Annotated in this window: 66 protein-coding genes and 2 pseudogenes; 41 read left to right on the forward strand and 27 right to left on the reverse strand. The window is 73.4% G+C overall.

The features are described 5' to 3' along the window. Positions 1-222 precede the first annotated feature (222 nt). Genes D7318_RS26290 through D7318_RS26310 form a run of 5 tightly spaced genes read left to right on the forward strand, consistent with a single transcriptional unit; the run spans position 223 to position 6,317 of the window. Positions 223-1,548 (forward strand): ABC transporter substrate-binding protein, encoded by a 1,326-nt coding sequence (locus D7318_RS26290; protein WP_120699707.1) that lies wholly within the window; start codon positions 223-225, stop codon positions 1,546-1,548. After that, positions 1,545-2,480 carry a carbohydrate ABC transporter permease gene (locus D7318_RS26295; protein WP_120699708.1) on the forward strand — a complete coding sequence of 312 codons (936 nt, stop codon included), beginning with the start codon at positions 1,545-1,547 and terminating at the stop codon, positions 2,478-2,480. Before D7318_RS26290 ends, D7318_RS26295 begins: the two co-directional genes overlap by 4 nt. After that, complete coding sequence (locus D7318_RS26300) at positions 2,477-3,331, forward strand: carbohydrate ABC transporter permease (protein ID WP_183091616.1); 855 nt, start codon at positions 2,477-2,479, stop codon at positions 3,329-3,331. Before D7318_RS26295 ends, D7318_RS26300 begins: the two co-directional genes overlap by 4 nt. Positions 3,332-3,366: 35 nt before the next feature. After that, entirely contained in the window at positions 3,367-4,350 is a 984-nt protein-coding gene (locus D7318_RS26305) for a hydroxyacid dehydrogenase (RefSeq protein WP_120699758.1), read from the forward strand. Continuing rightward, complete coding sequence (locus tag D7318_RS26310) at positions 4,347-6,317, forward strand: DUF2264 domain-containing protein (RefSeq protein ID WP_230424098.1); 1,971 nt, start codon at positions 4,347-4,349, stop codon at positions 6,315-6,317. Before D7318_RS26305 ends, D7318_RS26310 begins: the two co-directional genes overlap by 4 nt. A 13-nt stretch (positions 6,318-6,330) precedes the next feature. Here D7318_RS26310 and D7318_RS26315 read toward each other — a convergent pair whose 3' ends face one another. Beyond that, positions 6,331-8,193, reverse strand: a complete 1,863-nt coding sequence (locus tag D7318_RS26315; RefSeq protein WP_120699709.1) for an alpha-L-fucosidase — start codon at positions 8,191-8,193, stop codon at positions 6,331-6,333. A 119-nt stretch (positions 8,194-8,312) separates the two neighbouring features. On the opposite strand from D7318_RS26315, the gene D7318_RS26320 reads away from it, so the two are divergent. Next, complete coding sequence (locus D7318_RS26320) at positions 8,313-10,277, forward strand: family 20 glycosylhydrolase (RefSeq protein ID WP_230424100.1); 1,965 nt, start codon at positions 8,313-8,315, stop codon at positions 10,275-10,277. 770 nt (positions 10,278-11,047) lie between these two features. Here the strand turns inward: D7318_RS26320 and D7318_RS26330 are convergent. Continuing rightward, positions 11,048-11,848: an SAM-dependent methyltransferase gene (locus D7318_RS26330; protein WP_120699710.1), complete on the reverse strand. Its 801-nt coding sequence runs from the start codon at positions 11,846-11,848 to the stop codon at positions 11,048-11,050. Between the two features lie 362 nt (positions 11,849-12,210). On the opposite strand from D7318_RS26330, the gene D7318_RS26335 reads away from it, so the two are divergent. Together D7318_RS26335 and D7318_RS26340 are read left to right on the forward strand one after the other, a co-directional pair. Beyond that, complete coding sequence (locus tag D7318_RS26335; RefSeq protein WP_120699711.1) at positions 12,211-14,364, forward strand: hypothetical protein; 2,154 nt, start codon at positions 12,211-12,213, stop codon at positions 14,362-14,364. Then, positions 14,361-15,377, forward strand: coding sequence for an RICIN domain-containing protein (locus D7318_RS26340; RefSeq protein WP_120699712.1), 1,017 nt, complete (start codon positions 14,361-14,363; stop codon positions 15,375-15,377). The genes D7318_RS26335 and D7318_RS26340 overlap by 4 nt, the downstream gene beginning before the upstream one ends. A 26-nt stretch (positions 15,378-15,403) precedes the next feature. Here the strand turns inward: D7318_RS26340 and D7318_RS26345 are convergent, their stop codons facing one another. Continuing rightward, on the reverse strand, positions 15,404-16,696 hold the full coding sequence (locus D7318_RS26345) for a wax ester/triacylglycerol synthase domain-containing protein (protein ID WP_120699713.1): 1,293 nt from the start codon (positions 16,694-16,696) through the stop codon (positions 15,404-15,406). Positions 16,697-16,851: 155 nt separating this feature from the next. On the opposite strand from D7318_RS26345, the pseudogene D7318_RS34230 reads away from it, so the two are divergent. Next, positions 16,852-17,457, forward strand: a pseudogene (locus D7318_RS34230) (SDR family NAD(P)-dependent oxidoreductase); the annotation flags it as partial. Positions 17,458-17,689: 232 nt separating this feature from the next. Here the strand turns inward: D7318_RS34230 and D7318_RS26355 are convergent. The 7 genes from D7318_RS26355 to D7318_RS26385 form a co-directional block, all read right to left on the reverse strand. Beyond that, positions 17,690-18,958: an aminotransferase class I/II-fold pyridoxal phosphate-dependent enzyme gene (locus tag D7318_RS26355; RefSeq protein ID WP_230424101.1), complete on the reverse strand. Its 1,269-nt coding sequence runs from the start codon at positions 18,956-18,958 to the stop codon at positions 17,690-17,692. Between the two features lie 215 nt (positions 18,959-19,173). Further along, a complete protein-coding gene (locus tag D7318_RS33490; protein ID WP_220729813.1) occupies positions 19,174-22,578 on the reverse strand; it encodes a PQQ-dependent sugar dehydrogenase in 3,405 nt (1,134 codons plus the stop codon). A 114-nt stretch (positions 22,579-22,692) separates the two neighbouring features. Next, positions 22,693-23,472, reverse strand: coding sequence for an ABC transporter ATP-binding protein (locus D7318_RS26365; RefSeq protein WP_220729816.1), 780 nt, complete (start codon positions 23,470-23,472; stop codon positions 22,693-22,695). Next, the gene (locus D7318_RS26370) at positions 23,462-24,202 is read right to left on the reverse strand and encodes an ABC transporter ATP-binding protein (protein WP_120699716.1); all 741 of its coding nucleotides are present in this window, start codon (positions 24,200-24,202) and stop codon (positions 23,462-23,464) included. The genes D7318_RS26365 and D7318_RS26370 overlap by 11 nt, the downstream gene beginning before the upstream one ends. After that, positions 24,195-25,325: a branched-chain amino acid ABC transporter permease gene (locus D7318_RS26375; protein ID WP_220729818.1), complete on the reverse strand. Its 1,131-nt coding sequence runs from the start codon at positions 25,323-25,325 to the stop codon at positions 24,195-24,197. Before D7318_RS26375 ends, D7318_RS26370 begins: the two co-directional genes overlap by 8 nt. After that, the gene (locus D7318_RS26380) at positions 25,309-26,193 is read right to left on the reverse strand and encodes a branched-chain amino acid ABC transporter permease (protein ID WP_120699717.1); all 885 of its coding nucleotides are present in this window, start codon (positions 26,191-26,193) and stop codon (positions 25,309-25,311) included. Before D7318_RS26380 ends, D7318_RS26375 begins: the two co-directional genes overlap by 17 nt. Positions 26,194-26,200: 7 nt before the next feature. Continuing rightward, on the reverse strand, positions 26,201-27,421 hold the full coding sequence (locus D7318_RS26385) for an amino acid ABC transporter substrate-binding protein (RefSeq protein WP_120699718.1): 1,221 nt from the start codon (positions 27,419-27,421) through the stop codon (positions 26,201-26,203). A 152-nt stretch (positions 27,422-27,573) separates the two neighbouring features. On the opposite strand from D7318_RS26385, the gene D7318_RS26390 reads away from it, so the two are divergent. The 8 genes from D7318_RS26390 to D7318_RS26430 all read left to right on the forward strand — a co-directional run bounded on the left by D7318_RS26390 (position 27,574) and on the right by D7318_RS26430 (position 35,055). Continuing rightward, complete coding sequence (locus tag D7318_RS26390; protein WP_120699719.1) at positions 27,574-28,638, forward strand: LacI family DNA-binding transcriptional regulator; 1,065 nt, start codon at positions 27,574-27,576, stop codon at positions 28,636-28,638. 141 nt (positions 28,639-28,779) lie between these two features. Further along, positions 28,780-29,190: an ArsR/SmtB family transcription factor gene (locus D7318_RS26395; protein ID WP_120699720.1), complete on the forward strand. Its 411-nt coding sequence runs from the start codon at positions 28,780-28,782 to the stop codon at positions 29,188-29,190. 1 nt (position 29,191) lies between these two features. Continuing rightward, positions 29,192-30,097 (forward strand): cation diffusion facilitator family transporter, encoded by a 906-nt coding sequence (locus tag D7318_RS26400; protein ID WP_120699721.1) that lies wholly within the window; start codon positions 29,192-29,194, stop codon positions 30,095-30,097. Between the two features lie 144 nt (positions 30,098-30,241). Next, positions 30,242-31,018 carry a hypothetical protein gene (locus D7318_RS26405; protein ID WP_147437829.1) on the forward strand — a complete coding sequence of 259 codons (777 nt, stop codon included), beginning with the start codon at positions 30,242-30,244 and terminating at the stop codon, positions 31,016-31,018. Positions 31,019-31,125: 107 nt separating this feature from the next. Further along, positions 31,126-31,731 (forward strand): sigma-70 family RNA polymerase sigma factor, encoded by a 606-nt coding sequence (locus tag D7318_RS26415; protein ID WP_230424102.1) that lies wholly within the window; start codon positions 31,126-31,128, stop codon positions 31,729-31,731. 247 nt (positions 31,732-31,978) lie between these two features. Then, positions 31,979-32,725, forward strand: coding sequence for a class I SAM-dependent methyltransferase (locus tag D7318_RS26420; RefSeq protein WP_120699724.1), 747 nt, complete (start codon positions 31,979-31,981; stop codon positions 32,723-32,725). Positions 32,726-32,785: 60 nt separating this feature from the next. After that, the gene (locus tag D7318_RS26425; RefSeq protein ID WP_120699725.1) at positions 32,786-33,835 is read left to right on the forward strand and encodes a pyridoxal-phosphate dependent enzyme; all 1,050 of its coding nucleotides are present in this window, start codon (positions 32,786-32,788) and stop codon (positions 33,833-33,835) included. After that, complete coding sequence (locus tag D7318_RS26430; protein ID WP_120699726.1) at positions 33,832-35,055, forward strand: ATP-grasp domain-containing protein; 1,224 nt, start codon at positions 33,832-33,834, stop codon at positions 35,053-35,055. The genes D7318_RS26425 and D7318_RS26430 overlap by 4 nt, the downstream gene beginning before the upstream one ends. Before the next feature lie 177 nt (positions 35,056-35,232). On the opposite strand, the gene D7318_RS34235 is transcribed toward D7318_RS26430, so the two are convergent. Genes D7318_RS34235 through D7318_RS26455 form a run of 6 tightly spaced genes read right to left on the reverse strand, consistent with a single transcriptional unit; the run spans position 35,233 to position 43,354 of the window. Further along, positions 35,233-35,454, reverse strand: coding sequence for a hypothetical protein (locus D7318_RS34235; RefSeq protein ID WP_230424104.1), 222 nt, complete (start codon positions 35,452-35,454; stop codon positions 35,233-35,235). 27 nt (positions 35,455-35,481) lie between these two features. Continuing rightward, positions 35,482-36,804 carry an ABC transporter substrate-binding protein gene (locus D7318_RS33045; protein WP_183091617.1) on the reverse strand — a complete coding sequence of 441 codons (1,323 nt, stop codon included), beginning with the start codon at positions 36,802-36,804 and terminating at the stop codon, positions 35,482-35,484. Then, entirely contained in the window at positions 36,801-37,787 is a 987-nt protein-coding gene (locus tag D7318_RS33050; protein ID WP_183091618.1) for a hypothetical protein, read from the reverse strand. The genes D7318_RS33045 and D7318_RS33050 overlap by 4 nt, the downstream gene beginning before the upstream one ends. After that, the gene (locus D7318_RS26445; protein ID WP_183091619.1) at positions 37,784-39,250 is read right to left on the reverse strand and encodes a VWA domain-containing protein; all 1,467 of its coding nucleotides are present in this window, start codon (positions 39,248-39,250) and stop codon (positions 37,784-37,786) included. Before D7318_RS26445 ends, D7318_RS33050 begins: the two co-directional genes overlap by 4 nt. A gap of 52 nt (positions 39,251-39,302) precedes the next feature. After that, positions 39,303-41,642, reverse strand: coding sequence for a tetratricopeptide repeat protein (locus D7318_RS26450; protein ID WP_120699728.1), 2,340 nt, complete (start codon positions 41,640-41,642; stop codon positions 39,303-39,305). After that, complete coding sequence (locus D7318_RS26455; protein ID WP_120699729.1) at positions 41,639-43,354, reverse strand: S1 family peptidase; 1,716 nt, start codon at positions 43,352-43,354, stop codon at positions 41,639-41,641. The genes D7318_RS26450 and D7318_RS26455 overlap by 4 nt, the downstream gene beginning before the upstream one ends. Positions 43,355-43,479: 125 nt before the next feature. Between D7318_RS26455 and D7318_RS26460 the strand changes: the two genes are divergently transcribed. Next, the gene (locus D7318_RS26460) at positions 43,480-43,794 is read left to right on the forward strand and encodes a trypco2 family protein (RefSeq protein WP_120699765.1); all 315 of its coding nucleotides are present in this window, start codon (positions 43,480-43,482) and stop codon (positions 43,792-43,794) included. 344 nt (positions 43,795-44,138) lie between these two features. Here D7318_RS26460 and D7318_RS26465 read toward each other — a convergent pair whose 3' ends face one another. Next, entirely contained in the window at positions 44,139-44,660 is a 522-nt protein-coding gene (locus D7318_RS26465) for a flavoprotein (protein ID WP_120699730.1), read from the reverse strand. Further along, positions 44,657-45,859: a helix-turn-helix domain-containing protein gene (locus D7318_RS26470; protein WP_120699731.1), complete on the reverse strand. Its 1,203-nt coding sequence runs from the start codon at positions 45,857-45,859 to the stop codon at positions 44,657-44,659. Before D7318_RS26470 ends, D7318_RS26465 begins: the two co-directional genes overlap by 4 nt. A 97-nt stretch (positions 45,860-45,956) precedes the next feature. Between D7318_RS26470 and D7318_RS32470 the strand changes: the two genes are divergently transcribed. The 4 genes from D7318_RS32470 to D7318_RS26485 all read left to right on the forward strand — a co-directional run bounded on the left by D7318_RS32470 (position 45,957) and on the right by D7318_RS26485 (position 47,298). Next, entirely contained in the window at positions 45,957-46,139 is a 183-nt protein-coding gene (locus tag D7318_RS32470; RefSeq protein ID WP_147437831.1) for a hypothetical protein, read from the forward strand. Next, positions 46,136-46,540, forward strand: coding sequence for a hypothetical protein (locus D7318_RS26475; protein ID WP_147437832.1), 405 nt, complete (start codon positions 46,136-46,138; stop codon positions 46,538-46,540). The genes D7318_RS32470 and D7318_RS26475 overlap by 4 nt, the downstream gene beginning before the upstream one ends. 147 nt (positions 46,541-46,687) lie before the next feature. Then, positions 46,688-47,020 (forward strand): hypothetical protein, encoded by a 333-nt coding sequence (locus tag D7318_RS26480; RefSeq protein ID WP_120699733.1) that lies wholly within the window; start codon positions 46,688-46,690, stop codon positions 47,018-47,020. After that, entirely contained in the window at positions 47,017-47,298 is a 282-nt protein-coding gene (locus tag D7318_RS26485; RefSeq protein ID WP_147437833.1) for a hypothetical protein, read from the forward strand. Before D7318_RS26480 ends, D7318_RS26485 begins: the two co-directional genes overlap by 4 nt. A 130-nt stretch (positions 47,299-47,428) precedes the next feature. Here D7318_RS26485 and D7318_RS26490 read toward each other — a convergent pair whose 3' ends face one another. Together D7318_RS26490 and D7318_RS26495 are read right to left on the reverse strand one after the other, a co-directional pair. After that, complete coding sequence (locus D7318_RS26490) at positions 47,429-48,679, reverse strand: vanadium-dependent haloperoxidase (protein WP_230424107.1); 1,251 nt, start codon at positions 48,677-48,679, stop codon at positions 47,429-47,431. Positions 48,680-48,896: 217 nt separating this feature from the next. Further along, positions 48,897-50,117, reverse strand: coding sequence for an ROK family protein (locus D7318_RS26495; protein ID WP_120699736.1), 1,221 nt, complete (start codon positions 50,115-50,117; stop codon positions 48,897-48,899). A gap of 136 nt (positions 50,118-50,253) precedes the next feature. On the opposite strand from D7318_RS26495, the gene D7318_RS26500 reads away from it, so the two are divergent. The 6 genes from D7318_RS26500 (at position 50,254) to D7318_RS26525 (ending at position 59,121) form a co-directional block, all read left to right on the forward strand. Next, complete coding sequence (locus D7318_RS26500) at positions 50,254-51,759, forward strand: sugar ABC transporter ATP-binding protein (protein WP_120699737.1); 1,506 nt, start codon at positions 50,254-50,256, stop codon at positions 51,757-51,759. Beyond that, the gene (locus D7318_RS26505; RefSeq protein WP_120699738.1) at positions 51,756-52,775 is read left to right on the forward strand and encodes an ABC transporter permease; all 1,020 of its coding nucleotides are present in this window, start codon (positions 51,756-51,758) and stop codon (positions 52,773-52,775) included. Before D7318_RS26500 ends, D7318_RS26505 begins: the two co-directional genes overlap by 4 nt. Then, positions 52,772-53,791: an ABC transporter permease gene (locus D7318_RS26510; protein ID WP_408055536.1), complete on the forward strand. Its 1,020-nt coding sequence runs from the start codon at positions 52,772-52,774 to the stop codon at positions 53,789-53,791. The genes D7318_RS26505 and D7318_RS26510 overlap by 4 nt, the downstream gene beginning before the upstream one ends. Continuing rightward, positions 53,791-55,068, forward strand: coding sequence for a substrate-binding domain-containing protein (locus tag D7318_RS26515; RefSeq protein ID WP_120699739.1), 1,278 nt, complete (start codon positions 53,791-53,793; stop codon positions 55,066-55,068). The genes D7318_RS26510 and D7318_RS26515 overlap by 1 nt, the downstream gene beginning before the upstream one ends. A 2-nt stretch (positions 55,069-55,070) precedes the next feature. Continuing rightward, a complete protein-coding gene (locus tag D7318_RS26520; RefSeq protein WP_120699767.1) occupies positions 55,071-55,937 on the forward strand; it encodes a sugar phosphate isomerase/epimerase family protein in 867 nt (288 codons plus the stop codon). 88 nt (positions 55,938-56,025) lie between these two features. Further along, positions 56,026-59,121, forward strand: a complete 3,096-nt coding sequence (locus D7318_RS26525) for a ThuA domain-containing protein (protein WP_230424111.1) — start codon at positions 56,026-56,028, stop codon at positions 59,119-59,121. Between the two features lie 28 nt (positions 59,122-59,149). On the opposite strand, the gene D7318_RS26530 is transcribed toward D7318_RS26525, so the two are convergent. Further along, positions 59,150-59,905, reverse strand: coding sequence for an SDR family NAD(P)-dependent oxidoreductase (locus D7318_RS26530; protein WP_120699740.1), 756 nt, complete (start codon positions 59,903-59,905; stop codon positions 59,150-59,152). A gap of 271 nt (positions 59,906-60,176) precedes the next feature. Here D7318_RS26530 and D7318_RS26535 point away from each other — a divergent pair, with 271 nt between their 5' ends. Continuing rightward, entirely contained in the window at positions 60,177-61,340 is a 1,164-nt protein-coding gene (locus tag D7318_RS26535; protein WP_120699741.1) for a lactonase family protein, read from the forward strand. A gap of 23 nt (positions 61,341-61,363) precedes the next feature. On the opposite strand, the gene D7318_RS26540 is transcribed toward D7318_RS26535, so the two are convergent. The 6 genes from D7318_RS26540 to D7318_RS26565 form a co-directional block, all read right to left on the reverse strand. After that, a complete protein-coding gene (locus D7318_RS26540) occupies positions 61,364-62,149 on the reverse strand; it encodes an SDR family oxidoreductase (protein ID WP_120699742.1) in 786 nt (261 codons plus the stop codon). Positions 62,150-62,303: 154 nt separating this feature from the next. After that, a complete protein-coding gene (locus D7318_RS26545) occupies positions 62,304-63,782 on the reverse strand; it encodes an MFS transporter (RefSeq protein WP_120699743.1) in 1,479 nt (492 codons plus the stop codon). Between the two features lie 117 nt (positions 63,783-63,899). Further along, entirely contained in the window at positions 63,900-64,571 is a 672-nt protein-coding gene (locus D7318_RS26550; RefSeq protein ID WP_230424113.1) for a hypothetical protein, read from the reverse strand. Next, positions 64,558-66,153, reverse strand: coding sequence for a vWA domain-containing protein (locus D7318_RS26555; RefSeq protein ID WP_120699744.1), 1,596 nt, complete (start codon positions 66,151-66,153; stop codon positions 64,558-64,560). The genes D7318_RS26550 and D7318_RS26555 overlap by 14 nt, the downstream gene beginning before the upstream one ends. Continuing rightward, positions 66,150-67,337 carry a toxic anion resistance protein gene (locus D7318_RS26560; RefSeq protein WP_120699745.1) on the reverse strand — a complete coding sequence of 396 codons (1,188 nt, stop codon included), beginning with the start codon at positions 67,335-67,337 and terminating at the stop codon, positions 66,150-66,152. The genes D7318_RS26555 and D7318_RS26560 overlap by 4 nt, the downstream gene beginning before the upstream one ends. 55 nt (positions 67,338-67,392) lie before the next feature. Then, a complete protein-coding gene (locus D7318_RS26565; protein WP_120699746.1) occupies positions 67,393-68,442 on the reverse strand; it encodes a hypothetical protein in 1,050 nt (349 codons plus the stop codon). A 264-nt stretch (positions 68,443-68,706) separates the two neighbouring features. Here D7318_RS26565 and D7318_RS26570 point away from each other — a divergent pair, with 264 nt between their 5' ends. From D7318_RS26570 to D7318_RS26625, 12 genes and pseudogenes are all read left to right on the forward strand, one after another. Continuing rightward, positions 68,707-70,311, forward strand: coding sequence for an ABC transporter substrate-binding protein (locus D7318_RS26570; protein WP_230424115.1), 1,605 nt, complete (start codon positions 68,707-68,709; stop codon positions 70,309-70,311). Continuing rightward, positions 70,311-71,264, forward strand: coding sequence for an ABC transporter permease (locus D7318_RS26575; protein ID WP_120699748.1), 954 nt, complete (start codon positions 70,311-70,313; stop codon positions 71,262-71,264). The genes D7318_RS26570 and D7318_RS26575 overlap by 1 nt, the downstream gene beginning before the upstream one ends. After that, positions 71,261-72,157, forward strand: coding sequence for an ABC transporter permease (locus tag D7318_RS26580; protein ID WP_120699749.1), 897 nt, complete (start codon positions 71,261-71,263; stop codon positions 72,155-72,157). The genes D7318_RS26575 and D7318_RS26580 overlap by 4 nt, the downstream gene beginning before the upstream one ends. Continuing rightward, entirely contained in the window at positions 72,154-73,899 is a 1,746-nt protein-coding gene (locus tag D7318_RS26585; protein ID WP_120699750.1) for a dipeptide ABC transporter ATP-binding protein, read from the forward strand. Before D7318_RS26580 ends, D7318_RS26585 begins: the two co-directional genes overlap by 4 nt. Beyond that, complete coding sequence (locus D7318_RS26590; protein ID WP_120699751.1) at positions 73,896-74,978, forward strand: LLM class flavin-dependent oxidoreductase; 1,083 nt, start codon at positions 73,896-73,898, stop codon at positions 74,976-74,978. Before D7318_RS26585 ends, D7318_RS26590 begins: the two co-directional genes overlap by 4 nt. Next, on the forward strand, positions 74,975-76,306 hold the full coding sequence (locus tag D7318_RS26595) for an LLM class flavin-dependent oxidoreductase (RefSeq protein ID WP_120699752.1): 1,332 nt from the start codon (positions 74,975-74,977) through the stop codon (positions 76,304-76,306). Before D7318_RS26590 ends, D7318_RS26595 begins: the two co-directional genes overlap by 4 nt. Next, entirely contained in the window at positions 76,303-77,394 is a 1,092-nt protein-coding gene (locus tag D7318_RS26600) for an LLM class flavin-dependent oxidoreductase (protein WP_120699753.1), read from the forward strand. Before D7318_RS26595 ends, D7318_RS26600 begins: the two co-directional genes overlap by 4 nt. After that, the gene (locus D7318_RS26605) at positions 77,391-78,539 is read left to right on the forward strand and encodes an MsnO8 family LLM class oxidoreductase (protein WP_120699754.1); all 1,149 of its coding nucleotides are present in this window, start codon (positions 77,391-77,393) and stop codon (positions 78,537-78,539) included. Before D7318_RS26600 ends, D7318_RS26605 begins: the two co-directional genes overlap by 4 nt. A gap of 248 nt (positions 78,540-78,787) precedes the next feature. Continuing rightward, positions 78,788-79,812 (forward strand): annotated as a pseudogene (locus D7318_RS26610) (tyrosine-type recombinase/integrase). Further along, entirely contained in the window at positions 79,809-80,135 is a 327-nt protein-coding gene (locus D7318_RS26615; protein WP_120699755.1) for a helix-turn-helix domain-containing protein, read from the forward strand. Before D7318_RS26610 ends, D7318_RS26615 begins: the two are co-directional and overlap by 4 nt. A 758-nt stretch (positions 80,136-80,893) precedes the next feature. Continuing rightward, complete coding sequence (locus tag D7318_RS26620) at positions 80,894-82,447, forward strand: hypothetical protein (protein WP_220729820.1); 1,554 nt, start codon at positions 80,894-80,896, stop codon at positions 82,445-82,447. A 505-nt stretch (positions 82,448-82,952) separates the two neighbouring features. After that, positions 82,953-83,831, forward strand: coding sequence for a hypothetical protein (locus D7318_RS26625; RefSeq protein ID WP_120699756.1), 879 nt, complete (start codon positions 82,953-82,955; stop codon positions 83,829-83,831). The last annotated feature ends 127 nt before the right edge of the window (positions 83,832-83,958 follow it).

Raw genomic sequence — 83,958 nt, forward strand, 5'->3', positions numbered from 1 at the left:
CCGGAGCCGTGGAACCCGGCGCCCACCCGACGCGACAACCGGGCCATCACCCTGCCCGCCACCAACCCGAACAACCGAAACGGCCCGGCGGGCAAACCGACGGACCGTCACGAAAGATCGAGGCTAGTGATCGATTCTGATCGTTCTGGTTCGGGGTGATTGACCGTGCACTATCCCACACGTTGAAGTGACCCGGCAGACATACGGAAGGGAAGTGAGGCAATGGCGCTCACCACCGGCTGGTCGCGCCGCGCGCTGCTGCGCGCGTCGGCCGGAGCCGCCGCGCTCGCCGCCGGTGGCGTCGGGCTCACGGGCTGCTCGTCGTCGACCACCGCGTCCGGGGCGACCCGGGTCACCCTGTGGTCGTGGCTGACCGGCATGGACCAGTATGTCGCGGCCTTCAACGCCGCCCAGGACGACGTCCATGTCGAGCTGAGCGTGATCGCCGCCGGGCTCTCCGGCGGCTACGCCCAGCAGACCAACGCCATCAAGGCCCACAACGCGCCCGACATCCTGCATGTCGAGTACCAGGGCCTCATCCAGGTGCTCGCCACGGGCGGCCTCCGCGAGATCACCGACGACATGGCCGACCTCGCGGACGGCTACTCCCCCGCCGCCTGGCGGTCCGTGCGTCCCGACGGGCGGACCTGGGCCGTTCCCATGGACATGGCGCCGATGGCGTTCTACTACCGCAAGGACCTCTTCGACCGGCACGGGGTGCGGGTGCCGCGCGACTGGGACGAGTTCGCGGCCGTGGCCGAGGCCGTGCGGGAGGCCGACCCGGGGGCACGGCTGACGACGTTCCCGCTCAACGACGGCTCGTTCTTCGCGGGCATGTCCTGGGGCGCGGGCGACCCGTGGTGGCGCATCGAGGGCGACACCTGGGTCGTCGACGTCGCGGGCGACGGCACCCTGCGCACCGCCGCGTACTGGCAGGACCTCATCGCCGACGGCCTGGTCCGCAGCGGCGGCACCGGCACCCAGGACTGGATCGCCGGGATGCACGAGGGGCGCCTGTGGGGGTACCTCGGCGCCGCGTGGGGCGTGGGCACGTTGAAGAAGTCCATCCCCGACGACGCCGGGCGCTGGGCCGTCGCCACCATGCCGACATGGGGGCGCGACCGGCCCGCCAACGGGATGCAGGGCGGCACCGCGTTCGGCATATCCGAGGAGAGCGACGTGCCCGAGGCCGCGCTGACCTTTCTGCGCTGGCTGAGCACCGACCCCGAAGTGCCGCGCATCGGCGCCACGTTCGCCTCGCCGTTCCCCGCCTACCTGCCCAACAGGGACGTCGCCCGCGAGGTCGTCTCCAACGACTGGTTCCTCGGCGACCCCGTCTACGACGTGCTGGACGAGGCGGACGCCCGGGTCCCCGAGTGGACGTGGGGGCCCAACGCCCTCGGCCTGTTCTCGTCGGTCGCCGACGCGCTCGGCGGCGTCTCCACCGGCTCGGGCACCATCCCCGACGCGGTCCGCTCCGTCCACTCGACCGCCGTGGCCACCATGCGCGACCGCGGCCTTTCCGTCCGAGAGGCAGGTGCGGCATGACCGTTGTCGCCCCCGAGGCCGAGACCGGACGGCCGACCGGCGCGAGCCCAGGGCCCGCGCGCCCGCCGCGCCGCCGCTCCCGGCTCGCGCCGCTCGTCCTGGCCGCCCCGTTCGCGCTGCTGCTCATCGGCACCGTGCTGGTGCCCATCGCCTACGCCCTCTATCTGAGCCTGTTCACCGAACGCCTCTCCGGGCTCGGCTTCGACGGGCCGCACGACGTCTTCGTATGGCTCGGGAACTACGCCGACGTGCTCGGCGACCCCGCGTTCCGCGAGAGCGTCGGCAACGTCGCCGTCTACGCGCTCGTCCATGTCCCCCTGATGCTGGGCGCCGCCCTCGCGCTCGCCCTGCTGCTCGACGGCGCGACCGTGCGGCTGCGGCAGGTGTGGACGCTCGCCGTCTTCCTCCCCTACGCCGTGCCCGGCGTGATCGCTGGCCTGATCTGGGCCTACCTCTACAGCCCGAGCATCGGCCCGCTCAACGACGCGCTGCCCTGGGACCCGCTGGGCAGCGACGGCGCGCTGCCGTCCATCGTCAACATGGCCACCTGGCAGTGGACCGGCTACAACATGATCATCTTCTACACCGCGCTGCGCACCGTGCCCCGCGAGGTGCTCGAGGCGTCCACCGTCGACGGGGCGGGGCCGATCCGCACCGCGCTCGCCGTCAAGGTGCCCATGATCAGGCCGACCCTCTTCGTCGCCCTCGTCTTCACCGTCATCGGCTCGCTCCAGCTGTTCACCGAGCCCCTGGTGCTGCGGTCGTTCAGCTCCTCGGTGACCAGCACATGGACCCCGAGCCTCTACGTCTACGAGGCGGCGTTCATCAGCAACGACTACGGCCGGGCCGCGGCCGCCTCCCTGCTGCTCGCGCTGGCCTCCGCCCTGCTCTCGGCGCTCGTGATGCGCCTGTCCACCCGGAGGTCCCGATGAACCCCTCGCGGCGCACGTCCCGTTGGACGTCGAGGGGCGCCGTGCACGCCCTGCTGCTGATCGCCGCGCTCTACAGCGTGCTGCCGCTGGTGTGGCTGTTCTCGTCGTCCACCAAGAACGTCGGGGACTTCTCCACCACGAGCGCCTTCGAGCTCGGCGACGTGAACCTCATCGGCAACCTGCGCGACCTCTTCGCCGAGGAGGACGGCGTCTTCCTCCTCTGGGTCCGCAACTCCCTGCTGTACGCGGGACTCGGCGCCGTCCTGGGCGCGTTGATCTGCGCCGCGTGCGGCTACGCCATCGCCAAGCTCGACTTCCCCGGGCGGCGCGCGCTGTTCGCCGTGACCCTCACCGGCGTCCTGGTGCCCACCACCGCGCTCGCCCTGCCGCTGTACCTGATGGCCTCGGAGCTGCGTGTCGTCGACACCTTCTGGGCGGTGTTCATCCCGCTGCTCACCAACCCGTTCGGCGTCTACCTCGCCCGCGCCTACGCCGAGGCGGCCGTGCCCGACGAGGTGTTGGAGGCGTCGCGGATGGACGGCGCGGGCGAGCTGCGGACGTTCTTCACCATCGCCCTGCCCATGATGCGGCCCGGCGTGGTGACCGTGCTCCTCTTCCAGTTCGTCGGCATCTGGAACAACTTCTTCCTGCCCCTGGTCATGCTCACCGACCCCGACCTCTTCCCGATGACCCTCGGCCTCTTCCAGTGGAGCTCGCGCGTGGGACAGTTTCCCCAGTACAACCCCCTCGTCATCACCGGCTCGCTGCTCGCCGTGGTGCCGCTGGTCATCGCCTTCGTCGTGCTCCAGCGGCAGTGGCGCTCGGGTCTTGCCACGGGGAGCGTCAAGTGACCGAGGCGGGACCCGGACCCCTGACCCTGCTGGTGATGGGGCGCGACACCTTCGCCACCCAGTTCGCCGAGCCCGAGCTGGCCCGGCTGCGTGAAGTCGCCGCCCTGGGCGACCCGTTGATCATCGACGAGCTGGGCTCGCCGGGGGCGCGCGCCCGGCTGGCCGAGGCCGAGGTGCTGCTCACCTCGTGGGGCTGCCCGCGCCTGACCGCCGACGTGCTCGACGCGGCGCCCCGGCTGCGGGCCGTGCTGCACGCGGCCGGGTCGGTCCGCCCTCATGTGGGCGAGGAGGTCTTCGACCGCGGCCTGCTCGTCACCACCGCGGCCGAGGCCAACGCCGAGCCCGTCGCCCACTACACCCTCGCGGCCGTGCTGTGGGCGTTCAAGAAGGTGCCGTTCCTGGCCGCGGACGCGCGGGAGTTCCGCGCCGACTGGGGGTACAGGGAACGGCGCGGCGAGCTGTCGGGGCACGACCGCACCGTCGTGCTGGTGGGGTACTCGCGCATCGGCGCCCGCGTCTGCGCGCTGCTCACCGGCCTCGGCCTCGCGCGCGTCCTGGTCGTCGACCCCGTCGCCGACCCCGCCGCCATCGTCGCGGCGGGGGCCCGACCCGCCACCCTGGCCGAGGCGTTGCCCCAGGCCGAGGTCCTCAGCCTGCACGCCCCCGCGCTCCCCGAGACCCGGGGCCTCATCGGCGCCGCCGAGCTGGCCGCGCTCCCCCGCCACGCCGTGCTGATCAACACCGCGCGCGGCAGCCTCGTCGACACCGCCGCCCTGGAACGCGCCTGCCTGGGCGGCGAGTTGCACGCCGTCCTCGATGTCACCGAGCCCGAGCCGCTGCCCGCCGACTCGCCGCTCTACGACCTGCCCAACGTGCTGCTCACGCCGCATGTCGCGGGCTCGCTCGGCTCGGAGACCCGCAGGATGGCCCAGGCCGCGCTCACCGAGCTCGAACGCTACGCCGCGGGCCGCCCACCCCTCGACCCCGTCACCAGGGGAGACCTGGCGGTGCGCGCGTGAACGCGCCGGGGAACGTGCCGGAGGACGCCCAGGTGAACGTGCCGGAGGACCGGGCCCGTTCGCCCCACACCGGGTGGACCCGCGCCCACTGGGCCGACCACGCCGACCGGATGCTCGCCGCCGTCGACCCGTACCGCTCCCCGCTGGGCGCGCGCGTCGACCTGCCGGGGCCGCCCAGCCGTTACGGGCCCGCGTCCGACGGCCTCGAGGGCTTCGCGCGCACGCTGCTGCTCGCGGGGTTCCGCGTGGCCGGGGAGCGGGGCGCCGACCCCGCGGGGCTGCTCGAGCGCTACGCCGCCGGGCTGGCCGCGGGCACCGACCCCGGCTCGCCCGAGGCATGGCCGCGCCCCGACGAGCTCGGGCAGGCCAAGGTGGAGGCCGCCTCGCTCGCGCTGATCCTCGCGATCACCAGGCCGTGGCTGTGGGACCTGCTGGACGACCGGGTGCGCGAGCGCACCGTCGACTGGCTGTCCACCGTGGTGGGCCAGCCGTATCCGCCCATCAACTGGGTGTGGTTCCGCATCGTCGTGGAGTCCTTCCTGCGCGAGGTCGGCGGGCCCTGGTCGGCCGCCGACATCGAGGAGGACCTCGCCGTCCACGCCTCCCTGCGACGCCGGGGCGGCTGGCTCTCCGACGGCGCCGACCAGCGCGCGTTCGACCACTACACCGGCTGGGCGCTGCACCTCTATCCGCTGCTGTGGACGCGGGCGTTCGACGTCATCGGCTCCCTCTGCCCGCCCGGGCTGGCCGCGACATGGGCCGACGACCTGGCCCGTTACCTCGACGACGCGGTCCACCTGATCGGCGCGGACGGCTCGCCGCTGCTCCAGGGCCGCAGCCTGATCTACCGGTTCGCGGCCGCCGCGCCGCTGTGGACCGCCGCGTTCACCGGCACGGGAGACCTGCCGCCCGGGCTCATCAGGCGCGCGGCCAGCGGCATCGTGCGCCACTTCGCCGACCGCGGCGCCCCCGATGCCGAAGGGCTGCTCACCCTGGGGTGGCACCACGCCTGGCCCGGCATGCGCCAGGCGTACTCGGGCCCCGGCTCGCCCTACTGGGCCGCCAAGGGCATGCTGGGCCTCGCCCTGCCCGCCGACCACCCCGTGTGGACCGCGACGGAGGAGCCACTTCCCGTGGAACGCGGCGACTTCGCGCGGGTGATCGAGGCGCCGGGCTGGCTCGTCTCGGGGCGGCGCGGCGACGGCCTTGTCACCGTTGTCAACCACGGCACCGACCACGCGCGCCCCGGCGTCACCTCCACCGACGCCCCGCTCTACGCCAGGCTGGGCTACTCGACCGCCACCGTCCCACCGCTCACCGGGTCTGCGGTGGACACACCACTGGACAACGCCGCGGTGCTGGTCGACGCCCGTGGACGGGCCACGCACCGCACCGGTTTCACCACGCGCCACGCGGGCCTCGCGCCCGGGGGCGTGCTGCTCGCCGCCTCGGGCGGGCGCGCGCACTGGGTGGATCCCGCGCGGGACGCCGGGCCCGACCATGGCTCGGGGCGGCCCGGCGCGATCACGCCGGGGCCCGAGCTCACCGTCGCGTCGGCGGTCCGCGGCGCTGTGGAGGTCAGGCTCGTGCGCGTCGGGGCCCTCGAAGAACCGGCGGGTCCGCTCGGGCTGCGCCTCGGCGGCTGGCCGATCGCCTCGGCCGAACGCCCCGCCACAGGGCCGGGCGCCCTCGCGTACACGGGTCAACTCCGTTCCGCCGTCCACCCGTTGCTCGGCTTCACGGGCAACGGCGTGACGCTCGAACGGGACACGGGGCCGCTGGGCGCCTGGACGGCCGTGCCCTGGGTCGCCGCCGACGCCATCCCGGCGGCGGGCGGCCTGTTCGCCGCCCTGGTCACCCTCGACCGGGGCCGGGAACCGCCGGGCGCCACGCCCACGGTGGGCGCGGGCCCCGAAGCGGCCATCGTCACCTGGGCCGACGGTCACCGCACGCGCGTGGCGATCTGAGCGGCGGGGCCGGTCAGGCAGGTGACACCGTGCGGTAGAGACCGGCGAACGCCAGCCGCGGCCTGGCGCGGGTCCGCGTGAGCCGGATCCTCAGCCGCCGGGCCGTCAACGGCTCCGGCATGACGAGGATCCGGCTGTAGCCGATCGTGGAACCGGCCGCCGCCACCGCCCAGTTCGCGCCGTCCCACGCCTCCACGACGAACTCCTCGACGCGCTGCCCCCGCGTGATGTCCTCGCCGAGGCGTACCTGGTCAAATGTCACCTCACGAGGCAGCGTCAACTCCACGTCACCCGTGGCCGCCCCGCCCCGCGGTGACCACCCCGTCGACAGATCGGGGTCGGTGAGCGCGGCGATCACCGGGTCGCGGCGGCCGATTGACAGGAGGTTGACACCATAGGTGGCCCGCACGGCGGCGTGGAACGCGGCGAGGGAGTCCACGTCCTGCGGGGCGATGCGCCCGTCGGGCGCGGGCGGCACGTTGAGCAGCATCACGGCGTTGCGGCCCACCGAGCTGAGGTAGCGCTCGACCAGCTGGGCCGGGGTCTTGGGCGACTCGTCGGGGTGGAAGAACCACCCGGGCCGCAGCGAGAAGTCCGCCTCGGCCGGGAACCACTGGAGGTACCGCACGCCTGGCCCCGTGAGCACGTCGCGCGACCCGATGTCCTCGGCCTGCGCGCCCCCGGGGATCAGGCCCTCGTTGTGCGCGGTGTCCGGGTCGGCGGTCGCGGGCACGACGCTCCACTCGGTGGCGCGGGCCACGCCGTCCTCGTTGCCGACCCAACGCGTGCCCTGCGGACCCGCGAAGACCACGGTGTCGGGCGAGAGCGCCTCGATGACCCGGAACCACGTGGTGAAGTCGTACGGCTGGCTGATGCCGGACGCCGCCCACGGGTTGGCGCCGTCGAGCCACAGCTCGTCGATCGGCCCGTACTCCGTGAACAGTTCGTAGACCTGGTTGAGGTAGTACGCGTCGTAGTCGTCCACGGCGACCTCGAACGACGGCAGCCGCCCCGCGCGCACCGCGTCGGCGCGGTCGTCGCCCGCCACCAGCGTCGGGATCGTACGGGCGCGCGCGACGCTGCCGTTGCCGAACCTGCCGTGCCCGGCCGGTGGGGCCGGGGCGTCCTCCAGGGTGGCCCGCTCGGCGGACGAGCGCTCGGACTCGGGCCTGGCCCGCACCCACGGCACATAGGTCTCGGCGTGCCAGGCGTGCGGAAGCTCGGCGCCGTCCGACGGCGACAGATACACCCCGACCCGCAGCCCGGCCTCCCTGGCCGCCCGCACGACCGAGCCGAGGACGTCGCCCTCTGGGTTGCGGCCCCCGGCGTCGCGCACCCGCCAGTACGCCGACGGGTCATCGCCGCGCCGCGCCTCGGCCTCCGCCCTGGCCCGCTCGGCCCCTTCACCCGCCCCGGCGATCCACCACGGGCTCGCGATGACGGAGTGGCACGTGTAGCGCGTGGGGTAGAGCGTGAACCCGTCGTGGTGCTTGGCCGTGAAGATGATCAGCTCGGCGCCCATCGCCCGGTAGGCGCGCATCCACTGCGCCACATCGACGCGGGAGGGGTTGAACCGTGACTCCTCCTCCATGCCGGAGCCCCACTCGCGGTCGGTGAAGGTGTTCATCCCGAAGTGCCCGAACGCGATGATCTCCCGCCGCTGCCAGGCGACCTGGGCCGGGCGCGGCACGATGTGCGCGGCCTTCTCGACGATCCTGGCGGGGCTGTCCCCCGGCTCGACGGGCATCACGGGCGCGGGCCTGATGGGGTGATCCACCACGTTCACCCCCTCGTCCGCCGCCGTGGCCGTCTCCTGGGCCAGCCCGGTGGCCGCGACCGCGCCGGTCAGGGCGGCCAACGCCGTTCTGCGGGACATGCCGTGACCCGATGTCATCCGCCGCTCCCAAGGTCGGTCCGATCTTGACAGGAACCAGTCAGACAACGGCAGAGTAGTAAGCGGTTGCTTGCCGAGGGAAGAGGCAGAGGTGGTTCTCGATGCGGCCGTTCCGTTCCATGGGGACCCTGGTGGCGGCGCTCGCGCTGCTGGTGGCGCCCACGGTGTCCGCGGGCGCCGACACCTCGGGCGCCCCCGGCGCCTCCGACACCTCCGGCACCGCCACGGCGGCTCCCGAGGTCCTGCCCGCCCTTGCGGAGTGGACCGCGCGCCCCGGTGACACCCGGTTGACGCCCGACTCCCGCCTCGTCGTGCGGAACGACGCGTTGCGCGCCGACGCCGAGACGCTCGCCGACGACCTGGCCGACGCCACGGGCCTGCGGCTGCCCGTGGTGGAGGGTCGCCGCGCCGCGCGCGGTGACATCGTTCTCGCGCTCGACCGCTCCCGCGCGGCGGAACTCGGCGCCGAGGGCTACGAGTTGGTCGTGGACGACGCGGTGCGCGTGACGGGCGGCACCGCCGACGGCGCTTTCTACGGCACGCGCACCGTGCTCCAGCTGCTCTCCGGCGGAACGTCCCTGCCCAGGGGCCGCACCGTGGACCTGCCCGCGTATCCGGAGCGCGGCGTGGGCGTGTGCGCGTGCTACATCCATGTCTCGATGGAGTGGTTCGAGCGCCTGATGCGGGACATGGCGCACCTGAAGCTGAACCAGCTCTGGATCGAGGCCAAGGTGGCGAGCGACGCGTACCCCGGCACCCGGTTCTGGGGGTACTACACCAAGGACGAGGTGCGCCAACTCTCCGCGCTCGCCCGCAAATACCACATCACGCTGGTGCCCGAGATCAACTCGCCAGGGCATATGGACCCCTATCTGGAGAACCACCCCGAGCTGCAACTCACCGATGTCGAAGGCGAACGCTCGCCCTCCCGCCTCGACATCACCGAGCCCGCCGCGTTCGACTTCTACACGGGCCTGGTTGACGAGGCGTTGACGGTATGGGACACGCCCTACTGGCACATGGGCGCGGACGAGTACATGCTCGGCTCGGAGTACGCGGCGTTCCCGCAGATCGAGGCGTACGCGCGGGAGCGGTTCGGGCCACGGGCCGTGCCGCAGGACGCCTTTGTCGACTTCGTCAACCAGGTGAACGAGCACGTCCGCGACGACGGCAGGACCCTGCGGATCTGGAACGACGGGCTGACGGGCGACCACACGATCCCGCTCGACGCGGACATCGACGTGGAGTTCTGGCTCGCCGAGCCCGACCAGCCGCCGTCCTCGCTGCTCGCCGAAGGTCACCGCGTGATGAACGCCGCCTACGCGCTCTACCTGGTGCGCGGCGGCTTCCACATGGACACCAGGGAGCTCTACGAGAGCGGCTGGACGCCGCTGCGCTTCGAGGGCGAGACGCTGCCGGAGCGGCACCCGGGCGTGACCGGCGCGAAGATCACGCTGTGGCCCGACTCGGCGGCGGCGGAGACGGAGAACGAGGTGGAGGCCGCCGCGTTCCTGCCCCTGCGGTTCATCTCCCAGGCCACATGGGGTAGTTCGCGGCCGACGGACGACTATGACGCGTTCGTCGCGCTCGCCGAACGGATCGGCCACGCGCCCGGCTGGCCGAACGTGGACCGCCACCCGCTGCCGGACGGCTCCTACGCCCTGACGGTCCCCGGCACCGGCGAGCGGCTGACCACCACGGGGCCGGGGGCGGGCGCCGAGGCGGCCTTCGGCGCGGCGACGACCACGTGGGCCCTGACCGGAACGCCCGACGGCTACTACCGGCTCCGCCCCGTCGGCGCCGACGGCGCGTCCACCGATCTGTGCCTCGACGTGACGCGGGGGCGGCGCTACCTCGGCGCGCCGCTCGAGGTGGGGGCCGTGGTGAGTGTGGAGAGCTGCGCGGCGGGGGTCAGGACGCAGCGGTGGCAGGTCGTTCCCGATGAGGGTGGGGTGCGGCTGGTCAACGCGATCTCCCAGCTGGCGCTGGCCTTGGGGGACGGAGGGGTCGCCGTTCAGCAGGCGCCTGATGTCGTGCCGGGGGTGGTGTTGCGGGCGGAGTCGTGAGGCGGGGGCGGCGGGGTCGGGGCGGGGGTGGTCGGGGCGGGGGCGGCTACGGGCTGGACGTCCTCCCGTTCGCCGTCCGCCGACCTCTGCTTTCGTGGTGGGTGCGGGTCAGTGATGGCACCTACGGGAGGGGGGGCGTCGGGTGACCGGCCGTCCCTGTCACCGGTCGGTCTCGTTGTGAGCCGGGACCGTTCGCCGAACGGGCGCGGCCGCGAAGGGTTTGCGGGCGGCCGTTGTCCCGGTGGTCGGTTGCGGTGGCGCGCACCCTTCGGGCCTGCCCTGGCCGCCCGAAGCGTTTTCATTCCTGATGTCCGTTGAGCTTATGTAGCAGGCCGGTGCTTATCTGCGGCTTATGCCGGGGCGGGTGGTCTTTTGAAACGGCGCACACTTTGTGTTGAACAGAACGTGCCGCGTTTCAGCAGAGACCCCGACCTCGGATAAGCGGCGGATAAAGAACCGGCCCGCTACCTGAGCTCAACGTGCGCGCGGTGAACGACGAGAGCGGCGGCCAGGGCAGGCCCGAAGGGTGCGCGCCACCTCAGCAGACCACCGGGAAAACGGCCGCCAAGTACCGTAAGCGGCCGCGCCCGTTCGGCGTACGGTCCAGGCCAGCGACGAGACCGACCGTTTACCGGGACGGCCGGTCACCCGACGCCCCCTCCCCCGTAGGTGCCAGCCCTGACCCGCACCCAAAACGAAAGCAGCACCCGGCCGACGGCGAACGGGAGGACGTCCAGCCCGTAGCCGCCCCGGCCGAGCCAGCGCAGCGGCTACGGCTTGCGCGCCACCGCCCCATACATCGCGATGTCCGAGTCCGCGATGTGCGCGATCTCGGCCGGGTCGCGGCGCCACTTGTGCATCTGGACCACGCCGGGCTCCTCCAACTCCAGGCCGTCGAAGAAGCGTTCGGCCTCGGCCTTGGTGCGCCACTTCAGCGGCTCGCCGTGGTCGGCGTAGTTCTGGGCGACCTTGGCCAGCGCCTCGGGCGCGAATTCGTCGGTGGCGATCGTGAGGGCCACCCAGCTGCCCGAAGGCAGCACGTCGACCAGGCGCTTGACCACGCGGAGCGCCTCGTCCTCGTCGAGGATGAAGTGGACCACCGAGATCACCGTGAGCGCGGTGGGCTGGGTGAGGTCGAGGGTCTCGAGCAGCTCGCGGGAGTTGAGGATCTTCTCCGGGTCCCGCATGTCCGCCTCGAGGTAGCTCGTCCTCCCCTCGCGGCTGCCCTTCATCAACGCGCGGGCGTGCGAGAGCACGATGGGGTCGTTGTCGCAGTAGACGACCCGCGTCTCGGGGGCTATCTCCTGCACGACCTCGTGGAGGTTGGGTGAGGTGGGGATGCCGGTGCCGATGTCGAGGAACTGGCGCATGCCCTTCTCGGCGGCGAGGTACCGCGCCGACCTGTGCATGAACGTCCGTGCCTCGCGCATGTGCGTCGAGAGCGCGGGCCATGCCCTCAGCGACGCGTCGCCCACCTCACGGTCGACGTCGTAGTTGTCCTTGCCGCCGAGGATGTAGTCGTAGACCCGCGCGCCATGGGCCTGGTGGGTGCGCAGGCGGGCCGGCGCCATGTCACTGCGCAGGTCCTGAGATTCGGCTTCGCCGTTCGCCTCGGCCACGGTCTCTCCCGCTGTGCTCGGTGGTACTGGTGCGTCAACATGCTAGATCCACTTGACCGTTGAGTATGCACCGTCGACGCCGGATTGTTGCATTGGGCACCCACATGAGGAGGGGCGAATCATGTCTCGCCGCGACGCCCCGGTCACCGGCCGTTTCCCGCCCCGGAGTTGAGGGGCCGTGGTGGCCATCCGCTACGCTTCGGGCTTCCCGGACTGCCGGATCCCCCACGCGCCCTGTCACCGGCTCGCGTCCGCGCGCGGGGGGTCGATCCGGCGCCGGCGGCCGGTTCCCGCCCCAGCATCGGAGTACATCTGTGAGTCGTCGGACCACCGCCCGCCCGAGCCAGGTCGGCAAGGCGCGCGGGCGCGACGCGTCCCCACCCGAGCACCCCGTTCCCCGGCCGCCCGCGCTGCTCACCGAGGAGCGGGACGGCCTCGTGCTGCTGCACACCCGGGGTGACGACACGTTCGGCGCGGCCGACGTCGCCGACCTGGCCAGGATCCCCGGCGAAGCGGCGGTCACCGTGCTCGTCTCGCCGCGCGCCACCGCGGCCGAAGGGCTGTGGGGCCACCTCGGCGCGGTGCTCGACTCGCTGGGCCAACGGGGCGTGCGGGCCGTGCGGTTGGCCATGTCCGACACGGGCGCCGACCTGCCCGACCGGCCGCCGGTGGCGCGCTGGATCGCCGACGCGTGGCGGGTCGAGGTCACCGCGCCCGTCGGCAGCCTGCTCGCCGTGCCCGGTGGCGCGCTGTTCTCGTGCGGCGAACGGGCGGGCTGGCGGCGTTTCGCCCCCGGCGCCGAGCCGGTCGAGCTCGGCCCTCGCCTGCCGGTGCCGCCGTGGGGCGAGGCGCTCGGCGCGGTGCCCGCGGCCACGCCTGGCGGCAGCCTGGTCGAGCACCTGCCCGCCGGGCTGCTGGTCAGGGCCGCGGACTCGGAGGCCGTGCGCCCGGAGAGCCTGAGCCTGTCCCTGCCGGTCGACCCCGCGGGCCCCGCCCTGGTGGTGGGCGTGCCTGGCGGCGACGAGGTGCCGGTGGATGACGTGCTCGCGGTGTTCGGGGCGCTCCCCGACGAGGTCGCCCCGACCGTGCGGCTGGTCCCCGGCGGGCCGTGGGACGTGCTCGCCATCGGCCAGGCGGTCGCCGACGCGCGCGGCCATGACGTCGTGGTGCTCAGCGGCGTTCCGGTGCTGCGGCCAGGGCGCGACGGGGTGGTGGCCGCCCCGCTCGGCGCGGACGGGCTGCCGCGGTGGCAGCCGTTCGTGGGCGCGGTCGCGTGCCACCCGGCGCCCAAGAGGTCCCAGGCGGTCCCGCCGCGTCCGCTCGACCTGGCCACGCCGCTCCCGGGCCGTGAGGTGGGCGAGCACGGCGACATCCCGCTGTCCGAACGCTGGGTCGCCAGCGTCACCAGGGCGGGCCTGTGGGTCCGCACCGCCAAGGGCGCGCGGCCGCTGACGACGCTCGAGCCGATCGCCCCCGAGGGGCCCGCGATCGAGGTGGGCAGGCCGGGGCAGAAGCTGGACGCGTCGGTGTGGCCGCTGCTCGGCCAGCTCCTGGGCGAGCTGCCGCAGGACGTCCGCCGCCGCGCGGCCCTGCTGGTGCACGGGACCCCGCGGAACGGCGAGACGGAGCCGCGCCGCCTGGCCGCCGAACACGGTTTGCGTTCGCTGCACTTCGGCGCGAAGGGCCGCAGGGCCGCGGTCGGCGTGGCCCGCACCACGCCCGCCGCTCCCGAGGGCGGGGCCGCCGCAGCGCCGGGGGGCGAGGCGGAGCGGGTGGCGTTCCGCGCGTTCGCCGATGGCGCCTGGCGGCGGCACCGGGCCGCGGTCGAGCCGGTGCTCGCCGGGATGCAGGCGCTCACCGGCGAGGAGCGCGAGGCGGCGCGCGCCGAGCTGATCGCGCTGCGGCTCTATCTGCACGCGGCGGACGAGCCGTTCGACCATGCGACGCTCGCGGGCGCCCTGCGCTCAGGGGCGGGCGACGAGGCGCTGCGGGCGTATGCCGCGTGCGTGTCCAGGGGGCTCGAACGCCTGCCCGCGCACCAGGGGCTCGTCCTGCGCGCCGGGGCGGCCGGGGGCGCGCTCGCGCCGGGGGCCACGGTGGCCGACGCGGCGCCGGTGAGCGGCCTCGCGGCGGGCGATCCGCCCGCGCCAGGCGGGGACCGCCTCGCCCTGTGGTCCGTCTCGGGCCGTAGCGTGGCGCCGCTGCTCGACGGCGGGGGCGCCGAGGTGGTGTTCGCGCCGCGAACGGCGTTCCGCGTGCTCGAGGTTCGCGACGTGGACGGCATGACCCTGACCCTCGCGCGCGAGGAGAGCGAGGAGAGCGAGGGGGCCGACGCGACCGACGACGCCGTGCTGGCCCGCCTTGACAAGGCGATCGGCCGCCTGCCCGGGGCCGCGCAGGACGCGTCATGGCCCGCGCGCTGCACGGGCCCGCTGGCCCCCGCCGCCGACGAAACGGAGACCCGATGACCCAGCAGGACAACGGCATACCCGGGCCGCTCGAGGTCCGCCGGGCCGTCACGCTCCCGGCCGCCGACCCCACCGCGGCGTGGGCGGCGCTCGTTCCCGGCGGCGCGGCGGCCACCGCGGCGACGGCGGCGGTGCCCGTCGTCGCCGAGCCCGAGTCCGGGCCTGAGTCCAAGCCCAAGTCCAAGTCCGAGTCCGCGGCGGGCGGCGGACGGCGCGGGAAGGGGCTGTTGATCGCCGCGGCGATCGCGGGGGTGGCGCTGCTGAGCAGCCCGTTGCTGTTCATCGGCGGCGACGACGGGGAGGCACGGGCGTCGGGCGCGAGCCCGCGCCCGACGGCGGAGGCGGCCCCGACCGAGGAGGCGGCGGACGAGAGCGAGGCGCCGGCCGAGCCGACCCCCGCCGAGAGCGCGGAGCCGACCGATGAGCCGGTCGAGCCGTCCACGCCGCCCGAGACCGAGGCGCCGCCCGAGACTCCGGCGGAGGCGGAGGCGGAGGCCCCGGCCGAGGACGCGGACGAGGGTCGGCCCGACGGGCCCGGCAGGGGCGACTGGGGGCGCCCCGGCGGCCAGTCGCCCGACGGCGAGGACCTCACCGACTCCTCGGGGGTCGTGCTCTACCACGTGGGAACGGGGCGCTGCGCCGGGTCAGGGGGGAACGGCGGGCCCGCCCTCGTCGAGTGCGGTGGCTCGTCGTTCGGCGCGATGCTGTGGGACCTGACGGTGCGCCAGCGGGACGCGGGGCCCGGCGGGGCCGAGTTGTTCACGCTCGCGGGCACGGGCGGCGGGTCCTGCCTCGAGCCCGCGGGTGGCCAGGTCGGGGCGGGGCCGTGCCACGCGTCGGGTGGCCAGCTGTGGTGGCTGGACGAGCAGGGCGGTGGCGGCAGCCGGATCCGGAACAGCGGCGGCGACCAGTGCCTCGGCGGCGAGGGCGACCGGCTGACGGTCGTGCCGTGCGGATCGGGGAACGACCTCTGGGCCCTCGCTGGCCTCGGCGGTGGCGACGGCCGCCGCTGAGGCGCCCCGATGTGGCGCGGACGGTGTCAAGAGCCCTGCGGGGCCCGCTCGTTCGCGGAGAGTGGCCCGTCAGTGCCTCTACGGTCGGCGCCTCTGCGGCTCGTGGCGCCGCGGGCCAGCGCGGCGAGTTGACGGCCGAACGCGTCGGCGAGGAGGCGCGCGTGGTGCGCCTCCGTGTGGGTGGCCACGGTGAGGGTGGCGGTCCTGGCGTACTGCACGAGGGCGAACCCGGTGGTGGCGGGCGGGGGCAGGGGCGGCATCGCCACGAGGCGCCGCAGCGTCGCGGTGCCGAGCGTCCTGGGAACGGGCTCGACGGCCAGGACCATGCAGTCGACGGGCGTGTAGGCCGGGGCCGTGCCCCGGTGGGCCACCCGGCGCAGGGCCCATGAGCCGAGCAGCGCCGAGGCGTTGAGCAGGTGCGCCGCCACGTCCCAGCGGGGGACGGTCAGGGAGTGGTCGACCAGGCCGTGGCACGCGGCCAGGCGCGTGGCGGGCGCGCCGGGGGCCGTGGGCAGCGGGACGCGGGTGGCGGTGACCAGGTTGCCCAGGCGGTGGGCCGTCGCGCGGGTGCGCAGATCCATCGAGACCAGGGCGTGCACGGGCGCGCCCGCGCCTGGGAAGACGTCGGCCACCGCTCCCCCGACGGCGGCCAGGACCATGTCGTAGAACGGGACGCGCCCGTGGGCCGTGCGGCGGGCGGCCAGGACGTGGCGGAACGGGATCTCGGCGCACGCGACGGCCGGGCGCGGCGGCGTTCCCGAGGGCTCCCACAGCGCGTGTCCCGAGCGTGTGAGGCCGATGGCGCGGTCGGCCGCGGCCCGTGGGCCGGTGCGCCCCGCCGGGACGTCGGGGGCGGGGGCGTTCGGGGGGCCGTCGAGGAAGTGGTTGAGCAGGATGTCGAGCGAGCGGCCGTCGATGAGGGCGTGCTGGGCCACGAGGATCAGGGCGAAGCCGTCGTCTCCGCAGGGCGCGGACAGGACGCGCCACGGTGGCCTGCCCGGCGGCAGGGGACGGGTCATCAGGGGCAGGAACGCGTCCGCCGGGTCGTCGATCGGGCCCGTCTCGACGACGTGCTCCGCGGCGTCGAAGCCGGGGCGCGGCTCCCACGTGTGGCGGCGCAGCGCGCGGGGCGGGCCCGGCTCGGTGAGCACGAGGCCGAGCCTGGGCAGGGCGCCCCACCGTTCGGAGATCCTGCGGCGCAGGGCCGCGAGGTCGGGGCGTGGTCCCGAGAAGAGCGCCGCGGCGCCGATGGTCTCGGGAGTGCCCCGGTGGCCGAGCAGGAGTTCGTCGACGGCCGAAAGACGCGTGCGCGCGGTCATGGTGCCTCGCTCGAATTCATGGCGGGGATGGTAACGGGCGGGTGGCCTTTTCCCCGGCTCCTCGCCCGGTCATTCCCCGGCGGTGCGCCAGGGGCGGGCAAGCCGTGGGCGTGCGATAAAGGGTTTCCGTGTTTCCCCGAGGAAAGGCCGATGGTGTGGCTCCGCGTCAGCGATCGTGGCTCCGTCCCGGTGAACACGCCATTGTCACGGGGGGTTCGAGCGGCATCGGCCTGGCCACCGCGGCCGCTCTGGCGGACCGGGGCGCGGTCGTCTCGTTGCTCGCCAGGGGCTCCGAACGCCTCGAATCGGCCGCGGCCTGGCTGCGGCGCCGCGGGGCCGTCGCGGTCCACACGGCCGTGGCCGATGTGACCGACCGGGCGCAGGTGACCCGCGCCGTCGAGGGGCTGGTGCGCGCGGCGGGCCCGTGTGCCGTGCTGGTCACCTCGGCGGGGCAGTCGAGGCCGGGGCGTTTTCTCGGGCTGCCGGACGAGGCGTTCACGGGGCTGGTCGAGGTGGACTACCTGGGCACGCTGTGGCCGATCCGCGCGGTCGTGCCGCAGATGGTGGCGCGAGGCCGTGGCACGGTGGTCACGATCTCGTCGGTGGCCGGGCTGATCGGGGTCCCCGGGTACAGCGCGTACGGGGCGGCGAAGTTCGCGGTGCGTGGCCTGTCGGAGGTGCTGCGCGGGGAGCTGGCGCCGCATCGGGTGCGGGTGGCCTGTGTGTTCCCGCCGGATGTGGACACCCCGCAGCTCGCGGCGGAGCGGCGGTGGCGCCCGGTCGAGACGGACGCGGTCAGCGGCACGATCGCGCCGCTGCGGCCCGAGGTGGTGGCCGCGCGGATCCTGGCGGGGGTGGACCGGGGGCGGCCTGTCATCTGTGTGGACCGGATCGGCGGGCTGCTCGCGCGGTTCGGGGGCGTCCTCGCGCCCCTGCTGCGGCGCTATGTCGACCACCGGGTCGGCGGGGCGCTCCTGGGGGCGGCGTCCGGGGTCAGGGGCTCTCGGCGGGGAGCGGGGCGGTGGCGTGGTGGCGCGGGCGGATCAGGTCGACCGGCTCGTAGTCATCGGGCGCGCCGCGGGGAACGAGGCGCAGCAGGCGGCCCACGGCGGCGAACGCGTCGAGAATCCGTGTGATCTGCTCCTCGGTGTGGGTGGCCTGGGCCGTGACGCGGATGAGGGAGCGGTGGGAGGGCACGCCGGGCGGGATCACCGCGTTGGTGTAGACGCCGTGGTCGAGCAGCTCCTGCCAGGCGCGCAGGCACAGCAGCTCGTCGCCGATGTGGACGGGCACCACGGGGGTGACCGAGGGGCTCGTGGTGTAGCCGAGGGCGCGCAGCCCGTTGTGGAGCCGCTCGGCGTGGTTGAACACCCGCTGTCTGCGGTCGGGTTCGGTCTCGATGACGGTGAGGGCGGCGAGCGCGGCGGCGGCCGAGGCCGGGGACATGGCGGCCGTGAAGACGAAGGGCCGCGCGGTGTAGCGCAGGAACCTGACGATGTGCTCGGGGCCCGCGACGAAGCCGCCGAGGGAGCCGAAGCACTTGGAGAGGGTGCCGGTCTGGAGGTCGACGGCGTCCATGAGGCCGAAGTGCTCGGCCACGCCGCGCCCGCGCTCGCCCAGCAGCCCGATGTCGTGGGCGCCGTCCACGACCAGGCGGGCGCCGTGCCGCCGGGCCAACGTGCCGAGCCCGGGCAGCGGGCACACGTCGCCCTCCATGGAGAACAGGCCGTCGGTGACGATGAGCTTGGCGGTGTCGGGCCCGGCGGCGCTCAGCAGCCGCTCCAGGTGGTCGAGGTCGCGGTGGCGGTAGCGGCGCCGCGCGGCGGGGCTGAGGCGGACGGCGTCGACGAGCGAGGCGTGGTTGGACATGTCGCTGAAGACGGTGTCGCCGCGTTCGAGCAGGGCCGTGAGCATGAGGTTGGCCTGGAAGCCCGTCGTGGTGACGAGGGCGGCGGGGCGCTCGAGGAAGGCGGCGATGCGGTGTTCGAGCTCCTCGTGCAGGACCATCGTGCCGTTGAGGCTGCGGGAGCCCGAGCAGCTCGCGCCGTAGCGGCGCACGGCCTCGGCGGCGGCCTCGGTCACGCGGGGGTCGCAGGCGAGGCCGAGGTAGTCGTTGCAGCCCGCCATGACGCTCGGCCGCCCTTCGACGGTGACCTCGCCAGGACCTTTCGGGGTCAGGGCGCGGAAATAGGGCCAGTCCGAGATCTCGCCCATGGCCTTTTCGAGGATGGGCGCGATTCTCTTGTCGAAAACATCTTCCATGTCTTCCGCGGCACCTCTCATTCTCGGACGGCGGCACTTACACACCGGGCGGCCGGGGAGGGGACGGCCGCGCGACGTAAGGCTACACAAGGAATGTCGTCGCGCACGTGGATGAGAATGCCGAGAAATGTCCGCGGGCTCGCGGTCTCCTTTTCTCCCGAATGGCGGGCACGCGTTCGTCCTGTCGCGTGCCCGCCGTTCGGGGTCGGGCCGGGTCAGGAGAGGGGAGTCCCGGTGACGGTGGGCGCGGTGAGGCGGCCGTGGTTGTCGAACGAGCCGAAGCCCAGGCGGCCACCGGAGAAGGTGGTGTCGGTCGCGGTCATCAGGGGGGTCGTGGCGTTGTCGACATAGACCTCGGTGCGGCCCGTCGGGGCGCAGAAGTCGATCCTGACGTCGTGCCACTCGGTGTCGTCGATCGCCGGTGGCGCGCCCTCGTCGACGCCGTTCCACTGGTCGTCGACGCGGAGGCGGTCGGCGTCGTTCACGACGAAGACGCCGTTGTGCGGGTAGATGGTGTTGTCCTGCGACAGATGGACGTAGGAGAACCGGGTGGGTGAGCGGTAGTTGTAGATCAGGACCACGTCGCGGTCGTTCCTGGTGACCGGCTCGTCGATGCGGACGGTCGCCTCGTAGCGGAACGAGCCGTACTCGGGGCCCGCGGTGAGGACGGCGTACTCGAAGGGGCGGCGGGGGCCTTCCGGTTGCTCGCCGCGCTCGGTCTGGATGACCTCGCCGTTCTCGAACGCCCAGCGGGACGGGGTCAGCGGCGCCCAGTCGGCGGCGTCGGTGACATCGGTGGTGACGGTGTCGCCCAGGTCGCACGGGGCGCCCGTGCCGCCGCCTTCGCTCGCCGAGGTGACGCGCCACACCTTGCCGTTGGCCTTGGACAGCAGGTAGACGCGGCCCTCGGCGTCCTGGCCGAAGCGCAGGTCCACGCGGTTACTTCCGGCGAGTTGACGCATGGTGACAGGCTCGCCCGCCGCGTCGACAAGGCCGACCTGGTGGAACGGGGCGCGGTCCTCGCCGCGCCGCATCTCGGCGGCGTGGGCGAAGCGGACCTCGCCGCTGACGATGTCGCCGAAGAGGTACTTGCCGTCGAGCGCCGGGTAGGCGTCGGAGCGGGAGACAAAGCCGCCGACGAGGGAGACACCGGAGTTACGGCCGAGCGAGAGCACGGGGTAGGTGTAGCCGAACCGCTCGTCGTCCGGCGGCAGCGGGTAGACGTGCGAGGGGTCGTCCTTCTTGAAGAGGAAGCCGCCCTCGCGCTCGTTCCAGCCGAAGTCGTCGCCCGGCAGCACCTCGTAGACGGAGTCGATGGACTGCTCGCCGATCATGCCGACGAACATCCGGCCGTCCTCGGGGTCCCAGCTGAAGCGGTGGGGATTGCGCAGGCCGAGGGCGTAGACCTCGCCGATGGCGTCGGGGTCGCCGACGAACGGGTTGTCCCGGGGGATGCCGTACGCGCCGCCAGGACCGTCGGTGCCCGAGGGGTCGATGCGCAGGATCTTGCCCTGGGGCTCACCCGGATCGCCTGGCCTGGTCGAGAAGTTGGGGACCTCGTCGCCGTCGCCCGAGGCGATGTGGAGCAGCCCGTACTCGGGGTCGCCCGGCTCGGCCAGTGGATGGAACCCGATCTGCTGGAGGCCGTGGAGGAAGCGGCTGTAGCCGACCCGCAGCACTTCGCGGTGGGTGCCTGAGAACGTGTCGGCGCGCGGGTCGTCCGCGATCCACTCGGTGACGACGCCGTGCACGCGGGTGTCGGGCGGCGGGGTGTGGGTCGGGGTCGCGGTGGTGAGGGCGTCGCCCGCCTCGGTGTGGACGGTGTAGAACGTGCCGTTGGTGGCGAACTCGGGGTGGAACGCGACAAAGCCGAGGCCGGTGCCCAGGCTCGGCTGACGCACGAAGTCGGGGAACCGCGCCGCCGCGTCGAGATAGGTGGTGTGCGCGCCTGTCTCCTCGTCCACCAGGTAGAGCGGGCCGTTGAGGTCGGGGACGGCGAGGCGGCCCGAGCCCTGGCCGCTGTCACCCGGCACCTCGGAGACATAGTTGACGCGGGCCTGGGTGCCGGTGCCCGTGGTCGGCAGGTCGGCGACCTCTTCGAGTTGGAGCGTCACGTCGGAGGGCAGGGGCGTCTCGGGGATGGGGGTCTCGATCGGCTGGTCGCCCGTGTCGACCACGTCGCAGTCGGCCGCGTCGCCGCTGGGGACGCGGAGGTTGGCGCTGTGCTGGTCGACGGCGATGTCGTCGACCAGCAGGCGGCCCGCGCTGTTCGCGCCGTTGAGCGCGAAGAAGCGGTCGAGCGCGGCGGTCGTGGAATGGCGGAAGGCGAAGTCGATCCGGTCGTCGACCGGGAGGCGCGTGGTGGTGCGGTAGGGGCCGCCGCGGCTGTACATCGTCAGGCGGTCGGTCGCGTTGTCGGCGACCATCCACACGCACTGCCAGGCGTCGGCGGGCCAGCCGCCGACGGTGCGGAACCGCGCGCCGTCGCGGACGCCGAGGTCGCCGGTGTTCTGGTTGTTCGCCTGGACGCGCATGTCGGCGAACGCGGCGGGCGCGTCGACGTCGGTCAGGCCGATGGAGGTGTCCAGGAGGCCGCCGCGGTGGAAGCGGAAGAAGAAGGTCCCGGTGGCGCCATCGGCGATCGGCGGCACCGCGCGGTCGGCCGACTGGCCGTCGCCGGTCATCTCCAACGCCCGGTTGGGCGCGGGGGGTTCGGTCGGGTCATCCACGACGCGGGCGGCTGATCCGGCGCGCCAGCCGTCCTGTCCGTGGAGCGGGCCCGTGGCGTAGTCCTCGAAGTCGAGGATCTCGGCGTAGGCGGGGGCGGGGTTCTCGGTGCTGGCCGTCGCGGGCGCCACATGGATGCTGTCCAGGTGGGTGTCGCCGGACGGCGGGTCGTCGGGGTCGTTGAGCAGCAGGAACGTCTCGAGCGGCGCGTCGCCGCCCGTGCGGAACGCGAACTCGCTCTGTCCGTCCGGGCCTTGGGCGGGCCGGGGCGCGCCGTCCGGCCCCGCGACATGGACGCGGTAGGTGTCGGCTGCGTTGTCGACGGTGAGCCACAGGCCGTAGCGCTCGCCGTCGGCCACGTCCACGTCGAGGAGGCGCTCCTCGGCGCCGTCGCGGGCGAGGAGGCCGCGGGCGTCCAGGGTGAGCTGGGGGCCGAAGTCGGCCAGGTCGAGCGGGTCGCCCGTGGTGTCGGCGCCGAGCCCGGGCGATGTGTCGGCGCTCAGCCCGATGTTGAGCGCGGTGGCCGCCCGGTCCTCGGTGACCAGCTCCCAGAAGACCGTGCCGGTGGCGTCCGCGGGGACGGCGAGGTCGTCGAGCACGGCGTACGCGTTCCCCCGGTACTGGACCGGGACGTCGCGCTCGGACAGGAAGATGGTCAGCGCCTTGCCCGAGAGCGACGCGGGGGCCTCGTCGGAGACCACCGCGCCGTCGGGGGCGCCCGGGGTGTTGACGAACCAGGGGCCCTGCGTGCGCAGGCTCCCGTTGGCGTAGTCGTCGAAGAGCGCGAGGGGCGTGAACCCCGCCGCGGCCCGGGCCTCGTCGTGATCGTGGGACCCGGCCGCCGCGGGGAGCGCGCCGAGCAGGGTGGCCACCAGGGCGGCGGCCGTCGCCATGGGGGTGAGGCGTCTCCTTCTTCCGCTGAGCATCCGCATTCCTCTCGACAGCGTTGTCGTGGGTGTGGTGCGTGGCTGTGGTGCGTGGATGTGGTTCGTGCGCCGCGCCGGGCGTCAGCCCTCCACCGGGAGGGACGGCTCGGCCGGTCGGCCGCCGAGGTAGAGCTCGGACAGCTGGGGGTCGGCGAGGAGCTCCGGCGCGGGCCCGCTGATGTGCACGCGCCCGAGGTCGAGAACGCAGCCGAGGTCGGCCGTCTCCAGGGCGCGGCGGGCGTTCTGCTCGACGAGCAGCACCGCGGTGCCCGCGTCGCGCATGCGTGTCACCTGCTCGAAGACGGTCGCGGTGGTCTTCGGGTCGAGGCCCATGGACGGCTCGTCGAGGAGCACCACCTTGGGGTCCACCATGAGCGAGCGGGCGAACTCCACCTGCTTCTGCTGCCCGCCCGACAGCAGCCCGGCAAGCTGCTTCCAGCGCTCGCCCACGATCGGGAAGAGGTCGCGCACGAACGCCACCCGCTCGGCGACGCGCGCCTTGTCCCGCAGGGTGTAGGCGCCGAGCAGGACGTTCTCCTCGACGGTCATCTCGCGGAAGACGCTGTGGCCTTGCAGCACATGGGCGAGCCCGGAGGCCAGCATCGCCTGCGGGCCACGGCCCGTGACGTCGTCGCCGTCGACGAGGACACGGCCCGAACGCGGCTTCAGCAGGCCGCTCGCGACCTTGAGGACGGTGGACTTGCCCGCGCCGTTGGGCCCGACCAGGCACACCACCGTGCCGGGCGGCACCTCGATGGTCAGGCCGCGCAGCACCATCGCGGCGCGGCCGTAACCGGCCTGCACGTCGTCGAGGACGAGGAGCGGCGCGGGGCCGCCTGCGGGGGTCGGCTCAGACGCCAAGGTAGGCCTCCAGGACTCGGGGGTCCTCGCGCACGACCGCGGGTGGCCCCTCGGCGATGGGGCGGCCGCGGTCGAAGACGACGACGTGGTGGGACAGGCTCATGACCAGGTCCATGTTGTGCTCGACGACGAGGAACGTCCTTCCCTCGGCGTTGAGTTCGCGGATCAACGTGCCGATGCGGCCGATGAGCGCGGGGTTCACGCCGCCCGCGGGCTCGTCCAGCATGATGGTCTCGGGGTCGCCCATGAGGACGCCCGCGAGCTCGAGGAGCTTCTGCTGGCCGTAGGAGAGGTTGCCCGCCTCGACGTTCTCCAGGTGGTCGATGCCGACGCGGACCAGCAGCCCGCGCGCCTTGGCGATGTCTTCGGCCTGGCGGGCGCCGACGAGCAGCTCGCGCAGCCGGGTGCGGCGCACCGCGACCAGCATGTTCTCCAGGACGGTCATGCGCGGGAAGACGCGGCACAGCTGGAAGCTGCGGCCGATCCCGGCGCGGGCGATCCGGTGCGGTGGCCTGCCGGTGAGGTCGCGCCCGCGGTAGGTGACCGTTCCCGAGTCGGGTCTGATCATTCCGGTGACGCAGTTGAAGAACGTGGTCTTGCCCGAGCCGTTGGGGCCGATCAGCGCGTTGATGCGGCCCTGGTGGAACGTCACCGTGGCGCCGTCGACCGCGCGCACGCCGCCGAACGACTTGGTGAGGCCCTCGGTCGCCAGGCCATCGGGGTCACTCATCGGCCGCCCTCCGTGCCTCGTTCTCGTTGCGTTCGAGCAGCTCGGCGGCGGTCATCTCGCGGATGGACGAGTCCTGCGGGCCGAAGCGCTTCACGAGGTCGGTGGCCGCGGGGATGATCCCGTTGGGCGTGAACAGCACGACCACGCCGAGCAGCACGGCCGTGGCGACCAGGTGGAGCTGGGTGTCGCCGTACTCCAGCTTGAAGTACTCGAGCGCGCCGCCGACGATCAGCGCGCCGAGCAGCGGCCCGTAGAGGTGCCGCACGCCGCCAAGCAGCGCCATCAGCACCATGTACGCGCCCAGCAGGATGGAGAACTGGAAGATCGGGTCGAGATCCCCGAACCACAGCGCGTACATGCCGCCCGAGAGCCCGGTGAAGAGCGCGGAGACCAGATACGCGACCAGCTTGTAGTCGCGCGTCGGCACGCCCAGCGCCTGCGCCTTGTCCTCGTCCTCGCGCACGGCCTTGAGCCCGGCGCCGAAGCGCGAGCGGTCGATGACCCACCACACGAGCAGCATGACCGCGAGCAGCGCGACGAACAGGTAGAAGAACACCCGGTGGTGCTCGGGCCGCAGCAGGTCGGGGAAGGGGCGTGGCACGACAAGGCCGTTGGAGCCGCCCGTGAAGTCCTTCCACGCCTGCGAGACCAGCAGCAGGATCAGCACGAACGCGATCGAGACGATGACGAACGACGCCCCGCGCACGCGCAGCGCCGCGATGCCGACCGGGATGGTGATCAGGACGACGACGGCGCCCGCGCCCAGCCAGGCGACGAACGGCGGCCACGACAGGTCGCGGATGAGCAGCCCCGTGGCGTAGGCGCCGAGGCCGAAGAACGCCGCGTGCCCGAGGGAGATGTAGCCGGTGAAGCCGCCCATGAAGTTCCAGGCGGTGGCGGTGCAGGCGTAGGAGGCGACGACGACGCCCGCGGAGAGGATGTAGGGGTTGGGCGCCATGTTCGGGAAGGACAGGATCAGCACGGCGCCCGCCACGAACGCGACGAGCTTGACCGCCCGCGCCACGGTGAGCGCCTGGCGCGTTCCCTTCACGTCGCGCGGCCCCGGCGCCGCGGTCCTCGTCGGGGAGGGCGGGGGCCGTTCGGTGTCAGAAGCGTTGGGCAAGGCGACCTCCGAAGAATCCCTGCGGGCGCAGCATCAGCGTCGCGAAGAGGGCGACGTAGAACAGGGTCTGCGCCCATGTGGTGCCAAGCTCGACCTGGAGGAGGCTCTGCCCGATGCCCAGGACCATCGCGGCGATGGCCGTGCCGGGGATGGAGCCGAGGCCGCCGACGACGATGATCGCCATCAGCGGGCCGACCCAGTGCCAGTGCAGCGACGGGTAGATGGTGGCGTCGAGCGCGAGGGCCGTGCCGCCGACCGCGGCGGTGGCGAGGCCCAGGCCGAAGCCGAGCGCGGCGACCCGGTCGGTGCGGATGCCGACGAGCTGGGCGGCCTCGCGGTGCTGGATGGTGGCGCGCAGCGCCTGCCCGAACCTGCTCTTCTTCAGCAGCACGTACAGGGCGCCGAGCGAGGCGGCGGCGAGGACGAACGCCACCAGCTTGACGACGGCGATGTTCGCGCCGAAGAACTCGATGTTCGAGCCGGAGTAGGGCAGTTGGACGCGCCGCTGGGTGCCGCTCCAGACGAAGCCGATCATGCCCTCGATGAACAGGGCGATGGCGAACGTCAGCAGCACCGACATCATCGTGAGGGTGGCCGGGCGCAGCCGGGTGATCAGCAGCCGTTGCATGCCGACGCCGACGAGGAAGAACAGCGGCACGGTGACGACGAGCGAGAGCAGCGGGTCGAGGCCCGTGCGCTCGTTGAACCACCAGGCCAGATAGGCGGCCAGGATGAGGAACGCCGAGTGCGCGATCATCACGACGCGCATCACGCCGAAGTAGAGGGTCAGCCCCGCGGCGAGGAGGGCGTAGAGCCCGCCGAGGAGCACGCCGAGCACGAGGCTCTGGAAGAGGAGCGATCCGGACACGGGCCACTCACCACGTCGGCTTGGGGAAGAGGAAGTCGGCCTCGGCGGCGTCGGCGGGGAGCACGATCCTGATGTCGCCCTCGACGTACTGCTGGATCATGTGCGCGCTCTGCGGGCGGCCCGCGTCGTCCCAGGACAGCGGCCCGACGACGGTCTCCACCTCGTTCTCCCGCAGCCAGTCGATCAACTGCTGCTGGCAGTCGCCCTGTTCGGCGCAGCCCACGGCCTCGACCGCGGCGGCCACCACCTGGCCCGTAGTGAAGGCGTTGGCCTCGTCCTCGGCGGGTGGGTTGCCATGGGTCTCGGTGTAGTGCTCGACGAACTCGACGTTGGAGGGCCAGGGCGCCTCGGGCGTGTAGCCGGTGGGGGCGAGGATGCCCTCGGTCTGCTCGCCGATGGCCGAGGAGAACTCGGGGTTGGTGGGCGCGGTGGAGAACGCCGCCAACCGCGGCTGGTAGTCGAGCTGTTGGAGCGCCACGATGAGATTGACGGCGTCCTGGTACTGGGTGCCGCCGATGACGACGTCGGCGCCCGAGTCGCTGATCTTGGCGGCGATGGAGGAGAAGTCGGTGGTGTTGGGCGGGTAGACCTCGTCGACCAGGACGTCGAGGCCCGCGTCGGCGAGCTTGTCGCGCAGGCCGTAGGCGGTGCCCTGGGCGAACGGGTCGTCCATCGCGGCGACGGCGACCGTCTGCGGGCGCTCGGCCTCGGGCAGCGCGAGGATCTGCTCGGCCAGGTGGTTATAGTGGTCGTTGGCGATGGCAGGAGCCGCGTAGAACAGATTCTCGAAGCCCTGGTCGAAGACCTCGGCGGCGGCGCCCGCGGGCTCGACGAAGAGCATCCCGTACTCCTCGGCGACGCGGGCGCTCGGCACGACGAGGCGGGTGGAGAACGGGCCGAAGACGAGGTCGACCTGGTCCTGGGCGATGAGCGCCTCGTAGTCCTGGACCACGCGGTCGGCGCTCGACTGGTCGTCGAGGATGGTGAGTTCGACCTGGCGGCCGAGGAGGCCGCCGTCGGCGTTGACCATCTCGGCCCACGCCTCGTAGCCGCGCTGGACGCCCTTGCCCGGCTCGGAGAAGTCGCCGGTCAGGGGCAGGGATATGCCGATGGTGATCGTGTCGTCGGAGCCGCCGCCGCCCGCGTCGGCCGAGCAGGCCGAGAGGGCGAGGGCCGACGCGGTGAGCGTGGCGGCGAGGCCGAGCGCGGGCCTGTTCCACTGGGTCATGAGGTGACTCTCCATGCTTCGTCGCACGAGTGGACCTCAACTGACGGGCTGGCTGGCGCCCCCGTTGAGTAAGCGCTTTCGCAAGCGCTTGCGGTACCGTAACGGCGGCTCGATGGTGTGGCAATGGTCCTGACACGAGACGGTGGTTCCCGATGGTCCGAGGCGCGCGTGGGGAGGGGGCCGCGGGGTCGGGAAGGGCGCTGCGGCTGATCGATGTGGCCGAAAGGGCCGGGGTCTCCCTCGCGACGGCGTCGCGCTCGCTGCGCGGCCGGGAGGGCGTCTCCGACCGGGTGGCCCTCCATGTCCGCGCCGTCGCGGCCGAGATGGGCTATGTGGCGAACCCCCACGCGAGCACCCTGGCGGGCGGCGTGACGCGGGTGGCGGGGCTCATCGTCTACGAGATCGGCGACCCGTACTTCTCCGAGATCGCCAGCGGCGCGCTGCGCGTCGCGGGGGAGCACGGCTGGTCGGTGCAGATCAGCCACACCGCGCGCGAGCCGCACGCGGAGCTGGCGCAGATCAGGCTGCTGCGCGCGCACCGCGTGGGCGCGATCGTGATGGCGGGCTCGGGCTATGTGGACCGCGGTGAGTCCGAACGCGCCAACCGCGAGCTGCTCGACTACCAGGGCTCGGGCGGGCGCGTCGCCGTGATCGGCCGCCACCATCTGCGCTGCGACGCGGTCCTGCCGGACAACCGGGCGGCAGGGGAGACCATCGCGGGCCACCTGCTCGCGCTGGGGCACCGGGCGATCGCCGTGGCGGCGGGTCCCGCGCACCTCACCACGGTCGAGGACCGGCTGCTGGGGATCCGGCGGGCGCTCGCGGCGCACGGCGTGGACCCCGCCGACGTGCCGGTCGTGCCGGGCGCGTTCACCCGCGAGGGCGGGCGGGCCGGCACGGAGCGCATCCTGAGCGAGCACCCCGGCACCACCGCGATCGTGGCGCTCAACGACGCGATGGCGACCGGCGTGCTCTCCGTCCTGCGGGAGCGGGGCATCCCCGTGCCGGGGCGGGTCTCGGTGGTGGGCTTCGACGACATCCAGGTGGCGCAGGACCTCTCCCCCGCGCTCACCACGGTGGCCCTGCCGATGGCCGACATGGGGGCGGCGGCGCTCGAGATGGTCCTGCGCCCCCACTCGGCCCGCCCGCGCCGCAAGGCGACGGGCCACCGCCTCAGGGTCCGCGACTCGACGGCCCCCGCCCCGACGGCCACCTGATGACGGGCGGCGCCCCTCGCCCGCCGCCACGCCCCTGACCGACACGCCTCTGACCTGCGGCGTTACGGTGCTGATCGGCATTGACAACGGTCACCAGTGCAGCCTTTGACGGGAGCGCCGCACGGGCCTCACCATGCATATATGAAGAGGCATTCAGATGAGCCGATATCCGCCGACGCGTGCTCCGTCCGCGTGGTCGACGGCGACCGTGTGGACCTCGTGCGGTCCCGGATGCCGTTGGAGGACGAACTCGTCGACACCGCCGAGGTGTTCGGGCTGATGGCCGACCCAGGGCGGCTGCGGCTCCTGATCGCGCTGCGCGAGGGCGAGCTGTGCGTGTGCGACCTGGCGGCCGTGAGCGGGCTCAGCGAGTCCGCCACGTCCCACGCGCTGCGCCTGCTGCGCGCCCACCGCGTGGTGGCGGCGCGCCGCTCGGGCCGCATGGCCTACTACCGGCTCGACGACGCCCACGTCCGGATGCTCCTCGACCTGGCCGTCGCCCACACCGAGCACACCGAAGCCATCCACCCCGAGCGCACGGGAGACCGCTGACATGGGTCATGGACACGATCACGGCCTGAGCTCCGCGACCGGCAGGCACCGCTGGCGCCTCACGGTGTCGTTCTTCCTCGTCGGCTCCTACTTCCTGGTGGAGCTGGCCTTCGCGCTGATCTCCGGCTCGCTGGCCCTGCTCTCGGACGCGGGCCACATGGCCGCCGACGTCGTCACCCTGGGCGCCGCGCTGGTCGCCACCCGCATCGCCACGCGCCCCGACGCCACGGGCCGCCGCACCTACGGCTCGTACCGCGCCGAGGTGTTCGCCTCGGCGCTCGCGGTGCTGATGATGTTCGTCGTCTCCGCCTACATCGTCATCGCGGCCATCGGGCGCGTGGGCACGGAGGCGGAGGTGGAGACCGGGCCCATGCTGGTGGTGGGCGCGATCGGCCTCGCGGTGAACGTCGTGGCGCTGCTGCTGCTGCGCGCGGGCGCCGCCGAGAGCCTCAACGTCAGGGGCGCCTACCTCGAGGTCGTCGCCGACACCGCGGGATCCGTCGGGGTCATCGTCGCCGGAGCGCTCGTCGCGGCCACCGGGTCGCCGCTGTGGGACACCGTGATCGCGCTGGCCATCGGCGCGTTCGTGGTGGTGCGCGCGGTGATGCTGGGCCGCCAGGTGCTCGCCGTGCTCGGGCAGCACGCCCCCGAGGGGATGAGCGCGGAGGCCGTGGCCGACGACCTGGCCGCGATCGATGGCGTGGCCGACGTGCACGACCTGCACCTGTGGACGTTGACCTCGGGCATGCCCGTCGCCACGGCGCACCTCGTCGCGACCGAACGCGCCGACCCGCACGCCGTCCTCGACGACGCGCGCGACATCCTGCGGCAGCGGCACGGGGTCGCCCACGCCACGCTCCAGGTCGAGCCCGCGAACCACAGGGGCTGCGACGAGCTGGACTGGTGACCTCGGGGGCGCACGCCCCATTCACTTGAGAAGTCGTCGGGAAGGGCGGGTGAGTTCCCGCCCTTCCCCCTTTCGTTTTCGCCCGAAGAAAGTCTCGTTCCGGATATCGTCAGCCTCTCCGCGCGATGCCACCATGGAGCCGTCATGGAAGCGGGCCGAGTGTTGCGAGGCGCGCGAGCGGCCGTCTTTTCGGCGCTCTGCGTGCTGCTCGCCGCTTCGGGTCACATGGCGATGTCGGGCGACGATCTGCCGGGGTGGGCGCTGGCGGCGGCGTTTGTCGCGGTCTGGGCCGGGGCGGTGGCCCTCGCCGGGCGGGAGCGGGGCGCGGTCGCGGTGACGGCGGCGACGTTGATCACCCAGGCGTTCCTGCACGGCCTGTTCTCGGTGCACGGCGGCGCCCCCGCCGCCCCCGCGCCCGACCCGATGGCGGGCTCGGCGGTGCACCGGATGGCGGGGCACGTGCTGTGCGAGCCCTCGACGGCCGACCCCCTGTCGTTCGGCGAGGCGCTGCGCGTGGTGACGGACGCGGGCCTGGCCTCGCACGTCGGGCACGTGCCCGGCGGCCCGCCCACGTGGGGCGGGACGGCCGCCGCGGCGCCGCACGCCATGCCGGGCGGATCGGTCGGCATGGCGGCCCTCCATGTGCTGGCCGGGCTGCTGAGCGCCGTCTGGCTCAGACACGGCGAACGCGCCGTCTTCCGGCTGCTGCGCTGGGCCGCGCTGCGGGTGCTCGTGCCGCTGCTGCGCGTGGCGTTCCCCCGCTGCCCCGCCCCTGCCCCGCGGGCGGCCGTGGGACGGGAGCGGCGCGGCGGGACGCCGAGGCAGCCGCTGCTCGCCCGGCGCGTCGGCTCGCGGGCGCCCCCGTCGCCTTTCGCTGTCCTCGTGACAGCGCGGTGCCACGGCCGGGTCGCGCCCGCCTGAACGAACTCGCTCTCCCCGCCCCCCGGCGGATCCCGGCGGTCCCGGCCTCCCCGTCATCGCGCCGCTCCCCCGTGCGCGGCGCGGTTTTCGCGAAAGGCGACAGGACCGTGACCTCATCACTCGCTGCCGTGTCATGCGGCGAGCAACCACCCCCGGACGACGCGACGTTGACCGCGTGGGCGCTGGCCGCGAGCGGCGGCGACCGACGGGCCGAGGAGTCGTTCGTCCGCGCGGTGCGCGGCGACCTCCAGCGCTATCTGACCCGGCTGAGCGGCGACGCGCAGGCCGCCGAGGACCTGGCGCAGGAGACGCTGCTGCGCGCGCTGCGCAGCCTCCCGGCCTTCGAGGGCCGCTCTTCGGCGCGCACCTGGCTGCTGGTCATCGCCCGCAGGGCGCTGATCGACAGCATCCGCTACGAGCGTTCACGCCCCCGGCTGGCCGAGACGGCCGACTGGATGTCCGCGGTGGAGAGCACGCGCCACGGGCACGTACCGGGGTTCGAGGAGTGGATCGCGCTCAACGAGTTGCTCGCGCGGCTGCCTCCCGACCGGGCGCTGGCGTTCTGGCGGACCCAGGTCCTCGGCATGCCGTACGCGGAGGCGGCCGAGGCGAGCGGCTGCCCCATCGGGACCGTGCGCTCCCGGGTGGCCAGGGCGAGACAGACGCTGATCTCCCTGCTGGCGACGGCCGAGAGCGAGGCGGGCGGCCCCTGAACGCCCGCCGCGGCGAAAGGGGGCGGCGGGCGGCCCTCCCCTTTCCCGGTCGCCGGAAAACGCAATGTGGTTCCCGCCGGGAGCCACATATGTGCCATGCAATTCCGGTGTTTTGCGGAATGGCGCCCGGGGCACGATGGAGATCGCCTCCGGCTCCTTCGCGCCCGGCGGAAACGCCCCCTTCATTCGCCCAGGAAAACGCAACGGATCCGAGTAAGGGACGACTCGATTCGAGGTGGTCACCGCAATGCGATGGTATGAGGACGAGAGCCTCTGGTCCGACTTCTCGTCGACGATGTTCCCGGCCCGTCGCCGGGATGAGGTGGCGCGGCTGGTCGACGCGTCGCCGCTGCTGGCGTTCGGCGCCGGTGCCCGCGTTCTCGACCTGGGCTGCGGCCCCGGCGTCCTCGCCGTCCCGCTGGCCCGCCGCGGCGACGCCGTGACGGGTGTGGACCTCAGCGCCGCGATGCTCGAGGGCGCGCGGAAGGCGCTCGCCGACGCGGGGGCCGAGGCGGAGCTGGTCAGGGCGGACATGCTGGAGTTCGTCAGGCCCGAGGCGTTCGACGTGGTGCTCAACGTCTTCACGTCGTTCGGGTACTTCGACGACCACGGGGACAACGTGCGCGTGCTGCGCAACGCCCATGACTCGCTCGTCCCCGGCGGGCGGCTGCTCATCGACGTCATGGGCAAGGAGGTGCTCGCGGGCTGGATCGGCCGCCCGCAGGTCGTCGATCTCGACGACGGCTATGTCATCCAGCGCGACACCGTCCTCGACAGCTGGCGGCGGCTGCGCACCGACTGGACCCTGGTGCGCGGCGGGACCGCGCGCGAGGCGTCGATCCACTGCTGGCTGTACAGCGCGGCCGAGCTGTGCGCCCTGTTCGAGGAGGCGGGGTTCACCGCCGTCGAGTGCTTCGGCGGCTTCGACGCCTCCCCCTACGGCCAGACCTCCCGGCGGCTCATCGTCAGGGGCACCCGCCCGCACCCCGGCTGACGCCGCCCACCCCGTTCCGCTCGTTCCGCTCGCTTCGCGCCCCCACCGAAGGAACCCGCCGTGACGCCACCCCCGCCCGCCGCCCCGGGCCCGCCGCCCGTGCACGAGCACATCACGGACGCCATCAAGGCGCCCGACCTGGTGCGCCTCGGGCCAAGCAGCGTGCTGGCCCGCTTCGAGACGCTCAAGGTCTACGCCGCGCTCGGCGCCGTGCGCGCCCTGCTCGACCGGGGCACGATCCGCCCGGGGCAGACGTTGGTCGACAGCTCGAGCGGCATCTACGCGCTGGCCCTCGCCATGGCCTGCCACCGCTACGGCCTGCGCTGCCACATCGTCGCCTCGACCACCGTGGACGCCACGATGCGCGTGCAGTTGGAGGTGCTCGGCGCCACCGTGGACCAGATGCCGCCGTCCCAGGACCTCCGCCTCGACCAGGAGCGGCGCGTGCGGCGCGTGCGCGAACTCGTCGGCGAGCGGCCCGACATGCACTGGATGCGGCAGTACCACGACGCCGTCCACTACGCGGGCTACGAGGAGTTCGCCGACCTGGTAGCGGCCGCGCTGCCCGTGCGCGAGCTGACCGTGATCGGCGCGGTCGGCACCGGGTCGTCAACGGGCGGCCTGGTGCTGCCACTTCGGCGACGTGGCGTCGAGGTGCGGCTCGTGGGGATCCAGCCGTTCGGCAGCGTGACGTTCGGCAGCGAACGCTTCAGCGACCCCGAGGCGATCATCGCGGGCATCGGCAGCTCGATACCGTTCGGCAACGTCCGCCACCGGCTCTACGACGCCCTGCACTGGATCGACTTCAGGCACGCGATGGCCGGGGCCGTGGGCCTGCTGCGCGACCACGCCGTCTTCGCCGGGCTCTCCACGGGCGCGGCGTATCTCGCCAGCCGGTGGGAGACCGCCCGCAACGCCGACCGCACATGCCTCGTCATCGGCCCCGACACGGGCCACCGTTACACCGAACGCGCCTTCGCCCGCCATCGCGAGGCGCCGGACCCGCGCTCCCTGAAGCCCCACCAGATCACGTGTCTCGCCGACCTCACGCCCCCCTGGTCGGTGACCGAGTGGGGCCGCAGGGCGTACCCCGAGGAGCCCACCCCATGACCGTCGCCGCGCTCGAACTGCTCTCCTTCGGCCTCGCCCGCATCGTCAGGGCCGCCGATGACGCCGGGCACCGGCTGTGCCTGCTGACCCAGGACCGGGCCGTGTACCGGCACGAGCTCGACCAACTGCCCGAAGGCGCCCTCGACATCGTGGACATCGACACCCTGGACCCGGCCGCGTGCGCCGCCGCCCTGGGCACGATGCCCGATCTTGGCGGGCTCATCAACTCCACCGACACCTTCGGCGTGGCCGGGGCCGACATCGCCGCCGAGCTCGGCCTGCCGGGGCCCGACCCGGCGGCGGTCCGGCTGGTGCGCGACAAGCTGCGGGTCAGACAAGCGCTGCACGCCAAGGGCCTCAGCCGCCTGGTGGCCCACGCCGTGGCGCCCTCGCCCGCGAGCGCCGCCGAGGTGCTCGCCACGGTCGGGCTGCCCGCGGTGCTCAAGGACACCTCGGGAACGTCGTCGCGCGGGGTGTGGCTCGTACGGGACGAACGCGCCCTGCGCGCCGCCCTCGACGCCGCGTCGCGCACCCCGCTCAAGGGGCGGCTGCTGGCCGAGCCGCTGGTGGCTGGCCCGGTCTACAGCGCGGAGACGCTGAGCTGGGAGGGCGGGACGCGGCTGCTCGGGGTGACGAGCCGCCAGATGTCGCCCGAGCCCGCGGGGCGCGAGGAGGTCGCGTCGTTCCCGGTCGCGCTGCCGGACGCGGAGGCGGCCCGCGTCGCCGCCTGGGTGGGCGATCTGCTCGCGGCGGTGGGCCACGAGGGCTTCGGACACGTGGAGTTCGTCCTGACCGCCGAAGGGCCCGAGCTTGTCGAGATCAACCGCAGGATCGGCGGCGCCATGGTCGGCGAGGCGCTGTGCCGACGGCTCGGCACCAACGTCTACGACGCCCTGATCGACACGGCGCTCGGCCGCCGCCCCGCGCTGCTCGACGGGGACGCGGCGCCGGGCTCAGGGCCCGGGCCCGCGACCGCGTTCGCCCTCGTCTACCCGGAGCGGCCCGGGCGGTTGACCGGCTGGAGCGGGCTCGACGCGCTGGCGACCTTCCCCGGCTCGCCCGAGTGGTACCCGACGGCGGCGCCGGGGGACCTGGTGGAGCACCTGACCGACCAGCGGGGCTGCACCGGGATCGTGCTCGCCGAGGGCGCCACGGCCGAACTCGCCCTGCACCGGGCGCTGAGCGCGGCGGGGAGCGTTCGCCCGCTGCTGGCGGGGTGAAACGGCCCGCGGCGCTCCGCGGGTGTGCGCGTCAGGGCCCGCGCTCCGGCCCGGTCACCGGTGGACATGGGCGTGGACTGCCTCGGCCCGAAGTCGCGGAGGCCGCGAACCAGGTCCCGGCCACGGACCAGCTGGCGAACGCCGGAATAACGTCCGCCGGACGCCCCACGTCCCTGCTCACCGGGGACTCCTCGCGGCGGCCCTCATGTCCTCGCATGCCTCGCGGAGGTGTCGGGCCTCGGGGAGCGTGCGGTGCTCGGCCCCTTCGACGACCTCGAGGGCGCGCCAGTGGTTCGAGGGGACGAGGCGGCGCGCATAGGCCGCGCCCACCTGCCCGCCAGGGCAGGGCCCCTCGGCGGTCAGGCGGACACCGGTCCTGGCGTGGAGGGCGTCCACCATCCGCGCGGCGCGTGGGCGCCGCCCCCCTCAGTCCGTCTCGCCGCACACCGACGGGATCGCTCGGTCCGGGGTGGCCGTGGTGGCGCGGATCGTCTCCAGCTCGTCGAGGATCGCCGGGAGCGTGCTCTGGTCCGCGAGGAACGTCAGCACCGCCTGGTGGAACGCGTCGCGCAGCGCCGGGGGCATGACGTCGGACGCGTCGAGGCACAGCGGCTCGGGCGGGTCGGCGAGCGTGGCGGCGAGCGCGTCGTGCACCTCGTCCGCGTCCGGCACGGACGCGTCCGTGTCCGACGCGGCGAACAGCGGCGGGGGCAGCTTGCCCGACGCCACGGCGTTGCGGTCGGACACGGCCTCGGACCAGACCCGTTGGGTCTCGGGCGCGGCCAGCCACGCCATCAGCTCCTCGGCCTCGTCGGTCTCGCGGAACATCGCGGCGTAGTCGGCGCCCGCCTGCCAGCCCCGCTGACGCCCCTCCGTGCCGGGGAAGAGCTGCGCGGAGGGCGCGAACGCCGCTTCGAGGTCGCCGTAGTTGCCGCGCGCGTGCGAGCCCTGGTGGTCGAGCTGGCACACGGGCCCCTTGTGCAGCCCGGCTGAGGCGTTGCCGTAGTCCCTGGTCAGGGACTGGACGCCGCGGGTGGCGCCGCCCGCGCCGACCAGCTCGCCGAACGTCCGCCACGCCGTCTCCACCGCGTCGCCGTTCCACGCGGTGCTCGGGTCGTCCTCGCCGCGGGCCCAGCCCTCGTAGACCTCGGGGCCCGCCTGCTGGAGCAGCACGTCCTCGACCCAGTCGGTGCCGGGCCAGCCCGATGTGGCGTCGGAGCCCATGCCGAGGCACCACGAGCCGCCGTCCTCGAGCAGCCGCGGGAAGTCGGCGGGGCCGTGGGCCTCGGCGTCGTACCAGACCAGGCTCTTGAGGTCGACCTTGACGGGGAACCAGTAGGCGGCGGTCCTGGTGTCGCGCCCCCTGCGGACCTCGTTGACCCAGGGCGCGCCGTAGACCTCGCCGAGGGACCCGCCGTCGAGCGCGAAGTCCAGGGCCGTCAGCTCTCCACGTTGGGCGAACTCCGTCAACTCCCCGACGCTCGGCACGATCGCGACATCCGGGGGAACGCCCGCGTCGACCTCGGAGAGCAGCACCTCGCGCAGCGCGGTGGTGCCCTGGTAGTCCACCTCGATGCCCGTCTCCTCGGTGAACTCGGCCAGCACGCGCTCGAAGAGCTCGCCCTCGCCCCTGGTCCACGAGGCGAGCACGGTGACGCCGCGCTCGGCGGGGAAGACCAGGCGGACGGCGAAGCCCGCGAGCACGGCCAGGGCCACGAGCACGGCGCCCACCAGCAGTCCGCGCCTCATCGCGCCCTGAACCTGTACTCGTCGAAGCGCGGCCAGAGACCCCGCGCCATCTGGCCCGCGAGCAGCAGGCCGAGGACGGGGACCAGGCCGGCCAGGCCCTCCCATGCGTCCGTTCCGCTCATCGCGTCGTCCACCTCTCTCGCGGTGTTCTGCACGGAGTCCGAGACGTCCTCGGCGGGCCCGCGCCGCTGCGTGTCCGCGTCGCCCGTGACGGGGACCCAGGGGCTGACCAGGTTCTCGCGCAGCGAGTGCCCCGCGGCGTCGAGGGCGCTCTGGGTCTCGGCGGTGACGTGGACCGCGCCGCCGAGCGCGATCAGCAGGGTCGCGGTGGCGCCCAGCAGGCCGAGGTTGTAGCGGCGCCTGAAGCGGCGGCGCAGCAAGACCTGTGTCTCGATCAGCACGAGCAGCAGGGCCGCGGCGCTCAGCAGCGTGGCGCCCCAGGCGAGTTGGGCGCCGCGGTCGAACGAGACCTGGCCGTCCAGGACGTCGTACTGCTGGTCCTGGAGGCTGTCGAGGCGGTCGAGGATGCCGTCGAGGTCGCGGCTGAGCGTGCCCTCGGCGTACCACAGGTAGCCGTCGCGCAGGGCCGCGTCGGTGCGATGGCGGTCCGCCTGTTCGAGGAAGCCGGAGTAGGAGACGATCAGGCCCGTGACGGTCTCCAGGGCGCGCAGCCCCGGCTCGCCGCCCACGGCGGCCCCTGCGGCGCGGGCGAGGCTCTGGTTGGCGACCGCGATCTGCACGCGGTAGCCGCCGCCCGTGCTGACCAGCTCGCCCGTGCCCGAGTCCCGGACGGCGTCGAACGACTGGAGGAGGGCGTTCTGCGCCGCCGTCACGTCGAGGATCGCGGGCGCCGTCCGCTCGCGCACGGGCGCGGCCTGGCTGTGGACGCCGGTGTAGGCGGTGAACAGCGAGGCCATGGTGGCCACCGTGAGGATCAGCAGGGCCAGGGCGCGCAGCACCAGCGCGCGGCGCGTCGTGCTCATCCGCGCTCCGTGTCGGGTGGCCCGGCCTGGCGGGTCTGGCACAGGCCGCAGAACGGGGTGCCAGGGGGGAACTCGGCCGAGCAGCCTTCCTTGCGGCAGGACACGTGGTCGAGCGCCGGGTCCACCGGGACGGCCCGCTCGGGCGCGGGTCGCGGGCCGACCTCGGCGGACACGGAGACATGGCCGAACATCAGCAGCCGCCCGAGCCTGCGCCCGTCGAAGTGCTGCTTGATGACGACCTCGCCCGCCGCCGGGTCGTGGATGTCGACGATCTCGGCCACCTCGGCGAGGACTTCGGCGTGCCCGAGCTGGTGGGCGAGGCGGACCGTGGTGCCAAGGGCCGAGAGCAGGGCCGATTCGTCGCTCGCCTGATACGCGTCGTGCGCCGCGTTGGCGGCCAGGGTGAGGTCTTCGTGGAGCGAGAAGTGCTTGCTGACGTGGGACATCTCGGTGGGCGGCCCGCTGCCGGGGCGCCAGCGGACCAGCACGGGCTCGGGCGCGGGGTCGGGAACGCGGTCGCTCCCCGAGGCGACGTCGACCCACGCCAGCTGCATCTCCTCGTCGAGCGGGACGTCCTCGGGGTCGGCGGTCAGGCACAGGTGGTACTGGCGCACCTCGTCGCCCGCCCAGGGGTGGGTGGCGAACTCCACGGCGCGCTCGTCGACAGGGACGCCCTCGGCGGTGAGGTCCCGACGGGTGGGGTGCACCTGCCGCAGGAACCGCAGCCCGATGCCGCGGGTCAGCGAGACACGCAGCGTCAGCGCGGGGAGGGTGCGGGCCATGGAGGTGCGGATGGAGCGCTCGAACTCGGCCTCGAGGTCGGACTCGCGCAGCACGGCGCTCGCCGTGCCGTTGAGGCGCCCGGCGACGCGGATCAGCTCCTCGCTGTTCCAGCCGGTCCCTATGCCCCGCGCGTCGCAGACGAACTCCCCTTCACACAGGGCGAGTTCGTCGTCGAGCAGCTCGGGGTCCACCACGTTGTGGCCATCGGTGAGCAGGACGGCGTGCTTGACCTCGGCGGCGCTGGCGGCCAGCAGCTCGCGGGTCAGCCTGAGCCAGGAGCCGATCGCGGTGCCCCCCTCGGCGAACAGGTGGCCGATCCTGGCCTTCGCCCTGGCGCGCGAGTCGTGGTCGGCGACCTCGAGGCGCTCGGCGTGGCGCGGAAACGCCATGCGCGCCTGGTGCGTTCCCCGCACCACGGCGAACTCGGTGCCGTCCCGCAGGGCGTCGACGGCGGCGCCCGCGGCCCGTTGGGCGGCCTCGAGCTTGGTGGGAGGCGAGCCCATCGACCCCGAGCAGTCGACGATGATCACCTCGGCGGCCCTGGGTGCGCCGCCGAGCGCGGCCGGGTCGACGCCGCTCGTGCGGACCTCGATGAAGGCGTGCATGCCCGCGCCGGCGTTGCCGACGGCCAGGTCGATCTCCTGGCTGATCGTCAGGGCGACGGTGGGGTCAGGTGTCATGGGCGTGCTCCTTCGCATCGCCTCTCGGCCGTGCGACCGCGTCCCGGCGGCCTCACAGCAGCGTCAACGGGCGGACATGGTTGGCGTGGTCGATCAGGGCGGCGTGCTCGTCGGCGGTGGCCGCGCGGCGGGCGAGCCCGGTGAACGACTCCTCGAGCAGCTCGCGCAGCCGCCGCTCCGTGGTGGGGCTGCCGTAGAGCGGCCCCGTGGCCAGCCCTGGCGAGGGCCAGCCCCGGCTCGCCGCCCAGTGGAGGGCCGCCTCGCGTATCTCGGCGGTCAGCCGCAGGCGTTCGTCCCCCTCGGTCCAGCCGCCGTCGAGCGCGAGTCTGGGCAGGCGGTGCTGTGCCTCGGTGAAGTCGCCCGCGGTGGGCGGCTGTCCTGGGAGCCTGCCCACCAGGAGCCGAACGGCGGCGGTCCGCGCCGCCGCGTGGTGCGGGGCGTGCGAGGGCACCTGGTCGAGCACGGCGCGCGCCGCGGCGCGTTCGCCGCGCGCCAGCCGGATCCTGGCCAGCCCGAACGCCGCGGAGCCGTCGGCGTGGTCGCGGCGCCACACGGCGCGGTAGAACGCCTCGGCGCGGTCGAGGTCGCCGCCGCTCTCGGCGCAGTAGCCAAGGGCGAGCAGGGGCGCGGTCTCGCCCGGCAGGGCCTGGCGCACGGCGTCGAAGCACTCCACGGCGGAGCGTGGGCGGGACTGGGCGAGGCCGAGGGCGGGGGCCAGGACGCGGTGCACCTCGGCGTTCCCCGCGGGGGCGTTGCCCAGGGCGAGCAGCAGCCGCCCGTGGTACCAGGCGATGCGCCAGTCGCCGTGTGCCACGCCCTGGGACAGCTCGCGGCAGGCGCGCACCAGGGCGGCGCGGGCCGGGGCCGTCTCGCCGATGGCAAGCGACGTGTCGCAGTCCAGGAGCTCGCGCGCGGCCTTGGGGTGGTCGGGGTGCGGCACGGGCGCGGGCAGCGCCGCGGCGACCCGACCTGGCGGCGGGCGGCCCGGGTCGAGGGCGGGCGGCTCGTGTCCTGGCGGGCGCAGCCAGTGCCGCGGCGGGGGCGGCGAGGCCAGGCCGCTGTCGAGGAGGTCGGCGCCCGGGGCGAACAGGGTGGAGCGCGCGGCCTGCTGCTCCCCGTACTCCGCGCGCAACTGGCGCCAGACGCCGCGTAGTTGCTCGAACATCTCCGCCGCGGTGGCGAAGCGCGCGGCGTGGTGGGGCGCGGTGGCGCGCCGGATGACCAGGTCGAACGACTCCTTGGCGACGCCATCGGGGACCACCGAGGCCCTGGCCAGCTCCTCCAGGGTGGTCGCGACGGTGTAGAGGTCGGTCAGCCGGGAGAACCTGGGGATGCCGCGCCGCCGCTCCTGGCGGGGCGAGGGCGCGCCGTTGGCGCCGCGCCGCGGCCTGGTGGGCGCGGTGTCGGGCCCCGGCTCGTCGGGGTAGAGCTCGACGCGCGGCAGGTAGTGGTCGGTGTGCACGGCGGGCGAGACGTCGTCGTCCATGCGGCGGACCGCGCCCAGGTCGATGATGGTGATCTGGTCGCCGTGGTGGATGACGTTGGACGGCTTCATGTCGCAGTAGAGCAGGCCGTGTTGGTGCAGATACTCCAGGGCGTTGAGGATGCGGCAGCCGTAGACCGCGACGTGTTCGAGGCGGAGCGGGCCGCCCAGGATGTCCTCCTGCCGGTCCCTGGTCCCAAGGGCGCTCAGGGGGCGGCCGTTGATGAACTCCATGACGATGTAGCCGGTGCTGCCCGCCGTCACGAAGTTCCTGATGCGGACGATGTGGTCGTGCTGGAGCGCGGTGAGGAAGCGGCGCTCGGCGGTGGCGACGCTCAGGGCGGTGGCGTCGTTGTTGTTGATGAGGCCCTTGAGCGCGACATAGGAGCCGTCGAGGTTGTGGTCGCGGGCCAGATAGATCCAGCCGAGGCCGCCCTGGGCGACGCAACCGACCACCTCGTACTGGTCGTTGAGCCGGTCGCCCGGGTGCAGCTGCGGCGAGAAGTCGAACGGGTGGCCACAGCGCGGGCAGAACCCCCTGGAGGTGGCGGGCTGGTTGCCGAACGCGACGCCCACCAGCTGCGAGCAGCCCTCCCAGCCGCAGCGGCGGCCCTGCCTCGACGCCCTGGGGTCCTTGATGACAAAGGCCGAGGGGTCGGGCACGGACACGGGCGGCAGCGACATCTCGCCGTCGCCCGTCGTGGAGGACGGCGGCGTGGGCGGCGGTGGCTCGGCCTCGCTGCCGCCGCCCGTCGGCACGGTGACCGGGTCGGAGCCGAACGAGCCCCCCGAGCCGCCGGGGTCCTCGGGGGCGGGGCCCGCGGCTCCCGCGGGGCGGCGGCCGCACGTGTCGCAGTACCCGGTGGGCGCGAGCGTTCCGCCGCAGCCGGGGCGGGCGCAGGCCTTCATCGCGTCCCCTTCCGCTGAAGGGCCTCCAGGTAGCGCCCGACCGCGACCCGCGCCTCGGGAACGTCGCAGGGCCCGCGCCACAGCAGGTCGCGGGCCTCGATGTAGCGGTCGGACAGGTCGAGGGCCCACCGGCTGGGGGCGGGGCTGTCGGGCCCTCCTGGCGCCCCGCGCACCCCGGCGTGCGCGGCCAGGAGCAGCCCGCGCAGGTCGTCGCGCTCGGCGCTGAGGTCATCGAGGTCGTCGACCGCCCGGTCGAGCAGGGCCCTGGCCCTGGCGAGGTCGGCGAGGAGCGCCGCCGAGCTCTCGGGCGTCCAGGCCGAACGCGCCCCCTGGTCGCCCGTGCGCAGCGCGGCCACGGTCCGCTCGGCACGCACGACGACGGCGAAGGTGCCCGCCGCCTCGCGCACGGACCTGGCGGCGGGCTCCTCGTTGTCCTTCACCCGGCGCAGCCGCTCGGGAAGACCCCGGCGCGCGAGGTCGGCACACGCGGTCAACTCCCGTGCCACCGCGCCGAATCGGAAGTGGAAGTCGAGGCACGCCACGATCGTGTCGCGCGCGGCGGGGTCGTCGCCGTGGAAGACGAGGAGCATGCGGCTGCCCCGCTCGGCGAGCACCCCGAGCAGCGCGACGAGATCGGCCGGGTCGGCCGCGCGGTCGACGCCGTGCACGGCGATGGTGAGCGGCAGCGGCCGCCTACGCAGCCCGTCCTCCGGCGTCTCCCCGGGCCCTGACCTGACGCCGACGCGGTCGGCTATGCGCTCGGCGACGGCGGCTCTGGTCTTGCGGGTGGCGTCGACGGCCAGGTCGAGGGAGCCGACGGGCGGGATGGTGCCGGGCGGGAGGTCGGTCAGCCGCTCTGCCCTGTGCCTGGCGGGCATGCTGCGGGTGGCGACGGAGATGGCGCGCCGCAGTGGCTGTGTGCGGGTGTGGTCGTACGGGGCGACCCTGACCGCCTGGACGGGGGCGGAGCCGACGTCGCCCAGCCACCGGGCGAGGACCTGGGCGAGGCCGACGTCCTCGTCCTCGGAGCGGTGGACGCCCTCGGAGAGCAGGCCGCGGTCGGCGGCGGAGTCGCCGCGGACATAGGGGTCGAGCTGGGGGAGGTACTGGATCATCGTGTCGACCGGGATCATGAACGAGGCGCCCAACTCCTCGTCCTTGACGCGGCTGGCGACCATCCCGATGACGCGGCCGGTCTCGCGGTCGACGACCGCTCCCCCGCTGAACCCCGCCACGACGACGGCGCCGTGCTGGTCGGGGTGGACCTGGACACGACCGTCGCCGCCCGGCGGGCCGCCGAGGTGGCCCTCGAGCTCGAAGCCGCGCTCCACATGGTCGGGGAAGCCGTGCAGCCTGACCCTGCGGTGCCTCGTGGGGGCCAGCCGGTGCAGCACGGTGGCCCACTCGGCGGGCAGCGGGCGCTCGAGACGTAACAGCGCGAGGTCGCCGATGCGGCCCCAGTACGCGTCGCCGTCCAGGCGCGGGATCCAGCCGTCGTCCGTGACCGTCGCGGGGACCGACTCGATCCGGCCGTATCCGCGCGCGGCCTCGACCCGCACCCGCACCTCGGGGTCGCCCAGCAGATGGGCGCACGTCAACACATGATGTGAATCGAGCAGCAGACCCGCCCCGAGCACCGGTCTCAGCGGCTCACCGGACTCCCCGGACTCACGGATGCGGACCAGCCAACGCTCCGTCGACTCGCCCCCCATGCCGTCACAGCATACTCGTGGGATGTCACACCGCGTAGACTCCCGTAGCCACGGGCGGGGTCGGAACGGTCGAATGGCCGGATGACAACGGCCCCGCGAGAGGGTCCCGGGGGTCTGAAGTGAACGTGGCGGGCGAGGGTTTCGTCGGGTTGTCCGAGGTGATCGGGCAGGTGCGGCGGGAGTTGGCGCAGGCGTGGCAGGAAGGCGAGGGCCAGGCCGTGCGGTTCGGGGTGGAGCGGGTGAGTCTGGAATTCGCCGTGCAGGTGCACCGCGCGGGCGATGGAAGGGCCGGACTGCGCATCGGGGTGCTGACGGCGGACGTGGGCGGCGGGGTCTCGCGGGACGCCACCCACCGGATCCAGGTGGAGCTGCTGCCGCATCGCGAGGGGAGCCGCGAGATGCTCGACGTCAGCAACCCCCGTGGCCACGGCCTGGATTGAGGCTCCCGCCGGGTGGCCGCGGGCCTGCCGCACGGCTTCGCCGTGCGGCGGGGCGTCGGGCATCGTCAGCGGGTATGGCCGTTGCGCTCGGCCGCGCGGTCGTCCATGGCTCAGGGGGTGGCCCGCCCAGCGACGTCGCCCGGCAGGACGCGTGCTCCCCGCGCGGGCGGGGGAGTGATCCGCTGGTACAGCGGTGGACGATGGCCACATGGTGTCCGTACTCGTCGGAGACGCAGCCGAGCCCCCGGCGCTGGATGCGGCGGGGGCTCGGCACTGCCCAGCTCAGGCACGCCGCCGCGCTTCGGCGATGGTGGCGGCGATAACCAGGAAGGCGTGGGCGTTCGTCATGCGCGCAGTGCGGCGAGCCCGGCCGACCAGGCGAACGCATGGGCGTCGCCCCGCTTCGGCGCGTGCGGCTCGCCGGGCGCGAACACCACGCGCACGCCCTGTTCCCGCAGCGTTTCCACGGCGCGGTCGACCGCGGGCTGGGCGCCGAGGGCGGTGGACCAGAACGGCATCGCGACCACGGGCACGCCGAGGTGCACGCCCTCGGCGGGGAGCCCGATGGCCAGCGTGTCGGTGATCCCCGCGGCCCACTTGCAGGCGCTGGTCGTGGTGAGCGGCGCCACGAGCATCGCCGAGGCCCTCGGCAACGCGTCGCGCTCGCCCGGCAGCTTGTACTCGGAACGCACCGGGCGCCCCGTCAGCTCCTCCAGCTCCGCGCGCCGCTCGGCCCACCAGCGCGCGGCCGACGGCGAGAGAACGACGCACACGTCCCACCCGGCGGCCCGCGCCTGCCGGACGCCCTGGTCGATGTGGCGCGCGGGTCCGGCCGCGCAGGCGATGAGGTACAGCACCGTGGTCATGCGCGGAGTCCACAGCGCTCGGCCAGCGAGCGCAACTCCAGGGAGGGGGACGGTACGAGCAGCAGGAGATCCTGCACCACGGCCACCACGGCCGGGCGGCGTACTTCCTCGGGGGCCAGGTGTTCGGCCTCGACGAGGGCAGCGGTAGCTTCGTCGCGCTGACGTGTCAAGGCCAAAGCGCGTGCGGTGGTGACGAGGTGACGGGCGCGGCGTTCCCGGCCGAGACACGCGAGGGCGGTGGGTGTGACGCGGCGACCGGCCTCGACCGCTGCCCAGGCATCGTCCAGGCGCAGCAGAACGTCGACTTCGTGCAGCCGCACGTTGGTGGTGCCGAAGCTGGTGAAGTCCGCGCCGTCCCCGCCTTGCTGCTCGGCAACTTCGGCCGCTGCGCCGAGGCGGTCGTTCGCGGTGGAGACGGCGGCGGGGCTGCGTCCGCTGCCTGTGGCGCCGATGGCCGCCACGAGGTACAGCATGCCGAGGGTGGACAGGCCGGGAGTGCCGCCCTGTTCGAGGTCGGAACGCAATGAGTCGGCCTGGGCGGTGGCGTACTCGGTGGCAGCGCTGTGCCGCTTCTGGTGGATCAGGCCGCGCGCTACGCGCCGGGCCGAGGCGCCGATGGCCACCGGATCGCCGGAGGCTTCAGCAGCGGCCAGCGCACGGTCGGCGGCCAGCACTCCGGGTGTGCACGAGGTGGAGCTGTACTTGAAGAGGAGGCTGGCCGCGAGTTGGTAGGCGCGCGACAGCAGCACGGCGCCCTCGCTGCTGTCGGCGGCTGCACGGTGGGCGTCGGCGAGCAGTCCGGGCAGGTCGCGCGCCGTGGCGATGTAGTGGCAGGACACCCAGGCGTGGCAGCAGAAGTCGAGCCGTTTCCGCAGTGCAGGCAGGGGCGTGGGCTCACCGGTCGGCGCGGGGGCGGGGAGGCGGTGCAGCGCGTCGGCGAGGGCGACGACCTCGGCGGGCAGAGATGCCTGCGCCGGGGCGGGGGTTGGATCGGTCACGAGTTGTTCCAGGGGGATGCGTAGTACGTCGGCCGCCCGCTGGAGCAGGGACAGCCGTGGGTCGGATTGCCGGTGGCCGCCTTCCAGGTCCTGGACCCAGCGCCGGGATTGACCCATGAGGCGCCCGAAATCTCCTTGTGTGAGACCTCGGTGCTCGCGCCAGTAGGCGATGCGGCGGCCGACTCTGTGCTCAGTGTCCATGTGTCCCCCGGGGACGAGGCACGCACTTCGCGTGCTCACGATCAGTTATAGCGGCTCTACGTTCCGGTTGGCACCGAAACCCACGGGAGAGCCGACCATGACGAGAACCCCCCTCACGCCCCCGCCCGAGCCCGCGCCGCCGCCGTTGTCCGATGACGAGCCGATGACGGTGATCGTCGGGCGGGACTGCCCGCCCGCGGTGCCGCTTGCTCTGTGTCTGGGCTGCCCGGAGCGGGTGCGCGACCGCGCCGCCCACGTGGGTTCGGGCGGTGGGTCGTGAGCGAACGCTGTGCGTCGTGCGGGACGACGATGCCGCCGTTGACCGTGGTGGCGGTGCACCATGCCGGGTCGGGCGGCGGGTGGACGCATCGCGCGTGCGCGCGCTGCCTGACCCGCGAGCGGCTGATCCCGCTCACCTTCCACCCGCTGCGCCACAACGGGTCACGGCTGACGTACCCGGAGATCGTTCCCGGTGAACTGGTCGCCACGCTCGCGCCGTTGGGCGAGTCACCCGCGCTCGCAGCCCCGATCGCGCGGCTGCTGGCGGCCGTGGCCCGCACGAAAGACCGCACGCTCAACGCCGACCAGCGGCACGCCGCCCACGACGCCGCCCGCGCCACCGTGGCGCGGCTGCGGGAGGCCGCCCGACGGGCGAGCCGCGCCGTCCGGGAGCCACGGTGAACGGCGCGATCGAACGCGACCGCCCCGTTCCACCTGACCGAGCAGCCGCACCACCACCACGTTTGGGAGCCTGTCATCTTCTGGCCGTTCCTCTTCCGGCCCCCGTCCCACCGGCACGACGGGCACCCGCCGAAGCGACATGCGGCGATGTCCGCGACGGATGTGCGACGCGTCGAGGTGACCCCGAGAACGATCCTCACCGGTGACGTTCTCACCATCGGCGAGCGCCACTTCAAGGTCATCACCCGCACCCCCGTCCACGGCGGGATCAAGCTGCGGCTCACCTCGGGCCACCTGTTCGTCATGCCCCACCGCACCACCCTCACCGTCTGGCGCGCCGACCCACCCGGCTTACGCCCTCGCTCCTTCTGGGAGACAGCCCTCCGCCAACCCCCGCCGTCCCGGGCGGAGATCGTCGCGCAAGTCGTCGTCGGCTGCGCCCTCGTCATCGTCATCGCCCTGGCGGTCATCGCACGATGAACCCCACCGGGATGGTCGCGATCGAGATCACCGCCGCCACGATCAAGATCGGCGACCAACTGGTCGTCGGAGGACAGCCCTACACCGTCTGCGACATGAGCGCGCTCGCCAGCGGCGGCAAACTGCTCCACTTCGCGGGGGGCGAGTCGTTCCACATGGGCTGCTTCACCGTCCTGTGGGCCAGCCGCCACATCTCCCAACTCCCCGGCTTCATCACACCCCGCGCGAGACGCTACGAGGGAACGCGCCACCAGCGCACCACACGCGAGCGGAGGTAAACGACTCCCGACCCATCCGACGACGCAGGGTGTCCGGGATCGTCAGCGGACAGCCGGTGCGCTCGGCCGCGCGGTCCTCAGGAAGGGAGGTGTGCCGTGCGCTCCGGGATCGGTGCGCTCACCTCCACGATCAGGAGAGCAGCGCGTTCGCGTGGCGAAGGGTGTGCTCGGCCACGGTGAGCCCGAGCTCGACCCCGGCTTCGTCGGCGCTCCTGGTGTGGATGCCTGACCACACGCGGGCGTCGACGTTCTCGTCGCTAAGTGTGGACCAGCGGGTGTAGGTGCGGGTGACGCCGGGCGCGGTCGGGCTCGTCAGCTCGAACGGCGCGGTCGTCGGGCCTGTCAACGCCGTCAGCACGCCCTCGGCCGCGCCCGAGTAAGTGCCGTGCCCGCTGGGGTGGTCGGGGTGGGCCGGGGTGTTGTGCAGCGGTGTCCACTCGGTGTCGCCGCCCGCGCGCAGCGCGGTGACCGGACGCCAGCGCAGATGGGCGTACTTGCTGTCGGACGTGGCGATCTGCGTGTCGACGAGGGCGACATGGAAGAGCGCGACCAGGGCGGTCCGTTCGGCGAGCGGCGCGTCGAGGCGTTCGAGTGCCGTGCGCAGCGGGGTGGTGTAGAGGGTGGCCGACGAGCCGTACCAGAAGGCGGCGGTCTCGGTCTGGAGGTCCGTGCGGACCGTGGAGTCGGCGGCTCCGAGGTCCCGCACCTCGGCAAGGTCCGCCTCGTACGCGGGCGAGCCGAGCGCGGGCGGCGCGGGCAGCCGGTACTGGTCGCCGCTCGCCAGCAGGAACGGGCGGGCGAAGCGCGTCCCCGCCTGGGTCGGGCTCGCGTGGCCGGGCGGGGTGGGCTGCCACACGCCGGGCGCGGGCTCGGGGACGGGAAAGGCGACGTTCACCGACGCGGGGTCGAGGCCGTCGCCCTCCCGCTCGGCCAGCAGCGCCTCGGCCTCCGCGCGGCCCGCGGCGAGCCCGGCGTCCTCGGCGCGCCCGTCGGGCGTGCGGTCGAGGGTGAGGGCGAGCGCCGCGTCCAACTCGGCGGCGCGGCCCGGCGCGAGGGCGCTGAGCGTGTGGTGAACGGCCCCGGCGAGCGCGGCGTTCTGGAAGGGGGCGCGGTCGCGGCCGCGCGGCGCGGAGTCGACGGCGCGGGTGGCGGCGACCCAACCGATCGCCCAGGTACGGCTGTTGGTGACCTGGGTGGGGGCACCTGAGGCGACGAGCGTGTCGTTGGTGACCTCGAACCACTCGAGCGCGGTGTCGACCGCGCCGTTGGCGTCGGCCGTCCTCGCGGTGGGGGTGGCGCTCGCGGTGGGGGTGGCGGTGACGGCCAGCGCGGTCGCCGCCGCGACGGCGGCGGTGGCGAGCAGGCGTGCGGGTGACCTCAACGGAGGCTCCTGACAGGAGAGTCGAAAGCCGGACGCGCGCCATCCTCGCACCGCGCTGTGGCACCGACATGACGGTGTGTGACCACCGGATGTCCCATCGGGCCGGGGCTCGGGCGGCGCGCGCGGGACGCGTTTCAGCCGAACGGGGGAGGCGTGAACCGCCGCTCCGCCATGGCCGGTAGACACGACCGGCCGCTCAGGTGCCCCGGTCGACCGTTCACATGGCGCGGCCGACGACCATGTCGACGCGGGCCGGGGAGAGCACATGGTCGGTGGCGAGCAGCGCCGCGCCCAGGGCGGCGGCGCTGCCCCGGGTGCGGCTGGGCTCGATCAGCAGGTGCTGGGTGGCCAACGGGTGGGAGCGCTCGTAGACGGCCTCCCTGACCCCGGCGATGAGCTGGTCGCGGACCGCGGAGAGGGCGCCGCCGAGGACCACGGCCTCGGGGTTGAAGAAGTTGATGAGCCCCGACAGCACGTCGCCCACGCAGCGGCCCGCCTCGCGCACCATGCGGACGGCCTCGTGGTTCCCCGAGCGGACCAGGGCGGCGACGTCGCTGCCCGAGGTGGCGGGCGTTCCGGAGCCGGTGAGCCTGCGGGCCAGCGCGGCGCCCCCGGCGACGGCCTCGAGGCAGCCGATGTTGCCGCAGCGGCATGGCGTGGTGTCGACGCCCACCCTGATGTGCCCGATGTCGCCCGCCGAGCCCTGCGCGCCCCTGTGGAGGCGGCCGTCGGCGATGAGGCCGCAGCCGATGCCGGTGCCGACCTTGACGAAGAGCAGGTGGCCGATGTGCGGGAAGACGAGGCGCTGTTCGGCCATGGCCATCATGTTGACGTCGTTGTCCACCAGGGCGTTGACGCCGAAGCGGTCGGCGAAGAAGCGCGGGATGGGGTACTGGTGCCAGCCCGGCATGATCGGCGGGTCCACCAGGCGCCCGGTGCGCGCCTCGACGGGGCCGGGGGCGCCCACGCCGATGGCGCGCAGCGACGAGGCGGGGCGGCCCGCCTCCTTCAGCAGCTCCGCGAGGGTGCGGGCGGCGTGGTCGAGCACCGCGTCGGGCCCCTCGGTGATGAGCAACGGGTCTTCCCTGGTGGCCAGTTCCTCGCCGCCGATGTCCAGCAGGGAGACCCGGCAGTGGGTGGCGCCGAGGCCGACGCCCGCGACGAGGTGGTCGCGGGTGCGCAGCGAGAGCCGTCGTGGCAGCCGCCCCCCGGCCGACTCCTTCTCCGCGCGCTCGTCGAGGAATCCGTGGGCGATCAGGGCCTCGACGCGCTGGGAGACGGTGGAGCGCGCCAGTCCTGTGAGCCGGGCGACATCGGCGCGGGTCTCGGCGGCGCCGCCGGTGACGAGGGCCAGGATGTGGCCCGGCGAGCCGAGCGACGCGGCGGTGGGGACCGGGGCGGGGGCCGTGGGGCCGTGTGGCGTCAGTGGTGAGGACATGACACCTCCAGGGGACACACTTTGGCCTCTCAGAGGCGAAAGCTGCTTGACGGTGGACGGAAGTTGGAAACTTTTCTGCGTTATTACCCGCGCATGACGCCTTGACAGTCCCTACTTCCGCCTCGACATTGCCCCCATGCTGACGATGCGGGACATGACAAAAAGCTTCCTCGGCAACCGGGTCCTCCACAACGTCACCCTCGACCTCGTCCCCGGCGAGGTCCACGCCGTCGTCGGCGAGAACGGCGCGGGCAAGTCCACGCTCATGAAGCTGCTCTCGGGGGAGCACACGCCCGACGGGGGCAGGATCGAACTCGACGGCGAGGTCAGGACGTTCGCGCATCCCGCGCAGGCCCAGGCGGCGGGCATCGGCGTCATCCACCAGGAGCTCGCGCTCCTCCCCGACCGCACCGTCGCGGAGAACGTTCTCCTCGGGCGCGAGCCCACCCGTTTCGGCCTCGTGGACCGGGCCGCCATGGAGCGCCGCACCGCCGAGCTGCTCGACGACCTCGGCGCGGTGGGCATCGGCCCTGGCACGCCGGTGCGCGACCTGTCCGTCGCGCGGCAGCAGATGGTCGAGGTGGCCAAGGCGCTGGCCGCCGACGTGCGGATCCTGGTGATGGACGAGCCGACGGCCGCGCTGGCCGAGCACGAGGTGGCGGCGCTGTGCGACCTGGTGCGGCGGCTTTCGGCCCGGGGCCTCGGCATCCTCTACATCTCGCACCGGCTGCGCGAGGTCTTCGCGCTCGCGCGGCGGATCACCGTGCTCAAGGACGGTCGCGCGGTCACCACGGTGGCGACCGACGACACCACGATGGACGCCGTCGTGCGCGCGATGGTCGGCCGCGAGCTGACGTCGTACTACCCGCCGAGGGCCGCGCGGGCGCGGGTCGGGGACCCGGTGCTGACCGTGGAGGACGCCGGGAACGAACGGCTCGCGCGGATATCGTTATCGCTCCGCCCCGGCGAGATCCTGGGCGTCGGGGGCCTCCAGGGCTCGGGCCGCAGCTCCCTCGCGCGGGCGCTGTTCGGCGCCGCGCCGTTCACCACGGGGACGATGACCGTGGCCGGGCGCCCGCTGCGCCCCCGGCGCCCCCGGCAGGCGATCGGCGCGGGGATCGCGCTGGTGAGCGAGGACCGCAAGGGCGAGGGTCTCGCGCTGCGCCAGTCGGTCCGGGACAACGCGCTGCTGGTCACGCGGGCCGTTCCGGGGCGTCAAAGGCCGCCGGGCGACGGGGCGTTGGCCGAGCTGCTCGCCAGGGTCAGGCTCGCGGGCGCCGGGCACGGCGCGGGCCGCGAGGTGCGGTTCCTCTCGGGGGGCAACCAGCAGAAGGTCGTCATCGCCAAGTGGCTGGCGGCGCGGCCGATGGTGCTGCTGTTCGACGAGCCCACGCGGGGCGTCGACGTGGGCGCCAAGGCCGCGATCCACACCCTGGTCAGGGAGTTGGCGGGCGAGGGGCTCGCCGTTCTGCTGATCTCGTCCGAGCTGCCCGAGCTGATCGGCATGAGCGACCGCCTCCTGGTGATGGCCGAGGGGCACCTCGCCGGTGAGCTGCCGGCGGGCGCCTCGGAGGAGGACATCATGCGCCTCGCCACCACCGACAGGACCGCGCTCGCCAGGAAGGGCGGTGAACGCCGATGACGGCCGGATCCCCAGCCGCGTCGTCCACCGGGAGGCTCGCCGCCCGGCTGGCTTGGCGGCTTTCCGACCCGGCCGTCGGGGTGTGGCTCGCGGCGCTCGGCGTGACGCTGCTCGGCTGGATCGTGGTGAACGCGCGGGGCGGCGACTTCCTGACGCAGCCGAACGTCACGATCATCCTCCAGAACTGCGTGGCCCTCGGCCTGATCGCGCTCGGCCAGACCATGGTGATCCTCACCGGCTCGCTCGACCTCTCCGTGGCCTACCTCGTCAGCCTCGGCACGCTCGTGGCGGCCGAGACGATGGACGGCCGGGAGGGGAACATCGCGTGGGCCGTGCTCGTCGTGCTGCTGCTCGCGGGCGCGGTCGGTCTTGCCAACGGGCTGATCGTGACGGGGCTCAGGGTGAACGCGTTCATCGCCACCCTGGGCACCGCGCTGATCCTGCGCGGCTGGATCGAGGACACCTACACGGGACCCGCGGGGTCGGTGCCGGGGACGTTCCGGCGCCTCGGCTACGACCGGATCGGCCCCCTGCCCGTCTCGGTGTTCCTGCTGGCCGCGGTGGCCGTGGCGCTGTGGCTCATCTGCCGCAGGACGCGCCTGGGCCACCACATGTACGCCACCGGGGGCGACGAGCACGCCGCGCGCCTCTCGGGCGTGCGCACGCACAGGACCGTGATCCTCGCGCATGTGCTGTGCTCGCTGTGCGTGGGCGCGGCGGCGCTCTTCCTGGCCGCGCGCTTCGGCACGGGGTCGCCGTGGGCGGGCACCGAGGCCCGCTACGACCTGGAGTCGATCGCCGCGGTCGTACTGGGCGGGACGCTGCTCGCCGGGGGCAGGGGCGGGGTGGTCGGCACGCTGGGCGGGGTGGTCGTCCTGGCCGTGCTGGACAGCGTGTTCAACCAGCTGTCGGTCGACCCGTTCTTCAAGAACGTGCTGCGCGGCGTGGTGATCATCGCCGCCGTGGCCGTCTGGACCCGGCGCAGGCGGCGCGGCGCCCCGAGGAGGACCGCGTGACGACCGAGACCCCCACCACCCCGAAAGCCCCGGGACGGCCCGCGCGGATCGCCGCCCTGCTCGGCGGCGGCGCGCCGGTCTATGCGCTGCTCGCGGCCCTGCTGGTGGCGCTCGCCGTCACCGACCCGGGGTTCTACGAGCCCGACCGGCTGCTCGCGTTCATCCGCAGGGCCGCGCCGCTCGTGCTGCTCGCGGCGGGGCAGTATCTGGTCATCGTCTGCGGGCAGTTCGACCTCTCGGTGGGCGCGATCGTCACCGCGGGGGTCGTCGTGGCCGCCGAGCTGTACAGCGAGTTCCCCGGGGCGCACTGGCTGGTCGTGTGCGCCGTGCTGCTGGGCGCGGGCGCGCTGGTCGGGCTGGTCAACGGGCTGATCACCACCGGGCTCGGCGTGCCGTCGTTCATCACCACCCTGGGCATGATGCTGATCCTGGAGGGCGGCGTCTTCTTCTGGACCGGTGGCTCGCCCCAGGGCTATCTGCCCGACGACTTCAGGGCGATCGGCCGCGACGACGTCTTCGGCGGGCTCCCCTGGGCCGTGCTGGTGTGCGCCGTGGTGGGCGCGGGGGCGGTGGCCCTGATGCGCTCGGGCTTCGGCCGCACCCTGATCGCCACGGGCGACAGCGAACGCGCCGCCGCGCTCTCGGGCGTGCGCGTGCACCGCGTGCGCACGGTCGCGTTCGTCCTCTCGGGCGCCGCCGCCGCGCTGGCCGCCGTCCTGGTGGGCGGCTTCTCCGGCGTCTCGGCCCAGGCGGGCTCGGGTCTCGAGTTCGAGGCCATCACCGCGGTCGTGCTCGGCGGGGTGCTGCTCGGCGGCGGGCGCGGCTCGGTCGTCGCGGCGATGGCCGGGGCGTTCTCGCTGACCGCGCTGTTCACCCTCCTCAACCTCCAGGGCGTCTCGGGCGCGCTGGAGTCGACCGTTCAGGGCGCCATCGTCATCGCCGCCGTCGGGCTCGGAGCCGCCGATTGGTCCCGACTGCGCCGCCGTTCCCCTTCCCGTGGAGGTCCCCCCTCGTGATGCGACGAACCAGTGTGGTGAAACGGACGAGCTCGGTGAAACCAACGATCGCCGTGAAATCAACGAGCCCGGCGAAACGGACCGGGTCCGTGCTCGGCGCGGTCCTGCTCGCGGCCTCGCTGCTGGTGTCCTGCTCGAGCGACGCGCCGCCCGACGGGAGCCCCTCGGCCCCCGCCGGGTCGGGCGCGCCCGACGATGACGCCGGGCGTGAGGCGGAGTTCTTCGCCCAGGAGGAGTACGACCAGCAGCTCTCGCTCATGGGCCGGAGCCCCGAGGGCCCCGAGGGCAGGCCGTGGGAGCAGATGCTGATCCCTGAGATGATCCCCACCGAGGAATACGCGCTTCCCGAGGCCGAGGCCGCGGACATCCACCTGTGCTTCTCCAACGCCGGGGTCTTCAACCCCTGGCGGCAGGTGGGCATGACCACCATGGAGGAGGAGGTCGCGCAGCACGAGGAGATCACCGAGTTCACGGTGATCGACGCGGAGGGCCAGGACGACAAGCAGATCTCCGACATCCAGGAGCTCGCGGGCCAGGACTGCGACGCGCTGATCGTCTCCCCCAACACGACGGCCACGCTGACCCCGGCCGTCGAGGAGGCGTGCGGCAGGGTGCCGGTCATCGTCTTCGACCGGGGCGTGAACACCGACTGCCCCGTCACGTTCATCCACCCCATCGGCGGCTACGCCTACGGCGCGGCGGCCGCGGACTTCCTGGTGGACGAGGTCGATCCTGGCGGCAAGATCCTGGCGCTGCGGATCTCGCCTGGCGTCGACGTGCTCGAGAACCGCTGGTCCGCCGCCGAGCTGGCCTTCGAGGAGAGCGAACTCGAGGTCGTGGACGTGGAGTTCACCGATGGCGACCCGGCCACCGCCAAGTCGGTGGTGACCGACGCGATCCAGCGGCACGGCGGCATCGACGGGGTGTGGATGGACTCGGGGGCCACGTCGGTCGCGGCCATCGAGGCGTTCGAGGACGCGGGCGAGGAGGTGCCGCCCATCACCGGCGAGGACCAGCAGGACTTCCTCCAGGCGTGGAGCGAACGCGACCTCACCGCGCTCGCCCCCACCTATCCGACGTTCCAGTGGCGCACCCCGGTCATCGCGGCCCTGCGCGTCCTGGCGGGCGAGGAGGTGCCCGAGGAGTGGCGCCTGCCGCAGCCGACCATCACCGAGGACGACCTGGAGTCCTATGTGCGCGCCGACATGCCGCCGCTGCACTACGCGATGTGCGGCTGCGAGGACATGCCGGGCTATCCGCAGGCGTGGGGCGGCTGACGATGGCGACCCTGACCGTCGGGGCGAACCCCTGGATCTGGCACTCGCCCGTGGACACGGCGGCGCTGGAGACGACCGTGCCGCGGCTTGCCCGTTGGGGCTTCGACGCGGTCGAGCTGCCGTTGGAGAACGCGGGCGACTGGCGGCCGGAACCCACCGCGGCCCTGCTGCGCGACCACGGCGTCGCCCCCGCGGCGGTCGTCGGCGTCATGCCGCCGGGGCGCGACCTGGTGCGCACCACGCCCGCCACGGTCGCCGCCACCCGTGACTACCTCAGGCGGTGCGTCGACGCGGCGCACGGGATCGGCGCCCCGGTGGTCGCGGGCCCGCTCTACGCCGCCGTCGGCCGCGTCTGGCGGCTCTCCCCCGCCGAACGGGCCGCCGCCTACGAGGAGTTGCGGGCGGGGCTCGCCCCGGTGGTCGAGCACGCCCGCGCCGCCGGTGTGGTCCTGGCGATCGAGCCGCTCAACCGCTACGAGACCAGCCTGCTCAACACGGTCGCCCAGACGCTCACCGCCCTCGACGGCCTCCCGCCCGACGGGATCGGCGTCGCCCTCGACACCTACCACCAGAACATCGAGGAGCGGAGCCTGCCCGCGGCGGTCCACGCCGCCGCGGGGCGCGTCGCCCATGTCCAGGTGTGCGCCAACGACCGGGGCACCCCGGGCGCCGACCACCTGGACTGGCCCGGGTTCCTCCGGGCCCTGACGACCGGCGGCTACCAAGGGCCGCTGTGCGTCGAGTCGTTCACCGCGCACAACGAGACCATCGCGGTCGCCGCCTCCGTGTGGCGGCCCCTGGCGGACGGCCAGGACGCCATCGCCGTCGAGGGGCTCGCCTTCCTGCGCCGGACGATCGCCGCCCTCTGAGACCCCACGCCACTCCGCTGTCCCCCACCGGGAGCGGCGCACCCGCAACGAGAGGACCCCCACTGTGTTCAGCCTGCCCCAAAAACGGGTGAGAGCCGCCCTGGCGCTCGCCCTCGCCCCCCTTCTCGCCCTCGGCGCGTGGCCGTCGGCCGCCGCCGACGAGCCCGACGAGGGCGCGGCGTTCCGCGCCCTGCTGTTCACGCGGGCCGTGGGCTATGTGCACGACTCCATCCCCGCGGGCATCCAGATGTTCGAAGAGGAGGCCGCCGAGCACGACATCGAGCTGGTCGAGACGGACGACCCGGCGATCTTCAACGACGCCGACCTGGCCGGGTTCGACGCGATCGTGATGCTCCAGAACTCCGGCATGGTCTGGGAGACCGACGCCCAACGGGCCGCCACGCAGGGCTATGTGGCCGCGGGCGGCGGCGTCGTGGCGTTGCACAACACCCTGGACATGGGCATCGAGGAGGAGTTCCCCTGGTGGGACGAGCTGGTCAACGGCGGCGCGCACATGCCCGCGCACTCCCCCGGCGTGCTCCAGGGAACGGCCCATGTCGCCGACCGTTCGCACCCCTCGACGGCGGGCCTGCCCGAGCGGTGGGAACGCCCCGAGGAGTGGTACAACTTCGACGCCAACCCCCGCGGTGACGTCCATGTCCTGGTGACCGCCGACGAGTCGACCTACGACCCCGGCGGCGAGGCCATGGGCCCCGACCACCCCATCTCGTGGTGCCGCGAGGCCGAGGGCGGCAAGGTGTGGGCCACCGCGATGGGCCACGACGCGGCGTCGTACGCCGAGGAGCCGTTCCGCGAGCACGTGATCGGCGGCCTGAAGTGGGCGGCCGGGGCCCTGCCTGGCGACTGCGGCGGCACCGTGTGGGACAACTACGACAAGGTGACGCTCGACGACGACACGACCGACCCGATGGAGCTGGACGTCGCCGACGACGGCCGCGTCTTCTACGCCCAGCGCGGCGGGGAGCTGCGGATCCACGACCCCGCGACCAACGCCTCGGTCACCGCGGGCACCCTCGACGTCTACACCGGCGGCGAGGACGGCCTGGTCGGGCTCGCCCTCGACCCCGACTTCGCGGCCAACGGCTGGGTGTACCTCTATTACGCGCCCGCCGACGCCGAAGAGGACATCAACCGGCTCTCCCGCTTCACCGTCGAGGGAGACACCCTGGACCCCGCGAGCGAGCGGGTGCTGCTCGACGTCCCCGCCTACCGCGACCGGACCTATCCCGAGCCCGGGCACACGGGCGGCAGCCTGGCGTTCGGGCCCGACGGCTCGCTCTATCTGGGCACGGGCGACGACGTGCCGCCCAACCTCTCGCCGGACTGGCAGGGTTGGGCCCCGATCGACTGGCGCGAGGGCCAGGAGATGCTGGACGCGGCGCGCACCGCGGGCAGCACCGACGACCTGCGCGGCAAGCTGCTGCGGATCACGCCGACCGACGAGGGCGGCTACACGATCCCCGAGGGCAACCTCTTCGCGCCGGGCACGGAGCGCACGCTGCCCGAGATCTACGCGATGGGCTTCCGCAATCCGTTCCGCTTCGACGTCGACCCGGCCACGGGCTTCGTGCACCTGAGCGACTACGGCCCCGACCGCGGCGGCCCCACCACCGAGCGCGGGCCCGAGGGCCTGGTGGAGTACAACATCATCAAGGAGCCCGGCAACTACGGCTGGCCGTTCTGCCACGGGAACAACCAGCCGTACGCGCCCTACGACCCCGACACCGGCGAGGTCGGCGAGAAGTTCGACTGCGCGGCCCCGACCAATCCCTCGCCCAACAACACGGGTCTGACCGAGCTGCCGCCCGTCGAGCTGCCACAGGTCTGGTACGGCTACGACGTCTCTGACGAGTTCCCCGAGATGGGCGAGGGCGGCTCGGCCCCGATGAGCGGCCCGGTCTACGACTACGACCCGGACAACGCCTCGCCCACCAAGTTCCCCGCCTACTTCGACGGGGCGCACTTCTTCTACGAGTGGGGCCGCGACTACATCAAGGAGATCCAGCTCGACGCGGACGACGACGTGCTGAAGATCAACGACTTCCTGTCCACGCTGGAGTTCGCCAGCCCGATGGACATGACGTTCGGCCCCGACGGGTCGCTCTACCTCCTGGAGTGGGGCACCGAGTTCGGCGGCGGCAACAACGACTCGGGGCTCTACCGGATCGACTACACCCCGGGCGGCAGATCGCCGCGCGTCACGGCCACCGCCTCGGTCACCGACGGCCCGGCGCCGCTCACCGTCGACTTCTCCAGCGAGGGCACGAGCGACCCGGACGGCGGGGAGCTGACGTTCGCGTGGGACTTCGAGAGCGACGGAACGGTGGACTCGACCGAGCCCCACGCCTCGTACACCTATGAGGAGCCCGGCGAGTACACGGCGCGGTTGACGGTCACCGACCCCGACGGCAACAGCGGCTTCGACAACGTGCCCATCACCGTGGGCAACACGGCCCCGACCGTGGAGATCGACTTCCCGGTGGACGGCCGACTCATCGAGTTCGGCGAGCAGATCCCCTACCGGGTGACGGTCACCGACCCTGAGGACGGCGAGATCGACTGCTCACGGGTGTTCGTCAACCCGGCACTCGGCCATGACGACCACGAGCACGCGACGTCCGACCTGCCGGGCTGCGAGGGCACGGTGGACACCGGCGACCTCGGCGGCCACCCCGAGGGCGCCGACCTCTACTACGTCATCAACGCCCGCTACACCGACGAGGGCGCCGAGGGCACGGGGGCGCTGACCGGCTACGACCGCGCGGTGCTCGAGCCCCGGCACAAGCAGGCCGAGTACCGCGACGCCCAGTCGGGCACGAGGATCGTCGCGCAGGAGGGCGCGGAGAACGGCGAGCGGATCGGGGACATCAGCGACGGCGACTGGATCGCGTTCGAGCCCATGAGCCTCGAGGGCACGGCCACGGTGAGCTACCGGATCTCGTCGCCTTACGGCGGCGGAATGATCGAGCTGCGCGCGGGCAGCCCCGAGGGTGAGCTGGTGGCAAGCACCCCGGTGCACAACACGGGTGACTGGGACGTCTACGAGTCGACACCGCCGGTGGCCGTGGCGGATCTCGCGGGGACGCACCGGCTGTACGCGGTGTTCAGGGCGGCCCAGGACAACTCGTTCGACGTGGACTCGCTGCTGTTCTCGGCGGACTGACCGGCCCGGGGCCTGCGTCCCCGCGCTGTCAGGCGCGGGGGCGGAGGCGCAGCCCCTGCATGCCGCCGTCCACGGCCAGGTCGGTGCCGGTGGTCGCGGCCGAGCGGGGGCTGGCCAGATAGGCGATGGCCCCGGCGATCTCGTCGGCGCTGACCAGGCGGCCCGACGGCTGGCGGGCCTCGAGGGCGGCGCGTTCGGCGGCGGGGTCGTCGGCCGCGTCGAGCAGCCTGGCCACCCATGGGGTGTCCGCGGTGCCGGGGTTGACACAGGTGACACGGATGCCGTCGTGGATGAGGTCGGCGGCGGTCGCGCGTGTCAGGGAGAGGACCGCGCCCTTGGTGGCGGAGTAGAGCGCCCGGTCGGGCAGCCCCGCGGTGGCGGCGATCGAGCACGTGTTGACGATGGCCGCGTGCGCGGAGGCCCGCAGGTGCGGCAGGGCGGCGCGGGTGGTGCGGACCATGCCGAGGACGTTCACCTCCCACAGGCGGCGCCACTCGTCGTCGGAGTTGTCCTCGATGGTGCCCCGGGCGCCGATGCCCGCGTTGTTGACCAGGATGTCGAGGCCGCCGAGGGCGGTGGCGGCCTCGGCGACCGCGGCGCGCACGGCGTCGTCGTCGGCGACGTCGGCGCGGACGCCGATCAGCGGCTCGGGGACCTCGGGCACCAGGTCGAGGCAGGCCACGCGGGCCCCCCGCCGGGCGAGGAGGGTGGCGGTCGCCAGGCCGATGCCCGAGGCGCCGCCGGTGACGACGGCGGCGAGCCCGGCGAATTCCTGGTCGCTCACGTGAGGGTCCTCTCTCGCGCATACATAGGACCGATTTATAGTCCGTCCATCGACCCGCCGTCCAGGGCCGGATCAACGCCCCTGGCCAGGGCCGCAGTTGCCGGAGGGGCGATCGGCCGAGCCCATCGAGACATGGGATGTGCGGCCCGCGTCGGGTCCCGGAACCCGACCACGCCCCTTCCCCAGGGGCCGCACGGCGGTGATCCTGTACCGGCACGACCACGGGCCCCGCGCTCTCCCCCACACACACCGTTCGACGAGGAGAAATCCGATGACCCCACAGGTCTCACGCCGCACGATGCTCAGCGTGATCGGCGCGACCGCGGGCGGCCTGCCCCTCGCCGGGGGCGCCGCGGCGAGCCCGGCGCGGGTGGACCCGTTCCGCTTCTATCTCGGCGCCTACAGCGGAGGCGACCCGGCCCATGGCATCGGGGTCGCGAGCGCCGACGAGGCCAGCGGGGCCCTGGCGCTCGACGGGGTGGTGCCGACGGCCGACCCCTCGTTCCTCGCCCTGTCCGCGGGGGCCACCGTGCTGTACGCGGCCAACGAGAAGGACGACGGCGGCGTCACCGCGTTCGCCGTGGCCGACGACGGCACGGTCGGGGCGCCGCTCGGCAGCGCGCCGAGCGGCGGCGCGCACCCCTGTCACCTCGCCGTGCACCCGGCGGGTGGCCACCTGTTCACGGCCAACTACGGCTCGGGCACGGTGGGCGTGGTGGCGCTCGGCGAGGACGGCGCCCCGGGCGAGGTGCTCCAGGTCGTCCAGCACACCGGCTCGGGCCCCGACCCCGACCGGCAGGAGGGCCCGCACGCCCACCAGGTGGTCCCGGTCGGGGGCGGTGAGCGGCTGTTCGCCGTGGACCTGGGCACGGACTCGGTGCACCTCTACGCGTTCGACGCCGCCGCGGGGCGCCTCACGCCCGAGGCCGAGGTGAAGCTGGCGCCCGGCTCGGGCCCCCGTCACCTCGTTGTCCACCCCGGGGGCCGCACCGTCTATGTCCTGGGCGAGCTCGACTCGACGCTGACCGCGTGCGCCTATGACGCCGAGGCGGGCACCCTCACCCCGGGCACGGCCGTCGCGACGCTGCCCGACGGCACCTCGCCCGAGGGCAACTTCCCCGCGGCGATCCTGGTCTCGTCCGACGGCCGGTTCGTCTACGCCTCCAACCGCGGCCACGACAGCGTCGCCGTCTTCTCCGTCGAGGGCGACGACGAGGCCGCCCCCCGGCTGATCGCCACCCACCCGTGCGGGGGCGCGGGGCCGCGCCACATGATCCTCGACGCGGCCGGGACGCGCCTCTACATCGCCAACCAGACCACCGGATCCGTCGCCGTCCTCGACCGCGACCCCGCCACGGGGGCGCTCTCCCCCGGCGGCGGCGACCTGGGGTTCGCGCGGGTCTCCTGCGTCCTGCCCGCCGCCACAGCCCCCTGATCGGCGGCGCCCGGCGGGGCCGTTCACACCGTGGCCACGGTCCCGCCGTCGATCGTGTACTCCACGCCTGAGATCGAGGCGGCCCGGTCGGAGGCGAGGAAGGCGACCAGCTCGGCGACCTCCTCGGGCTCGCTCGGCCGCCCGATCGGGATGCCGCCGAGTGAGTCCATCAACTCCCCGAGCGCGGCCTCCCGATCGCCGTCGAGCCGCTGGGAGACGCGGTCCACGAGGCGCTCGGCCGACTCGGTGCGGATGAAGCCGGGTGCCACGCAGTTGACGCGGACGCCGCGCGGGGCGACCTCCTTGGCGAGCCCCTTGCTGTAGGTGGTCAGCCCCGCCTTGGCCGCCGCGTATCCCAGCGTGCTGTCGTAGAGGGGCATCCGGCTCTGGATCGAGGTCACATGGACGATGGCGCCCGAGCCGCGCTCGATCATGCCGGGCAGCAGTCCCCGGTCGAGGCGGACCGCGCCCAGCAGGTTGAGCTGCATCTCGGCCAGCCAGATGTCCTCGGTCAGGGCCGCGAAGCCGCCCGCGGGGGCGTCGCTGCCGCCGACGGTGGTGACCAGGACGTCCACGCCGCCGAGCCGTTCGAGCACCGCGTCGACCACGTCGGCGGCGCCCTCGGCGGTGCTGATGTCCCCGCCGACGAACGTGTCGGGGTCGGTGTCGTCGGCCGGGCGCCGCGCGGTGACGAGCACCGTGGCCCCCGCCGCGGCCAGCCGCGCGACCACGGCCCGCCCCGTGCCGCTGGTGCCGCCCGCGACCAGGGCACGCTTGCCCTCGAACCCTTCGGACAGGGAAGTCCCCATCGCCGTTGCCCTCCACGCCAGTTGTGACCACCAGAAGTGTGACTTCTAAAACAGAAGTAACGACGACGACCCTAGCAAGGCCCTGCCAGGGCGGGCATCGAGGGGAGGCCCGCGGGGCCCGGCCGAGCCGCGGGCGAGCACCGCGCCGGCGGGGTCAGCCCTTGAGGCGTGAGAACAGCGGCGGGGAGTGGTAGGCGGCGGTGCGGCCCCCGAACCACTCCTGCACCTTCGGGGCCTGCGGGCGGGCGCCGCCGGTGACATAGAGGGCGACGAGAAGCGCCGCGCCTCCCGCGACGATGTACATGACGATGGCCACGGTGACCTTGAACCCGTCGGCGATGCCCTCGTCCTCCGCGAGGTGCAGCAGGATCGGCCCCACGAGGAACGCCGCCTCGGAGCGCAGGAGTTCGACGAGCGCGAAGATCGAGCCGATCGCGACCGCGGGCACCGAGAAGCCCGCGAGGAAGAGCGCGGGGGTCACGCCGGCGCCCGCGCCGAAGCCGAGGAAGAACGAGGCCACCGGCACGATCACCGACGCGTTGCCCGGGGTGAGCGTCAGCAGGATCAGCGCCGCGACGCCGACGCTGAGCAGCCCGGTGAGCGCGAAGACCGGCGTCCAGCGGGTGAGCACGAGGCGGCGGAAGCAGTAGGAGGCCAGGACGATCCCGACGAGCTGGGCGGTGAGCAGGGCGCCGACCTTGACGGGGCTGTAGCGCGGGACCACCAGCAGATACGACTCGGTCAGCTCGATGAGCGTGGTGAACGCCGCGCCCGTGACCATCGCGGCGACGATGCCGGTGACCGGGAGGGTGTTGCTGATGGGCCTGACCGGCATCAGGGGGTTCTTGGCGCGGTACTGCCCGACGATGAGGATGACGCCGATGAGCACGCCCACGATGACCGGCAGCAGGAAGACCAGGCTGCCGAACGTGCCGCGGGTCAGCCAGGAGACGCCGAAGAACGGCAGCGCCGTCACGGCAAGGGCCGGGGGGATCGCGAACCAGTCGAACCGCGCGCCTGGCGCGAGCGGGGCGTTGGTCTCGAAGGTCAGGACGCCGATGAGCAGGCCGAGGGCGGCGAGGACGGTGAGCGCGACGAACAGCAGCCGCCAGTTGCCCGCGTCGCCGATGAGCCCGCCCACGAGCGGCCCGAGCGTCACCATGCCGAAGAGGCCGATGCTGACGACCATGGCCGTGGTGGGCAGCTCGTGGATGTTCCTGCGGGTGATCAGCGGCGGCAGCGCGGCGACGAGCAGCATGCCGGTGCACAGGCCCTGGAGGATCAGGCCCGTGGCGAACTGCCCGACGCCCTGCGCGCTCAACGCCACCACCGAGGCCGCGACGAAGCCGACCTCGCACACGAAGTAGACGCGCCGCCTCGGCCAGCGCTGGGTGAGGTCGGCCGCGGCGACCGCGCCGAACGCGTATCCGGCGTTGGCCAGGCCGATGGCCACCTGGAGCTCGAACGGGGTGGCCGCCAGGTCCCGCATCAGTGTGGGCGCCATCAGGGATGTGGCCGTCGTCAGGACGAGGAAGGGGCAGAGTGCCAGCAGGACGAGGGCCACGGCGGCGGGGTAGCTTCCGGCGAGCGGCACGCCGGTCAGGACTCGTGGCGAGGGGAATGGGGACCGCATGTCGCCTCCGAGGAGTGGTGGCCGAACGCCCCCGGTCTCGCGGGACGCGCCGGCTCAGCGTAAGACGACATGATCTTGCGAACGGTGAACTGACACGCCGTCACCCAGGTGCCGCGATCAGCCGGGCGCGGGGCCCCCGGCGAGGGGTTCGGGCGGCTCGGGTTCGCCGGTCCTGGACTCGAGATAGGTGGTGTGGGTCCGCTGGCGGCGCTCCTGCGACTCGCGCACCGCGGCGGCGACCATGGCCAACTCGCCGTTCAGCAGCTCAAGTTGGCGTCCGAGATGGCGCTCGGGCGGGTCGGCCCCCGGCTGGAGCCTGGCCCACCAGCGGGTGCGCTGGTAGGCGTCGAACGCCTCGGGGACGTCGGTGCGCACGGCGCGGCCCAGGATGTGCACCGCCTCGGGGTCGGCGGCGATCTCGTCCGCGACCCAGCCGGGTTCGAGGAGGGCGGCGAGCAGCCCGTCGAGCTCGGCGGCGGGCGCGACGGCCTCATCCGGCACGTCGAGGGCGGCGAGATAGCCGCGCAGGGCGGCGAAGTCGCCGCGGATCGCGTCCAGTTCGGCGCCCGGGCCCGCGGGGCCAGCGAACGGCGGTGGCGCGGTCCTCTCGGGCGGGGCGATCAGCGCGCCCGCGCCGTAGAGGCCCGCGACCACGATCGGCCAGTACGCCCCGGCGAGGCCGGTGAACACCGTCACCAGGCCGACGAGCCCGCACGCGCAGCCCGTGAGGTTCTTCCGCGACTCCAGATAGGCCAGCGCCCGGGCCGCTCCCCCGCTACTGGTAGCCACGGATCTCCTGGAAGGCGTCATCGAGCGAGCCGTTGACCGCGTCGAACAGCTCGCCGCCCGTCAGGTCGGCGATCCCCTGGAGCTCGGCCCGGTCGGAGTCGCCGAACAGGATGGTGAACACCGGCACATGCCGCTGCTCGTCGGCCAGCGCCGCGTGGAAGGTCTGGAAGTCGGCGGCGAGGACGTCGTCGCGGTTCTCGCCGTCCGTCATCAGCACGATGGAGGTGAACGCGTCCTGCGCGCCCTCGGCGGCGAGCAGCTCGTACGCCTCGATCAGGCTGGCGTAGACGGCGGTCTCGCCCTCGGCGACCAGGCCGTCCACGCCCGAGCGGATCCCGGCCAGGGCGTCCTCGCGGCCCTCCGCCTCGACGGTCCAGGTGTCGGTGGAGACGACCGCGTCGTTGAACGGGATCAGCGTCACCTCCTCGCGGTCCCTGAACCGCTGCCCCGCGGGGTTGTCGGCGCCGGTGAGGCGGCGCAGCGCGTCCTGGAGCGCGGCCAGCCGGTCCCCGGCCATCGAGCCCGAGGTGTCGAGCACGTAGAGGGTGCGGGAGGGGCGGCGCAGCTCGCCGTCGTAGGCGTCGAGCAGGCCGTCGGCGACGTCGAGCGACCCTGGGTAGGGCAGCTCGCGGCGCTGCCCCTGCGGGATGGCGTCCGCGGGCGCGACCTCGCCCGAGACCGGGCGGCGCAGCGTCTCCTGGGTGAGGGCGTGCTGCGCGTCGGCGCCGCGCAGGTACGCGCCGAGGAGGCGCAGCGCCTCGACCGCCTCGGGCGAGGCGGAGGAGAGGGTGGTGAGCGGGTAGCGGGCGGTGACCACGCCGTCGAGCGGGCGCGCCACCTCGAGGTCGGCGGTCCCCGCGCGGTCCAGGCTGAGCAGCACGGACTCGTAGTTGATCAACGCGTCCACGTCGTCGCGCTGCTGGAACGCCTCGGCGAGCCAGCCCGAAGAGCCCGAGGTGAGCCGTTGCCCGGCGAACAGCTCACGCAGCCGCGCGGCGCTGCCCGCGACGTCGTCGGCGGTGAGCGCGGACTGGGCGCCCGAGAGCGCGGAGGTCACCGAGATCAGCGCGCTGTAGCCGGAGTTGGAGCGCGTCGGGTCGGTCATGCCGAACGTCAGGTCGCCCGCGGCCGCGGCCTCGTGGACCTGGGACCAGGTGAGGTCGTCGGGCCGCCAGCCCAGCCGGTCAAGGGCCTCGGGGCGCAGGCCGAGGGCGACGGGCGAGGTCATGACGGAGGTCTCGGTGAGGATGCGCTGCGCGGCCTCGGGGTGCAGCCGCAGATAGTCGTTGGTGGCCAGCCACACGCCGTCGTAGGCGCCGTCGGCCTGGCCCGAGACGACCATGCGGGTGGCGTCGAGGGTGCCGACGCGGGTGATCTCGGCCCGGACGCCGGTCTCATCGGCGGCCCGTTCGAGCAGGAACTCCATGTCGGCGAGCTCGCTGCCCGCCAGGATCCTGACCGTTTCCGCGGCCGCGACCCCGCCGTCACCCCCGTCGCCGTCGCCGTCCGAGCCGCCGGTGCAGGCCGTTGCCGCCAGCGCGAGGGCGCCGAGCAGGGCGGCGATCCGGGTGCGCGCTCTCATGCGAGGCCCCCTTCGCGCTGGTCGGCGGCGCGGGAGCGCTCCAGGTGGCCCGCGGCGTCGCCCAGCTCGTCGGACAGGGCGCGGGCGGTGGCCGCCATGGCCTCGGTGGCCTGCGCCTTGTAGGTGTCGATGGTGTCGAGGGTGCGGTAGATCTGCTGGAACGCGGCGCGCAGCGTCTCGGCGCCGACGGCCGGGTCGGCGGCCATCTTCTGGATCTCGCCGCTCTGGGTGGCGAGCATCTCGGCGTTGCCGCGGACCAGTTCATCGGTGGTGGTGCGCAGGGCGGTGACCTGTTCGCCGACCTTGCGCTGGTTCTCCAGGGCGGCGGAGAGCATGATGCCGATGCGCAGCGCGGTGACGGTGGTGGTGGCCGCGCGGTCGACGCCCTTGATCAGCTCCTCGTTGTTGCGGCGCACGACGTCCATGGCGAGGTAGCCCTGGGCGCAGACCGCGAGCTGGGTCAGCAGGTCCTGGTGCTTCTGGCGGACCGGGAAGAGGATGTCGGCGCGCAGCGCGGTCGCCTGGTCGGGGTCGGTGGCCTCCACGTGCTCGACGCGGCGTCGCAGCTCGTCGTCGAGCGCCTCGGTGAGGACCGCGTACTCCTGGAGCTTGCCCATGGTGTCCCACAGCCGGGCGCGCTCGGTGTGCATGGTGGCGCTGTCGCGGCGCAGCTCGTCCTGGCCTGCCCGCAGGGTGGCCACGATCTTCTGGAGCGTGCCCTGGGCCGACGCGTAACGCGCCAGGTGGTCGCGGAACTTGTTGCCGCCGGGCAGTCGGGACAGCAGCCGCCGCACCCCGCCGGACGACGACTCGCGCGGGTCGAGGTCCTCCACGGTGCGGCGCAGGTCGAGCAGCGAGGAGGAGACGCGGGCCTGGGCGTCGGCCGCGTCGCCGCCCGCGCCGTGGGAGAGCGAGCGGACGCTGCGGTCGAGCATGCGGTTGGACTGCTGGGCCGCGGCGCGCATCTCGGCCGAGCCGAGGGAGGTGACCTCGCCGACGCGGGAGGAGAACTCCGGTGAGCGCGCGTCGAGTTCGGACAGCGAGTCCACATAGCTCGCGGCGCGGCGGCTCAGCTCGTCGCGGGTGTCGGCGTCCAGCGGCACCAGGCCTGACGCCTGCTCGGCGCGGACCGGGGCGACGGGCTCGGGTGGTGTGAGGACCAGTGGGTTCTCGGTGTCGGTCATGGCTCCCCCTCGGTGAAGTCCTGCGCTCGGTGAAGTCCTGCACGGTGGTCGGCGCTCAGCCCCTGGCGCGCTCGGCCATGGCGCGGAGCACGTCGGCGGTGGGCACGGGCGCCTGGCGCACCCCGTCGAGGCCGTCCCTGAGGTAGCCGGAGTGCGCGGCGGTGGCCTCCGTGAACTCGGCGGTGGCGCCCTGCGGCCTGAAGCCGTGCCGTACGGCGAGGCGGCGCAGCTCGGGGTCGTTCGTCAGCACCTCGCCGAGGCGCCGCCCGCCCTCGGTGAGCGGCACCAGCGTGTGGTCGCTCGTCGCCGTGGTGTCCGGGTAGAGCACCACCATGTCGCCCGCGCCGGCGCCGCCGATCAGCAGCGAGGCGACCTGGGACTCGTAGGCGAGGACGAGCGGGTTGCCGATGCCGCTGACGAAGTCGCGGAACGGGCCGTCGGAGCTGGACTGCTGGGTGCCCTGGACCCGCACGAGCGTGCGCAGCAGGGGCGCGGTGCGCTCGATGGCGGCGTCGTCGGCGACGACCTGCCCGTCGTTGGCGACGAAGGAGGCGGCGGCGAGGTAGAGCGCGCCCGAGTTGGAGGTGAGGGGGTCGGTGCTCGACACGTAGAGCGCGCCGCTGAGGCCGTCCTGCGCCAGGGCGCCGTCCAGCTCCTGCCAGGTGCGGCCCTCCTCGACGGCGGCCAGGTACTCGGCCATGGCCAGCCGCCCGACGTTGGCGCCCTCGAGCGAGGCCAGGCCGTTGGCGGCGAGCACCTCGGCCGCCTGGCGGTGGGCGAGCACCACGAGCGGCGAGTAGAAGGGCCGCAGCGGGGCGCCCACGTCGCCGTGGTCGGCGCGCAGCGCGTCGGCGGGTCCCTGGCTGGAGGGGAACGCGAAGTCGTGGCCCGCGAGGTCCACGTCGTCCATGGCCCAGGAGCCGACGGGCTGGGCCCGCACGGTCAGCCCCTCGTCGGCGAGGGCGGCCACCACCTCGGGGTCGGCGAAGAACTCCGCCTTCTCCGAGCCGATCACGCCGCTCACCGTGGCCGGGCCGCCGCCCCCTTCGTCGTCGGTGTCACGGCCGACGACGACCGCGGCGCCGACGCCGGCCAGCAGCAGCACTCCCAGGAGAATCCCCCATACCCGTCTCACGATGTGAAGCTTCCTCAGCCGACGCCACCGCCGGGCATCGGGAAGGTGGCCGGGAGGTGAAGCGCCAGTCGCGGATCACAACGGGCCTGCGCGCGCGGCGCGTTGGCCCGATCGGGCACCGGAGGGAGGCTCGGGAGCGCAAGTCGCCAAGGCGCATACATGTGGATACATGTAGCCGCAACAACTCGGAGGGAGAGTGGTGCCACCCCTTGTCGAGCCCCACGGAGTCGCATGATGGCACGCCGTCGTCTCGCCCTGCCCGCAGTCCTCCTGTTCGCCGCCGGAGCCCTCGCCGCGACCGGCTGCGGCGCCTCCGAGTCAGGCGCGGGCGGCGGAACGCCCGAGGCGGGGGGCGAGCTGACGTTCGCGCTCGCCTCCGACCCCGGCTGTGTGGACCCCCAGCAACAGGGCAACAACGACGCCATCTACCCGGCGAGGCAGCTGGTCGACTCGCTGACGGACGAGGACCCGGAGACGGGCGACATCGTGCCGTGGCTCGCGGAGAGCTGGGAGGTGAGCGAGGACGCGCGCTCCTTCACGTTCCACATCAGGGACGACGCGACGTTCAGCGACGGCACCCCGGTGGACGCCGAGGCGGTGCGCGCGAACTTCGACAGCATCGTCGAGCTGGGCGCCAGGGCCGCGCTCGGCAGCAGCTATCTCGCCGGGTACGAGGGCACGACGGTGGACGACACCCACACCGCGACGGTGACGTTCGCCGAGCCCAACGGCCAGTTCCTGCGCGCCACCACGACGTTCTCGCTCGGGCTGCTCGCCGAGGCCACCACGTCGCTGCCGCCCGAGGAGCGCTGCACGGACAACATCGTCGGCTCGGGTCCTTTCGTGCTCGACGAGTACCGGCCGAACGAGGTGGTGGTCGAGACCCGCCGCGAGGACTACGCGTGGGGCTCGTCGCTGTGGCGGCACGAGGGGCCCGCGTATCTGGAGCGGCTGACGTTCGAGGTCATCCCCGAGTCGGGGGTGCGCACCGGGGCGTTGCGGTCGGGGCAGGTCGACGCGATCGGCGGCGTCGCGCCGCAGGACGAGGCGGGCCTCGATGACGGGGGGTTCACGGTGCAGAGCCGTGTGAACCCCGGGCTGCCCTTCGGGTTGACGGCCAACATCTCGCGGCCCGCGGTGAGCGACCAGGCCGTGCGCCGCGCGGTGCTCCTCGCGATCGACCGGCAGGAGGTCGTGGACACGGTGCTCAGCCCGTCGTTCAGGCCCGCGACCAGCACGCTCGCGCACACCACCGACACCTATCTCGACCTGTCCGCCGAGCTGACGCACGACACGGCCGAGGCCGAGCGGCTGCTCGACGAGGCGGGCTGGCGCCCCGGGCCCGACGGCGTCCGCGTCAAGGACGGCGAGCCGCTGACCCTGACCGTGCTGTGGGCGGAGAACTTCGGCCCCAACGAGAACGCGCTCCAGCTCATCCAGCAGCAGCTCCGCGCCATCGGCGTCGACCTCACCCTGAGGTCCACGAGCATCGCGGAGTTCACGGCGCTGCGCGAGGAGGGCGACTTCGACTACACGTGGGGCAACGCCACCCGCACCGACCCCGACATCCTGCGCACCCAGTTCTCCGCCGGGCTGGTCAACGTCGCGCGCCTGCCCGACGGTTCGCCGCTCGAGGAGGCGCTCCAGGCGCAGAACGCCGTGGCCGACCCCGAGGCGCGGGCCGAGCACTCGGCGGCCGCCCAGCGCCTGGTGCTCGAAGAGGCGTACAGCGTCCCGGTGTTCGAGCTGACCACCGTGCTCGGGATCGCCGACCACGTCCACGACCTGGACTTCGAGGCGTCCTCGCGCATCCAGCTGCACGACACGTGGGTCTCCTGATGGCGCGGTACGTGGCCTGGCGCCTGGCGCAGTCCGCGCTGGTGCTGTGGGCGGCGTTCACCGTGGCGTTCGCCGCCCTGTACCTGCTGCCGAGCGACCCGGTGAGCATCATGGCGGCGGGCGGCGGCGAGGCCAACGCCGTCAGCGACGAGCAGATCGCCGACCTCCAGCGGGTCCACGGCCTGGACCGGCCCCTGTGGGAGCAGTACCTCGACCGGCTGGGCAACGCGCTGACCGGGGACTTCGGGCTCTCGGTGCAGACCGGCGACCCGGTGACCGAGGTCATCGCCGAGGCGCTGCCGGGCACGCTCCAACTGGCGGGCGCCGCCCTGGTCCTCGCGGTCGCGGGGGGCGCGGGCCTGGCGCTGCTCGCGACCTGGACGCGGGCGCGGTGGCTGCGCCAGGTGCTGCTCTCGCTGCCCGCGCTCGGGGTCTCGGCGCCGACGTTCTGGGTGGGGCTGCTGCTGGTGCAGCTGGTGTCCTTCCGCTGGGGCCTGCTGCCCGCGTTCGGCCAGGAGGACTGGCGCGCGCTCGTGCTCCCGGCGGTCACGCTCGCGCTGCCGACCGGGGCGGTGCTCGCGCAGATCTTCGCCAGGAGCCTGCGCACCGCGCTGGTCGAGCCCTACGCGGACACCGCGAGGGCCAAGGGCGCCTCGCGGGCCAGGGTGCACTTCGGGCACGCCGCCCCCAACGCGGCCGTGCCGCCGCTCACGGTGACGGCGGTGCTGCTCGGCAACGTGCTGAGCGGGTCCGTGGTGGTCGAGACGGTGTTCTCGCGCTCGGGGCTCGGGCGGACCACGGCCGCCGCCGTGGACGCGCAGGACATCCCACTGGTGCTCGGCATCGTCGCGTTCGGGGCCGCCGTCTATGTCGTGGCGAACCTGCTGGTCGACCTGGCCCACCCGCTGCTCGACCCCAGGGTGACCGTGGGCGGACCGGCGGTGGCGGCATGAGCGGGCGGGCGGTGCGGGCGATCGCCCCGGCTCTCGCCGGAACGGGCGGGGCGCGGGCGCGGCGGGCGCTGGCCTTCTGGGCCAGGCGGCCCGGGCTCGTGGCCTCGGTGCTGCTGATCGCGACGGTGCTCACGGCGGCGGTGGCGCCCGGGCTCTTCACGTCGCAGGACCCGCTCACGGGCGTCCCTGCCGACCGGCTGCTCGCGCCGAGCGCCGACCACCTGTTCGGCACCGACCAGTTGGGGCGCGACCTGTTCACCAGGACGGTGCACGGGGCGGCCGAGTCGCTGCGGGCCACGGCGCTCGCCGTCGGGCTCGGCCTCGTCGTGGGCTCGGCGTTCGGCCTGGTGGCGGGCGCGTTCGGCGGCCTGGTGGACGACGCGCTCATGCGCGTGGCCGACGTGCTGCTCTCGATCCCCGCGCTGCTGCTTTCGCTGACGGTGGTGACCGCGCTCGGCTTCGGCACGGTGAACGTCGCCATCGCCGTCGGGGTGACCAGCGTCGCGAGCTTCGCGCGCATCATGCGGGCCGAGGTGATCCGCGTGCGGGACGTGGGCTATGTCGAGGCGGCCTACGCCTCAGGGGTGCGGCGGCCCACGGTGCTGCTGCGCCATGTGCTGCCCAACGCGTCGGGTCCCGTGCTGGTGTTCGCGGCCGTGGAGTTCGGCACGGTCCTGCTCGCGGTGTCCGCGCTGAGCTTCCTCGGCTACGGCGCGCAGCCGCCCGAGCCCGAGTGGGGCGCGCTCGTGTCCGACGGGCGCGACTACCTGGCCACGGCGTGGTGGCTGACCACCCTGCCGGGGCTGACGATCGCCGCCACGGTGCTGGCCGCCAACCGCGTCGCGCGGGCCCTCGAGGCCGAGGAGACACAGGACAGGGAGCCGCTGCCATGACCACCACACCCTCGGCGCCCGAGGCGTTGACCGGTGAACGGGGGCCGCGCGGGCCCGCGTTGCTCTCGGTGCGCGGGCTGCGGGTCGCCTATGGCACGGCCGAGGCCGTCAGGGGCGTGGACCTCGACGTGCGGCCAGGGGAGACGGTCGCGCTGGTCGGCGAGTCCGGCTCGGGCAAGTCCACCACGGCGCACGCGGTGGTCGGGCTGCTGCCGCGCGGGGGCCGGGTGACGGAGGGGCGCGTGTTCTTCGACGGGGCCGACCTGCGGACCGTCGGCGAGAAGGAGCTGCGCGCGCGGCGCGGCGCGCACATCGGCCTGGTGCCGCAGGACCCGCAGCTGGCGCTCAACCCCATGCAGCGCGTGGGCCGTCAGGTCGCCGAGGCGCTGCTCATCCACGGCCTCGCGACGCGCGAGGCGGCGCGGGGGCGCGCGGTGGAGCTGCTCGGCGAGGCCGGGCTGCCCGAGCCCGCCGTCCGCGCCCGGCAGTATCCGCACGAGCTGTCGGGCGGCATGCGGCAGCGGGTGCTGATCGCCATCGCCCTGGCCGCGCGGCCCCGGCTGCTGATCGCGGACGAGCCGACGAGCGCACTCGATGTCACGGTGCAACGGCAGATCCTCGACCATCTCCAGGGCTTGGCACGGGAGTTGGGCAGCGCGATGCTGCTGATCACCCATGACCTCGGCATCGCGGCGGACCGCGCCGACCGCACGGTCGTCATGGCCGAGGGCGAGGTCGTCGAGAACGGCCCGACGCGGGCCGTCCTCGGCAGCCCGGACCACCCGTACACGCGGCGGCTGCTCGCCGCGGCGCCGAGCCTGTCGAGCGCCCGCCTCGTGGCGCCCCGCCCCGCGTCCGCCGCCGGGGAGCCCGATCTGGTGGTGGCCGAGGGGCTGGTGAAGGACTTCCCGCTGCCGCGCTCGGTGGGCCGCCGCACGCTGCGCGCGGTCGACGACGTCAGCCTGCGCGTCGCGCGGGGCGAGACGCTCGCGCTGGTCGGCGAGTCAGGCTCGGGCAAGTCCACCACGGCCCGCCTGGTGGCGCGGCTCACGGCGCCGACGGCGGGCACCGTGACGTTCGACGGCACCGACATCACGGCCCTGTCGGGCGGCGCGCTGCGCAGGCTGCGGCGGCGCGTGCAGGTCGTCCACCAGAGCCCCTACGCGTCGCTCGACCCGCGGTTCACCGTGGCCGCGCTGATCGGCGAGCCGCTGCGCGCGTTCCGCACCCATGGGCGCGCGGCGCGCGTGCGCAGGGCGGCCGAGCTGCTCGACCGGGTCGCGCTGCCCGCGAGCGCGCTGCGCCGCAAGCCGGGCGAGCTGTCGGGCGGGCAGCGGCAGCGCGTGGCGATCGCCAGGGCGCTCGCCCTCGAGCCCGACCTGGTGATCTGCGACGAGCCCGTCTCCGCGCTCGACGTCTCCGTGCAGGCGCAGATCCTCGAACTCCTCGCCGAGCTCCAGCGCGACCTCGGTCTGAGCTACCTCTTCATCTCCCACGACCTGGCCGTCGTCCGGCAGATCGCCCACCGGGTGGGCGTGATGAGCGAGGGGCGGCTCGTGGAGACCGGGACGACGGATGACATCTTCGCCGCGCCCCGGCACGCCCGCACCCGGGAGCTGCTCGCCGCCATCCCGGGCACCACCGCCCCGGACGCCGCCGTCCCGGGCGCGGGGGCGGCGGGGCGGCTCGCCAAGTCCCCGGCGGCACCGGCACATTCCCGGCAAGAGAGGCGATCACCATGACCCTGCGGCTCTCGACAGCACTCGACGAGCCGGGAGGCGCGGCCGACGCGTGGGGCACCCCGCGCCCGGCCGACCACTGGCTCGCACTGGTCAGGCGCGCCGAGCGCGCCGGGCTCGACTTCGTCACCCTCGGCGACTCCTTCGCCCCGCCCTCGCCGGGCGGCGGACGCCTCGACGCGGTGGCGGTGCTGGCCTCGGTGGCGCCCAACACGGAGCGGATCGGGCTCGTCCCCACCGTCACCACGACGCACACCGAGCCGTTCCACACCGCGTCCTCGATCGCCACCCTCGACTTCGTCAGCCGGGGCAGGGCGGGCTGGCTCGTCGACGTCTCCACGGGGCTCGACGAGGCGCTCGCGTTCGGCCGCCGCGACCCCGCGCCCCCGGGCGAGCTGTGGTCCGAGGCCGCCGACGCGGCGGAGGTCGCGGCCAGGCTGTGGGACAGCTGGGAGGACGACGCGGAGATCAGGGACGTCGCGACGGGCCGCTTCATCGACCGCGAGAAGCTGCACTACATCGACTTCGAAGGGCGCGCGTTCAGCGTCCGGGGCCCCTCGATCGTGCCGAGGCCTCCGCAGGGCCGCCCGCCGGTCGTCGTGGCGCTCGACGAGCGGGCCCCGGGCGAGCGGTGGGAGCTCGCCGCCCGGCACGCCGACATCGTGCTGCTGACCGCCGCGAGCCCGCCCGCGGTCCAGCTGGCCCGCTCCGCGCTCGACGGGCGCGTCGCGGCGGCGGGGCGCGACCCCGGCGCGGTGCGGCTCCTCGTGGCGGTCGCGATCGACCTGGCGGGCGGCGGGAGCGGCGGCGAAAGCGGGGACGGCGGCGGGCCGTTGCGCTTCTCGGGAACGCCCGAGAGCCTGGCCGTGCTGCTGGCCGACTGGTACGCGGCCACGCAGGCCGACGGATTCCATCTGCTGCCCACGGCGCCCGAGGCCGATCTGGCCGCGGTGGCCGACGCGTTGGTCCCCCTGCTGCGCCGACGGGGCCTGCTGCGCGCCGGATACCGCGGGCGCACGCTGCGCGACCACCTCGGCCTGACCCGTCCCGCAAGCCGCTATGCCACGGAGGTGCCCCAGTGACCGACCCGGGTGAGCACGCCCGCCCGCACCCGCCCAAGCAGATCCACCTGGCCGCCCACTTCCCCGGCGTCAACAACACCACCGTGTGGAGCGACCCCGAGTCGGGGAGCCAGATCGACTTCGCGTCGTTCCTGCACCTGGCGCGCACCGCCGAGCGCGGCAAGTTCGACTTCTTCTTCCTGGCCGAGGGCCTGCGGCTGCGCGAACGCGCCGGGCGCGTCCACGACCTCGACGTGGTCGGCCGCCCCGAGTCGCTGACCGTGCTGTCCGCGCTCGCCGGGGTGACCAGCAGGCTCGGCCTCGCGGCGACGGTGAACGCCACGTTCAACGAGCCCTACGAGCTGGCCCGCCGCCTCGCCTCGCTCGACCACCTCTCCGGGGGCAGGGCCGCGTGGAACGTCGTCACGTCGTCGGACGCGTTCACCGGCGAGAACTTCAGGCGCGGCGGCTACCTCGACCGCGCCGACCGCTACCTGCGGGCCGCCGAGTTCGTCGGGCTGGCCCGCGCGCTGTGGGACGGCTGGCCGCCGGGGGGCCCGCCCACGAAGGTGACGCACACGGGTCCGCAGTTCCGCGTGTCGGCCAGGCCCGCGCTGCCGCGCAGCCCGCAGGGGCACCCCGTCGTCATCCAGGCGGGCGACTCGGACGAGGGGCGGGAGTTCGGCGCGAGCACCGCCGACGTCATCTTCAGCAGGCACAGCACCCTGGAGACGGCCCGCGCCTTCTACAAGGACGTCAAGGCGCGGCTCGCCGCGCACGGGCGTTCCCCCGACGAGCTGAAGATCATGCCGGGGGTGACCTATGTGCTGGGCGACACCGAGGCCGAGGCGCGCGAGCGCGCGGCGGCGATCAGGCGCCAGCAGGTGAGCCCGCAGACGGCCGTGGCCTTCGTGGAACGCGTGTGGGGCCGCGACCTGTCGGGGCTCGACGTCGAAGGGCCGCTGCCCGACGCCGACCCCGTGCCGGACAGCGACCTCATCCAGGGCTGGGCCCACGCGGGCGACCGCTTCGGGGTGGCCGAGCAGTGGCGGGCGATCGCCGAGGAGAAGAAGCTGTCCGTGCGGGAGCTGGTGATCGAGCTGACGGGGCGCCAGTCGTTCATCGGCACCCCCGCGTCGGTCGCCGCCGAGCTGGACGCGTATGTCCAGGGCGACGCCGTGGACGGGTTCATCCTCGTCCCGCACCTCACGCCAGGGGGCCTTGACGACTTCGTCGACCGCGTCGTGCCACTGCTCCAGGAGCGCGGCACGTTCCGCGCCGACTACGCGGGCACGACGCTCAGGGACCACCTGGGGCTGCCCGCCGTTCCCCGGGAGCCCGCGTCATGAGGTTCTCGGTGCTGACGATCGTCGCCAACGCGCCCGACCCGCTGACCGGCGAGGTCGTGCCCGCGCACACGCGCCTGGCCGAGGTCGTCGAGACGGCCGTCGCGGCCGAACGCCTCGGCTTCGACGCGTTCGCCGTCGGGGAGCGGCACGCGGGCGCGTTCCTCTCGTCGAGCCCCACCGTGCTGCTCGGCGCCCTGGCGGCCCGCACCTTCGGGATCCGGCTGATGACCGGCGTCACCGTGGTGTCGATCCTCGACCCGGTCCGGGTGGCCGAGGACTACGCGACGCTCGACCAGCTCTCGCGCGGGCGGATCGAGCTCGTGGTGGGCAAGGGCGCGGAGGCCGGGCACTTCGACCTGTTCGGCCTCGACGAGGACAGGCAGTGGGAGTACCAGGCCGAGAAGTACGAGCTGCTGCGGCGGCTGTGGCGCGAGGAGGACGTCCACTGGGAGGGCGCGTTCCGCCCGCCGCTGCGGGGCGTCACCACCGTGCCGCGCCCCTACGCGGGGCCGCCCGTGGTGTGGCACGGCTCGGCGACCAGCCTGCACTCCCCCGAGCTGGCCGCCAGGCACGGCGACCCGCTCTTCGTCGCCAACGCCGTCCAGCCCAAGGCCGCCTACGCCAAGCTGCTGGCGCACTACCGCGAGCGGTTCGCCGCCCACGGGCACGACCCGGCCACCGCCTTCGTCGGCGCGGGCTCGGGCGGGCTGCTGATCGCGGACACCACCGAGAAGGCCGCCGACCTGTTCCGCGAGCGGTACGAGGAGCGCGTCCGGCAGAGTTACAAGCCCCACCTGGCCGGGAAGCCCGGCTACAACACCCCGTTCCGGACCATCGAGGACGCCATCGCGAACGGGCCGCAGCTCATCGGCAGCCCCGAGCGCGTCATCGAGAAGATCCTGGAGAACCACGCCGCCTACCGCCACGACCTGCAATCGGTCACGGTGGACGCGTTCGGGCTCGGCCTGGCCGAGCAGATCGAGCAGTTGCAGCGCTTCGCCGAGGAGGTGGCTCCGGTGGTGCGCCGTGAGGCCCCCACCCGGCTGTGGGCCCAGGATCCGGTCACATCTCAGGAGGCATCCGCATGACCTCACCGTCCGGCACCCCCTTGTCCGTGCTCGACCTCTCCCCCGTCCCCTCGGGGGCCACCGGGCGCGACGCGTTGCGCAACAGCCTCGATCTGGCGCGGCGCGCCGAGGAGTTCGGCTACCACAGGTACTGGGTCGCCGAGCACCACTTCGCCGAGGGCGTGGCGTCATCGGCGCCCGCCGTGCTCATCGCGCTCATCGCGTCGGCGACCCGCACGATCCGGGTGGGCTCGGGCGCGGTGCTGCTCGGGTACTACGCGCCGGTGACGGTCGCCGAGCAGTTCGGGACGCTGTCCGCCGCGCACCCGGGGCGGATCGACCTGGGGATCGGCCGGTCGGGCCCCGGGCACGTCAAGGAGTTCAGCGCGCGGCAGACCGCGCCGGGCGCGGCGCCCGTGGCGCCCAACCGCGAGGTGCGGGGCCTGATCATCCCGGCCCCCGCGCGCACCCGGTTCGGCGACCCCGCGGTGCGCGAGCGGCTGGCCGCCCAGCAGGCGCTCCTGCACGGCAGGGAGGACGCGGGGAAGAACTACCTCGGGGAGGTGCGGGAGATCCTCGACCTCATCGGCGGCTCGTTCACCACGGGCGACGACCTCGCGCTGCGCGCCCCCGCGGCCGAGGGCGCGGACGCGGAGATCTGGCTGCTGGGGTCGAGCGCGGGCGCGAGCTCGACGGCGGCGGGCGCGCTCGGCCTGCCGTTCGTGGCGAACTACCACGTCAGCCCGTCCTCCGTGCTCGAGACCGTCGACGCCTACCGCGCGGCGTTCGTCCCCACCGCCGAGAGGCCGCGCCCGCACGTCATGGTGTCGGCGGACGTCGTGGTGGCGGAGGACGGGGAGACCGCGCGCCGCCTGGCGTCGCCCTATGCCCGCTGGGTGCTGTCCATACGCTCGGGCGCGGGCGCCATCCCGTTCCCGACCCCCGAGGAGGCGGCGGCGTTCGCGTGGACGGACGAGCTGCGCGACCTGGTGGCCGACCGGGTGGACACCCAGATCGTCGGGGACCCCGAGACGGTGGTGGAGCGCCTGACCGCGCTGCGCGAGGCGACCGGCGCGGACGAGCTGCTGATCACCACGATCGCGCACGACCACGGGGAACGGGTGCGCTCCTACGAGCTGTTGGCCGACGCGTGGGCGAAGGGGTGAAACGCGATGAATTGCGGTAGCTGCAACAGTTCGTAGTGCATCGACACGGTTGTTTCTGCTGATCAGCCCTCTGCCGCCGGGAGGGTGCGGATCCGGGGTGGCGGCTGATCAGCCGGCATCGACGTGGACGCAACATTGATGCATCTGATACAACGGCGAGCATGATCGCTGAGGCACCGGGTTCGGTGCGTCTCGTGCTGGCGCCGAACGTCGTCCACCTGGACCCGGAGCCGGCCGTCTCGGCCGCGATGAGGGAGGGGTGGGCCCGGCAGCAGGCCGCCCGGTTCCTGCACGCGTCGACTATCCAGCCACGCCTGCGCCTGGTTGAGCGGTTCGGCGACTTCACGGGGCTGTACCCGTGGCAGTGGACCCCCGCTGACGGCGAGGCGTTCATCGTGCACCTCCGCAGCGGGCCCAAGCCGATCCGGATGTCCACGGCACGGGCGTACGAGGTCGTGATCGCCCTGTTCGTCGAGTACCTGCTCGACCGCCGGTACGGATGGGTCGAAGCGTGCCAGGAGCGGTTCGGCCTGGCACCGCAGGTCGTCTTCCACGAGGGTAACTCCGTCGTGCACTCGGCGGAGTACGAAGGCGATCCGCGGCGCCGGCCGCTGACCTATGACGAGGTCCAGGCGCTGTTCGACGCGGCCGACGCCCGTCCGCGGAAGATCCGGACCCAGGGCCGCAAGGGCACGCTCACCGCGCTGCGCGACGCGGCCGTGCTCAAGACGATCTACGCCTACGGCACCCGGCGCACCGAGTCGTCGAAGGTCGACTTGGTGGACCTGCGGCGCAGCCGGAAGGTGCCGCGGTTCGGGCGGTTCGGCAGTATGGCCGTCCGGTTCGGCAAGTCGTCGAAGGGTGCGCCGCCGAAGCGTCGGACGGTGCTCCTGGTCCGGGAGATGGACTGGGTGGTCGACGTCCTGGACGAGTGGGTGCGCGAGGTGCGCCCGCGGCTCTCGCCGGACCGACATCCTGCCTTGTGGGTGACGGAGCGGGTCGGCCGTATGTCCCCTCGTTCGATCAACGAGGCGTTCGTGGCGGCCCGGCAGGCCGCGGGGCTCGACGAGGAGCTCGACCTGCACTTCCTGCGGCACAGCTACATCACGCACCTGACCGAGTTCGGCTACCCGGCCCGCTTCGTGCAGGAGCAGGTGGGTCACAGCCATGCCGCCACGACGGCCGTGTACATGGGAGCTCGGACGAGTACCGCAACCAGCTTCTGGAGGCTTCGCTGAAGCGTCGGCTGGGTGACGACTGGGGCCTTGGATGATCAGGAAGATGGGCTACGAGTGGCGTCTGCGTCAGACGATGGCCGAGCAGGGGATGTTCCAGACCTCCGACCTGGTGCCGCTGCTGGCGGAACGCGGGGTGACCTTGTCGCGTGAGCAGGTCTACCGCCTGGTGACGCAGCCGCCCCAGCGGATGAGCATGGACACCCTTGTCGCGTTGTGCGACATCTTCGGATGCACGCCGAACGACCTCATCAAGCCGCTGGTGGTGAACGCCCAAGTGAGGAAGACCGCCGACGGCGAGACCGGGCCGCTGCCTCTGAAGGAGCGGCGCACCCAGATCCGGCGACCGGGCCGGCCGTGAGGCCCCCGACCCCGGACCAGGTCCGGTTGCGCGCGGAACTCGCCGCCGCCAGGGAGCAGATCGTCGCGCTGCTGCGGTCGGCGGTCGGGGATTCTCTGCATCCTGGGCAGGCGCAGAGCATGGTGGAGGAGGTCCGCGCGTGGAGCGGCCCGAACGCCTTCCGTCTCCTGCGCTACCTGTCCGGCCGGCCCGATGCCCTCAGTGCGCCCGGAGGGGACTGCCCGATCTCCGCCGCGCGTCTGATATCCCTGCTGGCCGCCGCCGGCTACGGCGACCGGGTCCACCTGGTCGCCTGCGCGGACTGCAAAAGAACTGACCCGATACCCCGCAACACCGGCCCGGCAGGACGGCTGTGTTCCCGCTGCGCCGCCGTGCGCGCCCGGAAACCGTGCGCACGCTGCGGCAGGCTCGCGAAGGTCTACGCCCGCCGCCCGGACGGCGTCATCTGCAAGCCCTGCCGCACCAAGGAGCCGGACGCCCGCAAGGAGTGCGGCGGCTGCCGGCGGATGATGGTGCCGGCCCGGCGCATGCCCGACGGCACCCACCTTTGCCAGACCTGCGCCCCGAAGACGCTCCGCACTTGTTGCCGTTGCGGCCGGGAGCGCCGCGTCAACGCCTGGACGCCTGGTGGGCCGGTGTGCAGCGGCTGCTACTCCAGCCCTCCGCGCCTGTGCGGTGTGTGCGGGCGGATCGCACCCATCAGTACCCGGGCCAGCGGAGCCGATCCGGACAGGTGTTACCGGTGCCGAGAACGCCGGGTGGAGATGTGCGGCGTCTGCGGGAGGGTCCGCCGGGGACAGCGCATCGACGGCGGCCGGGGCCCGTTCCACTGCGACTCGTGCGTCCCGCGCGAGGCCCGCAAGCGGACCGCCCGCGAGTGCGCCCTGTGCGACCGGGGGAAGACCGTCAGGATCTTCTGGCCGATGGGCCCGGTGTGCGGCCCCTGCTACCGGGCGGCCCTGTCGACGCCGACGCAATGCGCCTCCTGCGGCCGGCAACGCGTCCTGGTGGGGCGGGCGGCCGGCGGCGGCCTTCTGTGCAGGACGTGCGTCTTCCCCGGGGAGCCGCCGGAACGGTGCGGAGCATGCGGTGAGCCCGCGGACCTGCTGCCCGGCCGTCGCTGCCCGCGCTGCACCCTGGCCGCCCGCGTCACCGATCTGCTTTCCGTGGACGGGGCGGGCGTTCCCGAGCCTCTTCAGCCCCTCGCCGCGGTGCTGACCGGCGCGGACAACCCCTACCGGGTCCTGGAATGGATGCGTCGAAGCCCGGCCGCCCGCCTTCTCCGTCACCTCGCGCTTCAGCCCGACGCGCTCGACCACCAGGCCCTCGACGCCCTGCCCCACCGGGCCGTCACCGCCTACGTGCGCGGCCTGCTGGTCACCGCCGGCATCCTGCCGCCGCGCGACGAGAACCTCGCCCTTCTCACCAACTGGGCCGCACGGACCATGACCGCGCTACCGCCCCAGCACGCCGCCCTCATCCGCCCGTTCGCCGAGTGGCACATCATCCGCGACGCCCGCCGACGCTCAGCCCGCGGCCGGTACACCTACGTCGCCCACAAGGGCGACTGCGGCAACATCCGCGCCGCCATTGACTTCCTCAACTGGCTCGACAGCCACCGCCTCTCCCTGGCCGCTCTCGAACAGCGGCACCTGGACACCTGGGCAACCGGTCGGCCCAGCCTGCGCGCCCGCTCCATCCCCTTCATCCGCTGGGCCACCGCACGGCGCCTGACCGCCACCGGCCTGCTCATCGAGCACCCGCCCGCCCAACTCCCCGGCCACTTCCAAGTCGAGGCAGTCCACCACGAGGAACTGCGCCGATGCCTCAACGACACCGTGCTCCCCCTGGACGTCCGCGTCACCGGAGCCCTGGTCCGCCTCTACGCCCTACCGCTGACCAGGATCGTCGAACTCACCGCCGACCAGCTCCACCGCAACGAGGACCACACCTACCTGACGATCAACCGCCACCCGGTACTCCTCCCCCCGAAGCTCGCCCACCTCATCGACGACCAACTCCGCCACAGCACACCCCGCCACAGCGGCCCGCACGAGCACAGGTACCTCCTGCCCGGCCACATCCCCGGCCGCCCACGCAACCCCGCAGGGCTCGCGGACACCATGCGACGCCACGGCCTGCCCGCCCGCGCCGCGCGGAACACCGCCGTCATGGAAGCCCTGGTAGACCTGCCGCCCATGGTGATCTCCGACCTCTTCGGCATCCAGCCCAAGACCGCCGAGCGCTGGGCCACCCTCGCCGCAGGAAGCTGGGCAGACTTCCTGGCCGTCCGGGAAGGGAATCAGGGGTAGCAGCCGACACCGCCCAACGGTGGCATGGTCATCCGGACACCGTCGCCCGGCCCCAGCGAAGCAGACGGTCGGCGAAGGAGACCCTTCCGTATCCTCGGACCCCGTTTTCCCCTCCGCGGGAAGTCGTTGCGGGACCCCACGACACCGCTCGGCGCCGAACGCAGGAAGTCGAAGCGGAGGACTTCACCACGCTCAACGAACAGAGGGCCCACCGCGTCACGGGCAGTGACTCGCGATGGTCAGGGATTTCCAACGCCTTGTCAGCGTCTTGGTCGCCCGCCGGCACCGCTACACCGACGATCTCCGTCTTCCGCTGCTGGTCGGCCCACCATGTCACGGCTCCCAGCCCGGGTCCTCCTGGCCAGCCCGTGATCAAAACTCAGCTGTGAGTCAGTGGGATGTGCTGCGCGCCAGCAGACACCCCGGGAGGGATCCCGAGACCGTGAAGTAGATTCGTGTGGCCCGACTCCTCGTGGGGGCCGGTGTCGAAAGGAATCGATGACCAATGGGTCTGTTCGGTCGACGCAACGACAAGATCCTCCTGAAGAGCGCGCTGAAAGCTGCCGGCGGGCTTACCCAAACTGAGTTCGGCGCGCTTGTCTGCGAAGCAACCCGGCGTTCAACCGGGATCGTCATGACCGACGAGCAGATAGGCGTAGGTCTTTCCATGCTCGACGAGGCTTCAGGAAGAAAGAAGACAATCCCCAACACGCGAGTGCTGGCAGCGCTCCTTCCCACTGGCCGTGATCGAGCCCTTGCCGCAGCGTTTCCCATCTTCTTATACAGTCGGCTCGCTCGGTCGCTCCCGGAATTGGGTGGCGTCCACGTTCTCACCATCGACGAGCAGCACGCACGCCACGACACCGACCTGTATCGCACGATCAGCAACGAGCTGGACTGGAATCAGATCGGCCTGGTCTATGAAGACCAGGCGTCCGGGGAGAGGCAGGCTGCCTACGCCGCCACGACCACGATCGGAGCCGATGACCAGTTCAGACTCGACCGCACCACGGGCATGCTCGCGGTCATACGGTTACCCACATCCCCTTCGCGCTACGCCAGCCGCTACCCCTGGCGGACCTATCTACCGGACACGGAAGACATTATTGGCGCCAGGAGTGTTGAAGGCATTGGAACCGTCCGCCTACCCACGAGCGTTCCAGGCATTGAAATTGGAATGCCGAAGGAAGAAGTCTTGAGCTGCCTGGGCGAGCCCAGCGTTAAAACCAGCGCTAAGGAGGTGCATGGCAGAGCCGAGCACGTGGAATTCCTAGGGGGAGTCCCGGAATATGACCTGTGGTATTACAGAGACGTTCCGACTCCCGGAAAAGAGATACTTGTCAGGCTCGTTAATGACAAAGTTGCAACGGTTGACGTTCGCTAGCCTTGATCTTTCGCGAGGGTCCGCCGACGGAGTCGGTGGACCTCGTGCTTTCCGGAGCTGATGGCGGGCAGGCTGGTGACCCGGTTGTCGCGTCGGGTGGGCGCCGGGTTCCACTGCCCGGGGCGGG

This window comes from Streptomyces radicis, assembly GCF_003626575.1.
In the GTDB taxonomy this organism is placed as follows: domain Bacteria; phylum Actinomycetota; class Actinomycetes; order Streptomycetales; family Streptomycetaceae; genus Streptomyces; species Streptomyces radicis.

Coding starts and splice junctions, on each gene's coding strand:
- D7318_RS26450 (WP_120699728.1), bottom strand. CDS start 41,642: ATGAAGGCCTGCGCCCGCCCCGGCTGCGGCGGAACGCTCGCGCCCACC.
- D7318_RS33045 (WP_183091617.1), bottom strand. CDS start 36,804: ATGAGGCGCGGACTGCTGGTGGGCGCCGTGCTCGTGGCCCTGGCCGTG.
- D7318_RS26585 (WP_120699750.1), top strand. CDS start 72,154: ATGACCACCACACCCTCGGCGCCCGAGGCGTTGACCGGTGAACGGGGG.
- D7318_RS26445 (WP_183091619.1), bottom strand. CDS start 39,250: ATGACACCTGACCCCACCGTCGCCCTGACGATCAGCCAGGAGATCGAC.
- D7318_RS26560 (WP_120699745.1), bottom strand. CDS start 67,337: ATGACCGACACCGAGAACCCACTGGTCCTCACACCACCCGAGCCCGTC.
- D7318_RS26385 (WP_120699718.1), bottom strand. CDS start 27,421: ATGACCCAGTGGAACAGGCCCGCGCTCGGCCTCGCCGCCACGCTCACC.
- D7318_RS26520 (WP_120699767.1), top strand. CDS start 55,071: ATGGCGACCCTGACCGTCGGGGCGAACCCCTGGATCTGGCACTCGCCC.
- D7318_RS26555 (WP_120699744.1), bottom strand. CDS start 66,153: ATGAGAGCGCGCACCCGGATCGCCGCCCTGCTCGGCGCCCTCGCGCTG.
- D7318_RS26300 (WP_183091616.1), top strand. CDS start 2,477: ATGAACCCCTCGCGGCGCACGTCCCGTTGGACGTCGAGGGGCGCCGTG.
- D7318_RS26370 (WP_120699716.1), bottom strand. CDS start 24,202: ATGAGTGACCCCGATGGCCTGGCGACCGAGGGCCTCACCAAGTCGTTC.
- D7318_RS26540 (WP_120699742.1), bottom strand. CDS start 62,149: ATGGGGACTTCCCTGTCCGAAGGGTTCGAGGGCAAGCGTGCCCTGGTC.
- D7318_RS33490 (WP_220729813.1), bottom strand. CDS start 22,578: ATGGCGACGGCCGCCGCCCTGGTGGCCACCCTGCTCGGCGCGCTCCCC.
- D7318_RS26295 (WP_120699708.1), top strand. CDS start 1,545: ATGACCGTTGTCGCCCCCGAGGCCGAGACCGGACGGCCGACCGGCGCG.
- D7318_RS26545 (WP_120699743.1), bottom strand. CDS start 63,782: ATGCGGTCCCCATTCCCCTCGCCACGAGTCCTGACCGGCGTGCCGCTC.
- D7318_RS26625 (WP_120699756.1), top strand. CDS start 82,953: ATGGGTCTGTTCGGTCGACGCAACGACAAGATCCTCCTGAAGAGCGCG.
- D7318_RS26465 (WP_120699730.1), bottom strand. CDS start 44,660: ATGACCACGGTGCTGTACCTCATCGCCTGCGCGGCCGGACCCGCGCGC.
- D7318_RS26575 (WP_120699748.1), top strand. CDS start 70,311: ATGGCGCGGTACGTGGCCTGGCGCCTGGCGCAGTCCGCGCTGGTGCTG.
- D7318_RS26355 (WP_230424101.1), bottom strand. CDS start 18,958: ATGGAAGATGTTTTCGACAAGAGAATCGCGCCCATCCTCGAAAAGGCC.
- D7318_RS26330 (WP_120699710.1), bottom strand. CDS start 11,848: ATGGCGCCGGCCCGCCTGCGCACCCACCAGGCCCATGGCGCGCGGGTC.
- D7318_RS26590 (WP_120699751.1), top strand. CDS start 73,896: ATGACCCTGCGGCTCTCGACAGCACTCGACGAGCCGGGAGGCGCGGCC.
- D7318_RS26430 (WP_120699726.1), top strand. CDS start 33,832: ATGACCGTCGCCGCGCTCGAACTGCTCTCCTTCGGCCTCGCCCGCATC.
- D7318_RS26405 (WP_147437829.1), top strand. CDS start 30,242: ATGGAAGCGGGCCGAGTGTTGCGAGGCGCGCGAGCGGCCGTCTTTTCG.
- D7318_RS26315 (WP_120699709.1), bottom strand. CDS start 8,193: ATGTCCCGCAGAACGGCGTTGGCCGCCCTGACCGGCGCGGTCGCGGCC.
- D7318_RS26495 (WP_120699736.1), bottom strand. CDS start 50,117: ATGTCCTCACCACTGACGCCACACGGCCCCACGGCCCCCGCCCCGGTC.
- D7318_RS26535 (WP_120699741.1), top strand. CDS start 60,177: ATGACCCCACAGGTCTCACGCCGCACGATGCTCAGCGTGATCGGCGCG.
- D7318_RS26500 (WP_120699737.1), top strand. CDS start 50,254: ATGCTGACGATGCGGGACATGACAAAAAGCTTCCTCGGCAACCGGGTC.
- D7318_RS26420 (WP_120699724.1), top strand. CDS start 31,979: ATGCGATGGTATGAGGACGAGAGCCTCTGGTCCGACTTCTCGTCGACG.
- D7318_RS26615 (WP_120699755.1), top strand. CDS start 79,809: ATGATCAGGAAGATGGGCTACGAGTGGCGTCTGCGTCAGACGATGGCC.
- D7318_RS26455 (WP_120699729.1), bottom strand. CDS start 43,354: ATGGGGGGCGAGTCGACGGAGCGTTGGCTGGTCCGCATCCGTGAGTCC.
- D7318_RS26400 (WP_120699721.1), top strand. CDS start 29,192: ATGGGTCATGGACACGATCACGGCCTGAGCTCCGCGACCGGCAGGCAC.
- D7318_RS26290 (WP_120699707.1), top strand. CDS start 223: ATGGCGCTCACCACCGGCTGGTCGCGCCGCGCGCTGCTGCGCGCGTCG.
- D7318_RS26515 (WP_120699739.1), top strand. CDS start 53,791: ATGCGACGAACCAGTGTGGTGAAACGGACGAGCTCGGTGAAACCAACG.
- D7318_RS32470 (WP_147437831.1), top strand. CDS start 45,957: ATGACGAGAACCCCCCTCACGCCCCCGCCCGAGCCCGCGCCGCCGCCG.
- D7318_RS26340 (WP_120699712.1), top strand. CDS start 14,361: ATGACCCAGCAGGACAACGGCATACCCGGGCCGCTCGAGGTCCGCCGG.
- D7318_RS26605 (WP_120699754.1), top strand. CDS start 77,391: ATGACCTCACCGTCCGGCACCCCCTTGTCCGTGCTCGACCTCTCCCCC.
- D7318_RS26305 (WP_120699758.1), top strand. CDS start 3,367: ATGGGGCGCGACACCTTCGCCACCCAGTTCGCCGAGCCCGAGCTGGCC.
- D7318_RS26570 (WP_230424115.1), top strand. CDS start 68,707: ATGGCACGCCGTCGTCTCGCCCTGCCCGCAGTCCTCCTGTTCGCCGCC.
- D7318_RS26580 (WP_120699749.1), top strand. CDS start 71,261: ATGAGCGGGCGGGCGGTGCGGGCGATCGCCCCGGCTCTCGCCGGAACG.
- D7318_RS26505 (WP_120699738.1), top strand. CDS start 51,756: ATGACGGCCGGATCCCCAGCCGCGTCGTCCACCGGGAGGCTCGCCGCC.
- D7318_RS26390 (WP_120699719.1), top strand. CDS start 27,574: ATGGTCCGAGGCGCGCGTGGGGAGGGGGCCGCGGGGTCGGGAAGGGCG.
- D7318_RS26320 (WP_230424100.1), top strand. CDS start 8,313: ATGCGGCCGTTCCGTTCCATGGGGACCCTGGTGGCGGCGCTCGCGCTG.
- D7318_RS33050 (WP_183091618.1), bottom strand. CDS start 37,787: ATGAGCACGACGCGCCGCGCGCTGGTGCTGCGCGCCCTGGCCCTGCTG.
- D7318_RS34235 (WP_230424104.1), bottom strand. CDS start 35,454: ATGGTGGACGCCCTCCACGCCAGGACCGGTGTCCGCCTGACCGCCGAG.
- D7318_RS26395 (WP_120699720.1), top strand. CDS start 28,780: ATGAAGAGGCATTCAGATGAGCCGATATCCGCCGACGCGTGCTCCGTC.
- D7318_RS26480 (WP_120699733.1), top strand. CDS start 46,688: ATGTCCGCGACGGATGTGCGACGCGTCGAGGTGACCCCGAGAACGATC.
- D7318_RS26485 (WP_147437833.1), top strand. CDS start 47,017: ATGAACCCCACCGGGATGGTCGCGATCGAGATCACCGCCGCCACGATC.
- D7318_RS26345 (WP_120699713.1), bottom strand. CDS start 16,696: ATGACCGCGCGCACGCGTCTTTCGGCCGTCGACGAACTCCTGCTCGGC.
- D7318_RS26470 (WP_120699731.1), bottom strand. CDS start 45,859: ATGGACACTGAGCACAGAGTCGGCCGCCGCATCGCCTACTGGCGCGAG.
- D7318_RS26600 (WP_120699753.1), top strand. CDS start 76,303: ATGAGGTTCTCGGTGCTGACGATCGTCGCCAACGCGCCCGACCCGCTG.